The 107,830-nt window shown below is 45.1% G+C and carries 137 protein-coding genes, 11 tRNA genes, 1 other RNA gene and 7 pseudogenes (1 of these 156 running past the window's edge); 108 read left to right on the top strand and 48 right to left on the bottom strand.

The genetic code is table 11. The features are described from left to right. Positions 1–949 carry the 3' portion of a translation initiation factor IF-2 gene (gene infB / locus METMK1DRAFT_RS10165; RefSeq protein WP_009073689.1) on the top strand. 848 nt of this gene lie to the left of the window's left edge, so the window shows 949 of its 1,797 coding nt (coding positions 849–1,797); the start codon falls outside the window, past its left edge; the stop codon is at positions 947–949. On the opposite strand, the gene ndk is transcribed toward infB, so the two are convergent. After that, entirely contained in the window at positions 936–1,361 is a 426-nt protein-coding gene (ndk, locus tag METMK1DRAFT_RS10160) for a nucleoside-diphosphate kinase (RefSeq protein WP_048087819.1), read from the bottom strand. The two genes, infB and ndk, sit on opposite strands and share 14 nt — an antisense overlap. Continuing rightward, the gene (locus METMK1DRAFT_RS16630) at positions 1,361–1,546 is read right to left on the bottom strand and encodes a 50S ribosomal protein L24e (RefSeq protein ID WP_009073685.1); all 186 of its coding nucleotides are present in this window, start codon (positions 1,544–1,546) and stop codon (positions 1,361–1,363) included. The genes ndk and METMK1DRAFT_RS16630 overlap by 1 nt, the downstream gene beginning before the upstream one ends. 71 nt (positions 1,547–1,617) lie before the next feature. On the opposite strand from METMK1DRAFT_RS16630, the gene METMK1DRAFT_RS10155 reads away from it, so the two are divergent. The 7 genes from METMK1DRAFT_RS10155 to METMK1DRAFT_RS10125 all read left to right on the top strand — a co-directional run bounded on the left by METMK1DRAFT_RS10155 (position 1,618) and on the right by METMK1DRAFT_RS10125 (position 6,426). Continuing rightward, positions 1,618–1,860, top strand: coding sequence for a 30S ribosomal protein S28e (locus tag METMK1DRAFT_RS10155; protein ID WP_009073684.1), 243 nt, complete (start codon positions 1,618–1,620; stop codon positions 1,858–1,860). A 4-nt stretch (positions 1,861–1,864) separates the two neighbouring features. Next, the gene (gene upp / locus METMK1DRAFT_RS10150) at positions 1,865–2,512 is read left to right on the top strand and encodes a uracil phosphoribosyltransferase (RefSeq protein WP_009073682.1); all 648 of its coding nucleotides are present in this window, start codon (positions 1,865–1,867) and stop codon (positions 2,510–2,512) included. Next, complete coding sequence (gene cdd / locus METMK1DRAFT_RS10145) at positions 2,493–2,885, top strand: cytidine deaminase (RefSeq protein WP_009073680.1); 393 nt, start codon at positions 2,493–2,495, stop codon at positions 2,883–2,885. The genes upp and cdd overlap by 20 nt, the downstream gene beginning before the upstream one ends. Before the next feature lie 6 nt (positions 2,886–2,891). Beyond that, positions 2,892–4,322 carry an Asp-tRNA(Asn)/Glu-tRNA(Gln) amidotransferase subunit GatB gene (gatB, locus tag METMK1DRAFT_RS10140; protein ID WP_009073678.1) on the top strand — a complete coding sequence of 477 codons (1,431 nt, stop codon included), beginning with the start codon at positions 2,892–2,894 and terminating at the stop codon, positions 4,320–4,322. A 113-nt stretch (positions 4,323–4,435) separates the two neighbouring features. Continuing rightward, positions 4,436–5,113, top strand: coding sequence for a phosphoribosyltransferase family protein (locus METMK1DRAFT_RS10135; RefSeq protein WP_245544618.1), 678 nt, complete (start codon positions 4,436–4,438; stop codon positions 5,111–5,113). Then, complete coding sequence (locus tag METMK1DRAFT_RS10130; RefSeq protein ID WP_009073674.1) at positions 5,110–5,634, top strand: MBL fold metallo-hydrolase; 525 nt, start codon at positions 5,110–5,112, stop codon at positions 5,632–5,634. Before METMK1DRAFT_RS10135 ends, METMK1DRAFT_RS10130 begins: the two co-directional genes overlap by 4 nt. A 168-nt stretch (positions 5,635–5,802) precedes the next feature. Beyond that, a complete protein-coding gene (locus METMK1DRAFT_RS10125; protein WP_009073671.1) occupies positions 5,803–6,426 on the top strand; it encodes a 2,5-diamino-6-(ribosylamino)-4(3H)-pyrimidinone 5'-phosphate reductase in 624 nt (207 codons plus the stop codon). A 23-nt stretch (positions 6,427–6,449) separates the two neighbouring features. Here METMK1DRAFT_RS10125 and tes read toward each other — a convergent pair whose 3' ends face one another. From tes to purB, 4 genes are all read right to left on the bottom strand, one after another. Then, complete coding sequence (gene tes, locus METMK1DRAFT_RS10120; protein ID WP_009073669.1) at positions 6,450–8,195, bottom strand: tetraether lipid synthase Tes; 1,746 nt, start codon at positions 8,193–8,195, stop codon at positions 6,450–6,452. A gap of 68 nt (positions 8,196–8,263) precedes the next feature. Further along, positions 8,264–9,202 (bottom strand): thiamine-phosphate kinase, encoded by a 939-nt coding sequence (locus tag METMK1DRAFT_RS10115; protein WP_009073667.1) that lies wholly within the window; start codon positions 9,200–9,202, stop codon positions 8,264–8,266. A gap of 15 nt (positions 9,203–9,217) precedes the next feature. After that, positions 9,218–9,302 (bottom strand) — tRNA-Thr (locus METMK1DRAFT_RS10110). Between the two features lie 25 nt (positions 9,303–9,327). Further along, positions 9,328–10,686 carry an adenylosuccinate lyase gene (purB, locus tag METMK1DRAFT_RS10105; RefSeq protein WP_009073665.1) on the bottom strand — a complete coding sequence of 453 codons (1,359 nt, stop codon included), beginning with the start codon at positions 10,684–10,686 and terminating at the stop codon, positions 9,328–9,330. 58 nt (positions 10,687–10,744) lie between these two features. Between purB and METMK1DRAFT_RS10100 the strand changes: the two genes are divergently transcribed. From METMK1DRAFT_RS10100 to METMK1DRAFT_RS10085, 4 genes are all read left to right on the top strand, one after another. Further along, positions 10,745–11,743, top strand: a complete 999-nt coding sequence (locus METMK1DRAFT_RS10100; protein WP_009073664.1) for a formate--phosphoribosylaminoimidazolecarboxamide ligase — start codon at positions 10,745–10,747, stop codon at positions 11,741–11,743. Continuing rightward, complete coding sequence (locus METMK1DRAFT_RS10095; protein ID WP_009073662.1) at positions 11,743–12,786, top strand: formate--phosphoribosylaminoimidazolecarboxamide ligase family protein; 1,044 nt, start codon at positions 11,743–11,745, stop codon at positions 12,784–12,786. The genes METMK1DRAFT_RS10100 and METMK1DRAFT_RS10095 overlap by 1 nt, the downstream gene beginning before the upstream one ends. Before the next feature lie 156 nt (positions 12,787–12,942). Next, the gene (locus METMK1DRAFT_RS10090) at positions 12,943–13,956 is read left to right on the top strand and encodes an adenylosuccinate synthetase (protein ID WP_009073660.1); all 1,014 of its coding nucleotides are present in this window, start codon (positions 12,943–12,945) and stop codon (positions 13,954–13,956) included. A gap of 1 nt (position 13,957) precedes the next feature. Then, positions 13,958–15,370, top strand: coding sequence for an NAD(P)/FAD-dependent oxidoreductase (locus METMK1DRAFT_RS10085; protein ID WP_009073658.1), 1,413 nt, complete (start codon positions 13,958–13,960; stop codon positions 15,368–15,370). 68 nt (positions 15,371–15,438) lie between these two features. On the opposite strand, the pseudogene METMK1DRAFT_RS17775 reads toward METMK1DRAFT_RS10085, so the two are convergent. After that, positions 15,439–15,693, bottom strand: a pseudogene (locus METMK1DRAFT_RS17775) (zinc ribbon domain-containing protein); the annotation flags it as partial. Continuing rightward, a pseudogene (locus METMK1DRAFT_RS10080) lies at positions 15,681–16,040 on the bottom strand (recombinase family protein); the annotation flags it as partial. The pseudogenes METMK1DRAFT_RS17775 and METMK1DRAFT_RS10080, both read right to left, overlap by 13 nt. 109 nt (positions 16,041–16,149) lie before the next feature. On the opposite strand from METMK1DRAFT_RS10080, the gene METMK1DRAFT_RS10075 reads away from it, so the two are divergent. Beyond that, positions 16,150–17,115, top strand: coding sequence for an Lrp/AsnC family transcriptional regulator (locus METMK1DRAFT_RS10075; RefSeq protein ID WP_009073654.1), 966 nt, complete (start codon positions 16,150–16,152; stop codon positions 17,113–17,115). Here METMK1DRAFT_RS10075 and METMK1DRAFT_RS10070 read toward each other — a convergent pair whose 3' ends face one another. The 6 genes from METMK1DRAFT_RS10070 to METMK1DRAFT_RS10045 all read right to left on the bottom strand — a co-directional run bounded on the left by METMK1DRAFT_RS10070 (position 17,116) and on the right by METMK1DRAFT_RS10045 (position 22,286). Further along, on the bottom strand, positions 17,116–17,895 hold the full coding sequence (locus tag METMK1DRAFT_RS10070; protein WP_281034113.1) for a prephenate dehydratase: 780 nt from the start codon (positions 17,893–17,895) through the stop codon (positions 17,116–17,118). A gap of 73 nt (positions 17,896–17,968) precedes the next feature. Then, on the bottom strand, positions 17,969–19,180 hold the full coding sequence (gene ilvA / locus METMK1DRAFT_RS10065) for a threonine ammonia-lyase (protein WP_009073649.1): 1,212 nt from the start codon (positions 19,178–19,180) through the stop codon (positions 17,969–17,971). A 27-nt stretch (positions 19,181–19,207) separates the two neighbouring features. Then, positions 19,208–19,720 carry an HIT family protein gene (locus METMK1DRAFT_RS10060; RefSeq protein WP_009073647.1) on the bottom strand — a complete coding sequence of 171 codons (513 nt, stop codon included), beginning with the start codon at positions 19,718–19,720 and terminating at the stop codon, positions 19,208–19,210. A 33-nt stretch (positions 19,721–19,753) separates the two neighbouring features. Then, the gene (gene radA, locus METMK1DRAFT_RS10055; protein WP_009073645.1) at positions 19,754–20,728 is read right to left on the bottom strand and encodes a DNA repair and recombination protein RadA; all 975 of its coding nucleotides are present in this window, start codon (positions 20,726–20,728) and stop codon (positions 19,754–19,756) included. A gap of 62 nt (positions 20,729–20,790) precedes the next feature. Then, positions 20,791–21,297: a hypothetical protein gene (locus METMK1DRAFT_RS15695; RefSeq protein WP_052300217.1), complete on the bottom strand. Its 507-nt coding sequence runs from the start codon at positions 21,295–21,297 to the stop codon at positions 20,791–20,793. Next, positions 21,276–22,286, bottom strand: a complete 1,011-nt coding sequence (locus tag METMK1DRAFT_RS10045; RefSeq protein ID WP_009073642.1) for an RsmB/NOP family class I SAM-dependent RNA methyltransferase — start codon at positions 22,284–22,286, stop codon at positions 21,276–21,278. The genes METMK1DRAFT_RS15695 and METMK1DRAFT_RS10045 overlap by 22 nt, the downstream gene beginning before the upstream one ends. Before the next feature lie 34 nt (positions 22,287–22,320). Between METMK1DRAFT_RS10045 and cyaB the strand changes: the two genes are divergently transcribed. The 4 genes from cyaB to METMK1DRAFT_RS10025 are packed head-to-tail and all read left to right on the top strand — an operon-like array spanning position 22,321 to position 25,035. Further along, positions 22,321–22,845 carry a class IV adenylate cyclase gene (gene cyaB, locus METMK1DRAFT_RS10040; protein WP_245544616.1) on the top strand — a complete coding sequence of 175 codons (525 nt, stop codon included), beginning with the start codon at positions 22,321–22,323 and terminating at the stop codon, positions 22,843–22,845. Continuing rightward, positions 22,820–23,632: an SAM hydrolase/SAM-dependent halogenase family protein gene (locus METMK1DRAFT_RS10035; protein ID WP_009073639.1), complete on the top strand. Its 813-nt coding sequence runs from the start codon at positions 22,820–22,822 to the stop codon at positions 23,630–23,632. Before cyaB ends, METMK1DRAFT_RS10035 begins: the two co-directional genes overlap by 26 nt. A gap of 11 nt (positions 23,633–23,643) precedes the next feature. Further along, positions 23,644–24,108 (top strand): nicotinamide-nucleotide adenylyltransferase, encoded by a 465-nt coding sequence (locus METMK1DRAFT_RS10030; RefSeq protein WP_009073638.1) that lies wholly within the window; start codon positions 23,644–23,646, stop codon positions 24,106–24,108. 6 nt (positions 24,109–24,114) lie between these two features. Then, a complete protein-coding gene (locus METMK1DRAFT_RS10025; RefSeq protein WP_009073633.1) occupies positions 24,115–25,035 on the top strand; it encodes an acyl-CoA thioesterase in 921 nt (306 codons plus the stop codon). Here the strand turns inward: METMK1DRAFT_RS10025 and METMK1DRAFT_RS10020 are convergent. The 6 genes and pseudogenes from METMK1DRAFT_RS10020 to METMK1DRAFT_RS10000 form a co-directional block, all read right to left on the bottom strand. Beyond that, positions 25,014–25,541, bottom strand: a complete 528-nt coding sequence (locus tag METMK1DRAFT_RS10020; RefSeq protein WP_009073631.1) for an endonuclease dU — start codon at positions 25,539–25,541, stop codon at positions 25,014–25,016. The genes METMK1DRAFT_RS10025 and METMK1DRAFT_RS10020 overlap by 22 nt on opposite strands. Further along, positions 25,510–26,700 carry a Cdc6/Cdc18 family protein gene (locus METMK1DRAFT_RS10015; protein ID WP_009073629.1) on the bottom strand — a complete coding sequence of 397 codons (1,191 nt, stop codon included), beginning with the start codon at positions 26,698–26,700 and terminating at the stop codon, positions 25,510–25,512. Before METMK1DRAFT_RS10015 ends, METMK1DRAFT_RS10020 begins: the two co-directional genes overlap by 32 nt. Before the next feature lie 221 nt (positions 26,701–26,921). Continuing rightward, positions 26,922–26,995 (bottom strand) — tRNA-Ala (locus METMK1DRAFT_RS10010). Between the two features lie 352 nt (positions 26,996–27,347). Further along, positions 27,348–27,552: pseudogene (locus tag METMK1DRAFT_RS16620) on the bottom strand (hypothetical protein). A 677-nt stretch (positions 27,553–28,229) separates the two neighbouring features. Beyond that, the gene (locus METMK1DRAFT_RS10005) at positions 28,230–29,477 is read right to left on the bottom strand and encodes a tRNA(Ile)(2)-agmatinylcytidine synthase (RefSeq protein WP_009073626.1); all 1,248 of its coding nucleotides are present in this window, start codon (positions 29,475–29,477) and stop codon (positions 28,230–28,232) included. Continuing rightward, positions 29,474–29,722 carry an Lrp/AsnC family transcriptional regulator gene (locus tag METMK1DRAFT_RS10000; RefSeq protein WP_048087940.1) on the bottom strand — a complete coding sequence of 83 codons (249 nt, stop codon included), beginning with the start codon at positions 29,720–29,722 and terminating at the stop codon, positions 29,474–29,476. Before METMK1DRAFT_RS10000 ends, METMK1DRAFT_RS10005 begins: the two co-directional genes overlap by 4 nt. Before the next feature lie 70 nt (positions 29,723–29,792). On the opposite strand from METMK1DRAFT_RS10000, the pseudogene METMK1DRAFT_RS09995 reads away from it, so the two are divergent. Then, positions 29,793–30,254 (top strand): annotated as a pseudogene (locus METMK1DRAFT_RS09995) (DUF367 family protein); the annotation flags it as partial. A gap of 19 nt (positions 30,255–30,273) precedes the next feature. On the opposite strand, the gene rnpB reads toward METMK1DRAFT_RS09995, so the two are convergent. The 8 genes from rnpB to rpiA all read right to left on the bottom strand — a co-directional run bounded on the left by rnpB (position 30,274) and on the right by rpiA (position 33,526). Next, positions 30,274–30,577, bottom strand: an RNA gene (gene rnpB, locus METMK1DRAFT_RS15715) — RNase P RNA component. A gap of 3 nt (positions 30,578–30,580) precedes the next feature. Beyond that, entirely contained in the window at positions 30,581–31,105 is a 525-nt protein-coding gene (locus METMK1DRAFT_RS09990) for a CBS domain-containing protein (RefSeq protein ID WP_009073620.1), read from the bottom strand. A 40-nt stretch (positions 31,106–31,145) separates the two neighbouring features. Continuing rightward, positions 31,146–31,319 carry a preprotein translocase subunit Sec61beta gene (locus tag METMK1DRAFT_RS09985; protein ID WP_009073619.1) on the bottom strand — a complete coding sequence of 58 codons (174 nt, stop codon included), beginning with the start codon at positions 31,317–31,319 and terminating at the stop codon, positions 31,146–31,148. After that, the gene (locus METMK1DRAFT_RS09980; protein ID WP_155812417.1) at positions 31,320–32,078 is read right to left on the bottom strand and encodes a phosphoglycerol geranylgeranyltransferase; all 759 of its coding nucleotides are present in this window, start codon (positions 32,076–32,078) and stop codon (positions 31,320–31,322) included. Then, positions 32,032–32,367 carry a transcriptional regulator gene (locus METMK1DRAFT_RS09975; protein ID WP_009073616.1) on the bottom strand — a complete coding sequence of 112 codons (336 nt, stop codon included), beginning with the start codon at positions 32,365–32,367 and terminating at the stop codon, positions 32,032–32,034. The genes METMK1DRAFT_RS09980 and METMK1DRAFT_RS09975 overlap by 47 nt, the downstream gene beginning before the upstream one ends. Further along, on the bottom strand, positions 32,357–32,521 hold the full coding sequence (locus METMK1DRAFT_RS18245) for a hypothetical protein (protein ID WP_009073614.1): 165 nt from the start codon (positions 32,519–32,521) through the stop codon (positions 32,357–32,359). The genes METMK1DRAFT_RS09975 and METMK1DRAFT_RS18245 overlap by 11 nt, the downstream gene beginning before the upstream one ends. Continuing rightward, positions 32,521–32,865, bottom strand: coding sequence for a metal-binding protein (locus METMK1DRAFT_RS09970; RefSeq protein WP_009073611.1), 345 nt, complete (start codon positions 32,863–32,865; stop codon positions 32,521–32,523). The genes METMK1DRAFT_RS18245 and METMK1DRAFT_RS09970 overlap by 1 nt, the downstream gene beginning before the upstream one ends. Further along, entirely contained in the window at positions 32,834–33,526 is a 693-nt protein-coding gene (gene rpiA / locus METMK1DRAFT_RS09965; RefSeq protein WP_009073609.1) for a ribose 5-phosphate isomerase A, read from the bottom strand. Before rpiA ends, METMK1DRAFT_RS09970 begins: the two co-directional genes overlap by 32 nt. A gap of 38 nt (positions 33,527–33,564) precedes the next feature. On the opposite strand from rpiA, the gene METMK1DRAFT_RS09960 reads away from it, so the two are divergent. The 7 genes from METMK1DRAFT_RS09960 to cedD all read left to right on the top strand — a co-directional run bounded on the left by METMK1DRAFT_RS09960 (position 33,565) and on the right by cedD (position 39,748). Continuing rightward, positions 33,565–33,639: transfer RNA gene (locus METMK1DRAFT_RS09960), tRNA-Arg, on the top strand. Positions 33,640–34,026: 387 nt separating this feature from the next. Continuing rightward, entirely contained in the window at positions 34,027–35,829 is a 1,803-nt protein-coding gene (locus METMK1DRAFT_RS09955; protein WP_009073607.1) for a ribosome biogenesis/translation initiation ATPase RLI, read from the top strand. Positions 35,830–36,039: 210 nt separating this feature from the next. Next, the gene (fbp, locus tag METMK1DRAFT_RS09950) at positions 36,040–37,191 is read left to right on the top strand and encodes a fructose-1,6-bisphosphate aldolase/phosphatase (protein ID WP_009073605.1); all 1,152 of its coding nucleotides are present in this window, start codon (positions 36,040–36,042) and stop codon (positions 37,189–37,191) included. Positions 37,192–37,306: 115 nt separating this feature from the next. Beyond that, positions 37,307–37,537: a 30S ribosomal protein S17e gene (locus tag METMK1DRAFT_RS09945; protein ID WP_048087939.1), complete on the top strand. Its 231-nt coding sequence runs from the start codon at positions 37,307–37,309 to the stop codon at positions 37,535–37,537. Further along, the gene (urm1, locus tag METMK1DRAFT_RS09940; protein WP_009073602.1) at positions 37,530–37,784 is read left to right on the top strand and encodes a Urm1-like protein; all 255 of its coding nucleotides are present in this window, start codon (positions 37,530–37,532) and stop codon (positions 37,782–37,784) included. Before METMK1DRAFT_RS09945 ends, urm1 begins: the two co-directional genes overlap by 8 nt. A gap of 2 nt (positions 37,785–37,786) precedes the next feature. Next, a complete protein-coding gene (locus tag METMK1DRAFT_RS09935) occupies positions 37,787–38,140 on the top strand; it encodes a hypothetical protein (RefSeq protein ID WP_009073600.1) in 354 nt (117 codons plus the stop codon). Between the two features lie 27 nt (positions 38,141–38,167). Continuing rightward, positions 38,168–39,748 carry a DNA-translocating ATPase CedD gene (gene cedD / locus METMK1DRAFT_RS09930; RefSeq protein WP_009073598.1) on the top strand — a complete coding sequence of 527 codons (1,581 nt, stop codon included), beginning with the start codon at positions 38,168–38,170 and terminating at the stop codon, positions 39,746–39,748. Between the two features lie 16 nt (positions 39,749–39,764). On the opposite strand, the gene thsB is transcribed toward cedD, so the two are convergent. Beyond that, a complete protein-coding gene (gene thsB, locus METMK1DRAFT_RS09925) occupies positions 39,765–41,429 on the bottom strand; it encodes a thermosome subunit beta (protein WP_009073596.1) in 1,665 nt (554 codons plus the stop codon). Positions 41,430–41,653: 224 nt separating this feature from the next. Beyond that, positions 41,654–41,809, bottom strand: a complete 156-nt coding sequence (locus METMK1DRAFT_RS20120; protein ID WP_155812397.1) for a hypothetical protein — start codon at positions 41,807–41,809, stop codon at positions 41,654–41,656. Between the two features lie 50 nt (positions 41,810–41,859). On the opposite strand from METMK1DRAFT_RS20120, the gene METMK1DRAFT_RS20115 reads away from it, so the two are divergent. Then, entirely contained in the window at positions 41,860–42,093 is a 234-nt protein-coding gene (locus tag METMK1DRAFT_RS20115) for an IS200/IS605 family accessory protein TnpB-related protein (RefSeq protein WP_052300216.1), read from the top strand. A gap of 205 nt (positions 42,094–42,298) precedes the next feature. Here METMK1DRAFT_RS20115 and METMK1DRAFT_RS19170 read toward each other — a convergent pair. From METMK1DRAFT_RS19170 to METMK1DRAFT_RS09905, 4 genes and pseudogenes are all read right to left on the bottom strand, one after another. Further along, positions 42,299–42,488 (bottom strand): annotated as a pseudogene (locus METMK1DRAFT_RS19170) (hypothetical protein). 111 nt (positions 42,489–42,599) lie between these two features. After that, positions 42,600–43,190, bottom strand: coding sequence for an archaeal proteasome endopeptidase complex subunit beta (psmB, locus tag METMK1DRAFT_RS09915; protein ID WP_009073591.1), 591 nt, complete (start codon positions 43,188–43,190; stop codon positions 42,600–42,602). Positions 43,191–43,502: 312 nt separating this feature from the next. Continuing rightward, on the bottom strand, positions 43,503–44,789 hold the full coding sequence (hisS, locus tag METMK1DRAFT_RS09910) for a histidine--tRNA ligase (protein WP_009073588.1): 1,287 nt from the start codon (positions 44,787–44,789) through the stop codon (positions 43,503–43,505). A gap of 4 nt (positions 44,790–44,793) precedes the next feature. Further along, positions 44,794–45,171, bottom strand: a complete 378-nt coding sequence (locus METMK1DRAFT_RS09905) for a ribonuclease BN (RefSeq protein WP_172634130.1) — start codon at positions 45,169–45,171, stop codon at positions 44,794–44,796. 109 nt (positions 45,172–45,280) lie between these two features. Between METMK1DRAFT_RS09905 and METMK1DRAFT_RS09900 the strand changes: the two genes are divergently transcribed. After that, on the top strand, positions 45,281–45,841 hold the full coding sequence (locus METMK1DRAFT_RS09900) for a TFIIB-type zinc ribbon-containing protein (protein ID WP_009073582.1): 561 nt from the start codon (positions 45,281–45,283) through the stop codon (positions 45,839–45,841). Positions 45,842–46,160: 319 nt separating this feature from the next. On the opposite strand, the gene METMK1DRAFT_RS09895 is transcribed toward METMK1DRAFT_RS09900, so the two are convergent. Beyond that, positions 46,161–46,343 (bottom strand): hypothetical protein, encoded by a 183-nt coding sequence (locus METMK1DRAFT_RS09895; RefSeq protein ID WP_009073580.1) that lies wholly within the window; start codon positions 46,341–46,343, stop codon positions 46,161–46,163. Between the two features lie 108 nt (positions 46,344–46,451). Beyond that, on the bottom strand, positions 46,452–46,820 hold the full coding sequence (locus tag METMK1DRAFT_RS09890; protein WP_009073578.1) for a DNA-directed RNA polymerase subunit G: 369 nt from the start codon (positions 46,818–46,820) through the stop codon (positions 46,452–46,454). A gap of 59 nt (positions 46,821–46,879) precedes the next feature. Here METMK1DRAFT_RS09890 and METMK1DRAFT_RS09885 point away from each other — a divergent pair, with 59 nt between their 5' ends. Together METMK1DRAFT_RS09885 and tgtA are read left to right on the top strand one after the other, a co-directional pair. After that, positions 46,880–47,320, top strand: coding sequence for an Lsm family RNA-binding protein (locus METMK1DRAFT_RS09885; RefSeq protein ID WP_009073575.1), 441 nt, complete (start codon positions 46,880–46,882; stop codon positions 47,318–47,320). Further along, entirely contained in the window at positions 47,317–48,816 is a 1,500-nt protein-coding gene (gene tgtA, locus METMK1DRAFT_RS09880; RefSeq protein WP_009073574.1) for a tRNA guanosine(15) transglycosylase TgtA, read from the top strand. Before METMK1DRAFT_RS09885 ends, tgtA begins: the two co-directional genes overlap by 4 nt. Here tgtA and METMK1DRAFT_RS09875 read toward each other — a convergent pair. Genes METMK1DRAFT_RS09875 through METMK1DRAFT_RS09865 form a run of 3 tightly spaced genes read right to left on the bottom strand, consistent with a single transcriptional unit; the run spans position 48,784 to position 51,181 of the window. Further along, positions 48,784–49,500, bottom strand: coding sequence for a proteasome assembly chaperone family protein (locus tag METMK1DRAFT_RS09875; protein ID WP_009073572.1), 717 nt, complete (start codon positions 49,498–49,500; stop codon positions 48,784–48,786). The two genes, tgtA and METMK1DRAFT_RS09875, sit on opposite strands and share 33 nt — an antisense overlap. After that, on the bottom strand, positions 49,497–50,009 hold the full coding sequence (locus METMK1DRAFT_RS09870; protein WP_009073570.1) for a PUA domain-containing protein: 513 nt from the start codon (positions 50,007–50,009) through the stop codon (positions 49,497–49,499). The genes METMK1DRAFT_RS09875 and METMK1DRAFT_RS09870 overlap by 4 nt, the downstream gene beginning before the upstream one ends. Further along, positions 50,006–51,181 carry a proteasome-activating nucleotidase gene (locus tag METMK1DRAFT_RS09865; protein ID WP_009073568.1) on the bottom strand — a complete coding sequence of 392 codons (1,176 nt, stop codon included), beginning with the start codon at positions 51,179–51,181 and terminating at the stop codon, positions 50,006–50,008. Before METMK1DRAFT_RS09865 ends, METMK1DRAFT_RS09870 begins: the two co-directional genes overlap by 4 nt. 62 nt (positions 51,182–51,243) lie before the next feature. Between METMK1DRAFT_RS09865 and METMK1DRAFT_RS09860 the strand changes: the two genes are divergently transcribed. From METMK1DRAFT_RS09860 to METMK1DRAFT_RS09815, 10 genes are all read left to right on the top strand, one after another. Continuing rightward, positions 51,244–51,753 (top strand): multiprotein bridging factor aMBF1, encoded by a 510-nt coding sequence (locus tag METMK1DRAFT_RS09860; RefSeq protein WP_009073565.1) that lies wholly within the window; start codon positions 51,244–51,246, stop codon positions 51,751–51,753. Then, a complete protein-coding gene (gene hflX, locus METMK1DRAFT_RS09855; protein ID WP_009073564.1) occupies positions 51,750–52,805 on the top strand; it encodes a GTPase HflX in 1,056 nt (351 codons plus the stop codon). Before METMK1DRAFT_RS09860 ends, hflX begins: the two co-directional genes overlap by 4 nt. Before the next feature lie 14 nt (positions 52,806–52,819). Continuing rightward, entirely contained in the window at positions 52,820–53,338 is a 519-nt protein-coding gene (locus METMK1DRAFT_RS09850; RefSeq protein ID WP_172634136.1) for a tRNA methyltransferase, read from the top strand. Next, complete coding sequence (gene tfe, locus METMK1DRAFT_RS09845) at positions 53,328–53,867, top strand: transcription factor E (protein WP_009073560.1); 540 nt, start codon at positions 53,328–53,330, stop codon at positions 53,865–53,867. The genes METMK1DRAFT_RS09850 and tfe overlap by 11 nt, the downstream gene beginning before the upstream one ends. After that, a complete protein-coding gene (locus METMK1DRAFT_RS09840) occupies positions 53,845–54,807 on the top strand; it encodes a DNA cytosine methyltransferase (protein WP_009073558.1) in 963 nt (320 codons plus the stop codon). Before tfe ends, METMK1DRAFT_RS09840 begins: the two co-directional genes overlap by 23 nt. Continuing rightward, positions 54,788–55,225 (top strand): RecB-family nuclease, encoded by a 438-nt coding sequence (locus METMK1DRAFT_RS09835; protein ID WP_009073556.1) that lies wholly within the window; start codon positions 54,788–54,790, stop codon positions 55,223–55,225. The genes METMK1DRAFT_RS09840 and METMK1DRAFT_RS09835 overlap by 20 nt, the downstream gene beginning before the upstream one ends. 32 nt (positions 55,226–55,257) lie before the next feature. After that, positions 55,258–55,332, top strand: a tRNA-Val gene (locus tag METMK1DRAFT_RS09830). 57 nt (positions 55,333–55,389) lie between these two features. Further along, positions 55,390–56,640, top strand: coding sequence for an adenosylhomocysteinase (gene ahcY, locus METMK1DRAFT_RS09825; RefSeq protein WP_009073554.1), 1,251 nt, complete (start codon positions 55,390–55,392; stop codon positions 56,638–56,640). Between the two features lie 42 nt (positions 56,641–56,682). Further along, positions 56,683–56,756, top strand: a tRNA-Ile gene (locus METMK1DRAFT_RS09820). Positions 56,757–57,100: 344 nt separating this feature from the next. After that, positions 57,101–57,802 carry an FKBP-type peptidyl-prolyl cis-trans isomerase gene (locus METMK1DRAFT_RS09815; RefSeq protein WP_009073551.1) on the top strand — a complete coding sequence of 234 codons (702 nt, stop codon included), beginning with the start codon at positions 57,101–57,103 and terminating at the stop codon, positions 57,800–57,802. Here METMK1DRAFT_RS09815 and METMK1DRAFT_RS09810 read toward each other — a convergent pair. After that, positions 57,792–58,847 carry an NAD(P)-dependent glycerol-1-phosphate dehydrogenase gene (locus tag METMK1DRAFT_RS09810; RefSeq protein ID WP_009073549.1) on the bottom strand — a complete coding sequence of 352 codons (1,056 nt, stop codon included), beginning with the start codon at positions 58,845–58,847 and terminating at the stop codon, positions 57,792–57,794. The two genes, METMK1DRAFT_RS09815 and METMK1DRAFT_RS09810, sit on opposite strands and share 11 nt — an antisense overlap. Positions 58,848–58,918: 71 nt before the next feature. Between METMK1DRAFT_RS09810 and METMK1DRAFT_RS09805 the strand changes: the two genes are divergently transcribed. Further along, positions 58,919–60,838 carry a beta-CASP ribonuclease aCPSF1 gene (locus METMK1DRAFT_RS09805; RefSeq protein WP_009073548.1) on the top strand — a complete coding sequence of 640 codons (1,920 nt, stop codon included), beginning with the start codon at positions 58,919–58,921 and terminating at the stop codon, positions 60,836–60,838. Positions 60,839–61,106: 268 nt separating this feature from the next. Here the strand turns inward: METMK1DRAFT_RS09805 and METMK1DRAFT_RS09800 are convergent. Beyond that, a tRNA-Val gene (locus METMK1DRAFT_RS09800) sits at positions 61,107–61,181 on the bottom strand. A 153-nt stretch (positions 61,182–61,334) separates the two neighbouring features. Between METMK1DRAFT_RS09800 and METMK1DRAFT_RS09795 the strand changes: the two genes are divergently transcribed. The 6 genes from METMK1DRAFT_RS09795 to METMK1DRAFT_RS09770 all read left to right on the top strand — a co-directional run bounded on the left by METMK1DRAFT_RS09795 (position 61,335) and on the right by METMK1DRAFT_RS09770 (position 63,124). Then, positions 61,335–61,426: transfer RNA gene (locus tag METMK1DRAFT_RS09795), tRNA-Tyr, on the top strand. 84 nt (positions 61,427–61,510) lie between these two features. Next, the gene (locus tag METMK1DRAFT_RS09790) at positions 61,511–61,738 is read left to right on the top strand and encodes an LSM domain-containing protein (protein ID WP_048087929.1); all 228 of its coding nucleotides are present in this window, start codon (positions 61,511–61,513) and stop codon (positions 61,736–61,738) included. A gap of 13 nt (positions 61,739–61,751) precedes the next feature. After that, on the top strand, positions 61,752–61,937 hold the full coding sequence (locus tag METMK1DRAFT_RS09785; RefSeq protein ID WP_009073544.1) for a 50S ribosomal protein L37e: 186 nt from the start codon (positions 61,752–61,754) through the stop codon (positions 61,935–61,937). Continuing rightward, positions 61,937–62,845 carry a polyamine aminopropyltransferase gene (gene speE, locus METMK1DRAFT_RS09780; protein ID WP_009073542.1) on the top strand — a complete coding sequence of 303 codons (909 nt, stop codon included), beginning with the start codon at positions 61,937–61,939 and terminating at the stop codon, positions 62,843–62,845. Before METMK1DRAFT_RS09785 ends, speE begins: the two co-directional genes overlap by 1 nt. A gap of 30 nt (positions 62,846–62,875) precedes the next feature. Then, positions 62,876–62,984 (top strand) — tRNA-Ser (locus METMK1DRAFT_RS09775). A 41-nt stretch (positions 62,985–63,025) separates the two neighbouring features. Continuing rightward, a tRNA-Leu gene (locus tag METMK1DRAFT_RS09770) sits at positions 63,026–63,124 on the top strand. 480 nt (positions 63,125–63,604) lie between these two features. Here the strand turns inward: METMK1DRAFT_RS09770 and METMK1DRAFT_RS17765 are convergent. The 3 genes from METMK1DRAFT_RS17765 to METMK1DRAFT_RS09755 form a co-directional block, all read right to left on the bottom strand. Further along, a complete protein-coding gene (locus METMK1DRAFT_RS17765) occupies positions 63,605–63,826 on the bottom strand; it encodes a hypothetical protein (RefSeq protein ID WP_155812395.1) in 222 nt (73 codons plus the stop codon). A gap of 517 nt (positions 63,827–64,343) precedes the next feature. Next, entirely contained in the window at positions 64,344–64,568 is a 225-nt protein-coding gene (locus METMK1DRAFT_RS09760; protein ID WP_009073539.1) for a hypothetical protein, read from the bottom strand. 396 nt (positions 64,569–64,964) lie between these two features. Then, positions 64,965–65,062: transfer RNA gene (locus tag METMK1DRAFT_RS09755), tRNA-Leu, on the bottom strand. A gap of 233 nt (positions 65,063–65,295) precedes the next feature. On the opposite strand from METMK1DRAFT_RS09755, the gene METMK1DRAFT_RS09750 reads away from it, so the two are divergent. From METMK1DRAFT_RS09750 to spn, 8 genes are read left to right on the top strand one after another with little or no spacing between them, the layout of a single operon-like run. Beyond that, a complete protein-coding gene (locus tag METMK1DRAFT_RS09750) occupies positions 65,296–65,595 on the top strand; it encodes a 50S ribosomal protein L21e (protein WP_009073538.1) in 300 nt (99 codons plus the stop codon). A gap of 10 nt (positions 65,596–65,605) precedes the next feature. Beyond that, on the top strand, positions 65,606–65,944 hold the full coding sequence (locus METMK1DRAFT_RS09745; protein WP_009073536.1) for a DNA-directed RNA polymerase subunit F: 339 nt from the start codon (positions 65,606–65,608) through the stop codon (positions 65,942–65,944). Positions 65,945–65,986: 42 nt separating this feature from the next. Continuing rightward, positions 65,987–66,607, top strand: coding sequence for a DUF655 domain-containing protein (locus METMK1DRAFT_RS09740; RefSeq protein WP_009073534.1), 621 nt, complete (start codon positions 65,987–65,989; stop codon positions 66,605–66,607). Next, positions 66,604–67,260 carry a 16S ribosomal RNA methyltransferase A gene (locus tag METMK1DRAFT_RS09735; protein WP_009073532.1) on the top strand — a complete coding sequence of 219 codons (657 nt, stop codon included), beginning with the start codon at positions 66,604–66,606 and terminating at the stop codon, positions 67,258–67,260. The genes METMK1DRAFT_RS09740 and METMK1DRAFT_RS09735 overlap by 4 nt, the downstream gene beginning before the upstream one ends. Then, on the top strand, positions 67,257–67,811 hold the full coding sequence (locus tag METMK1DRAFT_RS09730; RefSeq protein ID WP_009073530.1) for a HemK2/MTQ2 family protein methyltransferase: 555 nt from the start codon (positions 67,257–67,259) through the stop codon (positions 67,809–67,811). Before METMK1DRAFT_RS09735 ends, METMK1DRAFT_RS09730 begins: the two co-directional genes overlap by 4 nt. Then, a complete protein-coding gene (gene trmJ, locus METMK1DRAFT_RS09725) occupies positions 67,783–68,469 on the top strand; it encodes a tRNA (cytidine-2'-O-)-methyltransferase TrmJ (protein WP_009073528.1) in 687 nt (228 codons plus the stop codon). Before METMK1DRAFT_RS09730 ends, trmJ begins: the two co-directional genes overlap by 29 nt. 35 nt (positions 68,470–68,504) lie before the next feature. Beyond that, the gene (locus tag METMK1DRAFT_RS09720; protein ID WP_048087800.1) at positions 68,505–69,161 is read left to right on the top strand and encodes a 30S ribosomal protein S3ae; all 657 of its coding nucleotides are present in this window, start codon (positions 68,505–68,507) and stop codon (positions 69,159–69,161) included. After that, a complete protein-coding gene (spn, locus tag METMK1DRAFT_RS09715; protein WP_009073523.1) occupies positions 69,133–70,353 on the top strand; it encodes a bifunctional sugar-1-phosphate nucleotidylyltransferase/acetyltransferase in 1,221 nt (406 codons plus the stop codon). The genes METMK1DRAFT_RS09720 and spn overlap by 29 nt, the downstream gene beginning before the upstream one ends. On the opposite strand, the gene METMK1DRAFT_RS09710 is transcribed toward spn, so the two are convergent. Beyond that, positions 70,343–71,545 (bottom strand): redox-regulated ATPase YchF, encoded by a 1,203-nt coding sequence (locus tag METMK1DRAFT_RS09710; protein ID WP_009073522.1) that lies wholly within the window; start codon positions 71,543–71,545, stop codon positions 70,343–70,345. The two genes, spn and METMK1DRAFT_RS09710, sit on opposite strands and share 11 nt — an antisense overlap. A 74-nt stretch (positions 71,546–71,619) precedes the next feature. Between METMK1DRAFT_RS09710 and METMK1DRAFT_RS09705 the strand changes: the two genes are divergently transcribed. The 16 genes from METMK1DRAFT_RS09705 (at position 71,620) to METMK1DRAFT_RS09630 (ending at position 83,071) form a co-directional block, all read left to right on the top strand. Beyond that, entirely contained in the window at positions 71,620–72,270 is a 651-nt protein-coding gene (locus tag METMK1DRAFT_RS09705; protein WP_009073520.1) for a 50S ribosomal protein L15e, read from the top strand. A 5-nt stretch (positions 72,271–72,275) separates the two neighbouring features. Beyond that, positions 72,276–72,719, top strand: coding sequence for an RNA-binding domain-containing protein (locus METMK1DRAFT_RS09700; RefSeq protein ID WP_009073518.1), 444 nt, complete (start codon positions 72,276–72,278; stop codon positions 72,717–72,719). Further along, on the top strand, positions 72,691–73,242 hold the full coding sequence (locus METMK1DRAFT_RS09695; protein ID WP_009073516.1) for an RNase P/RNase MRP subunit p30: 552 nt from the start codon (positions 72,691–72,693) through the stop codon (positions 73,240–73,242). The genes METMK1DRAFT_RS09700 and METMK1DRAFT_RS09695 overlap by 29 nt, the downstream gene beginning before the upstream one ends. Further along, positions 73,217–73,654, top strand: coding sequence for an Rpp14/Pop5 family protein (locus METMK1DRAFT_RS09690; protein WP_155812394.1), 438 nt, complete (start codon positions 73,217–73,219; stop codon positions 73,652–73,654). Before METMK1DRAFT_RS09695 ends, METMK1DRAFT_RS09690 begins: the two co-directional genes overlap by 26 nt. A 103-nt stretch (positions 73,655–73,757) precedes the next feature. Continuing rightward, positions 73,758–74,486, top strand: a complete 729-nt coding sequence (gene psmA, locus METMK1DRAFT_RS09685) for an archaeal proteasome endopeptidase complex subunit alpha (RefSeq protein ID WP_009073511.1) — start codon at positions 73,758–73,760, stop codon at positions 74,484–74,486. Between the two features lie 9 nt (positions 74,487–74,495). Next, the gene (locus METMK1DRAFT_RS09680; protein WP_009073509.1) at positions 74,496–75,194 is read left to right on the top strand and encodes a ribosome assembly factor SBDS; all 699 of its coding nucleotides are present in this window, start codon (positions 74,496–74,498) and stop codon (positions 75,192–75,194) included. A 1-nt stretch (position 75,195) separates the two neighbouring features. Next, on the top strand, positions 75,196–75,930 hold the full coding sequence (rrp4, locus tag METMK1DRAFT_RS09675) for an exosome complex RNA-binding protein Rrp4 (RefSeq protein ID WP_009073507.1): 735 nt from the start codon (positions 75,196–75,198) through the stop codon (positions 75,928–75,930). Then, entirely contained in the window at positions 75,908–76,645 is a 738-nt protein-coding gene (gene rrp41 / locus METMK1DRAFT_RS09670; RefSeq protein ID WP_009073505.1) for an exosome complex exonuclease Rrp41, read from the top strand. The genes rrp4 and rrp41 overlap by 23 nt, the downstream gene beginning before the upstream one ends. After that, complete coding sequence (rrp42, locus tag METMK1DRAFT_RS09665; RefSeq protein ID WP_009073503.1) at positions 76,646–77,491, top strand: exosome complex protein Rrp42; 846 nt, start codon at positions 76,646–76,648, stop codon at positions 77,489–77,491. Next, positions 77,488–77,706, top strand: a complete 219-nt coding sequence (locus tag METMK1DRAFT_RS09660) for a 50S ribosomal protein L37ae (protein ID WP_009073501.1) — start codon at positions 77,488–77,490, stop codon at positions 77,704–77,706. Before rrp42 ends, METMK1DRAFT_RS09660 begins: the two co-directional genes overlap by 4 nt. Before the next feature lie 118 nt (positions 77,707–77,824). Further along, a complete protein-coding gene (locus METMK1DRAFT_RS15685) occupies positions 77,825–78,190 on the top strand; it encodes a hypothetical protein (RefSeq protein ID WP_172634129.1) in 366 nt (121 codons plus the stop codon). Beyond that, entirely contained in the window at positions 78,187–78,417 is a 231-nt protein-coding gene (locus tag METMK1DRAFT_RS18525) for a hypothetical protein (RefSeq protein WP_009073498.1), read from the top strand. Before METMK1DRAFT_RS15685 ends, METMK1DRAFT_RS18525 begins: the two co-directional genes overlap by 4 nt. Beyond that, on the top strand, positions 78,410–78,796 hold the full coding sequence (locus METMK1DRAFT_RS09645; RefSeq protein WP_009073496.1) for a prefoldin subunit beta: 387 nt from the start codon (positions 78,410–78,412) through the stop codon (positions 78,794–78,796). The genes METMK1DRAFT_RS18525 and METMK1DRAFT_RS09645 overlap by 8 nt, the downstream gene beginning before the upstream one ends. Before the next feature lie 28 nt (positions 78,797–78,824). Then, positions 78,825–79,523: a 3'-flap repair endonuclease Xpf gene (gene xpf / locus METMK1DRAFT_RS09640; RefSeq protein ID WP_009073494.1), complete on the top strand. Its 699-nt coding sequence runs from the start codon at positions 78,825–78,827 to the stop codon at positions 79,521–79,523. A 606-nt stretch (positions 79,524–80,129) separates the two neighbouring features. Next, positions 80,130–82,340: an elongation factor EF-2 gene (locus tag METMK1DRAFT_RS09635; protein ID WP_009073492.1), complete on the top strand. Its 2,211-nt coding sequence runs from the start codon at positions 80,130–80,132 to the stop codon at positions 82,338–82,340. Positions 82,341–82,345: 5 nt separating this feature from the next. Further along, the gene (locus METMK1DRAFT_RS09630; protein ID WP_009073490.1) at positions 82,346–83,071 is read left to right on the top strand and encodes an HAD family hydrolase; all 726 of its coding nucleotides are present in this window, start codon (positions 82,346–82,348) and stop codon (positions 83,069–83,071) included. Here METMK1DRAFT_RS09630 and METMK1DRAFT_RS09625 read toward each other — a convergent pair. Continuing rightward, positions 83,054–84,406: a hypothetical protein gene (locus METMK1DRAFT_RS09625; protein WP_155812392.1), complete on the bottom strand. Its 1,353-nt coding sequence runs from the start codon at positions 84,404–84,406 to the stop codon at positions 83,054–83,056. The genes METMK1DRAFT_RS09630 and METMK1DRAFT_RS09625 overlap by 18 nt on opposite strands. A gap of 13 nt (positions 84,407–84,419) precedes the next feature. Here METMK1DRAFT_RS09625 and METMK1DRAFT_RS20110 point away from each other — a divergent pair. The 5 genes and pseudogenes from METMK1DRAFT_RS20110 to METMK1DRAFT_RS09605 all read left to right on the top strand — a co-directional run. After that, positions 84,420–84,728, top strand: a pseudogene (locus tag METMK1DRAFT_RS20110) (DUF447 domain-containing protein); the annotation flags it as partial. Further along, positions 84,729–85,001 (top strand): DUF447 family spectrin-like domain-containing protein, encoded by a 273-nt coding sequence (locus tag METMK1DRAFT_RS19700; RefSeq protein WP_342632955.1) that lies wholly within the window; start codon positions 84,729–84,731, stop codon positions 84,999–85,001. Positions 85,002–85,018: 17 nt separating this feature from the next. Next, positions 85,019–86,032 (top strand): isocitrate/isopropylmalate family dehydrogenase, encoded by a 1,014-nt coding sequence (locus tag METMK1DRAFT_RS09615; protein WP_009073484.1) that lies wholly within the window; start codon positions 85,019–85,021, stop codon positions 86,030–86,032. Between the two features lie 33 nt (positions 86,033–86,065). Further along, positions 86,066–89,227, top strand: a complete 3,162-nt coding sequence (gene ileS, locus METMK1DRAFT_RS09610) for an isoleucine--tRNA ligase (protein ID WP_009073483.1) — start codon at positions 86,066–86,068, stop codon at positions 89,225–89,227. A 1-nt stretch (position 89,228) separates the two neighbouring features. Beyond that, positions 89,229–89,960 carry a putative RNA uridine N3 methyltransferase gene (locus METMK1DRAFT_RS09605; protein WP_009073481.1) on the top strand — a complete coding sequence of 244 codons (732 nt, stop codon included), beginning with the start codon at positions 89,229–89,231 and terminating at the stop codon, positions 89,958–89,960. Positions 89,961–90,363: 403 nt separating this feature from the next. Here METMK1DRAFT_RS09605 and METMK1DRAFT_RS19695 read toward each other — a convergent pair. Continuing rightward, positions 90,364–90,567 (bottom strand): annotated as a pseudogene (locus METMK1DRAFT_RS19695) (hypothetical protein). A 196-nt stretch (positions 90,568–90,763) separates the two neighbouring features. Here METMK1DRAFT_RS19695 and METMK1DRAFT_RS09600 point away from each other — a divergent pair. From METMK1DRAFT_RS09600 to METMK1DRAFT_RS09455, 32 genes are all read left to right on the top strand, one after another. Continuing rightward, positions 90,764–91,789 carry a 50S ribosomal protein L3 gene (locus METMK1DRAFT_RS09600; RefSeq protein WP_048087799.1) on the top strand — a complete coding sequence of 342 codons (1,026 nt, stop codon included), beginning with the start codon at positions 90,764–90,766 and terminating at the stop codon, positions 91,787–91,789. 7 nt (positions 91,790–91,796) lie between these two features. Beyond that, entirely contained in the window at positions 91,797–92,591 is a 795-nt protein-coding gene (gene rpl4p / locus METMK1DRAFT_RS09595; RefSeq protein ID WP_009073478.1) for a 50S ribosomal protein L4, read from the top strand. Then, positions 92,588–92,833, top strand: coding sequence for a 50S ribosomal protein L23 (locus tag METMK1DRAFT_RS09590; protein WP_009073475.1), 246 nt, complete (start codon positions 92,588–92,590; stop codon positions 92,831–92,833). The genes rpl4p and METMK1DRAFT_RS09590 overlap by 4 nt, the downstream gene beginning before the upstream one ends. A gap of 15 nt (positions 92,834–92,848) precedes the next feature. Continuing rightward, the gene (locus METMK1DRAFT_RS09585) at positions 92,849–93,565 is read left to right on the top strand and encodes a 50S ribosomal protein L2 (RefSeq protein WP_009073473.1); all 717 of its coding nucleotides are present in this window, start codon (positions 92,849–92,851) and stop codon (positions 93,563–93,565) included. Positions 93,566–93,597: 32 nt separating this feature from the next. Further along, positions 93,598–94,020: a 30S ribosomal protein S19 gene (locus tag METMK1DRAFT_RS09580; RefSeq protein WP_009073471.1), complete on the top strand. Its 423-nt coding sequence runs from the start codon at positions 93,598–93,600 to the stop codon at positions 94,018–94,020. Positions 94,021–94,024: 4 nt separating this feature from the next. Next, on the top strand, positions 94,025–94,495 hold the full coding sequence (locus METMK1DRAFT_RS09575) for a 50S ribosomal protein L22 (protein ID WP_009073470.1): 471 nt from the start codon (positions 94,025–94,027) through the stop codon (positions 94,493–94,495). A gap of 3 nt (positions 94,496–94,498) precedes the next feature. After that, positions 94,499–95,194 (top strand): 30S ribosomal protein S3, encoded by a 696-nt coding sequence (locus tag METMK1DRAFT_RS09570; protein WP_009073468.1) that lies wholly within the window; start codon positions 94,499–94,501, stop codon positions 95,192–95,194. Next, positions 95,187–95,411: a 50S ribosomal protein L29 gene (gene rpmC / locus METMK1DRAFT_RS09565; RefSeq protein ID WP_245544615.1), complete on the top strand. Its 225-nt coding sequence runs from the start codon at positions 95,187–95,189 to the stop codon at positions 95,409–95,411. Before METMK1DRAFT_RS09570 ends, rpmC begins: the two co-directional genes overlap by 8 nt. Beyond that, on the top strand, positions 95,383–95,637 hold the full coding sequence (locus METMK1DRAFT_RS09560) for a ribonuclease P protein component 1 (RefSeq protein ID WP_009073463.1): 255 nt from the start codon (positions 95,383–95,385) through the stop codon (positions 95,635–95,637). The genes rpmC and METMK1DRAFT_RS09560 overlap by 29 nt, the downstream gene beginning before the upstream one ends. A gap of 8 nt (positions 95,638–95,645) precedes the next feature. After that, the gene (locus METMK1DRAFT_RS09555; RefSeq protein WP_009073461.1) at positions 95,646–95,981 is read left to right on the top strand and encodes a 30S ribosomal protein S17; all 336 of its coding nucleotides are present in this window, start codon (positions 95,646–95,648) and stop codon (positions 95,979–95,981) included. Between the two features lie 5 nt (positions 95,982–95,986). Next, positions 95,987–96,403 (top strand): 50S ribosomal protein L14, encoded by a 417-nt coding sequence (locus METMK1DRAFT_RS09550; RefSeq protein ID WP_009073459.1) that lies wholly within the window; start codon positions 95,987–95,989, stop codon positions 96,401–96,403. Positions 96,404–96,414: 11 nt separating this feature from the next. Further along, positions 96,415–96,780, top strand: coding sequence for a 50S ribosomal protein L24 (rplX, locus tag METMK1DRAFT_RS09545; RefSeq protein ID WP_009073457.1), 366 nt, complete (start codon positions 96,415–96,417; stop codon positions 96,778–96,780). Between the two features lie 2 nt (positions 96,781–96,782). Beyond that, positions 96,783–97,511, top strand: coding sequence for a 30S ribosomal protein S4e (locus METMK1DRAFT_RS09540; RefSeq protein ID WP_009073455.1), 729 nt, complete (start codon positions 96,783–96,785; stop codon positions 97,509–97,511). 1 nt (position 97,512) lies between these two features. Next, on the top strand, positions 97,513–98,043 hold the full coding sequence (locus tag METMK1DRAFT_RS09535; RefSeq protein ID WP_009073454.1) for a 50S ribosomal protein L5: 531 nt from the start codon (positions 97,513–97,515) through the stop codon (positions 98,041–98,043). Between the two features lie 10 nt (positions 98,044–98,053). Further along, positions 98,054–98,218, top strand: a complete 165-nt coding sequence (locus tag METMK1DRAFT_RS16600) for a 30S ribosomal protein S14 (RefSeq protein WP_082230036.1) — start codon at positions 98,054–98,056, stop codon at positions 98,216–98,218. Between the two features lie 5 nt (positions 98,219–98,223). Then, a complete protein-coding gene (locus METMK1DRAFT_RS09530; RefSeq protein ID WP_009073452.1) occupies positions 98,224–98,625 on the top strand; it encodes a 30S ribosomal protein S8 in 402 nt (133 codons plus the stop codon). A 10-nt stretch (positions 98,626–98,635) separates the two neighbouring features. Then, entirely contained in the window at positions 98,636–99,181 is a 546-nt protein-coding gene (locus METMK1DRAFT_RS09525; protein ID WP_009073451.1) for a 50S ribosomal protein L6, read from the top strand. After that, complete coding sequence (locus METMK1DRAFT_RS09520; protein ID WP_009073449.1) at positions 99,181–99,588, top strand: 50S ribosomal protein L32e; 408 nt, start codon at positions 99,181–99,183, stop codon at positions 99,586–99,588. The genes METMK1DRAFT_RS09525 and METMK1DRAFT_RS09520 overlap by 1 nt, the downstream gene beginning before the upstream one ends. A 2-nt stretch (positions 99,589–99,590) precedes the next feature. Continuing rightward, positions 99,591–100,046, top strand: a complete 456-nt coding sequence (locus tag METMK1DRAFT_RS09515; RefSeq protein ID WP_009073447.1) for a 50S ribosomal protein L19e — start codon at positions 99,591–99,593, stop codon at positions 100,044–100,046. A gap of 6 nt (positions 100,047–100,052) precedes the next feature. After that, complete coding sequence (locus METMK1DRAFT_RS09510; protein ID WP_009073445.1) at positions 100,053–100,640, top strand: 50S ribosomal protein L18; 588 nt, start codon at positions 100,053–100,055, stop codon at positions 100,638–100,640. 5 nt (positions 100,641–100,645) lie between these two features. After that, positions 100,646–101,287: a 30S ribosomal protein S5 gene (locus tag METMK1DRAFT_RS09505; RefSeq protein ID WP_009073443.1), complete on the top strand. Its 642-nt coding sequence runs from the start codon at positions 100,646–100,648 to the stop codon at positions 101,285–101,287. 3 nt (positions 101,288–101,290) lie between these two features. Continuing rightward, the gene (locus METMK1DRAFT_RS09500; RefSeq protein ID WP_048087798.1) at positions 101,291–101,755 is read left to right on the top strand and encodes a 50S ribosomal protein L30; all 465 of its coding nucleotides are present in this window, start codon (positions 101,291–101,293) and stop codon (positions 101,753–101,755) included. A gap of 1 nt (position 101,756) precedes the next feature. Continuing rightward, positions 101,757–102,191, top strand: coding sequence for an uL15 family ribosomal protein (locus tag METMK1DRAFT_RS09495; protein WP_009073439.1), 435 nt, complete (start codon positions 101,757–101,759; stop codon positions 102,189–102,191). 16 nt (positions 102,192–102,207) lie between these two features. Continuing rightward, positions 102,208–103,599, top strand: coding sequence for a preprotein translocase subunit SecY (gene secY, locus METMK1DRAFT_RS09490; protein ID WP_009073436.1), 1,392 nt, complete (start codon positions 102,208–102,210; stop codon positions 103,597–103,599). Positions 103,600–103,601: 2 nt separating this feature from the next. After that, complete coding sequence (locus METMK1DRAFT_RS09485) at positions 103,602–104,189, top strand: adenylate kinase (protein ID WP_009073434.1); 588 nt, start codon at positions 103,602–103,604, stop codon at positions 104,187–104,189. Between the two features lie 31 nt (positions 104,190–104,220). Beyond that, on the top strand, positions 104,221–104,634 hold the full coding sequence (locus METMK1DRAFT_RS09480) for a hypothetical protein (protein ID WP_245544614.1): 414 nt from the start codon (positions 104,221–104,223) through the stop codon (positions 104,632–104,634). A gap of 17 nt (positions 104,635–104,651) precedes the next feature. Beyond that, on the top strand, positions 104,652–104,879 hold the full coding sequence (locus METMK1DRAFT_RS09475) for a 50S ribosomal protein L34e (protein ID WP_009073431.1): 228 nt from the start codon (positions 104,652–104,654) through the stop codon (positions 104,877–104,879). Next, a complete protein-coding gene (cmk, locus tag METMK1DRAFT_RS09470) occupies positions 104,876–105,415 on the top strand; it encodes a (d)CMP kinase (RefSeq protein WP_009073429.1) in 540 nt (179 codons plus the stop codon). Before METMK1DRAFT_RS09475 ends, cmk begins: the two co-directional genes overlap by 4 nt. A gap of 22 nt (positions 105,416–105,437) precedes the next feature. Beyond that, entirely contained in the window at positions 105,438–105,674 is a 237-nt protein-coding gene (cedA1, locus tag METMK1DRAFT_RS09465; RefSeq protein WP_009073427.1) for a DNA import protein CedA1, read from the top strand. 11 nt (positions 105,675–105,685) lie between these two features. Beyond that, entirely contained in the window at positions 105,686–106,447 is a 762-nt protein-coding gene (gene cedA, locus METMK1DRAFT_RS09460; protein WP_048087796.1) for a DNA import protein CedA, read from the top strand. Positions 106,448–106,455: 8 nt separating this feature from the next. Then, the gene (locus tag METMK1DRAFT_RS17760) at positions 106,456–106,608 is read left to right on the top strand and encodes a hypothetical protein (RefSeq protein WP_009073423.1); all 153 of its coding nucleotides are present in this window, start codon (positions 106,456–106,458) and stop codon (positions 106,606–106,608) included. A 113-nt stretch (positions 106,609–106,721) separates the two neighbouring features. Next, positions 106,722–107,132, top strand: a complete 411-nt coding sequence (locus tag METMK1DRAFT_RS09455; RefSeq protein WP_009073420.1) for an archease — start codon at positions 106,722–106,724, stop codon at positions 107,130–107,132. On the opposite strand, the gene METMK1DRAFT_RS09450 is transcribed toward METMK1DRAFT_RS09455, so the two are convergent. Further along, the gene (locus METMK1DRAFT_RS09450) at positions 107,133–107,543 is read right to left on the bottom strand and encodes a hypothetical protein (RefSeq protein ID WP_048087793.1); all 411 of its coding nucleotides are present in this window, start codon (positions 107,541–107,543) and stop codon (positions 107,133–107,135) included. 121 nt (positions 107,544–107,664) lie between these two features. On the opposite strand from METMK1DRAFT_RS09450, the gene METMK1DRAFT_RS09445 reads away from it, so the two are divergent. Next, positions 107,665–107,751: transfer RNA gene (locus METMK1DRAFT_RS09445), tRNA-Phe, on the top strand. The last annotated feature ends 79 nt before the right edge of the window (positions 107,752–107,830 follow it).

Genomic DNA, 107,830 nt, shown 5'->3' with positions numbered 1-107,830 from the left:
CATCTTCGTTCCTGCACCACTACAAGACATGCGTATTGCGAAGAGTGGCTTCAGAAGTATCGATGAAGTTGTTGCTGCAGCAGGAGTGAAGATCTCTGCACCTGGTTTGGAGGAGGCCCTGGCTGGATCTCCACTATATTCTGTGGACTCTTTTGAAAAAATCGAGGAATTTAAAAAGAGCATTGAGGAGGAGATGTCACAAGTTAGATTCTCAAAAAATATTTCAGGAATAGTTGTGAAGGCAGACAGCTTAGGATCTCTTGAGTCGCTTGTGGCAGCATTTGAAAGATTGGGAATCCCTGTGAGGGTGGCGGATATAGGGCCTATAAGTAAAAGGGACGTGATGGAGGCAGAACTTTCAGGAAAGGAGAGCGAGGAGCTTAATTTGATTGCAGCTTTTAGAGTCAAGGTCTTGCCTGGGCTGGACGTTTCTAAAGTTAAAATAATATATAGTGATATTATATATCAATTGATAGACGAAGTTCAACGCTACCTAACCGAAGTTAGAGAGAGGAAGAAGAGGAGAACCTTAGACTCGTTGATCTTACCGGGGAAGATAAAGTTGCTTCCTGGCTATGTATTTAGAAGGAGTGATCCAGTCATAGTAGGGGTTCAGGTCTTAGGTGGAATAATAAGGCCTAAATATCCATTAATGAAGGAAGACGGGAAGAGAATAGGTGAGGTCTTAGGTATCCAGGACAACAAGAAGAACGTAGATAAAGCCACCGCGGGAATGGAAGTAGCGTTGTCTATAAGGGGGAACATTATGGTCGGAAGACATATCCAGGAGGGAGAGGTACTCTACACCGACATACCTGCCGACGACCTAGAGACGTTGTTCACGAACTTCAGGGAAGTCGTAACTGACGATATGCTTCAGGTCGTAAAGGAAATAATAAAGATAAAGAGAACGGAGAATCCGCTCTACGGTGCGACTATCCAGCTATGATCTCGCTATCGGAAAAGAATATCGACATCTCCTTTTTTGCCTTCTCTTCTGAGTCTGAAGCGTGGATTACGTTCTCTCCTTTAGACAAAGCTAGGTCTCCCCTTATGGTTCCTGGAGATGCTTCCTTAGGATCAGTAGCACCGATCATTTTCCTCATCACTGCTACAGCCTCGTCTCCAGCTACAACCATGCAGAGAACCGGTCCTGAAGTGATATAACTCACTAGGTCTTGATAGAACGATTTCCCTTTGTGTTCCTCGTAGAGCTTTTCTGCAGCCTCCTTAGACATCTTCACCAATTTCATGGCAATTATGTCCAAGCCCTTTCTTTCTATTCTGCCTATTATTTCACCCACCAGCTTTCTCTTCACTCCGTCTGGCTTGATCATAACGAACGTCTTTTGCAGAGACATCATCTAACCCTCGAGTAAGCCTCTGTCCACTTGAGCCTTTTAGCGTCCTTTCTTTGAATTAGCATATATTTTCTGCACTTACTTGAACAGAACCATAAAATAGTCCCGTCATTTTTAACGTACATCATACCAGTTCCTGGCGGTATCTCTGTGCCACAAAAGCTGCACCTATGCGACGAAACCATATGAACTCATCTTAACACTCTGAGTGAAGTATATAAGTGAATTGCTATTACCTTATTAGAGGTTAGGAATAATGAGCGAGAAGCAACAGACCTCTTCCATAATAGAGGAGTTCGGATTCCCAGCAGAAGTAATCCAAATCCTGGATAGAACGGGAGTTACTGGAGAGGTTACTCAAGTTAGAGTAAGGGTTCTTGAGGGTAGAGACAAAGGAAGGATACTCACCAGAAACATTAAGGGACCAGTGAGGCTAGGAGATATTGTAATACTCAGAGAAACTGAAAGAGAGGCAAGGAAGCTCACCACAAAGAGGTAACTTCATGCCTCTTGTTCTCCTGGAAGAACCTTTATTTTTACATATACTCACACAACTTAGGGACGAACGGACAGATCAAGTAATGTTCAGGAAGGGTATGGTGAGACTTGGAAGGCTTATGGGCTATAAGATCGCTAACTATCTGGACTTTGATTACGTCACGGTAAGAACCCCACTGGGGGTTACTACCAGGGGTGTCGTAATTAGGGATTTGGATAATATTGTAATTATAAACGTGTTAAGGGCAGCTACTCCATTAGTTGAGGGTCTATTAAAGGCATTCCCTGCAGCTAGACAAGGTATCATTGCTGCGTCTAGAAAAGAAATTGAGGCCCCTGAGCCCCCGAAAGAAATGGAAATAATAATTTCATATGAAAAAATTCCTAGAATAACTGAAAATGATGTGGTGATAGTTGCGGATCCAATGATTGCAACGGCCAGCACTATGCTTAAGGTTATTGAAAAGGTTAGCAAATCTTCGCCAAAGAGGATGATAATAGCTTCAGTTATTGCATCTAAGTACGGAGTCCGGAGAATTTTGGAGAGGCACCCAAACGTGATGCTTTTTACAGTTTCGGTAGATCCTGAACTTAATAGTAAGGGATACATAATTCCTGGACTAGGTGACGCTGGTGACAGATCCTTCGGATGAACAGTTAATTAGGAGTGCAATGGAGACAGCTAAAAATTCCTATTCGCCTTATTCTAGAATAAGAGTAGGGGCTGCGATCCTTACCACTGAGGGCAAGATAATCACTGGAACAAATGTGGAAAACTCATCGTATGGGTTATCAATGTGTGCAGAAAGGGTCGCGGTGTTTGCAGCGATCTCCATGGGCTATAAAAACTTTAAGAAGATTGCAGTAGTGACAGCCGAAGGAAAGGGCATCTCTCCTTGTGGAGCTTGCAGACAAGTCTTACACGAGTTTGACAGTGATATTGAGGTACTTACCCTAGACGAAAGAGGTAAACTTCTCAAGAGTTCCTTGAGAGAACTTTTACCGAGAGCGTTTTCCCTCAGGTGATCTATGATGAGCTCGGAACTTAAAATAAAGGTTGGCCTCGAGGTACATGTTCATATAACCTCGCTTAAGACTAAACTGTTTTGTTCCTGCCCGTCTAACTATGTAAATCTTGACCCAAATTCTGATGTGTGTCCAGTATGCCTGGGTTTGCCTGGGGCGATTCCAGTCCTAAATGAGGAGGCCCTCAGGAAGGCGATTATGGTTGCTTTAGCATTAGGATGTGATATAGCACCTTCATTAATGTTCTCTAGGAAGCATTATTTTTATCCAGATATGGCCAAGAATTATCAAATATCGCAATATGACGGCCCTGGAACTGCAGCTATAGCTAAGAACGGGGCAGTGTGGTTAGGAGAGAAAAAGATTAGGATAAGGAGAATAAATATCGAGGAAGATCCTGCCAAGAGCGTCTATCCTACTGGCTCTATCTTGACTAGTCCCTACACTCTCCTAGACTATAATAGATCTGGGATAGGAATGTTGGAGATCGTAACTGAACCCGACATAGAGGATGCCAAGGAGGCTAAATCTTTCCTTGATAAATTAAAGTCCATCCTGGAACACCTTGATGTCTGTGACTGTAGCATAGAGGGGTCCATGAGGGCTGATGTGAACATCTCAGTCACTGGTGGGGAGAGAGTAGAAGTTAAAAATGTAGGGTCGCCTAGCGATGTGAAGGACGTAATAGAATACGAGTCTGCTAGACAAAGAGCAGCAATACTCCAGGGTCTTAAGGTTCAGAGAGAGACTAGACATTGGGATTCGGACAGGAAAGTTACTGTATCTTCGAGAGTCAAAGAAACGGACGAGGATTATAGATACTTCCCAGATCCAGATCTACCTCCTCTTCCGATAACGAAGGAGTATATTGAAAGAGTGAAGGAAACTCTTCCAGAATTACCTGACTCAAGAATTGAAAGATTGTCAAAACAGTATGGTATTTCCAAATATAATGCCACTGTGCTCGTCATGGATAAGGCATTAGCAGATCTTTTTGAGGCCGCTTCCGCTGAAGTGAAGGATTACGAGAGACTCTCGAACCTTCTCATTAACGACTATCTCAGATGGATAAACGATAGGAACATGAAACTTAGCGACTCCAAGGCTACTCCAAAACATATAGTACAACTGATGCAGTTGTTAGACTCAGGCGTTATTACGATAAAAATAGCAAAGGAAATTCTGCCCACGATTATCCTTGAGGGGAAGATGCCTAGGGAGATAGTAGATGAGTTAGGATTAACCAGAGTATCCGATGAGAAGCTGATAGAGACTATAATTGAGGAAGTTATCACAGAAGAGCCCGAGCTAGTCACGAAAGTTAAGAAAGACCCTAAGGTGGCTAACTACATTGTAGGCAAGGTGATGAGGAAGACTGGCAAGAGGGCCGATCCTAAACTCGTAAATGAATTGATAAGGAGAAAGCTTGGTGTATAGTCAGGGCGTGGGTTTATCATCACTTTCTCAGCACTTAAAATCCCAATCATCCTTTAGCATGTTATGCGGAGGGTGATATATCGTTGATGCAAAATACAAGCAAAGATAGGGAGATGAGAGAAAGGCTGCTAGCGATAGATATACTGAGGGAACTGAAAAGGACTTATACTTACAAAGAGCTTTCAAGAATCTTCGGTCTTCAGGAGAGTCTATTATGTAGGTACGTAAACGGAACAACGGTGCCAAGTGAGCAGCAAGCCAGAGAGCTGCTAAGCTGGACCACGAACAGAGATTTTCTCCAGAAATTCTTCAAGGACAAAATAAAGATATATCCAGACTCTTTCATAGACACCTCTGAGCTTCTCCACTATCCGAGCCTATTGAGGCTCGCCATGGAGCCTATACTTTCCAAGTTCGGCAGAGTGGACAAAGTGTTCAGCATAGCCACAAACGGGGTTCCCTTCGCCACTATGGCATCAATGATCCTGGGCAAGCCTCTCCTCGTTGCCAAGAAACATAAGGACTCCATATATCTGGAGTACTTAGAAGAGAGCATGAAGGAGGCAGATAGTGTAGTAACTAACGTATACGTGAGGAAGAATTTTGTTTCAAAAGACGATAGAATACTAATTGTTGACGACGTGATGAAAACTGGGAAAACCATTAGGTCCTCCATAAGTTTGATATCGAAGGGGGGAGGTACTGTTGCTGGAATCCTCCTTATCGTGGCCCAAGAGTCTTCAATTAGAGATCTGACCAATTACGCTACGGAGGTCATGTTTAAGATTTGAGCGTAGCTAAGCTGGGAAGGAACGTTTATCTTGTAGGCTCTAGGGAGCAAGGAAACGAGTCTAACGCTTATCTTCTTCAGACCGATTCGGCGATTATCCTCATAGATACTGGGGGGATCGAGGATCCCGTAAACGTGATCAGAAACGTTTTGGAGATCTCTCGTGGGGAGAGCAGGGTTGACTACCTCATATTGACCAGCTGTTTAAGGGACGCTGCTGCCGGTACTTCTTTTATTTCAGAAGTTTTGGGAGTAAAAGTTGTAGTGCACGAACTAGATTCAGTTGGGGTCAGACACGGTAACTGCGGGAATACGAAGTATAAACCTTCGCGTATTTCTTTAGTTATAAGAGATAATCAAATGAGGATAGGAGATGTGGAGATCATCAGGAGTGGTTCTCCTACCCCAGGTTCCATTCTCGTTAAGTTTGGCGAAAACCTCTTCGTTGGGGCATCAAAGTTGAGGCCAATATCTCCAAAGATTAAATATGTGTTAGGCCTATACGACTACGTGCGTGTCTAGTATGGTATACGAGGAGTATTGTGGAGTGTGTAATAGACCTAAAGTTCTCAAGTCTTGTAGAATAAAGGGGATCGATATTTGCTACAATTGTTGTGTAGAGTGCGAAATCAGAGATAGGTGTGATTTGAGGGTTTGGTTTTATAGTCTAAGAACCGTCAAATCCCTAGTATGAGGCCATTCGTCATAATCTCCAGCACAATGAGTATTGACGGTAGACTCGCCTCAAGGGACGGGTTCAGTGAATTAAGTTGCCCATACGACAAAATAAGACAACATGTGCTGAGATCAGAGGTCGACGCTGTAATGGTCGGGGCAAACACCGTAAGGGTGGATAATCCATCCCTTAAATTAAAGTACTTCAAAGGAAAGGATCCTGTAAGGGTAATTGTAAGTGAGTCTGGAAACTTAGATCCTTCCTATAGAGTTTTTCAAACGCCTCCCACGACTATTCTTTACACCAAAGCTGATAGTCCTCAACTTAGGGAGTTCATTAGTCGGGGAGTTATCGTGAGGAGATTCGGAACAGTTTGCGATATCATAACGGATCTTGGAGAACACTTTAATGTAAGGAAGGTAATGGTTGAGGGTGGAGGCAAGCTAAATTGGGCTCTACTGAGGGAAGGTTGCGTAGATGAACTCAGGCTCACAATATCACCCACGATATTTGGAGAAGGAGTTAACGTCTTTCAAGGCGAGGGCTTCCCAGGTAAGGATGCACCGAGGCTTGTTCTCGAGAACTCATACTTTTGCCAATGCGGAAAAGAAATAATATTAAAGTACAAAATTAAATAAATTAAAGGTTAAACTTATCGTATCTATTCAAACCCAGCGTAGGTGGTCTTGTATATCTCTCCCTTTTCTAGTGTACTTGCTACTCTTCGGTACTTCATGGCGTCTCCAAGGCTGTTCTCTCCGTGCTTCTTTATCCAGTCATCTAAGGGTATCTGGTACTCCTTTAGAACCTTATCCCTGTATAAATCATTAAGAACGTTATAGGTGCAGAACGGTATCACTCTCCCGTCAGGAACGACGTAGTGGATGTCGCAGCGCATTACTCTGTGGATATCGTAGTTATAGAGATCCATGAAGTGCATAGTTCCCAAGAACAACGTCCTGTAATGCCACTCTCCCAACGCCTCGTAGTTGTGGTTCATGACTACGCTGTATAGCATTTTAAACACATCGAAGTCCTTTGGTCCCTTCTCCTTGTCTATGAACTTCCTTATGTTATAGAGTATCTTCGCGCCGACCCAGTACTTGTTAGCTCCCTCCTTTAGCTCTTCAGACTTCTCCTTGAAGTATTCGAGCAGACCCTCCAGATCAATGAATTTAGATATGGGTATAAAGTGTGGCTGACCTTCTCTCCACTCAACGTAAACGTAGGTTCCGGCACCGCAACTTGGGTGGTTGGCCATCTCGAACTGCTCCTTACCCGTCAGGGCTTCCACAAGTCTTGAGAACACCACTGATGTACCTATAGGATACCAACTGTCCCTCGTTATCTCTCCGTCAGTCTGATCCTCTACGTTCTTTAACACCTCAGGTATCGTAATCCTAAACTTAGCTCTCATGTTTCTCTTCATCATTCCAGTTAAGCTCACGGGCTGGAAGTTTATCGCCCTCACTATGTCCATATTCCGAGCTGCAAATTTGACGATGTTACCTAGATCATGATCATTAACGGTCTTTATCACTGTAGGTACCAATACCACGCTCGTGATCCCGGCTCTCCTAAATACCTCAAACGTATAGGGGACTTCCCAATGATTCTTAGGATTGGTCTTTCTTGTCGTACCGTCGAAGCTCATGTATACCGTGTTTACTCCGGCTTCCCTTAGGGCTATGGCGTACCTTATTGCCTTGTCAGGGTCTGCCATATACATCTTCGCAAACGTTCCCCCCCAACTGTTGAGCTGAATGTGCTTAACTCCCGTCTCTCTAAGTAGCCTTATGATCTCAATGATGTCCTCCCTTAGGGTCGGCTCCCCTCCAGTGACTTGGATAACTAGAGTAGTGTCTTGCCTCTTCAATTGATCTACCATGAATTTTATCTGTTCCAGCGTGGGTTCAAAGACGTATCCAGCCTTCTCTGCATAGAAGAAACAATACCAACACGAAAGGTCACACCTATTGGTGATGACCAAGTTCACTAAAGCGGAATGCTGATGGTGCATCGGGCAAAGTCCGCAGTTATAAGGACATGGAGACTTGAGATCAACGTATGGTACCTTAGGCCCCTTTCCCTCATATTCCCAGTAATCGAACTTATAGTACATTCCTACGTCTCCGTAATATAGATCTTCGAACTCACCATGTTCGGGACAAATTTTCCTGATGTACATTTTTTCGTTCTTTTCGAAAATAGTAGCTGGGAGGAGCCTATAACAGGCTGGACACAACGAGTGAGTTACCCTAATTAGCTTTTCGTCACTGGCGAGTTTGGGGAGAGGCCCACCAATCTTAATGTCCCTATCGCCAAACTTTACAACTCCATCCTCGAATTTTGAAGGTGCAGGCAATAACCTGAACCCTCTGTTAGCCTCAGTTTCAGCTTGAGCCATGATTTCTCTTCTACACTTCTACCGTGAAATGTATATAAGTATATTCACTCTATAAGTGGTTTAGATGGTTAAAACCATCCCTTGAAATTATCCCATCCATGCACTTCTATTTCCTTATTCCCCAATCGAATTAAAGGCGATTCTACGAGCTTACCTATCTTCGTTACTCGTATCCCCCACTTCTTCATGATGTGTGTGAAGAGAGGCTCGCTTTCTTTCTTCACAAGGAAGACTGTTTCGTATTCTTCGCCAGAAACTCTCAATAATTCTTCGAGAGGCAAGCCTTTAGATGACATGAACTCCTCCGCCACGGTAGCGAGCGGTATTTTCCATAACTCCATTCCGAGGTTGGTTAATTTCGTGAGTTTATGTAGCGTAATTAGTAATCCATCGCTCACATCGGATGAAACCGACACTGTTTCGCATAGTTCCTCATTGGCCTTGATTAACGGCCTAGGAATGACGGGATGTCGTATTCTGTCCACAGACTCCTTAGGCAGAACTCCTACATTCTTATAAAGGAGTTCCATGAAGACCATTGTTGTTAATCCTATTTCTCCAGTCATATAGACTAAATCGCCTGGAACTGGCACCGGCCTCTCCTTACATGATAGGACCCCATAGGCCGACACGTCTATCCATCCAGAGCCATTAGCGGAATTGGTATCGCCGCCTCCGAATTTGGCGTTATAGTAGGCGCATGCGTCATTTATTCCCTTTAACATGTTTTCCACTTCCGATATCTCTATCTCTGGATTCACGCCAATAGAAACCAAAACAGTTACTGGTATCGACCCAAATGATATTAGATCGCTAAGGGTAGCCACTACAGCCTTCCACCCTAAATCGTAGGAATCCATGAAAGGAAACGAATACTTCAACGGAAACCCATCTATTTTGAGGGCTATGTTATCCTGAACATATACGTCAGAATAAGGGTTTGAAGATATATATTTCGAGACTATTTTAGAAATAAACTCATGTTCCCCAATATCCTTCATTTTCATCCGAGTTCACCGTGAAGCCGCCGGCGGGATTTGAACCCGCGACCACCGGCTCTCACTCCACGATACGAGGCCGGCGCTCTACCAGCTGAGCTACAGCGGCAACTAAAAATCGGTTTTGAGGCATATTAAACTGTTACTCCGGAACTCTCCTTAACCTTCTCGTAAAACGCAATAGTCCTCTCGATGAGCTGCCTGTACATCCCTAGATACGTTGAGGGATCTAGGATTGTCCTCAACTCATCAGGGGTGAAAGATGATCTGATTGAAGGATCATTTAAGGCCACCTCATAAAGTTCCCTTCCGGACCTCCAAGCCTCTCTAGATAGTTTACTTACTATCTCATGCGCCTTATGTCTTGGAAGGCCCTTGAGGGTCAGCCTAACCATAAGACTCTCTGCCATTATTGTACCTTTAGTTAGTTTGAGGTTCCTCATCATGTTCTCCGGGAACACTCTCAACCCCTTCAAGAGCTCTAAGAAACTTTCCAGCATCTCATCGATGATCAGAAGACCATGGGAGATAGTTATTCTCTCGCTAGAGCTGTTGGTTAAATCCCTCTCGTGCCACAAAGGGATATTTTCCATCTGAGCCACAACCAGTCCCCTAAGGATCCTCGAGAGGCCGCAGATCTTCTCGGACGTAACTGGGTTCTCCTTCTGCGGCATGGTACTACTCCCTACCCTACCTCCTACTCCTTCAGCTAGTTCCATTATTTCTGGCCTCATAAGTTCTCTAACTTCAAGGGCAAACCTCTCTAGCACAGATCCAAGAATCGCCAGGTTAGAAAGCAGCTCCGCGAAGCCGTCCCTTGGAGCTACCTGTGTAGTGATGAAGTGGGGTTCTAGATCCAATTGTTTAAGCGTAGCGCCTTCTATCAGAATCCCTTTATCTCCCCAAGCAGCCATAGTACCCACAGCCCCACTCATCTTTCCCCTTATTACCCTCTTCTCGGTCTCGACTATTCTCTCTAGGGACCGACTCAGCTCATACAGGTAGTTAGCGACCTTAAATCCAAAAGTTATGGGGAGTGCGTGTTGCCCGTGAGTCCTTCCCACCATTATCATGTCTCGGTAGTTTAAAGCCATGTCCTTCAATTCCTCTAATGCGTTAACCAGTTTGCTCTTCAATATGCTCAACGCGTCCTTAAGCATGAGGGCATATGCTGTGTCCACTATGTCGTAGCTGGTTGCTCCGAAGTGAACGAACCTGCCTGCCTCACCAGCCTTGTCGGCAATTGCCACGGCCATCGCCATGATGTCGTGGCCCAACTTGGCCTCTAAGATATCTACTTCTTCTGGGGTTACCTTAGAAGCTACTCTGCTCACAAGCTCGACGTCCGTCTTAGGGAGATAACCTAACTCGGAGAGGGTATTAAGTAGAGCCAACTCTACCCTTATTCTATACTTCAGTACGGACTCCCTTTCAAAGATCTTTCTCATCTCTTCACTACCATACCTCCAATCCAGCGGACACACGTAATCCATGAGATGGAAAGTTTCGGGAAGCTTAAAAATGTCCTCTTTATGTTGATAGTTGTGGAAAATGCTGATCACGACTCTAGCCAGCCACTCCTCTCTGCAGATCCTCCACGGAGCTAAAAAGGAGGGTTTTGAAACTGGAATAATAGCGAATTATTCCAGAGAAAATTTCTATAGACGATTTGCTTTTATCGACAACTTTTACAGTTACAGTAATGAGGATGAGGCCGTACTAGGGATAAACAGCTTCCGCAACTCTGTATTCGTGCCCCATGGAAGTCTGATTGAATATCTCGGTATGGATAGGGTTAGCAAGATAACTGTTCCTATTTTCGGTAATAGGAAACTGTTCCCTTGGGAGGCGAACCAGCATAAAAAAATGAGCCTTCTGGAACGTAGCAAGATTAAGGTTCCTGAGAAGTTCGAGGACGAAGAAGATGTGGACAGGCCTGTCATAGTCAAGCTACCAGGAGCCAAGGGAGGCAAAGGTTACTTCTTAGCGAGGACGAAGGAGGAGGTAAAGAGGGGTATTAATGACCTACTGAAGTCAGGAATGATTAAGGATAAGTCTGACCTGATTATCCAGGAGTATATTGTTGGAATTCCCATGTACTTTCAGTTCTTTTATAGTCCTATCCTAAGTAGAGTGGAGATAACTGGGATAGACATCAGGTATGAAACGAATGTGGATGGGCTAAGAAGGCTACCACCAGATATGAGGATCGATCCAACCTTCGTGGTGGCTGGAAATATTCCAGCCGTGGCTAGAGAGAGCATATTACCTTCGGTCTTCGATTACGCCGAAAGATTCGTCAATACTACCAGGGAACTGGTTTTTCCAGGGATGATAGGTCCGTTTTGCCTAGAGAGCATCGTAACGGATAAGTTGGACGTCGTGGTGTTCGAATTCTCTGGGAGGATAGTTGCTGGCACTAATCTTTACACCTACGGGAGTCCCTACAGCTGGCTTTATTGGGACGAACCCATGAGTGTCGGAAGGAGAATAGCGAGAGAAATAAATCTAGCTATGGAGAGGAACAAGCTAGCAGAGGTGACCACGTAGTGAGGATCTCGGCTCTGGCCAGCCATTCAGCACTGGACGTTTTTGATGGGGCTAAAGATGAAGGTTTTGGGACAATAGCTCTGTGCAAAAAGGGGAGAGAAAGACCTTACTTAGAATTCAGAAGAGTCGTAGATGAGTGTATCGTCTTGAACGACTTTATGGAGATCTCCAGTGAGGTAGTTCAGCGCAGGCTCGTGGAGCTCGATGCAGTCATCGTGCCGAATCGGAGTATGGCAGTCTATCTCGGTTATGATGCCATAGAGACCATGAACGTTAGGTTCTTCGGAAATAGGAGAATTCTTAGATGGGAGGAAAGGATTGGAGAGAAAAACTATTACAGAATACTGGACGAAGCCAAAATTAGAAGACCTAAGACCTTCTCGATAGATAACGTGGAGGGACCTGTGATAGTAAAGATGCCTGAAGCCAAAAGAAGGGTGGAAAGAGGGTTTCTACTAGCCGTAGACAGAGGTGACCTAGAGGACAAAATAAGAACAATGCTTAGGGACGGAATAATAGATAACGAGAGTCTCAAATCTATGGTAATAGAAGAGTTTGTTTTTGGAGCCCATTTTAATGTTAATTACTTTTATTCTCCTTTGTTTGATAGAGTAGAAATTATTAGTATAGATAGAAGAATACAGACAGACTGGGATTCCCTCTATAGGTTGCCGGCCGAAGTTCAACTGAAGTTAGGGAAGTTACCTCGGCTTATCGAGGTAGGCCATGAACCAGTCACCATAAGGGAGAGTCTCCTAGAGAAACTTTTTGAGCTCGGCTATTCCTTCGTTGAAGCCACTAAGAGACTAGAACCCCCTGGCATAATAGGACCTTTCACATTACAACTTGCAGTTACTCCAGAACTTGAGACTGTAGTCTTCGACGTTGCCCCAAGGATAGGTGGGGGAACCAACGCCTACATGGGGATAGGGAGCCAGTACTCTAAACTCTATTTCGGTAAACCGATCAGTTTAGGCCGTAGGATTGCCATAGAAATAAAAGAAGGAATCCTAAAGAAACGGGAGGAGATGATCCTTAGCTAAAGCACTTAACAGGAGTATTGCCACAACGAAAGTTTATGATTATAATTTTCTCGACTCTGGGTGGATCACTCCACTGAACTAATGGATTTTGTAATGACAGATTACGGCAAGTGACGTTTTTATACTTAAGGAAGTCACTATTCAAAACGGTGTCTAATGCTAGATATTTTGGTGGGAGGATTCTATGGAGATGAAGGCAAGGGGAAAGTTGCTTCTTACCTAGGCTTAAAGGGTGGCTATACCCTCGCCGTGAGAACCGGTTCCATAAACGCTGGGCATACAGTCAATTATCAGGGCAGGACTTGGAAGATACGAGTGATTCCCTCAGCGTTCGTCAACCCAAACGTTAAGTTGGCCCTGGGACCTGGGCTCTTAACTTCAATTGAACAGCTTGAGAAGGAACTTGAGGAAACCAACTCCAAGTCAAGAATACTAATTGACCCTCATGTGGGCATCATAACAAAAGCGGAGGTGTTGGAGGAACAAAGAGACGAATTTCTGATGAAGATCATAGGCAGTACCGGACAAGGGGTAGGGACTGCAGAGTCCAAGAGAGTCCTAAGAAAGCTCAGGTTGGCTAAGGACTTTCGGGAGCTGGAAAGCGTGATAGGTGACGTCCCAGAAACCATAATTGAGACCATACGTGAAGGTAACAGTGTAATAGCTGAGGGAACCCAAGGAACCTACCTGAGTTTATTCCATGGGGAGTACCCCTTTGTCACGAGCAGGAACACCACTGCTGGCGGGGTTCTCAGCGAAGTGGGAGTTGGGCCCAAGTACGTGAGAGACGTTATAGTTGTGTTTAAGTCCTTTGTGAGTAGAGTGGGAGAGGGATACTTAGAAGGAGAACTTCCTAGGGAGAAAGCGGAAGAGATGGGACTCGTGGAGAAGGGCACTGTCACCGGAAGACCTAGGAGGGTTGCTCCTTTCAACATTAGCTTAGCCAAGAGGGCAGTAAGACTTAACTCTGCTACCCAAGTCGCTATAACAAAACTGGACGCCATCTTTAAACAGGACAAGCACGTACGCGACTACTCCAAGCTTTCTGCTGGGTCGAGGAATTGGATAGAAAACATCGAGAATGAACTAAAAGTTCCAGTAACACTGATAGGAACTGGAGAAGACTCGTTAGATATGATTGACCTAAGAAAGGAGAAACTGGGTGAGTGAAATGGAGTACGACGTGGTCATAATAGGAGGAGGTCCTGCCGGACTCTTCGCCTCTTACGAGATAGCTAATGCCTTGCCTCAAGACTCGGATTATAAGGTTCTGCTCATAGATAAAGGTGTCAGGGCCTCAAAGAGGAGTTGTCCTCTCCTTTCTCCAAAGGAGAAGTGTACCTTCTGCACCCCTTGTCACATCAATTATGGTTTAGGTGGAGCTGGAACTTTCAGTAGCGGAATAATTAACTTAAGGCCCGACATAGGAGGAGAGCTTCATGAGCTCATGAGAAGTTGGGACAAAGCGCAACAACTCGTTAATTACGTTGACGACGTCTTCGTTAAGTTCGGAGCACCCAAGGATAGATTGTTTAGACCCAATGAGGAGAAAGTCAAGGAAATTCAGAGACGTGCGGCCAAGGCTGGAGCCGAATTCGTTCCTATACTTCAACGGCATATAGGCACAGACAAGAGTCCCGTTGTAATTGAGGAGATGACTAACTATGTTGAGAGAAAGGGAATAAAGATTTCGGAGCTCACTGAAGTCTATACTATAAGTAAGAAGGGTAACATCTTCAATCTGAAGACCAACAAGGGGGAACTGGAAGCCAAGATAGTGTTAGCTGCTCCTGGAAGATCAGGTGCCAAATGGTTCTACGATCAGGCAAAGAAATTAGGTGTAGACATGATCTCTGGGCCCCTTGACATAGGGGTCAGGGTAGAGGTAGAATCATTCATAACGGAAGAGCTGACCTCCGCTGTGTGGGATCCCAAGATAATAATGTATTCGAGGAAGTATGACGACAAGGTCAGGACTTTCTGCGTAAACCCAGGAGGCTTCATAATGAAGGAAGTCTATGATGATGGAACAATCGGCGTCAACGGTGAGACATATGTCGACAAGAAAAGTAGAAATACCAATTTCGCATTTTTAGCAACGATAAAATTGTCAGATCCCCTCGAAGATACCATAGAGTACGGAAAAAGCGTGGCCAGACTGATGACCAGACTGGGAGGTGAGAAGCCCATCCTTCAGAGACTCATCGACTTCGAGAAGGGAAGAAGGAGCACGTGGGAGAGAATAGGTAGGTCTACGGTTAAACCCACGCTTAGGGACGTCACTCCAGGGGATATAAGTATGGGTATGCCCTACAGGGTAGTCTCTGACTTGATAGAAGGTTTAGAGAGGCTTGACAACGTTGCATCAGGGATATATTCGTCCAATACCTTGCTTTACGCACCTGAAATTAAATATTACAGCATGAGAGCGGTAGTCGATAGCAATATGGAGACCGTGGTGGATAACCTTTATGCAGCGGGAGACGGAGCCGGACTATCCAGAGGAATAAACATAGCAGCTGCTACTGGAATATTGGCAGCTAGAGGCATACTTAATAAGCTAGGTATAGATTACCTGCACTAATTCCTCTTGTAACATTTTTCTCATCTAAATTTTCATAGATCTTGATGTAAAGCAACTTGTCGTTGAGTTCAAATTAACCGAGGTCTAGCCCTATTAGTACATCCGTCTGTGGGGGTTTGGGCTTCACCGGGGTCACGGGGAAACCCGTTACTCCTCCGCCCCCTTAGCGGGGGAACCTAAACCCACATACTCCCAGTGAGAGTAAGAAAGAGGTGGGGAAACCCGCACATCTTGAGGTAGATATTCAGGGACGCGTTCAGTTGTCTGTCTAGGGTGAAACCACACCTCTCACACCTGAAAGTCCTGCCGACCTTTCGGGATAAGGTATGGCTTTTGACACCTCATTGTTGAGTATCATCCTCAGTTGAGGAACCCCTTCCTCTTCAAGTTCAACCCTGATCCCACGTCGGTTATCACTTGGTCGTTCTTTAACGTTCTCCTCAAGGTATTTAACTTGGTTTATCAAGTCGTCCTTTCGTGTATTTGATGATACCCTAGCGTATAATACTACTTTCCTCTTCCTAACAATTCTCATCAACTTTTCCACGTCATCCCTGAACCTCCACTTCCCGGTCTCTAGTACAGGTTTAATGTAACCCTTCTTAACGTAGCTCTGCAACGTGCGGTAGGATATTCCCAATTCTTGGTACACTTCCTTAGGTTTCAGCATTACAATTGAACTTACATACAAAGAGTATAAATTTCACAGTCTATCGGAACTACTAACAACGGCTACTCCTAATCACATTATTTTTAACCATCAACCCTTCATATAACCTATGAGCCTTTCGGAGAAGGAAGCTAAATTACTCATGGAATTACAATATGAGTTCCCTCTCCACCCCGAACCATTTAACATCATTTCGGACAAACTGAGAATTCCTGTCAGAGAGACGCTTAACATGATCAACAGACTGATAGATGCTGAGGTAATAAAGAGAATAGGGATGTATGTCAACTTTAGGGCTAAAGGGATGGAAGGGGCACTGATCGCTGCCGATATTCCTCCAGAAAATCTGGACAAATTCAGGAGAGAAGCACTTCACATAAGGGAACTGACTCATAACTTCATTAGAAATCACCCCAGATATAATGTGTGGTACGTCCTTAAGGCTGACTCTAGGGAATCACTTGAAAGAAAGGTCATGAGCCTCATGGAGGATGTAGGAGCTCGGGATTATGTAATCCTGTTCTCCAAAAGAAATTTGAAATTAAGCGTTAAATACGACGTAATCAGAGGGGTCTCCTGGAGTAAGACTGAGAAGACACCAGAGAAAATTCCAACGGCAGAAGAGATGGGACTGAACTTAGAGTTATTGAAGGCTCTGTCTTATCCCCTTCCAATAGCCGAGAGGCCCTTCAGAGGTATCGCGGAAAGATTCGGTTACTCTGAAGAGGAACTGGTTGAGCTCATTGGGGAACTCAGGAAAAAACATGTCATCAAGGATTACGGTGCTACACTCAACGGGGAGAAGGTAGGTATAAAGGAAAACGCTATGTTATTAGTAAACACCGATAATATAGAGAAATCCTGTGAAAAAATAGCGGAAAACCTTAATGAGGCTACTCACGTAGTGCTGAGGGAAAGCAATAAGCCTTGGGATTACCTTTGTTACTGTATGATCCACGGAAAGGATAAACGAATAATTGGAGAGGTATCGAAAAACGCGGTGAAGCTCACAGGAGCCAAGAGTTACATGTTACTGTTCAGTCTCGATAATTTAAAACCTGGCATAGTAATGTGACTAAAGGGTCCTATAGCTTCCCTTTATTTTTAGTTCAAGCGTGGATCCCCTCAGGTCTTGGATGAGGCCTGACCTTTCGGCGCTCCTTATGTCTCCTTCAAACTCCAAGTAGAAATAGTAATTCCACGGAATCACCTTCGTAGGTCTAGAGTATATCATTGTTAAGTTAATATTTTTCTTATAAAATTTCTCCAGTGCCATATAAAGACCTCCTGGCCTGTCTGGGACGGTGAAGAAGATTATGCTCTTATCACCTTGGTCTGTATAATTTTTGGAGATCACAATGAACTTGGTGATATTTACTCCGTCTTGAATGTCTCTCGCGAGTACTTTGAGGCCATATATCCTCGAAGCCAACTCCGAACATACGGCTGCAGACCTAGGCTCGTTGAGAGCCATCCTGGCTGCTTTAGAAGTGCTCTCAACTGGTACTAAGTTGGTTAAACCAGCCTTCAATAACCAGGATCTGGCCTCATGAATAGCATGGTTGTGTGAAAACACTGTCTCTATATCCTCCAATCGTGTCCCCTCTCTGGCCGCTAACACGAGCCTTATTGGTAGATCTATCCTAAAGTTTACGAATATCTCATCCCTATTGTAAAGGTTGTCCAAAGTTTCATTCACTGGACCCTCCAACGTGTTCTCGACTGGAACGACGCCTAGACCTCCTCTCATTACAGCATCAAATATCTCTGTTATAGATGTAACTGGAGTCCGTTGTCCACGTATCCTCAAGGCCGCCTCGTGGGAGAAACTTCCCTCCGGACCTAGATAGTAAATTCCATTTGGATCGACAAGCGTTAAAATGGGAAACTGTCTTAAAAACGTTACTTAACTCCTTCCTTGACGTCTTCTACTCTATCAGCCTGGCCTCTATGTTTTCACTCTGAAGTTTCGTGAGGAAGGTACCCAAAGCCTCCTGCTCAGCGACCTCAAACATAACGTAAATTTTTGTATATCCAGGCCTCACATCGCTACTGATCCTATCGTGAATCACGTCTATCACGTTACCTCTAATTTGGGCTACGTAGCTCAGAACCTTATTCAAGTAACCAGGTTTGTCAGGAACCATGACTTTGACCTTGACTATCCTCTTAGTTTTATAGAGTGTCTTATCGACTATCCTCGCCATAAGAGACATGTCAATATTTCCTCCGCTTAACACCGTTATGACCTTCTTACCCTCAGCTTTCACCTTTCCAGATAGAAGTGCAGCTAGGGACGCTGCGCCTGCGGGCTCTACTACTGTTTTAGACCGCTCTAGTAAGAGAACCAAGGAAGTTGCTATTTCCTCATCGTCCACGAGTACTATGTCATCGACGTATTCCCTCACTACCTCAAAGGTAGTGAGGGAGGGTGACTTGACCAATATTCCGTCAGCTATTGAATAAGAGGGTTCCACTTCAGTAAGTCTGCCTAAGTCTTTAGATATTTTCAAAGATGGAGAGGCATACGATTGAACACCTATTATTCTGGTTGGTTTGTTTAAGGCTTTGAGCGCTAAAGAGATGCCAGAGATCAGGCCCCCTCCCCCTACGGGCACTATAACAATGTCTGGATCTTGCGATGCGATCTCGACTCCCAGGGTTCCCTGCCCTGCTATGACGTAGGGGTCGTCATAGGGATGAATGAGTGTAAGATTCTGTTGATGAATTAGCTCCTCTGCCTTTTTCATGCTCTCGTGGATATATCTTCCGTAAAGTATAACCTCGGCCCCATAGTTCCTCGCAGCGTTATACTTAGATACGGGGGCCGTTTCGGGCATAACGATCACCGATCTTATCCCTAGCATTTTTGAGGCGTATGCTACGCCTTGTGCGTGGTTCCCCGCTGAGACTGCTATGACTCCCCTCCTTCTTTCTTCCTGAGAGATGTTTAACAGTTTACTGAAGGCACCACGTACCTTAAAGGACCCAGTCTTCTGAAGGTTCTCTAATTTCAAATATACCTTTGAACCACTCATTTTAGAGAATGTAGAGGAAAAGTCGACCGGGGTCTCATGAATTGATCCAGCTATCTGTTGTCTGACCTTAAAGATCAGAGATTGTATTTCTTGGATGTTCATCCGAAAAACCCTGCCCTCCTCATCATCTCAGCGATCGAGAGCCTCTTCACCGCAAATTGATCTTCTTTGACTTATCTTCTTATATGTATCCTGTAAAGATTCCGGTAACACTTTCGTCTCAGCGATGACTGGCATGAAGTTGGCATCCCCACTCCACCTAGGAACTATGTGAATATGGACGTGTTGCTCGATTCCTGCTCCAGCCACTCTCCCTATGTTCACTCCTACATTGAACCCATCCGGAGAGTATAACTCCCTGAGAACCCTTAATGTCCTAGATGTAACCGAGAATAGCTCTGCTCCTTCAGACTCTCCCAGGAGCTCTAGAGAGGGGACATGTCTTCGGGGAACTATCATGACGTGCCCTGGATTGTATGGGAACTTATTGAGGATCACAAAGACGTTTTTACCCCTGCAGACGACCAAGTTTCCCTCGTCATCGTTCTCCTCTAGAACCCTGCAAAAGAGGCATGAGTCGGACTTTCCCTTGGATGCTTCCTGGATGTATTTAGAACGCCACGGGGCCCAAAGGTGATCCATATCCTGACTAGTGACTACATTATAATGAATCTTTCACTCTTCAGCGTCCCTTATCCCAACATTGGTTATGCTGAACACAACTTCTCCCTCTGGTAAGTGAGGGGCATCGACCATTCTGGCTATTCTCCTGTTACCTCTGCTCTTCTTGATCTGAACCCTAATACCAGGAACATGGTATAAGGTGTGTCCTCCTACCGCCACTGTTGGGTCTCCGTAGAACATATCCGGTCTAGCCATGACTTGATTAGTGACAACTACCGCTAGATCGTATATCTCGGCCAATCTTACCAACTGATGAAGGTGCCTATTTAATTTCTGTTGCCTTGCAGCCAAGTTCTCCCTTCCAGAATACTCTGCCCTGAAGTGAGATGTAACGGAGTCCACTACGACCAACTTTATCCTGTCGTCCTTGGCAATGAGGTCTTGCAATTCCTCTACAATGGCTATCTGATGATCAGTATTTATAGCCCTTATGCTCATGATATTGGAGAGAGCTTCCTTAGGATCTAGCCCGAGTGCAGACGCCATTGCCCTTATCCTCTCGGTCCTGAAAGTTCCTTCAGTGTCTATGTATAGTGCCTTTCCTGCCAGTCCTCCCTTCTCTGGGGGAAGCTGAACGTTGACTGAGATCTGATGACATATCTGAGTCTTTCCTGACCCGAACTCCCCGAAAAGCTCCGTCATAGTCCTAGTCTCTATTCCTCCGCCTAACAGACCATCTAGTGCTTGGCTACTGGTAGTTATCTTCTTAACACTTGCCCTCTCCTGCTCTATTTCCAACGCCGTCTTAAACCTTATATCCAGGGCATCCCTAGCCTCCTTTATTATCCTCTGTGCAGTCGTTAAGGGGATACCGGCAGCGGTGCTCAAGTCTTGAGGAGAGGCCACTGCTATGGCCTCCAGGCTGGAGTATCCTGCCTCTGTGAGTTTGCTTAGCACAGCCTGCCCGACTCCAGCTAGATCCTTAACAGTCTTGATCCTTCTCTTCTCCTCTACCTGATCAGCCATACCTTATCATCCCTTCCATGTTTAATAGATTAGATCCCCTTTTACCCATAAATACTTAACCATTATCCTCCCTCCCTTAAATACCAACCTATGTCTAAAACGGGTATTATCTCAGTACCTTTTGACACGAGTCTGAGTCTAAGGAACGCTAAGAACTCATTGCTGTTATCCACTAGGAGTGCGTCCTCGAAGGAGTACGTCTCTCTCACCTTTATCTTCTTTCCATAGAGTAATTTCTGGGAGAGCCTATCAGGTAGGTTCAGCTTATTTTGACAGTGATCCACGAGATAGGGGCCTAAAGGTAACAGCGGTAAATACGTATTCCTCTTCAATAAAATGGGTAGACCTATGGAAGCTATTGGAAAGGCTCCTAGCAACACCTTAGAATGGAGCTGTCGCGGGAGTCCGTGAGGAAACATGAACACTTTATCGCGTAAAGAGTACAAACTAGCATCAATCAACTCTTTCATCTCTCCACATCGATATCGTCTTCTCAAGAGTTCCACTATCTTCTCCTTCTCCTCCAGTGTAAGGGGCCTCGCGTTACTTACTCTTTTCTCATGGAACAAACGAAAAACCCCTCGGTCCCATGTTTATGCGGATATAGTCTGATGCATTTCTTAATGTCTTCCGAGAAGCGGACTCCCTTATACTCCACCAATCCGGGATCTGCGGGGATCCCCCTTATTTCCTCAGTCCTGAGTCCAAACTTCTCGACCGCAAAGTTCACTATCACTTCGTTCTCCTCGGGAGCAATGCTACATGTGGAGTAAACCAGCTTACCGCCTTTCCTTAGTGACCTGATACCTGCTATCAAAAGGGACAACTGGACCCTTTGAAACTCCCTGAGATGTTGGGGAAGCGTCTTCGTCCTTCTAGAAGGATCTACTGGAAGTAATCCCTCGCCAGAGCATGGAGAGTCTAGAAGTACAGAGTCGAACTTAATCCCTATGGACGAGACATAGTCTCCAGGGATCGGAACTGTTATCGTGTTGGCTACTCCTAGCCTAGCCAAGTTGGAGTTGAGTCTCCTTAGCCTAGCTGTGTTCTTTTCTAAAGCCACTATTACTCCCCTATTGCCCATCAGTTGGGCCAATTGACTGGTCTTTCCTCCAGGAGAGGCAGCCATATCTAGGACTAGATCGTCCTCGGACGGAGACAAAACCTCTGGGGGAATCATTGAGGCAAGACCCTGAATGTAGTAATACCCTTTCATGTACTCCAGAGTAGACCCCAAAGTGGGTCTAACGGGGGTATTCTCCACAACGTAACCGTACCTAGTCCAACTTACTTTAGACAACTTGAATCCCCTCTCGTTCATTCTATCTTCCAGTTTTTTGCAGTCAGTTCTGAGGGTATTGCACCTTAGGGACCGTTTGAGTTGTGCTGAGCAGGACTTCATGAAGATCTCGGCATCGGAACCGAATATGTTCAGGTACCTTTCAACCATATACTCCAAGAACCCATACTTCCTAGCCAGCTCTCTCACATGGTCATCGATGTCATAGTGGTAGAGGACCTCATCATGTTTTTTTAGATATAAATCCATATCCTCCATATACATGACAGGTATCATAGAACGCGAGATAAAAGTGAAGCTCCTGGAGGATCCAGAGACCTTCATGAGAAATTTGATGGGGATGGGATTTCGATTCAAGGGAAAGGAAGAGCAGGAAGATATATATTTCAACGGGTTGGATAGGGATTTCCGGAAGACGGACGAAGCACTAAGGCTGAGGATCGTCAACGGTGAGGTAGAGCTCACCTATAAGGGCCCTAAGCTTGGAAGGATGACTAAGTCAAGGGAGGAAGTGTCGGTTCGCGTCTGGGATAGGGATGGAATCCTGAGGATAATGGAAAGGTTGGGCTACAAGCCTGCCAGCAAGGTGAGAAAGCGTAGATATATACTGGAGAAGGATAATTTCCTAGTCTGTATTGATACTGTTGAAGGGTTAGGAGACTTTGTGGAAATAGAGGGAGTAAATGTAACGGAGGAGGAGCTGGTGAAGTTCTTTGAGGAACTGAGGGACAAGCTTAAGGTGTTCGGAGAGGTTATAACTAAGTCATACCTTGAACTCAAGGTAGAGAAATATGGTGACAATAGCGATTCTCACTGATTTTGGTGTCTCGGATAACTACAACGGTACTATGGAGGCAGTCATAAGACGATTGAACCCTAACGTAGAGTTTACGTACATAAGCGGTAACGCGAAGAACTTCAACGTGATCTCTGCTGCATATCTCCTTCTCACTTCGTTCAGATATTTCAGGAAGGGGACGATATTCCTCACGGTTGTTGACCCAGGAGTTGGAACTAGCAGGAGGGCCTTGGTAATAAGGACTACGCGTTATACCTTTGTCGGGCCGGATAACGGAGTCCTTTACCCCGCGGTCTCTGAAGACGGAATAGTTGAGATCAGGGAAATCTCCAATCCAAGAGTATATCTGAGCCAAAGGATATCCAATACGTTTCACGGAAGGGACATCTTCTCAGTTGCTGCTGCCTTACTTTCCCTAAGGGTTAGGCCGGAAGTGATGGGGCCTTCCCTCTCTATGGAGGATTTACACAAACTTAACTTTCATGAAAGATATTCCAATAATTCCCTTTGTGCTACAGTAGTTCACATAGACCACTTTGGTAATGTTGCGCTGGCAAAGAGGGTGGAAGACGTGACTCCAAGGAAGAGGGTAAAGATTAAAGTGGGTGAAAGAGAGTTCGAGGGAACTACAGCGAGGACTTTCCAAGACGGAGGATGTAACGATCTACTGGTATACGAGAATGGCTATAGCTTCCTCGAAGTAGGGTTAAATAAGGGTGACGCCTCTGTAGTTCTAGGTGTGAAAGAAGGTGATGAGGTCTGCATAGAGGGCTTTACCCAGGAAGATTTCAGCCATTCCACTTAGGTCACCTCAGCGTGGTTAAGTGGGCCCTTGAGAGGGTAGATGAACTCATCGTGCTCATAGGAAGCGCCCAAGAGAGTCACACCCTTTCCAATCCTTTCACAGCGGGTGAGAGGATCGAGATGATAAAGAGGACCCTCTCAGCGGAGGGGGTAAGCTCGGACAGATATTACCTTATTCCCATACCTGACGTTCTCATGAACAGTGTCTGGGTATATCACGTAAAGATGTATGTTCCTTCATTTAGCTCAGTTATTGCGAGAAATCCCTTAGTACTACGTCTCTTTAAGGAGGCTGGGAATGAAATCCTGATCCCACCATCTTTTCAAAGAGAGAAGTACAATTCGACATTGATAAGGAAATATATGATCACCGGTGAAACGTGGAACGACCTGGTTCCCAAGGAGGTATTTTACTTCATTAAGAATATAGGGGGTGAGGAGAGACTAAAGGAGATAGTTGGAACTGACAAGAGGTGAAGTGAGATGTACAAGACGGAGACCTATTATAGCGTCTTCCCATGGCATACCAACCACTTCGGATCCCTTCACGGAGGGATCTATATGAGCTGGCTGATAGATACTGCAGGAGTTCTGATGTCCAGTTTAAGTCAAGGTAACTACCTCCTAGCTTCCGTGGATTATTTATTCCTCTTTAAACCTGCTAGGTTAGGAGACGTCGTTAGAGTTGTGGCCACTTCCAAGGCTACTTGGAGGACCTCAGTGGAGATAGAAGTGAGGGGCTGTGTAAGGAGAGGCGAGAGTGAAGAATTGGGCGCTATGGGGTTAATGAGCTATGTAGCTGTAGACGAAAACAACAGACCCAGGCCAGTAACCGAGGTGATCGAACCTGATGAAGAGGCCCAACAAAGGAAGAGGAAAAGACTCGAAAGAAAGAGGAGCGTATCTGAGGACACTCAGGAACTCCTTCCTGGAATGACTTTCGGTAGGAGCTACGTTAGAACCATATATCCCGAACACGGCTTCGGAAACGGAATTCTGTACGCTGGCAAGATGTACACTATGTTGGATGAGGCTTTAGCCATAGTGGCTAAACTCTACACTAAGGGTAACACCTTCACCGCGGGAGCAGGATCTGCTGATTTCCTTGTGCCAGTGAAGATAGGCGATATATTGGAGATTCAGGGAGCTGTAGAGTACACTGGGAACTCCTCCTTGGACGTCGGAGCTAAGCTCTATGCCATCAATCACTTTACTGGAGTAAAACGGTTGGTTTCGAGAACTGTCTTTAGCTTCGTGGCAATAGACGATCAAGGTAAACCTAGATCCATACCCAAACTGGAACCGTCTTCCGAATATGAGAGAAAAGTTATGGAGCAACGAGTGAAGGAGAGGGAAGAGAGGTTAAAATTAGCCAAGTCTCTTCAACAGACCACATGCCAATGACCTATTGCCCTTCCTATCACGTGAGCCACTCTTATGGGTTCTGGATATTTTGAGATCGTCTGATATCTCTCGATTAGAACTCTCGCTGTCGAGAGATCCAGGTCTGTATACACGTAGACCGAACCCCACTTGGTTTCTATTCTCCTTAAACTTCCCAGGACGCTTAGAATCACCTCCTTCCTCTCATCAGCGAAATGTCTCTCCAAAGCTTTCCTAACATCTATCGTATTAGGTCTACTACCGTAAAACACAATAAATTTCCTGTCCGGAATTATATAGTTAAAACCTCCGAAGGTTACTCCGTCTAGTACTACTATATCACCTCTCCTCATTCTATTAAACTTTTGAGTAGCATCTTTACCGTCAACCACCACAAAATCTATGTCAAGGTCCACGAGCTTCATTTCACTGTAAGTTGTGACGACCAGTGGAGCCTTACCCCTCATCCCCTTATATGAGGTTGGGAAAAATCCGTCATCTACGCCAGATATCAGCAAGCCTCTCATCGTTCTCCACCAGCGCTTTCAACACTATTCCCTGGTCTGCTGCGAGGCTCACCTCTTTGGTCTTCCCGTACCTCCCTCTGTTTACGACCTTTGCCGAAATTATCCCTACCATATCCAGTTCATTGATTATATCGCTCACCCTCCTCTGTGTCACGAACTCCGCATACAGTGACTTCGCCGTCCTCTTATACGTCTCATATATCTCTCCTGTAGTGAGGCTGGGCTTGTTCTTGAGGCCCTTCAGAATGGAGGTCAAGACTAGCTTGGAGTGTAGTGGGAGGGTCGAGACTATCTCGTAGACCCTGTCCCTCTCGATCTCCCACCTGGCCTTCTCAACATCTTCCTGTGTCACCGTAGTTCTCCTCTCCCTCTCAGCTATTTCCCCAGAGACCCTTAGGAGGTCCAAGGCCCTCCTGGCGTCGCCGTGATCCCTGGCTGCTATTGCTGCACATAATTTGATTATCTGTTGTGATACCGCCCCGTCCTTGAACGCCACTGCGGCCCTCTTGGTCAATATATCCTCTAGTTGTTCAGCATTATAGGGAGGGAAAACAAGTTCTTCCTCACCAAGGCTGCTCCTCACTCTTGGGTCGAGGCCGTCTATGAACTTGACGTCGTTAGTTATCCCTATTATGGAGACTTTCCCCTTCTCTATTTCATAGTTGACTCTCGTGAGCTTGTACAGGATGTCGTCACCATGTCTCTTCACTAACGCATCAACCTCGTCCAGCACTATTATGATCAGCTTCTGGGTCTGCTTTAGGGCCTTGACGAGCCTTCGGTACAACTCTGCCGTAGAGAGGCCCGTAAAGGGTACCTTTGAGCCTAACGTCTCAGAGATGTCGGCTAGGATCCTATATGGGGTATCACTTTGTCTGGAGTTTATATAAACGAAATCGAAGCTCTGCAGTTTCTTCTGAAGGTTCTTCAACACATATTTCGTGACAGCTGTCTTTCCTGTACCCGTGAGTCCATATATGAATGTATTACTCGGCCTCTCTCCCCGATAGAGCTGGACTAGTATACTGGCCAACCTCTTGATCTCGTTTTCCCTATGAGGTAGTTCGTCTGGCACGTAGTCTGGCAACATGTACTCCCTGCTCTTGAAAATGGACGAATTCCTGACAGAAAGCAAGACCTCGTCTATAATGTCACTCATTTACTAAACTCTTATACAGTATGAGATAAAAGGAATTGGATCCCTGAATTAACTGGGGAGTTAATCATAACTACCGGAGCCCATAGTTTCAAACCTTGCAGAGTTCTATTCCCACCCATTACGCTTAGGCAACCCTGTACGTTTTGGGGATCTCAGGAAAGAAGAATAACTCTTTGTCTAATAATCTCAGGGAAGTGAGGTCGCGCTCCCCACTCCCTCCATGGACCGGCCGGGATTTGAACCCGGGACCTTTCGGATGCCAACCGAACACTCTTCCAGGCTGAGCTACCGGCCCAATTAGACTAAATGAGGTTTTGATTATAAATTCAACTTAAGTCATTCCCGTCCTTTCTTGATGTTCTAACCCCCTGACGGGGACCCCTCCGTTTCCACTGGAGACCCTCAGTTTAACATTTGACTGAATTATGATAAGTTGTTGTCGAGTAGAGAATATAAGATATACAAACCGTAGAATTAGACCTTTAACCAAAATTGTACCCCAATTCATTTTCCACTGGAAAAAGAGGGGTGTGGTAGTTTTCTTGACTTCTTCCAGTGGAAACAGAGGGGTTATTTACTCCCCGGTTAATCCCAGGAGCGTAGGAGGCTGAGGGTACCTCCAAGGGGTTGAGTTATCCTCAGAGTGTTTACCCATGGCGTAACTTATCCTTCACTCTTAGTCACTTCTAATTCCGCCACGGGCACCCCTCTTAAGGGATCATACACGGTCACCCCCAGATCATTGGGGCTGGTCGAGGGAAACTTCAATACCCTCCCATCCAACTTCTCCCATCCTCGTGAGTAGTGCCCGTCATCGGTTGGGAGATCATCAAGAGAGAATTCTTGGGTAATACTACATGAACATGACCGACGTCAAAACGATATTTATAAAATTGAAAATAACGAGTAGTTACGTAAAAGAGTTACAGTCTATTACGACGACCTAACCTAGGGGATACCCCGGTTACATTCAAGTTTATCATATGAGATGAGGACAACTCGAAATTCGACGGGAATCATGAGAGAAAGCAACTCTACACGACCGACCTATCCTTCGACCTGGAGAAGATCAAGTAAACCTGAAGGATCAGGTGAGAGATAGAGTAGTTCCACAGGGACTTCAAGACCTTGGACCCGGAGGACTCGTAGTTTAGGTTGAAGGAATAACTCCAAGCCTATCTCCTCTTCTTCGTCATGGTCAACGAGATCAAGGAGTTGGTGATAGATCTAAACCTAGTCAGTGTGGGGGACTTCCTGAAATTAGTTGATGATAAGGTATTTAAGTGGATCGGACCGGAGGAAAATCTTCAAGTTACCTTAAAGTCTCATAACTGCTGTAATATATTTCAGTAGAAGTCTTAAACTAATTATAATTAAGGATTTAGATGGATTTCAGGATAATTGATAAAACGAACGACAAGTCTCGCCTCCTCTAGGGGCGGGGTAGAGGCTTTTTGACCTATTACATGACACATGTTAAACTCGCTTACTCCCCCAGTTTACCCGAATCTTGACTATAACGTTCATTGTTAGCTCTCGTTTTCCCAGAAAATTGGCCTCGTCAAATGCCTATAATATCTCGATTGATATGTTCCAATGGATATACGTCTGTGATATTCTATAGGGATTTTTTCCGAGTTAAACCTGTAGTTACATCTCCTACACCTGAAACCCTTATTTTTCCCCAGGGATTCCGAAGAGTTTCCGCACTTGGGGCATTTGGGATTGAGGTATTTAGTGACACTCGATAGCCGAAGGACTTCAATTCTTTCTGGCTCTATAATCTTGCCGAAACTCACGGAAGGTTTGACGGCTCCATATACCCTTATTACGTCGCCCTCCATAAGCTCTCTAGCCATATCGTTTAACTCCCCAGTTTCTTTGTAAACAATCATGGTTCCGTGGGTAGAAAATATTATACAATCACCCCCAGGCATGATCTTTACATCCTTTACCTCAACTTCGGCTATGATGCTCTGATATGGTTTATCACCTATCCTCAGGAAATGATGATCTGTACCCTGATTAGTCTCAAATATCATAAAACCATCTATCATCTCCGATACCTCTATCATTTTTAATCCCTCTAAAAGTACGGAAGGATTTCTTCCTCTGATCCCGAAAAGTACTGGGTCTCTCCCGTGGGAGAGGATGAGTGGCTTACCATTAATGTAGTCCACGTTTGCGTAAACGTCTGGGAAATACCTTTCTTCAAAGTTTATCAGTGACTGCAGGTCAACTTCTCTTCTCTTTTCCCAGTTTTCTGGCAACCTGTACGTGAGCAACTCCAACGTCTTCCCTTCCCCCCGGAATCCCATGGAAGACACGGATCCAACGACTCCTCTACCTCCCTGAAATAAGACGCCCGTTTTGACGGCAATCTTCTCCACAAGATCCCTAGTTACCACGTCAGTGACTGCCTTTCTGTAGAGCCAGCCTAGTTCATTAGTTTTAACGTCCTTTACTATTGCGACCCCTGGGGACCTCCCGTATTGCGTGCCTTTAGAGATCTCTGAGACATATTGTAAGGATTTGTCCCATATCAGATCCAGGACTTCTGAGGGGTCCCTGTCAGTTTCTACGGTGAAGTTCACTGCAGCGTTTCCCCTGGTCTTCCATGGTATGTTGGGGTTAAGTCTTACCAATCTAGGAAAACCTACGAGTTTAAGTCCCTCTCTTTCCAGTTCTTTGATTAATAGAAATGAAAAATGAGTGGTACATCCTGCTACGGGCGAGTCGTGATCATCCAATCCTATGGTATATCTCTTCGTATTCATTTTTTCTGTGTCTTGCCCTCCATAATTATCATGGTTAATGTGGATCTCACTTTAGGGAGTTTTCTTATATTATTACTAATGAAGTTCCTTAAAGTGTCCATGTCAGGCGCATCCAGCTTCGTCACTATATCATATACTCCGTAAACAATGTAAGTCTCTGAGACCTCGTTCATCTGCTTTAGTTTATTAAATACCTCCTCCTCGCCTCCTGGGTCAGTATTTATAAGGACTATCGCGGTTACCAAGTTACTTCCCATTAGCTTTAATAAATATAAAGTTATAAGAACTTTACGATAGTTATTGCCCATTTTCGTCATGGAGTTTTCAGAAGACGATCCTAAGAAATGTACGGGCCGAAAGATGGTGAGAGCTGGTTTTGCGGTGAGAACAAACCGTCCTATCGGAGTCGTCCTAAACCCTATGGCTCATCTCATTATATCAGTTGAGGACAGGGAAGTAGCCATAAATAAGGGGATAACTATCATCGACTCCTCCTGGAACAAGTCTGATGAAAGGTTCTTTAAGAGGTATCTTAAATACGACAGTAGAAGATTACCGTTACTCCTAGCAGGAAATCCGGTAAACTTTGGGAAACCATTTAAACTCTCCTCTGTTGAGGCAGCCATCGCATCATATTATATTTTGGGAGATTTAGAGATCGCCTTGAGGCTCTCCTCCCTCGTCAAATGGGGAAGGACTTTCGTGGAACTGAATAGGGAACTCCTAGAGGCCTATAGGGGGAAGGATAGGAAAGGGATAGAAGTGGAGGAGAGTGAGATCATAGGCAAGATATTAGGGGAGCCAAGGCAATAACCCAGCTTCTGTATATGAGGGATTCCGCTTAGCGTACTTAGAGGAACTCTCGGCCCCATCACGGTTCCTCTGACTTGCTCAAGGGGAGATCTGCCGTTTCAACCCCGTCAGGCTCTCTCGCCAAGTTCCCCCGTCACCGGAGGAACCATCGGTTCCTATTCATCTGAACCTGACGAGGTCTCGTTTCTGTGCAGTGGTCGGAGGCACTACCCCCGTCCCTCATGGGACTCCCCCTGGCCTAGAGGCTGGAGTTTCCTCAGTTTCCCGTGGCCCTCTGCCTGGCTCCCCTGTCATTTCTTAATGAGGAAGGCTATTAAATCGCTTCTCGTTATTATCCCCAAAGGAAAAAGACCCTCCTCAACTACCAATGTGACCGAGTTCTTAGTGAGGAGTTTCATGACCTGGTTAACTGGGGTATTGGGGCTGACTAAAGGAGGAAGGGGAGCCACAACCTCGATTGCTTTAGAAGGCCTTTGGATTATCGATGCTAATCTCTTCATGAGCACGTAGTCGTATATCATTCCGACCAGTTTTCCGTGAGAGTTAACTATCGGTAACTGCGAGATGTTGAACTTCTCCATCCTCTCGACTACTTCCTGGATTCTCTCATCTGGGTAGGCTACTATCACTGGAGAATGCATTATCGTTGACGCAGTTTCGGAGGTCTCTATCAGAGGAGTTAATTCCTCCATTATGCGCCTTACAAGAGACAGCTTAGGATCTATTCTTCCCTTCTCAATCTTAGCTATGAGAGATTGAGAGACTCCCAATCTTTTAGCTAACTCCGACTGTGTGAGGCCTGCTAGCTCCCTCATTCTTCTTAATTCAGATGGATCTATGAGCAATTTAGCTGACCTACGGTGGTATTATTTTAGTAATAAGGACAACTATTGATACTAACACGATACTACCTATTATTACATAAATGGGATCAATCTTAAACTTTTCGTGCTCTTCCTCATAATACCTTATTAAACCCGCCATGGACATGACTGGGACATTTTCTTTCTTTTTCTTAGTCGCGGGCATTCAGTACCCCACCCTAAGGTTCTGAATAGCTTCTATTATTTTTAATGCCCTTTCAGTGTCGTTCTCTATAACGTTACCTGTAACTATGGCCTTAGCGCCTGCTCTCACTATCTCCACCGCCCTCTCTGGAGACCTGATTCCTCCTCCCACTATCAGGTTAATCCTAGAGACCCTGCTGATGGTACGGATCATTTCAGGTCTAACGGTCTCTGGGGCCCCAGACCCAGCCTCCAGGTAGAGATAATCCATGCCCATAAACTCTGCAGCCAGGGCGTAAGCCGAGGCCAACTCGGCATTATCATATGGAATTACACGCGCCCGACCTATGTGTGCAGCGGTCCCCCCGTGACCTACTATCAGGTATCCGGTGGGTATAGGTTCCAATTTCATCGACTTGACAATGAAGGATGCAGCAACTTGAGCGCCAATAACATAGTACAAATCGTCTGAGTTGAGAAGAGACATGAAGAGTATGGCATCAGCCTTCTCAGATATTAAGTTCACGTTGCTGGGGAAAATTATCTTAGGAATGGGGTAATCGTTGAGTATCTCCAGGATCCCGTCAAGCCTCTCTTTAGATACTCCAAGAGTCCCTCCAACTAGAAACGCTGAAGAACCAGATCTGTAGAGTTTGGTTGCAACATTCTGCAATATTTCCAGGTCTGTTACCTTGTCAGGATCTATAAGCGAAAAATGTATGGGGGACCCTTCGTCAATTAGTCTCTGAAGATAACTCGCTACCTTCCCCTTCAGGTTCATTATGCTCATCTGATGTATCCTCTTTTTCCTCTTTTATTTTCAACTTCCCCTCTAGGTATAGGTCTATGAAGCGTCCGTAAGCGTTTGCCTCATCAAAGACCGAAGGGACCTCAATCTCAGCATTCAGACCACAACTTCCACACTTTATTTCTGCCACTTTTGTTCCATCACTTGCCTCGTCGAATTCCACACTTATCGAAATCCTTCCGCACCTAGGACATTCAAACGCTTTTGGAAGTTTTGGTTTAGGTCTCACTATCTTAGTTCTTTTCTTCCTCTTACCTCCCATGTGTTACACCTCTCTTCCTCCTTTCTCCCCTCACTGACTCCTTCTTAGCTGGTAGAGGCACGAGTACGTCGGTGAAAGTGAGATACACCACACTCCCTATGAGTACCACCACCGATGCTATCATTATGGCCTGGATCGTTGATAGGTCGAACATTAACTTGAGAGTAATTTTCTAAGCTTTAAGGATTTTCCGTAAACGTATATTTCCGTGAGGATTTCTTTCAGCTCCGTCTTGGATAAAACTAATTTAACGTAATTCTCCCCTTCTGTTGCTTTTAGAAATGCTTTTATGTGAACGCAAGGTTCTCCCTCCTTTAACACGTGATTAAACAGGAAACTCTCACAGTCACAATGCTTTCCATTTATCACATGGTCATTATGTCTACCCCTCTCAGAGGCCACATATAGATATATCGAGATAGAACCGTCTGGAGTAGTTAGCTTGACTATCCTGCCTTCCTTTACGTCAGCTTCTGCTCTTTTCCACGATCTCCACATTTCCGGTCGGATCTCCTAAAATGATGACATCGTAAAGCTCTTCACAGAACACCCCCGTCTCTATTACTCCTGGTATACTCTTCAGTCTCTTATCAAGATGACACAAATCCTTCGTTTCCACAACGACATCCATAACCACATTTCCATTATCAGTGAGGACAGGACCTATTTTCCCCGTTCCTTCTCTCACTTCTGCCACTACCTTCATGTTTTCCAGGCCTCTAAGAACGTAGGAAAGGGCAACCGGAACAACCTCTATTGGTACCTTTATTGTACGGCCTTCCCACAATTTACTCTTCTCACCTAGGAACACTCTCCTCCTAGAGGAGTAAGAGAGAACCTTTTCCCTAAGTAATGCCCCTCCACCTCCCTTTACCAGGGTCCAAGAGTTCCCCCCTTTCACTAACTGATCAAAACTATCGAAATATACGTCAGGAATCGAACCTGAAACGAGTGACAAAACAGAGTCTGGAAACGCTTTAGCTATCAGGAGTTCAGTATCTAGGGAGCTCGCCACCACTTTCTTGCCATTAAGTAAACCAGCCTCTTGTAAGACTTCAATTAACTTCCTTACTGTCCTACCTGTGCCCAGACCTACTAACTTGGCGTCTCCAATATACTTAAGCGCGTGTCTAGCTACTATCGCTTTTGGATCCTCCATCGAATCTAAATATTCTACCAAATAATTATTTCTTGTTAGGACCCGTAGCTCAGCCAGGACAGAGCGTAGGCCTTCGGAGCCTATGGTCCCGGGTTCGAATCCCGGCGGGTCCGTCCCGTGGAGTTATGTGACTACTTTTCTTGGATCTATACTTCGTGTCAACTATGCAATTTGGAGGACACGCATAAGTTCCTAAACTGTATTAAGACCCTTGTTATCGGGAACGCGGGGGCAAGATGTTATGAGTAAAGTAGCATTGATTATGATTAGTTTAAAAGTGTCCGAGACAACTAATCTTTAGGTTAGTATTTCCTGGCGACGAAAATTATAAGTACCATTCAAATGAGGATTGTGTGGTGTTGCGTTGATGGAGGAAGACTGGGAGGAGATAGAAGAGGAAGACTGGGAGGAGATAGAAGAGGAAGACTGGGAAGAAGACGAGTGGTAACTTACAGGAAATTTTAACTATTTTTGTATTTATAACAAGGAGGTTTAGAGCAATGAGGGTTGCAGTAATAGCTTATGATTCATGTAAACCTGATAAATGCGGTATCGAGTGCGTCAGGTTCTGTCCAATAAATAGGTCTGGAAGTAAAGCAATAGAGCTCTCTCAAGAGGCATCAGGAAAACCAGTAATCTACGAAGAAACATGCATAGGATGCGGTATATGTGTCAAGAAGTGCCCCTTTGACGCAATCTCCATAGTCAATGTACCAGATAACTTCGAGAAAGAGGTAATACATAGATATGGAATCAATGGCTTCGAGCTATTCGGGTTACCTATATTGAAGCGAGACAACATCATGGGTTTGCTGGGAAAAAACGGTACCGGAAAGACTACCATATTGAAGATCCTAAGTGGAGAGTTGATTCCAAACTTTGGTGACTTGGAGCATGAGCCAACTCCAGAGAAGGTTCTACAAAGGTTCAAGGGAAAAGAGCTCTACTCTTACTTTAGCGACCTTTATAATAAAAAAATTAAAGTAGTACATAAAATTCAATACATAGAGTATGTCTCGAAGCTTCTAAAGGGCGAAGTTGGGGGTCTACTTAAAAAGGTCGACGAAAGGGGAAAGTTGGATGAAGTCAAAAGTCTTCTCTATATGGACAGCTTTTGGAATAAAGATGTATCAACGCTCAGTGGAGGAGAGCTTCAAAAAACCATAGTAGGAGCTGCCCTGCTTCGCAGCGCTGATGTGTACGCATTTGACGAACCGTCCTCTTATCTGGACGTGAGGGAGAGGATAAATTTAGCAAAGGCCATAAGGGAGCTAACCAAAGGGAAATACGTGATAGTTGTAGATCACGATCTCATTGTTTTAGATTATATAGCAGACATGATATCTATATTGTATGGGGAGGGGGGAGTCTATGGAAAGGTCTCCAAGACTTATTCCACAAGAGTAGGAATAAACAGTTTCATAGATGGATACTTACCCGCTGAGAATATGAGAATAATGGATTATAAAATAGAATTTTATTTAAAAGATATAACTGATCTTGATGTGAGAAAGGACGTAAGTGAGAAATTACTTTGGCAAAGAATGACGAAGGCGTTAGATAGCTTCTCCCTTGTAGTGGAAGAGGGTAAAGCAAGGGAAGGAGAGATAATAGGATTACTAGGCCCGAATGGCATAGGCAAGACAACTTTCATAAGGATGATAGTGGGGGAGATCCAGCCAGATACGGGAGTAATATTTCCGCAGGGCTTAACCTTGTCTTATAAGCCACAACGAATAGTTCCCAACTTTGAAGGCACGGTAAGAGAGTACCTAGAGCAGGCGAGCAAGGATATCCTCTCCACGTCTTCGTGGTTTTACGAGGAAGTGACCAGGAGACTGAAGTTGCACAAGCTATTGGACTCATACGTCAAAAACTTAAGCGGAGGAGAGCTGCAGAAGCTGTATGTAGCTGCTGCCTTGGCTAAGGACGCCGACGTTTACCTATTCGACGAACCGTCATCCTATCTAGATGTAGAGGAAAGGTACGTGGTCGCGAAGGCCATAAAACGAATTACCAGAGAGCGGAAGTCTGTAACGTTTCTTGTGGATCACGACTTAGCCATTCACGATTATATCTCAGATCGAATAATGGTATTTTCAGGGATTCCAGGAAAGGAAGGGCACGCCTCATCTCCCTTAACTCTAAGTAAAGGGATGAACATGTTCCTTAAAGGAATAGGCCTAACCTTTAGGAGAGACGCAGATACTGGGCGACCCAGGGCTAACAAGATCGGAAGTTATCTAGACAGACTCCAGAGGGACAGGAACGAATATTACTCCATGGAGACTATAAAGGATTAGAATCTGGGAGAAACTCATCCGTCCTGAAGCAATTTCTCGTTGTTTTGGACATTTCAATTTTCTCAGGGAATATCGTCGATAGGCTCCCTAAAACTCAAAATCAAGCGTACTATTAAAAGAAGGCTCAAGGTCAGTTTCGATAACAATCGAAGTAGCTCGCAATGCAGTTCTCACACAAGATTTTTATGTTCACCGATCTAATCTCGATTCATGAGAACAACAGTTAGTGTTATAAAGGCTGATATAGGTAGCCTTGCAGGACATCACGTAGTTCATCCGGATACCATGGCAGCAGCGAACAGGGTTCTAGCTGAAGCTAAGAGACAATCGATAATCTTGGACTATTACATTACTAACGTAGGAGACGATCTTGAGTTAATAATGACTCACACTCGAGGTGAACTGGATCAGAAGGTTCACGAAGTGGCCTGGAATGCATTCAAAGAAGCAACTAATGTAGCTAAGGAGCTAGGACTTTATGCAGCAGGGCAGGACCTACTCTCCGATACCTTTTCTGGAAACCTTAAGGGTATGGGACCTGGAATGGCAGAACTAGAGTTAGAAGAGAGGCCTTCAGAGCCAATAGCGATTTTCATGGCGGATAAGACTGAACCTGGAGCCTTTAACTTACCTCTTTATAAGATGTTTGCGGATCCGTTCAACACACCAGGATTAGTGATAGATCCAACAATGAACGAGGGTTTCAAGTTTGAGGTGTTGGATGTATACGAAGGAAAGGCAGTAGAACTTAGTTGTCCAGAAGAAATTTATACACTCTTAGCGTTGATAGGAACTCCTGCTAGATACGTGGTCAGAAAGGTTAGGAGGAAAAAAGACAACATGTTAGGATCAGTAACTTCCATAGAGAGATTAAACCTCATTGCAGGTAAATACGTGGGAAAAGACGATCCAGTACTGGTGGTTAGACTGCAACACGGCTTCCCCGCACTGGGAGAGGCACTGGAGGCCTTCTCATTCCCATATTTGGTACCAGGTTGGATGAGGGGAAGTCATTATGGCCCGCTCATGCCGGTATCCCAAAGAGACGCCAGAGCAACTAGGTTTGATGGTCCTCCGCGGCTCATAGGTCTAGGTTTCAACGTGAAGAATGGGAAACTCACAGGGCCGTCAGACTTATTCGATGATCCAGCATTTGATGAAGTCAGGAGAACGGCTTCAGTAATAACTGATTATATGAGAAGACATGGTCCCTTCATGCCTCACAGATTAGAGCCAACGGAGATGGAGTATACAACATTACCTACTATAGTAGAGAAACTTAAGGATAGGTTCAAGAAAGAAGAGGATGTAACTAAGGCCAAGAGGAGCATATACGTTGGAAAGGGGGAAGAAACTGACTAAAAAGAGGCAAAGGGGCGTAAAAACCCCTGAGGCTCGGGGGAGTCCACTCCCTCAGGGAGTGGAGAGGGTCAGTAATTTTTAATTCCGGGTAATCATAGAAATGAGGGAGGTAGTGATGGGAAACATATATACAAGGGACATAAAGAGGATCGGACAGCAGATCTACGAGCTTTACAAGGATCAGATAACTTTGGATTACGCAAAGAACAAGGAACTAGTGAAACAGGTACTCGACGCTTATTCCAAAAAAGTAAGAAATAGAGTAGCAGGGTATGTTACCAGGAGGGCAAAGCAGGCGAAGAGAGCGTCTGAAGTGGTGGTAGAGCAGGAGCCAGTAGATGAATGATATGGTAAAGGTAATACTTAGAGGTCCCCTCTCTAACGTTTTTGGAAAAGAGGAAATAAAGGTAGATGCCGATAATTTATTGACATTGTTATATAAGTTAGACAGAGGATCAGTCATAATATCGAATTCTAAAATTAGGTCTGGTTATATTATCCTCGTCAACGGAGTGGACTTCAGGCTTTTAGGTGACCTGTCGGTAAAGGACACCGACGTCATAGAGATACTACCAGTGAATCACGGTGGTTGATCTTGCTGAGAGTTTTGAAGATAGAGGGCTCGATAAACGAAAAGGACTTAATAGGCTTTGATGGTAATTGTGTCACTCAGATCCTGGGAGAGCTTCCCAGCGAGGCCCTATTAAGGCAGGCCTGTTTCTTCTTTTTCCGCTATCTTGAAAAAAGAAAAATAAGAAACCCTTCACTCTTTTTCTTGACTTTGTTGGCAGCCACGGACCAGATAGATGAGGCATTAAGCAAGTACGGACAGAAGAGGAGATATATCATAAAGTGCTGCAAAGATTCATGGGAGTTCCCTCCAACGCTCATTAAGAATTGGGAGGAGAGGATAGCTCTTTCTACCAACGCAATAATTTCGATAGAGTGAGTGGCATTTCTCAACCATCCGATGTAGATGAATTCCAAAGCATATCCATTATTACTCATCATTCTAGGCACTCTTCTACTCATCTACAATTTTGTAGATTTTTCCATTAATTACATAATGATAATAACACCTGGTATCATTGTTCTTGTTATTTTTATTTTTTCTCAACTTATACGTAAAAATAAAATATTAGGAAATATAATGCTCCAGAACAATACGTATGAAACGAATGTAGATGAGCAAAAAACATTTGGAATAATAGCTAAAATTAGTGGGAAAATAGAACTTGATAAGAATCAGGTTAATTTTCAAAAGGAACTCGAGGCCTTAATGGAGACGTTAAGTAGAAGGGAATCAGGATTTGAATATTACGTTTTAACGTCACTGTCAAAGAAGAGATCGAGTTCCGTCCTCCTCATCCAGGCCACATGTGAATCTTGTAAGGACAAAATAATAGAAGAATTTAGGAACGTGCAAGACATAGCGAGAGCCGTATCCCCTCACATCTCCTTGGAAGTTGTTAGACCCTCCAACAAAATCGTTCCGGTACCCAGGACATGGGGGGATCTATCTTACGCCAAGGTATTTCAAAAAATTATTGATACCCCCTCCAACGAACACGTCATTTATGATTACGATATCGAGATCGGCTCCATGAGGACTGACGCTGGAGAGATAAGAGTGGGAATAAGATTACAGGATCTCACTAGACACATAGGCATATTCGGGACAACAGGTAGTGGAAAGTCCACTACTGCTCTTTCACTTATTAAAAAACTTTTAGAAAAGAATATAAAGATTCTAGTAATAGATTGGCACGGAGAGTATAAAGAGAAGATCAATACTCTTAATGTGTTTAGCGAGGAAAATCCCCTGATCATCAATCCAATAGCTCTAGGCGAAATAGAGGACACTGTAGAGATCCTGGGAGACGTTCTTCACCTGAGCGATCCACAGAGATTTCTGCTTCACACAACTCTCTCTCGTATGAAAAAGATAAATAAGTTTGATAATAAGACGTTTTTCTCGATTTTGAAATCAATAGAAGAGAGTTCAAACTGGATAAGAGAGGTAAAATATGGCTTATTAAGAAAGATATATCTTTTATTTACAAGGCAAGCGAGGATAATCTTTGGTGAAAAAGCGAACTTTCGGATAGAAACAATACTTAATTCTATTATAGATCTTAGTTTTATCAAAAATGTTCGATTAAGAAGAATATATGGCTTATTCGTTATAAAACTTGTTACTGATTATTATATGTCTAATAAACCTAACGATCCTCTACTTGTGATCGTGGAGGAAGCTCATAACTTCTTCTTCAAGGAGAATCTCTTTCTAGATAAACTACTGAGTGAGATCAGGAAATATGGTGTGGCTCTTTGTGTAATATCTCAGTCTCCCTCTTCAATAACAGACGAGGTTCTCAAAAATACTAACATAAAGATCGTCCATAGCATAAAATCAGACTTGGACAAGAGGATAATTGCAGATTCGCTCTCTCTGTCCCACTGGCAATTTGACATACTGGACAAATTAGAAACAGGAGAGGCAATCTTGTCCGCACCTAACATTAAAACTCCTATAGTTGTTAAAATACAAAACTAGATTAATGAAAAAATTATTAGTCTTCTTCTGACGAAGACTTTTCGGATTTAGATTCCTTACCTTTGTCTCCGGTTGACTTCTTCCCAGCCGCGACCAAATCGTCTATTCTAAGTATTAACGTGGTAGCCTCAGTCGCTGCCTTGATGGCATTCATCTTCACAACTGCCGGTTCAATTACACCTTTTTGCCAGTTATCGGTGGGCTGTCCAGTAACTAGATCTACGCCGAACCATTTGTTTGCCTCGTTCTCGTGTAACGACCTAAGCTTCATCAATTGGTCTATGGGATCGAATCCTGCGTTCTCCACGAGGATCATCACTAGACTCTCAAGGGCGTTAGCGTAAGCCTCTATGGCCAGTTGCTCCTTTCCTCCAACTTGGGGAGCCTTCTTCCTTAATCTCTTAGCTATCTCTATCTCGACTGCACCTCCTCCTGCGACTGCTCTTCCATCCCTTATCACGTCAGCTACGGTACCTAGAGCATCTCTCAACGCTCTTTCAGTCTCATCAACTACTCTCTCTAATCCACCCCTTATCAATATGCTGATAGCCTTTGGGTTCTTAGCTCCCTCGACGAACACCATCTTGTCTTCTCCTATCTTTCTCTCCTCAACAAGGGAAGCATGGCCCAAGTCTTGCTCGCTAATCTCCTCTATATTGGAGACTACTCTTCCTCCTGTGGCCCTTGCAAGCTTCTCCAGATCACTCTTTTTGGCTCTCCTCACTGCCAGAATGCCTTTCTTTGCCAGGTATGACTGAGCTACTTCATCTATACCCTTTTGACATATTATTACGTTAGCTCCAGTTTTAGCTATCATGTCCACTTTTTCCTTTATTATGTTCTCCTCCTCTAGAAGGAATTTCTCCATTTGTGTTGGGTCATTTATTCTTATCTCTGCATCCAACTCAGGCTTTTCAACCTCAAGCGGAGCATCTATAAGTGCAATCTTAGCGTTCTCCACTCTCTTAGGCATTCCTGGATGTACCACTTCTTTGTCAACAATTATACCGTAGACAAGTTGTGTGTCATTTATACCACCACCGGCTTTCTTAACTATCTGAACATTGTCAAGATCTACGTACCATTTGTTACCTCTCAGCTCTGCTACCTGGGATACAGCTTTCACTACAATGTCGGAGAGATACTCCCTAGATCCAGCTACAGCCTTACTGCTTAGCGAAGTTATTGCGACTTTCCTTAACAAATCCACATCGTTTATAGTTACAGGCTGCGAAATTTCTTGGATAGTCTGAAGCGCCACCTCTTCCGCCTTCTTGTATCCACTAATGATTATAGTGGGATGGACTTCTTTGTACAAAAGATCCTCAGCCTTCTTAACCAATTCTCCGGAGAGGATGACTGCTGTCTTAGTTCCATCTGCTGTTTCTTCGTCCTGTCCTTTAGCTATCTGCACTAAGAGTTTAGCAGCAGGATGCTGTAGATCCATCTTGTCCAAGAGAGTTGCGCCGTCATTAGTAATCGTTATGTCGCCAAGGCTGTCTACTAACATTTTGTCCATACCGCGAGGCCCGTAAGTGGTTTTCAAAGCCTCCTCTACTGCCTTTACCGCGGCAATATTGGCTCTCAGGGCCTCCTTCCCGAAGGCTCTACTGGAGCCTTCCTTCAATATTATTACAGGTATGCCTTCTGGTGTTGTTGCAACAGTAGCTTGTGAAGCCATTACGATCACCTTTCCGGGATCCTTTAGAAGTGGTTATATAAAAATCTTTCTGATACTCCCCGAGCGCCTGGTTACATATTGTTAGATGGGCGCTAAGGTTATAGATGGGGGTTCAAAGGAGCGGAAAACCTCGCCTCCCTGAGGCGGGGGGTGGATAGCCCCATTAGTATAAAAGGTTTTTGATCTCCGAAATTGGGTTATAATCGTTGGAGGGAGGAGAAGGGTTATGGTGTTACAGCAGTTATTAGATTTTGCCTTGACTTCAAGGCTACACCTAACGAGAAATCCCATAACTGCTGAGTAGACTTAACCCTTACGTAAACTCTCTTCAACCTAGGGAGGCCCACGGGGGACCTCTCCAGGAAGGAGTTCCTGTCCAAGAGAGGTCAAGCTCGCCGAGGCTCACGGGCGCTCGAAGGAGCTGAGGGACGTGAGGTTGGGCAAACACTTCCCCGAGAAGTACGACGTGGTCGTCATGGGGGACGTTCAAGTTAAGGAACTGGTGGGTAGGTCCTCAAGGAGGATGAGGCTCCGCGACGTCGCGTTCCACGAGCTCGAGACCGTCCTGAAGTACCAGGTGGAGAAGTACGGCAAGGAACTGGTCCTCGTCGAACCATCATGTACCTCCAAGGCCTGTGCCAGGTGCGGACACGTGAAGGACTAGACCTTAGCAGATCGCGTGTTCTGGGCGGTTGGGTAACAGACCGTGACTACAACGCTTCCCTGAACGTGCTCAAGAGATCAGGACTGGTGGCCTGTAGTGCCTGTGGTCCTCCGCCCTCCACCCGTGGCCAAACACTACGGGCAAGGTGGGGGAAGGGAGCAGGAAGCCCTCCTTTATGGCGGGGGTAGCTCACATTCGGATGTGATTACCCGTGGCGTAACTTCTCCTCACTCTTAGTCACTTCTAATTCCGCCACGGGCACCCTCCTAAGGGATCATGCACGGTCACCCTCAGATCATTGGGGTTAGTCGAGGGAAACTTCAATACCCTCCCATCCACTTTTATCACTCCCACCCCCGTGAGCAGTGCCCGTCATCAGTTGGGAGATCATCAATAAAAACTATTTGTAGTAGTTACGTAGAAGCGTTACAGTCTCCTCTGGAGGGTCTTCTGCCTCCAAGTCTCCCAGTAAGATAAAACGGTGGCTTAGATCCAGAAAATTAAATTTAAGAAGTAAGAAATTCCTCGCTTATTTTGCCGTTCTTATCAATGATTAGGAGGTCTATTCCGTCACCAGAAGTTACATCTCTCTCTACCGACGCCCTCAGTGACTTAAGGGCTAGCTCCCTGGCCTGAGTTAGATTCATCGAATCTTTATATTCAGCCTCTAAGACCCCTATGGCAACCCTAGCACCAGACCCAACTGCAGCGTATATATCATCCAGGAGTGAACCTAAGGGATCTAAGACGAACAGCTGAGGAGTTCCGTCATCTATACCGGCAAAAAGTACCTCTGAGATAAAGGGCATGTATTTGTACTGATAAAGAATTATTGAGAGTAGTTTAGCAGCAGCTCTAGCTGATATCGGCCTACCATTATAAAGCTCATAATATCTTATGTTGGCATTCATTATCCTAGTTAATGCCTGAAGGTCCCCGAATAGTCCTGCACCTCCTATACCGAACCTAGATATAGTGAAAACTTTCCGGGCCGATTTGCTAAGCACGTAACCGCCGTAACTTAATCTCCTAACCGCACCTAGAATTACGCCATCTTGTACTTTAATACCAATAGCTGTTGAAGGTAATTCCTCCATACATATCCCTGGGTTACAAACAGTTCAAGGGTTATAATATTTGTCTTAAGGGGTTCGGCCTTCATCGAATTTTTCTAAGATTTCTATTTAAGCCTAAACTCTTGGACCTGGCTTTGGCCGTGAGATGATGACCGCTTCAGTGAAGGATCTGACTTACTCCTTGCCCTGGAAGGTCGAGGGTTCCCTGAGGCCTAAAGGGTTATATACCCCTTTGCGGGTGCTGCTCGGTTGTGATCCAGGATGAAGGATAAGGGTCACTTGATCGTGGAGACGACGAGTTCGTAGAAGGGGCAAAGTTCGTCTTGTTCTTTATTATTGGCATCCGTTCCAACTTTCAAGCCTGCTCACTAATTCCTTAACATTTAGTTCTAACTGCTTCTTACATTGAAGCTCTCTCACCGTGACCTTGCCAGATTCTTTTTCCCTACGACCGATGATAATTAAATGTGTGAATCCTTGCTCTGCATGAAGTGGAACAAGCTTAGATAACGGGATTTCTTTAACATTTAAGACGGTAGTTATTCCAGCCTCCCTTAAGATTGAAACTATTCTAAGTCCATAATCCATGGCGGCTTCCTCTAAGAGGACTGCCCCAACTATAACTTTAGGCTTGCTAGGCTTCATCTCACCTATGGCCAACAATGTCCTCTCCACCCCTATAGCAAAACCCACAGACGGAACTTTAGGCCCTCCGTAAATTTCAACTAAAGTATCATATCTCCCTCCACCTGCTATGCTAAAGGGTAATCCAGGCACAGTCACCTCGAAGATTGACCCCGTGTAATACGCTAATCCTCTAACGAAAGACAGGTCGACCTTCGTCCTTAGACCTAAGGATCCTACTAAATTCTGTAGTCTCACCAACCTCTGAATCTCGTCGGTAAGACCCCTTATCCCAATTTTTTCAGCATTATTTATTATTTCATTCAAATTTTCTGATTTATTAGATAATAATGATCGGATAAATTCAATCAGATCATTAGATTTTAAACTATTTTCCAAAATCTTTATCGTTTCGTCAATCTTTCCCTTATCCATTAGATGTAAAATATGCTCTTGAGAGTTGTCGTCTATTGACGATTGTTCAAAAATTCTTCTATATATTCCTATATTATTTATTTTAATAACTATTTTATCTTTCATTCCTAATCTCGAATAGAATCTGCTGAGGATTTCGAATTGTTCAAAGTCCGATAATATAGAATCCGATCCAATCATTTCTACTCCAGCCTGTCTAAACTCCCTATACCTACCCAATTGAGGCTCATCGTATCTGTAGACCCTTCCCACATAGTATAGCCTAACAGGCCTTGGATAGTGCTGTAATGAATTCATGAAAAGCCTAACTATGCTAGGGGTTATTTCTGGTCTTAATGCGAGTTCCCTATCCGCCTTATCCTTGAATACGTACATTGTTTGCCTAAGTTCCTCTCCTCCCTTTATAGAGAACAGATTAAACTCTTCTACTACTGGTGTTATCGCCTCCATATACCCAGCTTTCTCCACTTCGGCCCTGAACGTATTTTCTACAAATCTTATTTGTTGAGCTTTTTCGCCGAAGTAGTCCTCCATTCCCCTGACAGGCTCATAAGAGATCATGGACTCACTTGAGGAGGTTAATCTCTTCAAGACTATAATATGTTACGTCGCCATACTTATCTACTATGGCTAGAACAACGTTAACCCCCAAGGATTTAGACAGGTCAAGCAATTTTATGAGCCTAACTAGGTTGATAGGCCTAGTCTCAGAGGCTATCATGACAAATGTAGTGGGCTTATCGCTCCTGTCAACAACGGATACAACATTAGGTATATTAGAATTAGCTAGTCTCTTACCCCTCATACGTAAATCGAGATACACTACTAATTTGTTCCAGCCGTTTTCTTCGTTCGTAGCTAGTTCCGTTAACCTGTCAGTTATTTCATCTATCCTTCCGTCGATAATCTTGCTGACTATATCGTCGTAATGACCTTCTTTCACTGAGGTAAGGTTGATGAGGTAATGACTTAAATCAGTTTCGATCATCTCTGGGCCTGTACTTGCTGGAGAAAGTAGGAGACTATATGCTGGCGAGATTTCATATTCACTCATGGACTTAAGATGTGATTCATGCGGCTCAACTAACCTAGTATGGGATAACAAGTCGGGCACCGTTATATGTGGAGATTGTGGACTAGTATTAGAGAGAATCTATTTTAATCAGAAACATTATTACGAATCTGATCAAATCCTAGTAAATTATCCCCAAGTTTTGGAGGTTAGTAGTGTAAAGAGGGATTCCGAGAGAAAATTCAACAGTCTTCTTAAAAAATCAAGAAATATAAGAAATATAAAACAATTAAGAATTTATGTTGAACCAAAAGAAGAAGGACTTAGCGTAGGTCACATCATATCTAAGGAGAGTTTAGAGGCATTGGAACTATTACGTCTGGACGGAAAGATGTTAAAGACCTATACCTATATGGAGAAAGAAGGTTGGTTCAGTGGTTTGAGACTCAAAACCAGGGTGGCACTCACGGCATTCTTGGTGTTTCGCTCAAATAGAAGGAAACTCAATATTATACTAAAAATTCTAGGAATAGATGAAAAATATCTAAGAAAATTACTTAAAAGAGTACCTAAGCACGTGAGAACCTCGGCTACAATGTAGCACCTACTGTACTCCTAAGGCCAGAAATTGTATAAAATGTATAAAATATTATTAATACAATCTTTCTAGTAGATGATAAACGAATATAAAACACAGCAGTTATTAGATTTTGCCTCGACTTCAAGGCGACACCTAACGAGAAATCCCATAACTGCTGTAAAACATTTGCCTGTGAAGTATACCTTTGCCCCATCGAAGCCCGAATCCCCTGGTTAACTCTCAAAGATGAGGAGCGGGAGCCAATATCTCCCCCCACAACACCGGGGGGAGGGGGGCGAAACGGATTGGGTATACCTAGAAGGGGTGTAACCGTTTGTCCCTACGCTCTCATTTCACTCATCTTATGTTCAATCATGATGGAGTGTAGGGACTTAGCCCTCAACCACCTACCAAGCTTAACGGTAGGTGGGTCACGGGACTCCTTAGAGCCCAACGGCACGGGGCTCACATCCCAGATCACTCCCACCCCTTTGGGCTTAGCCCACATTGAGTGAGAGGCCATCCTTTATCAACAAAAATTTATTATAAACAAATATAATAAAGATTTCTATCAACGTGAAAAAGGATTCAGCCCTGAGGCCTCCAGCAACGCTCTTTTAGGGCTCAGGGATCACACGTTTGAGGCGCAGAAGTAGACGTGATCCATCACTTTCAATTGGGTTATCTTTGTGAAACTCTCCTGTGACGATATCCTCAACACCGGGCCAAAGAACGAAATCAGCGTGATGAAACTGTCCTTCCTCTTCTCTGTCACCACGTAACCGTGGGCACAGAAGTCATCAGGAGAGTACTCCGGTGGCTGTTGAGATATTATGGTTCTTACCTTACCTCCTTCCTTAAAGATGTTGATGGACGACACGACGTCGAGATTCATGGTTATTTCCCCGCACTTTATCTTGACTACCAAGAGATCTCGAAGTTCTCCCTTCTCTATTCTCTCCACTGTACATTCTTGAGAAAAATTGTAAGTGACGGACATCAAGGGAATCACTCCACTATTTAAATTCCCCTATTTTAACTTTATGTGGGTCAGACATCATGAGCGCGACAAGGCGGATCCAAGCCGACTTAAATGCGCTTTTGGACAAGAGCGTTATAGTCAGGTTGACTAACGGCAAGCAATATATAGGTCAGCTCTCCTCTTTCGAAATCTCTCCTTTCTTAGTATCGCTCTCGAGCGCAAAGGACAATGAGAATAACTCGTTCCATAAAGTGATTCTTAATGGATCTGTGATATCTGAAATAATACTCAAGGCTGCGCCAATCTTTGACGCAAGAGAGTTCGCCGAAATTCTACAAAGGAACCTCAGTTTAAGGCCAGGTGATATAAAGTTGTATGATGACGTTGGGGTTATAACTGTGATGGAGAAAATAAGGGTCACAGAGAGCGGAGTCGAAGGAACAGGGCCTATGGCACAGAGGATATATGATCTCTATAATGATTATATTTCTAAAAGAAAGAAAGGAGACAACAAATGATAGGGGACTTTGAGATAAAAGAAGAGGACCTAGCAGGAAGGATAGGTATCATAGAGACTAGGCACGGTAAGATAGAAACGCCTGTTTTTTTCCCAGTAATAAATCCGTTAAAGACGGAGATAGGCGTTAATGATTTAGTAAATCTTGGTTTTAAAAACTTTATTACTAATTCCTTTATTTTAAAGAAAAATTCTCTGGCTGACGGCGATATCCATCAGAAGTTTGGAGATGATCTAATTATTATGACCGATTCCGGCGCTTATCAAATCCTAGAGTATGGGGATATCAATGAAACGAATAGGGCAATAGTGGAATACCAGGCTAAAATCAGGCCTGACATCGCTGTTTTCTTGGACGTTCCAACCGGGAATAAGGACAGTTGGGACGAGGCTAAGAAAACAGTGGAAATCACCTTAGAACGAGGGAGAGAGATAATTGATATAGTGAGGAACAACCAAGACATTATCTGGGTTCACCCTATACAAGGAGGAACGTTTCTCGACTTGGTTGAGCTTTCAGCTAAAGAGACTGCTAAAGCAAACGATTACGGAATGTATGCCTTGGGGAGCCCAACAGTCCTGATGGAGAAATATAGGTACAGTGAATTGATAGAAATGATTCATGTAGCCAAATCCAATGTGAGTAGAGGGAAACCATTTCACCTGTTCGGTGGTGGAACCCCTCAAGTAATGCCCTTTGCTGTAGCCTTAGGAGTCGACTCCTTCGACTCTGCGTCATACATTATTTTCGCTAGGGACGAGCGATATTTAACTAGAGAGAGAACATATAGACTTGAAGAACTGGATTACTTTCCGTGCTCCTGCCCAGTTTGTTCCAAATATTCACCACAGGAGTTACGGGAGCTCTCCAAGGAAGACAGGGAGAAGCTGCTCGCCTTCCATAACTTATGGAAAATCAGGGAGGAGATAAACGCAACCAAGCAAGCCATAAAGGAAGGTAGGTTATTCGAATATCTTCAGCAGAAGGCGTTCTCTCATCCATCAGTGTACTCTGCCTTCAGGAGCTTGCTAACACTATCAGATTACCTTGAGAAATATGATCCTCGAGTCAAGGGTGAGGTTAAGGGCCTCTTCCTTTTCGACTCGAGTTCTTTGGCTAGACCAGAACTGGTTAGACATGTAAACTATGTGTCTAAGTTGAGTTCGAGGAGAAACGAAGCCATAATAATATGTGGAGATAGGCTAAAGAGCCCTTTCTTTACTGATAGTAAAGTCAAATCCATCTATTCTAAGTACTCTAAAAACGCCGATATCTACGTTGCAATTCCCTTTTACGGTCTCATACCAGTTCTAAGTAGCGAGAGTTTCCCCATGGCTCAGTTCGAGGCTCCAGCCCACATTCACGGAGAGTTGATCGAGGAGACTTTAACTCTAATCAAAAAAATGTTAGACAACAAAAAATACTCGAAAGTAAGTTTTATAGAATGTGAGAGTTCCGTACTATCACATATAGTGTCTATCTACCCCTCCTCTTGACATCTCTTTTTGGATTAATTCCAATTGCCTCTGTAGTTCTTGCTCTATTTTCTTGGCATCTTCATATAGTTCCTCGACACCTATCTTAAATCCAGTTATTGAATTAATAGCCTCGACCGCGGACGCTGCGGCTGCTGGGTCAAGTCTCTCCCTATCTGCATAGGGTAAGATTACCGTGGCAGGAACGTCTTCTATCTCCGCGTACACTGTGAATAGCGCCAAGGGGCCTACCATAATTAGCTGTTTATTGAGTAATGGATAATTTAGTTCTATCCCGCTTTTGCTTGTTTTTAGCCATCTGACGTTTTCTTGAACGTCCTTGTATCTTTTGTCGAGCCCACCAACTAGTATTGCCTCTTCTATCTGGTGTCTCTTCAGCCATCTAATCATGCCATGCGAGAATTGGCTCCACTCCTTCTGGAAGGGTAATAGGTGATTAAGTAGTACTAGAACGTGAAATTCGTCATCATAGAACAGTTCAAATGGAGTAGCAACGCCATAATCGTCCAGAAAAGTTACGTCCCTCAAGAATTTCGTTATGACAAAGCCCACTCTTCTCATTTTCCTTTTCATGATGATATGTCTTACGGCTAAGTAACCGACTTCACCTATTGTTCTGAAACCTGTGATAAATTTAGCGTCCTTTATTTCACTCTCATTGATATCCTTCAATATTACCTTCATGTTTTAGACCTCTCTCTAACAGTTAGGGCTACACCCTTTTTATATTCCGTTACTTCCTCTCCCGACAACCTCATCTTTCCCACAGCTATAAGTTCATCCTTGGTTGTGACCACTATGGCCTCATCCCCAGCTCTTAGGCTCGTATCTGCTTCCATAACATGTTTGGCGAACACATTTCCCTGTTTCTTTAGTATGTCCTTCACTTCTTCTTTTATTATTACTCGAAGTCTTGGGACGGGCACACATTCCCTTATCTTTTCCCCAGCCTTTAAAGTAAGGGAGAAAAGGTTATCCTGAGCTCTAAGGACTAAGAACAGTGAATTGTCTGAGAGTAGAACATTCCTTATCCTCCAAGTGTTTACGGAACGTTGTATCTTGAATGTAAGTCCACTCTTAAATAAACAGGATGCTATCTCACTGCCGAATTGAAATTCTGCTATAGCATGGATGTAATCAATGTAGGGTGTAGCGTCCTCTGGCTGAGTGACGTGTTGCTTGAACCTTATCATGCATACTTCTCCCCTCTATCTATGACTTCCTTACTAATTTTTTTGGCCTTCAGTCTCTCCAGAGCTTCCCTAAAGTGGGTCATCCTTATTGTTCCCTCATTATTCCTGATAGCCACATAGCCAGCCTCAGTACACAGGTTCTTCAAATCCGCTCCGCTGAATCCTTCAGTTATCATAGCCAATTCGTTAATATTGACGTCTTCGCTGGTCTTCATCTTGGAGATGTAGATTTTTAGGATCTGCTTTCTCCCTTCCAAGTTAGGCAGGGGAATCTCAATGAGTCTGTCAAATCTCCCAGGCCTCAGTAAGGCAGGATCCAGGATATCAATCCTGTTGGTTGCAGCTATAATCTTGACGTTGTTCAACGGCTGAAAGCCGTCAATTTCAGCCAAGAGCTGCATCAGGGTCCTCTGAACCTCTCTCTCACCACTCGTCCCTAAATCCACCCTTTTAGCACCAATCGCGTCTATCTCATCGATAAATATTATCGAGGGGGCCTTCTTCCTGGCAAGTTCAAACACGTCTCTTACAACTCTAGCCCCCTCCCCCACAAACTTCTGTGCGAACTCGGACGCCACAACGTGAATAAACGCAGCGTTGCTCTCTGCTGCCACTGCTTTAGCTAGCATAGTCTTACCAGTGCCAGGAGGTCCGTACAGAAGCACGCCCTTTGGCGGTACTATTCCAAGTTCCTTAAAGAGTTCTGGTTTCTTCAGTGGAAACTCGACGACTTCCCTCAATTCTTGAATTTGCTGATCTAACCCACCAATATCCTGATACCTCACGTCAGGGCGTTCTATAACCTCCATGGATCTTACCAAAGGATCGTCCCTGTCTCTCAATACCTCTACTATGGAGGATCCCCTTTGGTTCAGTGCCACATACTTGCCAACTTTAATGGAGTCCATCCTCACATTATCTGAAACATTGACTATCAGATTAGGCCCAGAGGAACTCTTAACTACTACCCTTCCATCCTCAAGTATGTCCAAGACCACCGCCTCTATTAGTGGAGGGCTTAAGAGTTTTTCCATTTCTGATTTATAATAATTCAGTTCCTTCCTCAAAGTCTCGGTTTCTATTTGCATGGCTCTTATCTTCTCCTCGAGGAGCCTTATGATGTGCTCATCATTAACAGAAGTCTCTCTGGGTAAGTCTAATTCATCAGACAAGCTAGATCCAATATAGTGATTGATTAAGATAGACTAAAAATGTTTATCGCTATCTATTATTTATGGTTCCCGTGAAGAGAGAAGAAGAGAGATACTGTGAAATGTGCGGACAGAGGATAGTAGGCCCTTATTACTCAGTAAAGATCGAGGGAAGTCACATGGTACTCTGTAGGTCGTGTTATGAGCGTGTGAAAAGATATGCTGAGTCTGCACCCAGTACGGCCCCAGTTCGTAGATCATCCGTCGCTAAACCCCAACAGACAAAGACCATAAGGACGAGTGAAGAGTGGGAGATAGACGAAAATTATGCCTTAAAGGTTAGAGAGGCCAGGGAGAGACTTAAAATGAGCACAAGGGAGTTGGCTAATAAGATGAGGACTCAGGAAAACGTAATAAAAAGAATAGAACAAGGCAAACTAAAACCCACACTGGATCAAGCAAGGGATCTCGAGAAAATACTCGGCATCAAACTCTTAGTAAAGGTTGAGGCAGATAAGGTCGAATCTTTTAAACCCGAAGACTTTACCCTCACATTAGGAGATATAATCAACATAAGAGAGGGGAGGAAGTGAGAGCGGTCCTCTTCGCGTCAGAAGATTACCTTGACGAGGCAATGTCCCTAGCGGAGAGTGCAGGTTACGACGTGATCGATATTTACAAATTACCACGTAAACCTAATCCGTCTTTCTACATCTCGAAAGACAAAGTGGATAAGTTGATAGAAAGAGATAATGTGGAGGGGGTCATAATATTTGATACCCTCGCGCCCAGACATTTCATAAACCTCAATAAACTACTTTTCAAAAAGAAAATAGTAGATAAAGTATTACTTCTCTTGGAAATATTTGCCCTCCATGCAGGATCTAAGGAGGCAAAACTGCAGATAGAACTAGCAAGGTTGAAGCACGAGCTTCCGATTATTAAGGACGCATATAGTAGAGCTAAGAAGAGCGAACAGCAGGGTCCTCTGGGAGCAGGCGTTTATGGTGTCGAGTCCCAGATAAGGCTCTTCTCTAGAAAGATAAACAGGATCACCAAGGAGCTAGAACACGTGAAGAAATTTAGGGAGGCTCAGGTGGTGAGGACTAGGGAGGAAGGGCTACCATACGTAGCCATCAGTGGTTACACCAACGCAGGGAAAACATCTATTTTCAACGCGCTAACCAATCTAAGGCAAGCGACAGACTCCTCAATGTTCACCACCACTTCCCCCAAGAGGTACTTGATCACGCATAATAAGAAGAGGGTGATGCTAGTGGACACCGTAGGATTCATAAGAGGTATTCCACCTCAGATAATAGAGGCGTTCTTCGTTACATTGTCTGAAATAAAGTATGCCTCAGCCCTTCTAATGGTATTCGACATCTCCCTAGAGGAGTCAATGATAGTGGAGATGATCAGGTCGTCGTTCGCTATTCTGAGGGAGCTGGGTATTTCTGGCAAACCCCTACTAGTCGTAGCCAACAAAGTTGATTTATTGGAGGGAAGTTACGAAGAGAAACTAAAATTAATAAGAGGATTGGCAGAAGAGTATTATAATCCTGTGATCGATTCGATCCTAGTCTCTGCAAAGACTTTATTCAATATAAATACGTTGAGGGATAAAATATTCTCTCTGGTCTAAGGAACATATTCGTACTGAGGCTCGGACACAGACCTCATAGGGATAAGAGGGTAACCACTCACGTGGCCCTGGTAGCTAGAGCCTTTGGAGCGCGAGGTGTATTTATAGACGGATACGATGAATCCCTGGTAAATAAAGTCAGAAAGACTGTGGAGTACTGGGGAGGGAGCTACTTTGAGGTGAGGTTGGTTAGCGATCCAAAGGGACTCGTGAGACAGTGGAGAGAGAACGGTGGAAAGGTCATCCATTTAACCATGTATGGGATCAACCTCCCCGAGGTAGAGAACAGAATAAGAGAAATTGACAACCTTCTCATAGTGGTGGGGTCAGAGAAGGTGGAAGGGTGGTATTATACTAATGCCGATTTCAACGTAGCGGTATCGAATCAGCCTCACTCAGAAGTCGCGGCCCTTGCCATCCTACTAGACAGGCTATATAAGGGAGATGAGCTAAATATAGTATTTAGGGATGCCAAGATCAGGATCATCCCTCAAGAAAGAGGTAAGAAGGTGATCAGAACAGATGAACAATGATGTAGATGGTCTCTTAAAGGAAATAGCGAGGGAACTATTAGGAGAGGACGTGATAGAAGTTTTGTCCTTCCTTCTAGAGAGCAAGACTGAAATGACCGATGAGAGTATGGCTAGCAAGCTAAATATAAAGGTCAATGAGGTTAGGAAGAAACTTTACGCCTTAGCCGAGCACGGTTTAGTTAGCTACAGGAGAACTAGGGATAAAGACACAGGATGGTATGTATATTATTGGAAGGCCAACTCTGATCAAATAAACGATATTCTCCTTGCCAGGAAAAGGGAGATCCTTAACAAGCTAAAGAGTAGGTTAGAGTACGAATCGAACAACGAGTTTTACATTTGTCCAGAGGACAAGAACAAGTATACATTTGAGGAGGCATTCGAGAACGAGTTTAAGTGTCCTAAATGCGGAGTTCAATTAACATATTATGATTCAGGTAAAATTAAGGAACTTTTAGAGAAAAAAATTAAGGAAATAGAGGAAGAAATATCAAGGGAGACAAGGGTTGGGAGCTCCGAAGGTAGTTGATCTGTTCTCTGGTGCTGGGGGCTTTGGGAGAGGATTTGCGGATTCAGGGTTCGACGTTAAGTTAGCGATAGAGTTGGATCACTCAGCTGCGAGGACATATTCTCTGAACTTTCCTAAAACTTTAGTTTTGGAGGAGGACGTCAGGGACGTAACGGGGAAGGAAATCGTTAAGCTCATAGGGAGTGAGCCAGACGTCGTGATAGGTAGCCCACCCTGTGAGCCTTTCACCGCAGCTAATCCCTTAAGACTAAATAACCCTTTGGACAGGTTATATGAAGACGAGAAGGGCTCCTTAACTCTTGAGTTCATAAGGTTAATCGCAGAACTTAGGCCTAAGATCTTCGTTATGGAAAACGTACCCTCAATAGTGGAGACTAGAGAGTTAAGAGAGGCCTTAATCCACGAGTTCAGAAAGGAAGGCTTTGAACCTATATTCAATTTTCTCTTAGCTGAAGAATTTGGAAATCCGTCAAGACGGGCCAGAGTGTTTATCTCGAATATAAGACTTAATTTAAAGCCCTTAGGTACGAAAGTAACTGTTATGGAGGCTATAGAGGATCTCGAGGATAGATATCTTCCTAATCATGAGGTGTGGGAAGTTAATGAAAGGAAGTTGCTGAAATTAGCTAAAGTAGAGATAGGTGATTATTTAACCATGTTCAGGGGTCATGGGAAGGCAATTCCACTTCACGTACGCTTAGATCCCTATGACGTGGCCCCCACAGTATTAGGAAACGCTAGGTTCATACATCCCTTTCATTCTAGGTATCTTACTGTTAGGGAGCAGGCTAGGCTTATGTCATACCCAGACGATCATGTCTTTGTTGGGAGCAAAGACGAGCAGTATAATCAGGTAGGGGAAGCCGTCCCAGTAGTCTTATCAAGAGCTATAGCTTCGTATATAATGGTGCAACTATTTGATGATAGTTGGAATACATAACGTCACTAGTTCCCAAAGACTTATCGATTTCGCCAAGCTGATTTTTGGACTTAACTTTAGTCATCTAGTTGTCACTAAGGTAGGAGGTACAGCTGCTCAGGCGGGAGTTCCGGAGGTTGGGAGGCTCGCGTTAAAGCAGGGAAAGTCGTTGATAGTATTGCCAGACCTGAAGGACGCCATTACTCTACTTTCTCCCAACGCCGTCTATCTGTTCTCTCCCTTTGCCGAGAAGGAGATAGGAGACCCAAGTTTCAGTGATAGGGATCTCCTAGTCTTCCCTGGAGTGGAAAATGGTTTCTCCAAGTTGGAGCAGTCCCTAGGGGAGCACGTGACATATAGGGGACTTAGGAACGATCTGGGTCCTGTAGCGTATGCCAGTGCGGTGTTATATTGTACTTCAGTTATTGGAAGGAAATAGTTTTTTAATGGTCTGAGGACAAAGGGATTAAGGGGCCCGTCGTCTAGCCTGGTTAGGACGTTGGCCTTACAAGCCAAAGGTCCTGGGTTCAAATCCCAGCGGGCCCATCCCTTCTCAAGCTTCTACGAACCTAACGTTAAATACAGGTTAGCAAGCTTTGAGATATGGAGTACCTGGTAAAGGACATTTCGTTAGCAGAGCAGGGAAAGAATCAATTAGAGTGGGCGGAAATGCATATGCCTACTCTAATGAGAATAAGGGCTGAACTAGAGGAGAAGAAACCCCTTAGAGGCATCACCGTGGCAGCCGTCCTTCACGTCACTAAGGAGACCGGCGTTCTAGTCAGGACTCTCAAGAGGGCTGGTGCGGATGTGTTCTTGGCTGCTAGCAATCCTCTCTCAACCCAGGATGATGTGGCTGCTGCGTTAGCTAAGTACGACGAGATAAATGTTTTTGCGTGGAGAGGAGAGACTGAGGCAGAGTATTATTCAAACATGGAAAAAATAATTAAACATTCACCACAAATAGTCATGGATGATGGGGGCGATCTTCACGCTTTACTCCATGATAAGAATCTCACTGACACTGTAATAGGTGGGACTGAGGAAACTACGACAGGAGTGGTCAGGTTAAAAGCCATGGAGGAGCAAGGAGTACTTAAGTATCCTGTAATTGCAGTTAACAATGCTTACACTAAATATCTTTTCGATAATAGGTTCGGAACAGGTCAGAGTGCCATTGACGGAATTTTGAGGGCTACAAATGTACTTTTAGCTGGTAAGATATGTGTAGTGGTTGGGTATGGTTGGGTAGGGAGAGGCATAGCCTCAAGGCTAAGGGGAGCTGGAGCCAGGGTGATAGTAGTAGAGGCCAACGCTCTCAGAGCTCTAGAGGCAGTAATGGAAGGTTATGAAGTATTACCCATGAGGAAGGCTGCAGAGATGGGGGACATTTTCATTACTGCAACAGGTAACATAAATGTGATCTCTAAGGAACACATATTAAAAATGAAGAACGGTGCAATTTTAGCTAACGCAGGGCACTTTAACGTCGAAATAGACGTAGAGGGCCTTAAGCAGGTATCTAGATCAAGGAGAGTTATAAGGCCATACACAGAAGAGTACGAATTGATCAATGGGAAGAAGGTATATCTTCTAGCCGAGGGAAGGCTCGTGAACTTAGCTGCAGCAGAAGGTCATCCTAGTGAGGTTATGGATCTTAGTTTCTCAAATCAGGCTTTATCAGTGGTCTATATAGTTCAAAACAGAGGTCAGATGACTCCTAAGGTCTTTGATGTTCCGAGAGAGATAGATGAGAGAGTTGCAGAGCTTAAGTTAGAGTCCATGGGAATAGAGAAGGAGGAGCTGACTCAACAACAGAGGGAATATATGAGGCAATGGCGTTATGGTACCTAACCGAGTAAGTCTTAAAAGTAAAGACTTTCCATTAAACCCTGAGGGCCCGTAGCTCAGCTAGGTAGAGCGCCCGGCTCATAACCGGGTGGTCGAGGGTTCAAATCCCTCCGGGCCCAAACCCCGTCTGAAGATGGGGATTTCATAAAGGCCTCAAGGGACTCTTGACTTCACCGTTTGAACCTTCAGCCTGCCCTAAGAAGGAGGGAGAGTTTTCGCTCCATTATATTGACACTCGGAGAGATGAAGTGTGCGCTACTGACGAGTAATAAGACTCCACTTTAGATCTCATGGAGAACGCGAGAGGAGATGAAGAGTACCCAACTACGTTAACTCGTTTCTAACTTACTAAATGGAGAAGAAGGTCAGATTGTCAGATGGTCTGGATGAGGTATACTCACTGGTCTCCCGCTTTCGATCCAAATAATTTTAAAACCGTAACTAAGTAAGTCGGTTGGTAATAATGTTCAAGGACAAGGACTTTCTTATCGTGGAATATACAGGTAGAATAAAGGATACAGGTGAGGTAATAGATACGACCTCCGAAGAGGAGGCTAAGAAAGCCAACATATATGATTCGGATAGGAGATACGTCCCGCAGTTAGTCATACTAGGGGAACATAGGCTGATAAAGGGTCTAGAGGAAGTCCTATACTCTTTAGACCCAGATCAGGAGAAAGAGGTCGAGATACCTCCTGAGAACGCCTACGGAACTAGGGACCCATCAAAAGTAAAGATCGTGTCGCTAGGGGAACTGAGGAAACAAGGTATAACGCCTTATCCTAATATGCCTGTTCGATTTTCTGACGGCACTTACGGTACCGTCAAAAGTGTCACTGGAGGAAGAGTCCTAATAGATATGAACCACCCTTTAGCCGGCAGGTCTCTAATATATAAGATCAAGGTAGTTAAGGTCTTAAATGACGAGAAGGAGAAGATAGATGCCCTATTAGATAGGTGGTTCAGTAGGAAATACATGCCTGCTTTTGAGTTAAGTGAGGATAAGAAGAGTCTGAAAGTAACAATTCCAAAGGAGCTCTTCCTATTGGAAGATTTACAGACGAGGAAGTTACTCTTCGCGAAAGACGTGATAACGTACGTCCTACCGGAGGACTGTTCCATTATTTATCAGGAAATCTATAATAAGTCGATTTTCACTCAATAACTCCAGTATCTCTTGCTATTTTTTCCGCGGAAGACCAAGTGAGACCTCTATCTCCTAGGATTGTATACCTCTCTGGTCTTATTGTATGAGAAATAGTTAACGCTTTGATCACTGTTTCAGCTGGGATACCTAGCTCTGAAGCCTTCACTGGGGCCCCTATCCTTTCTAGTGCCTTTCTTATTTCTCTCCAGTTTATTCCATGAATATAAGCCATCAGTATAGTTCCTAAGCCTACGAGCTCTCCATGCATGGCCACGTTGGGTGCAAGGAGATCCACGGCATGTGCAAAGAGATGCTCAGATCCGCTGGCAGGTCTAGTGCTACCTGCCATCCCCATTGCTACTCCGCTACTTATTAGTGCCTCTGTGAGCAGTCTGACGCTATATTTCAGGTCCCTGTTCATGATCTTAGTACAATTGAGTGCGTGTTTTGCTGAGAGAAGAGCAAGGGATGCTGTGTAATCTCCATAGTACTCGCCGGTCAATTTCGCAGCTAACCTCCAGTCTCTCACCGCAACTATTTTGCCTATAGTATCTCCGATGCCAGCGTTTATTAACCTCCTGGGAGCAGACGATAGAACGTTTATATCAGCCACGATAGCGAAGGGCGTCTTGGCCTTCACCGATACTGGCTTTCCTAATCCCTTTATTGAGGCAAAAGGAGACGTTATACCGTCGTGCGAGGGTGCTGTTGGGACACTCAGGAAGTTTATGTTAAGCTTGTATGCTACGTACTTGCTCACATCTATCACTTTTCCTCCTCCTACTCCCAGAATAAATCTAGGCTTAACCCTCTTGGCAATCTCTTCAACTCTGTTCACCTCATCCACACTGGAGTCGCTTATTTCAGTGATTTCAACATCCCCTACCTCCGCCACTCCCTTGATTACATCGTTTATCACGAGCTTCCTTACGTTAGGGCCCGTAACCGTTAGGAGAGGCCCTGTAACGTTCAACTGAAGGAGATATTCCTTAAGCTTCCCTATGATTCCATTACCGACATAGATTCTCTTCGGAAGATCAATGATATGCTCCTGAATCTCCATAGTATGTAAGAAGATTTAAATATAAAAAGAGTTAGCTATCCCTATAGCTTTCTTTGTTTTGGTGAAGTTAAGTGTCCAATTTTAGGCTAGGAATAATATCGTCCATATACAATGGCCTTCCTAAAGAGGCCCAAATAACTAGGATAGAGTTTGAGGGCCCTGAGATAGCAGTGTATGTCAAGAATCCATCGATTCTAAACGATAAAATGGACGTTATCAGGAACATAGCCAAGCAGATCAAGAAGAGGATAGTCATAAAGGCTGATAGTAGCATAAGGAAAGACCAGAAGGAGACAGTTGAAATAATAAAGAGTTCTGTCCCCCAAGAGGCTCAGATCTCAGACGTAAAGTTCGATGAGGAGCTGGGCGAGGTTCTCATCAAGGCCAAAAAGCCAGGGTTAGTCATAGGAAAGAGGGGGCTCATACAACAGAAAATATTTATGGAGACGTATTGGAGACCTATAATCATCAGGGAACCGCCTATTAAGTCTAGAACTGTAGAAGGCGTCCTAACTCATATCTACAATGAGACTGAATACAGAGCTAAGATATTGAAGGTCTTCGGAGAGAGAATACATAGGGAGATCATTTTTAAGGATAGATACGTTAGGATTACTGCACTTGGAGCGTTCCAGGAGGTCGGTAGGTCAGCTGTGCTGGTTGAGACCCCCGAGAGCAGAGTCCTTCTAGACGTAGGAGTAAACCCGAGTGTTAATTCTGGGGAGAGAATGTTTCCTAAGCTCGACATAGACCAACTGAGACTGGAGGACTTAGACGCCGTGGTCCTGACTCATGCCCATCTGGATCATAGCGGAATGATACCTTTTCTCTTCAAATACGGTTATGAGGGCCCTGTTTATGCGACACAACCAACAAGGGACATAATGGCGTTAATGCAACTGGACATGCTGGACATCTCAGAGAAGGAGGGAAGACCTCTACCCTACTCTGCCAAGGAGGTGAGGAAGGAGCTTCTCCACACAATCACGCTAGACTATGAAGAAGTGACCGACATAGCCCCAGACATAAGACTAACCTTCTATAACGCAGGTCACATAATAGGCTCAGCCATGGCCCATCTACATATAGGGGATGGTACTCATAATCTAGTTTATACTGGTGATTTCAAGTATGCTAGAACTAGACTCCTAGACAGGGCAGTGGCAGAGTTTCCTAGGGTTGATACTCTAATCATGGAGACAACCTATGGAGCACAGGGCCAAACAAACAGGGAGGAGTCAGAAAAGCAACTTATAGACGTCATAAATAAGACCATCAACAGGGGAGGAAAAGTTCTGATTCCTGTGCTTGCTGTGGGGAGAGGGCAGGAGATAATGTTGGTCATAAACGACGCCATGAAGAGGAAGTTAATTCCCGAGATTCCAGTTTATGTTACCGGACTGTTTGATGAAGTTACTGCTATACATACTGCATATCCGGAATGGTTGGGTAAAGAGGTGAGGGACTCGATCCTTTTCAGGGACGAAAACCCCTTCACTTCGGATTACTTTAAGAGGATAGAGGGATTTAGGGAAGATATAGCACAAGGTGAACCTAGCATCATTCTGGCAACTTCTGGTATGCTCAACGGAGGACCGGCTGTGGAATTCTTTAAGTATTTGGCGCCAGACCCAAAGAACTCGTTAGTATTCGTGAGCTATCAGGCTGAAGGTACTCTAGGTAGGAAAGTAAGGGACGGTGCAAAGGAAATCCAGGTTGTAGGTAGAGACGGAAGAGTTGAGAGCATTAAGGTAAACTTAGAGCACACTCCAATAGATGGGTTTTCAGGTCATTCCGACAGGAGGCAGCTTCTGAAATTCTTGGAAGATATGGTCCCCAAGCCTAGGAATATAATACTTAATCATGGCGAGTCGTCAGCCATAAGGGCCTTTAGCAAGGTTCTTGAGAATCCCAGGGAGAGGGATAGGCTAGGGATAAGGAGTAGTAACATCTATGCACCTTCCATCTTAGATAGCCTAAGAGTGGCATGAGTTCAGCGTACTCAAACTCTTCGACTACAGCTGCGGTTCATCTTAAATAATAACGCAAAGACAGGAATACGTTTGTAAAAGAAACCTCCATATGTTACGGGATGATGAGCCGTGTTTCAGCTGAACGGATGAGGATGAAATTATTGCTGATCTATATTTTATATCTATTTGAAAGTACGTTGAAGAAATTATTCCTGGATCTCTATCTACGGACCATGAAAATTTCTTAGGCCGGTAGCGAGATTTCACGTTAGACATAACTAGAATATGGGCCCGCTGGGATTTGAACCCAGGACCTCCGCTGTGTCAGAGCGGCATCCTAACCAGGCTAGACGACGGGCCCCCTCATCCTTACATTCCTAATGACTTAAAAAATTTAGGATCGAAGCGTGGTGAAGAACATCATGGCAACAAACATCAAATGTCCATAGATTCCTAAGGCCCATGGCATTCTACACAAAACTTTTATCCGTTCCCTTTCTAACATTTACCACGACCCGCCGTAGCTCAGCCCGGTTTAGAGCGCCCGGCTGTAGATTGGCGCTGGTGGTGACCGGGTGGTCCGGGGTTCAAGTCCCCGCGGCGGGACTTCATAGACACTCTTATACTGCGTTCCTTATCCACTTAATTTATAAACATGTAGGAGACCTAACTCTTGAACAGGTGTATCGCATGGCTGAGACCGCACATAAGTTGCTCGCTGAGTCGTTAGGTAACTTAGTTCTAGTAAAACTTAAAGGGAACAAGGAAGTGAGAGGTCTTCTCAAGAGTTACGATCAACACATGAATTTGGTTCTTTCAGATTCTGAGGAGATACAGAGCGACGGTGGCGGAAAGAAGATGGGTACGATAGTTATAAGAGGAGATAACGTTATTCTAATCTCGCCAATCCAACAATAAAACGTGATGAGAAATGAAGGGAACTCCTTCCTTCGGTAAGATGAATAGGGGTGCCTCTCACATACGATGTAGAAGGTGTGGGAGGAACGCCTATAACCCCAACAAGCATAAATGTGCTGCCTGCGGCTTCGGTAAGTCCAAAAAGCTAAAGAGGTATAGTTGGCAAAACAAGAAGATTAACGGGGTCAGGCTAAGGTAATGTTTGGCTGGAGTTGGCACATAGAGTGGCAGTCCCCCTACGAATTTCACGGTCATCATATAGAACAAGTAGTTCAAGACGTAGTAACTAAATATCAGCGAGTCATGGTTGCCTACCTTTCCAGGTTCGGAAAGTCTCTCATAATAGATGGAAAGGTGCAATCTACAGTTTCTGACGAGTATATCTATCATGAGACGTTGGTTCATCCTCTCCTGATAACCCTTAAAGCTCCGAGGGACGTTCTAATCTTGGGAGGAGGAGAAGGTGCTACCCTCAGAGAAGTACTGAGGCACAACTCCATAAAGAGAGCAGTCATGGTAGATATAGATCAGAAAGTTGTTGATTTCGCTAAACAGTACCTGAAGGAATGGCATCAAGGTGCCTTTGATGATGCTAGGGCTGAAGTGATCATAGATGATGCACGAAACTATGTAGAGAACTCCCAGAATAAGTTCGATGCGGTAATACTCGACCTCACGGATCCAATAAGCGGTAACTCCTCATATAAACTTTACACTAAGGAGTTCTATGAAAGTATTAGAAAAATATTGAGGCCAGGCGGCGGAGTGGTCACGCAGGCGACTTCTCCTTCCTTTAGCCTCGAGACGTTTTCAGGAATCTTCAATACATTTAGGAATGTCTTTCCTCACGTAAGTGCATCTGTGACCTACGTTCCCTCCTTTGATGGTCTTTGGGGCTTCGTATACGGCACGGAAGAGTCTTCACCTAACCTACTTACTCCAGCTCAGGTGGATGATAGACTGAGAGATAGGGTCACAGTTAGCTTGAAGTTCTACGATGGGGAGACACATTCTGCGTTGTTTAACATCCCTAAACATATTAGGGATAGAATCCTCAATGAAACGAGGGTATCAACGGAGCAAACTCCTATTACTGTTCCAGCGTAGTTTTTAAGGCTCTAAGCTCAACTTATTACTGCCGGGGTGCCCGAGCGGACCAAGGGGGTAGGCTCGAGACCTTTCCAGCGAAACGGTGAGCGACCTACTGCCCCTATGGGGCACGCGGGTTCGAATCCCGTCCCCGGCGCGCACTTTAGCTTTTTAAGGTCATAAAGGATGATTACTTGTGCGGGGGTGCCCGAGCATGGTCAAAGGGGGTAGGCTCAGGACCTCAAGTGAGATCCCTACTGGCGTAGGCCTGCGCGGGTTCAAGTCCCGCCCCCCGCATTAATACACTATCTATAAGGCCATGTCTCGATTTAGAGAGAATTGCCACGAGACGATTTCTTTTCCCACTATCGTACTGGTCGAATTAACATCTATCGGGTGAACCACTTTCGCTAAATCCGTTAAAAACTCTTAGTCGTTCTTTATAAAAGAATGGGTTCAAAGGAGCGGAAAACCTCGCCTCCCTGTGGTAGACCCAAAATCACTTCTCTAAAATAAGTCAGAATTAAATCGAAATAATTCTGATAATTCAACCCCATGGATGCCCAGATGATCTGTTATCTTCTTAATGCAGCAGTTATTAGACCGCAGTTGTGGGATTTTTCCTTAGTTAGCGCCCTGTAATCAAGGTAAAATCTGATAACTGCTGTATTAGATTTTGCCTTGACTTCAAGGCTACACCTAACGAGAAATCCCATAACTACTGCTTAATGAAAAGTGAGGTCACGAGGAATTAGAATGCCCACACGCCCTTGAAGGTCACGAGGACAGAGCAGGAGGGCATGCAAGCGTGAAGGTGAGGAACCTGAAGCGCCACTTGGCGAAACTCATGAGGGGCGGGAAGGCCCTGATTCTTAGGAGGTCTGTGGTGGTCCTGACCTCGCCGTGGAGCTTGAGGACCTCCCAAGGGAGGTCGGTGGCCCTGGCCACTCGGGTTTTCCTCTCCACGGGACGGCCGTGGACCAGGAGCCTGGAGCTCACCTGCTCCTCCGCCTCATGCCTCCCGCCCTTGGTCGTGTACTCTCAGTGTTTACCCGTGGCGTAACTTCTCCTTATTTTTAATTACTTAATTACTTTTAATTCCGCCACGGGCACCCCTCTTAAGGGATCATACACGGTCACCCCCAGATCATTGGGGCTAGTCCAGGGAAACTTCAATACCCTCCCATCCGATTTTTCACCCCCCCCAAACCTCGTGAGCAGTGCCCGTCATCAGTTAGGGAGATCATCAATAAAGTACTCAATGGCAATACCATATAAACATAACTCAAATCAAAACGATATTTATAAAATTAAAAATAACGGGTAGTTACGTAAAAGAGTTACAGTCTCGCGGTAGACCTTCACATCCCCGACTAGGACTACGAGGACTTAGTTAACTAAGACGTGGTGAAGTATCTCGATGCTGTAGAACCCGGCGTCTAGGATCACGAGTCTGACCTCCAGGGAGAGGATCGTTCCATGAGTGACCTCACCCTCCCTCGCCTCCCCACGTGTCTCACCACAGCCAGCAGGTCTCTCTCCTCACCTGGTCACGGTCGTGGCGTAGTTCCAGGGACGCAGTTCTCCCAGCCCCTGAGGCTCTCCACGTACTTACCCAGAACTTCACGCCCGTCCAGTCCAGTGACACTTGGACCTCCTTGACCCCACGCAGTCTCACTCTCACCTCCCTAGTCCTCCTCAGCATCTCTTCGGCCACAACCTTCCCCGCGTAGTTCCTCACGGTCTGGGGCGAGATCAGAGCCCAGCCACCTCCCTCGCCTTCCCAGAAAGTTCAGGTAAGACTCTATCTTACCTGCAGTAACACCGAAGTTCTCGGCGGGGGATCGATCATATTACCCCCCCCCCGTTCTGTTCATGAGTAAAACGACACCTCCCCCGTCTTCAACCCCCCGTTTGTTCACAATTGAAATTCCAGATCAAATATTTTTAGGAGAGAGATTTTGGGTCTATCGTCAGGGAGGAGGTCTGTCACCTATGATATTCATTAACTATTGCGAGAGGAGAAAATCGATTAAAAGATTCCGGCGTTATCCATTCCCCCCACGATGCGGGATTTCAACCTCCTTAACCCCCCACGCAAGATAACTGTATAGACAAGATACTATAGTGCTGGAGGTGCGGGGGACGGGATTCGAACCCGCGCAGGTCTACACCAGCGGATCTCCTATCCAGATCTTAAGTCCGCCCCCTTTGACCAGGCTCGGGCACCCCCGCACGTAAATCTTCGAAAGCCACCTTATAGGTTTATCTTAATGGGACTTCAAGACGCGACTATCCATGGAATGGATACTCCCTATATCCTGCATTAAGTGGAGTCTGTGCGGAGCTAGGAAGTAGAAAGCGCAGTCCGTGAGGTCGGGGTAGATCATCCCAACCAAGTTACTCCCTGTCTGAAATAGAGACGGAAAATTTAATTAATGAACAGTTCACAATAGCGTGGATTTGTTATGGTTACACATTCTAAGGGCAATAGGACTAGAGGTAGGAAGATATTAAGGAAATCTCCCAGAGAGAGAGGTGCCGTCCCATCGCTGAGCAAACTCATGAGGGAATACAGAGAAGGAGACAAGGTATCGATAAAAATTAACCCATCTGTTCACAGCGGCATGCCACACAGGAGATATCAAGGAAAGACAGGAGTTATTTTGGGTGTAAGAGGCAAGTCATACGAGGTGAAGGTAAAGCTAGGTGACAAAGAGAAGATACTCGTCATCAGACCAGAACACTTAGCCCCCGTCCTGGCGTAAAGTGATTTTTATGCCTTCCATTCAGGTAATAGAGGAGGAGTTCGTCCCATATTCTGTCGCAAAAAAGATTCTTGGAGAAGTGATATCTTCGGGTATATCTTCCTCAGTGCTTCAGAAGACCTTCGAGTATCTTAATTCCTTGGAGAAGTGCAGTGCAGAGAACGCTATAAAGCTCATGGAGGAGATCTCTTCCATAATTCAGAAGCCTGAAGTGAAGGCAATGATCAGTAGCCTCTGTCCAGAAACGCCAGACGAAGTTAGGGCGATCTCTATTTTGGAGGGAAGGAACCTGACTCAGGAGGAGGTACAAAAAATTATAGAGGCAGTGAAAAGGTACAAGAATAACTAGTTGTTTTTAATAAGTTAAAAACACAATCATCATTGTGGCACTATGAGTAAGAGAGGGCCCAGAGAGAGGTTCGTGTATGTGCTGGACTATCTGAAGGATGGGAATCCTCTGGATAGGCATTCGTGGCATAGAAATAAGCCCCTATTACAGCTCATAGGGGAGGATCACTTCATTTTGATGGAAGCATATCCTTATAGAGAACTCTTTCAATTGGAAGAGAGAGTGGATAGGGACTCCGATCCCACTTCCCTGAAAGTGGACGTTCTCATCAACTACGAGGATCTCACTACAGTAGCTAGAGATACCTTGCTCAGGGTACTTAATAAAATAGTGAGTGAAAAAGAAAAATTCTTTGTGGATTTCTTCAATAAAGCTGACTCTCTCACACTAAAGCTCCATGCCCTCGAGCTTCTCCCAAACATAGGGAAGAAAACCGCGTGGAGCATAATAGAGGAGAGGAAAAAGAAGCCTTTCACGAGTTTCAAGGAAATAGAGGAGAGGGTAGGCCTCAAGGATGTGAAGGAAATTATAGTCCAAAGGATTATCATTGAGATAAAGAGGGAGGACAAGTACTTCCTTTTCGTATATCCCTCTGAAACCGATAAGAAAACTGCGGACCAGAAATATATAGGCTATCTTGATAAGATCAAGCAGAGTACATGAGGTTCTCCCAGAACTTTTTAGTAGATCAAGAAGTAGCCGAGAAGATATCTCTCCTTATAGACAAGAAGATCAGACCCATAATAGAGGTAGGATGCGGTAAAGGCTTTCTGAGCGAGGTGATAAACCCTGATATATGCATTGAGATCGATCCTAGATTACTGGTATACCTAGGAAATTATAACCCAATTCATGGAGATGGAAGGAGGATGCCGGTAGTTAGGGGGCAGGTAGTCTCATCCTTACCTTACTCCATAACTTTCGACTTTTTTGAAGAGATAGTGAAACTTGATGGCGTGAAGAGGTTGGTCTTAGTCCTTCAGGAGGACTTTACGAGGAAGGTTATGGAATACCCCACGTACATCTCTTTTTTGCTTAACTATTATTATTCCATTAGAAGAGAATTCCTGATACCTCCCTCATCATTTAAGCCTCCCCCCAAAGTTCTCTCCTCCCTATTAATCTTGGAGAGGGTTAGACCATTTGACTCTATTATTAACGAAAAACTGAAATGTATATCAAGGTACAGGAACAAGACTGTTAGGAGGGCTGGTGAACTCTGCGGATTGGTCTCCACAGAGACGAGGAGGATCAGAGACTTCAAGCCTCAAATGGTTGGAGAGTTACTGAATTCCTTGGGGTTAAACTCTGTATGAGCGACCAGGTCTATGAACCAGCCGAGGATTCAGAACTGTTAGCTTCCATCCTGAGAGTAGTTCCTGGCGAGAGAGTGATAGATGTTGGATCCGGGACTGGGATTCTCGGAATCTTGGCCGCAAAGATGGGCGGTCAAACCATTTCTGTAGACATTAATCCCTTCGCCTCGGTAGCTACTCTCTGTTCTTCCAACCTAAATAACGTTCACGTCAATGTGATTAACTGTGACCTGTTAAGTTGCATTAGGAAAGTAAGATTTGACGTTGCCATTTTTAATCCCCCATATCTCCCTGTAGACGAAAAGCAGGAATGGATAGGCTACAGTTGGTCTGGGGGTGCGGGTGGTGTAGTGGAAATGGAGAGGTTCTTGAGCCAAATTGAGGCTAAACGAATTTACCTCGTCTATTCCAGTTTCACTGATGAAGATGCTCTTTTAACCACGATCAAGAGTAGGAGATTGGAAGTGACGAACTCAAGGGAATTAGTAAAGGGTTACGAGGTACTGAAGGCGGTGGAGTTAGTTGATAAGAGTAGTTCTCGTGGAACCTGAAGGAGAATATAACGTAGGTTTTATTGCGCGTCTCTGTAGAAACTTTGACGTAAAGGAACTCTACATAGTTAGGCCTAAGTGCGATTTGGAACAGGCAAAGAACTTCTCTGCAAAAGGTCTCGAATATCTGTCTAAGGCCAAGATAGTCAACAACTTAAATGAAGCACTGCAGGGCGTAGACGTCTCCCTCTCTACCTCCAGCATTGCAGACTCCCAAGGCGACATGCTAAGGAAGTCCGTGACCCCGGAAGAGGCGGCCAAGGCCTTTGGGGACAGACATGTCGCTTTGGTCTTTGGGAGGGAGAGCGTGGGGCTCACTAGAGAAGAAATAGAAATGACCGATTTTTTAGTGCACATACCGGCTACCCCAGACTATCCCGTCCTTAATCTTTCTCACGCTGTTGGGATATTACTATATGAATTCTGGAAACTGAGAAGGAAAGAAACTAGACCTAAGGTCTCTCAGGATAGTGTTATGTTGATAGAAAAGTATGTCAGGACCGTATATGAGCACGTTAAGAGATCAGAAGGAGACTTAGACATGTACGTTGCCCTGAGGAGAGTCTTACTCAGGGGTATTCAAGACGAGGAGGAAGCTAGGGCCGTGATTAGATTCCTTAGGAAGACCTATATGAGACTCATTCATGAGGAGGAATGAGTTTTTATACCGACTCGAGAAGATCTCTGCTTGACATGTCGTCTAAATCCAGCGGCAAGCAAAGCTCATCAGCAATTAGAGATAAGTGGAAAATGAAGAAGTGGTTCACCATACTGTCTCCCAAAATCTTTGGCGAAGTGTCCCTAGGATCAACGCCAGCATTTGACGCCTCTCAGGCCATGAATAGAAAAGTGGAGACCACACTTTACGATCTAACTGGAGACTTTAGCACGGTATATGTTCACCTTTACTTTAAGGTCAGTAGGAATGAGGGGGACAAGCTGTTTACAAGGTTTGCTGGACATGAGTTATCGAGGGATTATGTGCGATCGTTAGTTAGGAGGAAGAGTTCGAAGATAAACAAAGTTATAGATGTAACTACGAAGGACGGTTATGTTATAAGGGTCAAGGGTTTGGCCCTCACAGCGTACAGAGTTCACAGGGCTCAAGCCACAGAAATAAGGAGAATAATGGAGGAAATGATGAGAAAGAGTGCTGAAGTCCATACGTTCAACGAGTTCGTCCAAGAGATGATATTTGGCAAGCTGGCTAACGATATTTTTAACGAGGCCAAAAAGATAGCCCCCCTCAGGAAGGCAGAGATAGAGAAATCTAAAGTCCTCTCGATCCCAGAGAAAGAGGCGGAGGAGGTAAAGCAGCCTATTGAGGGTAGTGCTCCTAGCGGCGGGTAAAGGAGAGAGACTAGAACCTATAACCCACACTAGACCGAAGCCCTTCGTCCCCATTTTAGGAAGTTCTTTGATAGAGAGGACAATTAGGATCGTGAAGGATGTAATCAATGATGCAAAGATATCCGTGGTTGTTTCTAAAGGGTCTGATGAAGGCGGGGAAGAGTATGGTAAGTTCTTTTCAAGGCTCGAGGGTCTCGAGATAGTAGAACAGGGAGAGAGAAGGGGAACCGGAGGCGCTCTTTCCTACGTTAAACCCTCTAGCGAAGATGTGTTGGTGATATACGGCGATGTGGTTGTGGAAAGGGAGGCCCTAGAGAAACTAGTTATACATGAGGGCAATGCAATGTTAGGTGTTTGGGTCAAGGATCCCACAAAGTACGGTTCGCTTCTCGTGGACTCAGAAGGTTATCTTCAAGCCATTTTGGAGAAGAGTCCTAATCCCCCATCAAGTTTGATTAACGGAGGTGTGTACAAGCTTTCTTCCTCAATCTTCTCTTATGTAGATGGGCTTCAAGTCTCACCTAGAGGGGAGTACGAATTAACCGACGCTGTGATGAAAATGGCGAAACAGGAGAAAATTAAGGTTATTGAACATCGAGGGGACTGGGTTGATATCGGCAGACCTTGGGATCTCTTGGAGGCAAACGTGAAGGCTCTGAATAAGGAGAAAGGTAAAATAGAGGGCGAAATAGAGGATGGGGTGAGAATAGTCGGAAAAGTAATAGTTGAGGAAGGCGCTAAAGTACTCTCAGGTACCAGGATAGAAGGTCCAGCCTATATAGGGAGGGGGTCTACTGTAGGGCCCAACTCCTACGTCAGACCTTACACTGTATTAGTGGAGAATGTAAAGGTGGGCTCTTTTGTGGAGGTCAAAGAATCAGTGATAATGGAGAATACCAAGATCCCTCACCTCAGCTACATAGGAGATAGCGTGATTTGTGAAGATGTGAATTTCGGGGCCGGAACTCTAGTTGCGAACCTGAGATTCGATGAAAAGGAAGTATACATGATCGTTAAGGGAGTGAGAGAAAATACCGGCAGGAAAAAGATGGGCACCGTGGTTGGAGGACATGTCAGGACTGGGATAAATGTTTCAATTCTTCCAGGAGTAAAGATAGGCGCATATGCGAGAGTATATCCAGGGGCTGTAGTAAACAGGGATGTGGGTAAAGGAGAACTCTTCAAGGCCTAGCGGTGGACGACACTATCTTTATCACGTCGTTATCTTGAAGTAAGTATTCTTCTCCGACTCTCATCCTCCTTTTGGCGTCGATGGCGTAAAGGAAACCTCTACCTAGATCCGTGTGGATAGCTAGGGCAAGATCTTTTGGGGTAGAACCCTTCTCCATGAGGAAGACATCGGGAAGAACATCCCCGTCTCTGTTTGTGAATTTCCTTTCGTCCTCCACTGGATATACTGCTATCATCTCTAGTGCCGAGAAGACAGCCTCATTTAGCGCATCCTGTACTCCTGTTGTGCCATAAACGTCTAATACGTTTGTCTTTATGTAATTCATCGCCTTCGTTTGTCTTTCGTCAAGTCTCTTCAGAATAGTGAAGTTAGCTTCACCTGGTACGTAATCTATAATTCCTGACCTAGAGGCTCTGCGGAGGGCCAACTCCGATTCTGCACTGACTGGGACTACATGTTTAAACTTGGATTGAAGCCTCTTTATGTTGTCCCTGGATACTGGCAAGTCGGACTTGTTCGCCGCTATGACTATCGGTTTAGAGACCACTCTTAGAGTGTGGCTAAACTTCCTAAGACCCTCTTCTCCCCAATGCATCAATTTTACGTTTTCTAGACTGCTGAGTTTTAGCGCTTTAATTATATGCCTTCTATTAACGGAAACTCCAGACATCTTGGATAGAAGCGCTTCAACCATATCTTTACCGCTTAAATCGGTGGTCCTAGCGAACTTCTCCCAGTCTTTCTTTATTATGGACAGGAACCACTCGTCTAGCTCCGTCTCAATAAAAGCCAAATCCTCCTCAGGATTCCTACTTCCTGGAGGTACTGGTTGTCCTTCCTCGTTTGTGGATCCACTAGCGTCAATGACGTGGATAAGTACATCAGCTTTCCTCAAGTCATCGAGAAATTTGTTACCGAGCCCTCTCCCCTCATGTGCTCCAGGTATTAACCCAGCTACATCTATGAGTCTCACGGGAATGAACCTGAAGTCCTTAATACAAAGCGAATTCTTCGGATTACACTTCACCCCCAGCTCCACATGAACACATTTCTTCTTGGCGTAGGCTATTCCTACATTAGGCTCGATGGTAACGAAAGGCCTGTTCGCTATCTCTACGTCCATTAGGGTGGCGGCAGCAAAGAAGGTACTCTTACCGACGTTTGTCTTGCCTATTAGGCCTACACTTATCATTACTTGATCACTGAATAGAGGCACCGTTCAGTTTTTTAAGTAGTCGGCTTCTAGCATTATGGGATGAGTGAACAATGGTCGCTTCTGCCTATCAGCTGATGGCGGAAACCTGGAGGAGTGAGGATTGGAAAAAGGATGTACTGAGAAACAGGCTAATAGAATGGAGGAAACAACATACTGTTACTAGAATAGAGAAACCTACTAGGTTAGATAAAGCTAGATCTTTGGGGTACAAGGCTAAACAAGGATTTATTGTTGTGAGGGTGAAGGTTACTAGGGGAGGGAGGGAGAAACCTAGACCCAACAGTGGAAGAAGACCAAAGAGGATGGGCGTCTACGGGTTCTCTCCAGCTAAGAGTCTTCAACTAATAGCTGAAGAAAAGGCTGCAAGGAAATATCCAAATATGCAAGTTTTAGGTAGTTACTATGTCGCAGAGGACGGACTATACAAGTACTTTGAAGTAATTTTAGTGGATCCCAATCACCCAGTTATAGCGTCAGATCCAGCATACAAGTGGCTCAGAGATCCCGCTAACACTAGGAGAGTATTCAGAGGTCTTACGTCAGCAGGGAAGAGGGCTAGAGGCCTGCTTAAATCCAGAGGGCTTAAGGGAACCCAGCACTACAAGATAGTGAAGAAGAAGAGGGAGAGAATTCAAAAGAAGAGGCACGAGGCCTCAAAGTATTATAGACTGCAGAACTACGATAGAATACCAGGAAAGTAGGTGTCATGAAGGTACAGAGACTGTCCGTGTCGACCTTCTGCTATGCTACGGAAGATGAGGAAAAGATAAGGAAGGCCCTTGCTGACCTTTTAGGGGAAACTTATCAAGGTGTCGAATTTCATAAGGAAGAGCTCTCTGGTCATTACGGCGATCCCATAATTGCTCTAAGGGTGGAGTTAGGAGGAGAGCGTGCAACTAACGCGACAAAGGCAATAATCAAGAGGATGGAAGTAGCAGACCTGATTTTCATGATTTCCACAATGCCCAACAGAGTAGAGGGGAGCAAAATCTATCTCAGGATAGATAAACAGGCACTTTTGTCGAGTAATAGGGTCTTTCTAAAGGACGGTGAAGACGTGGTCAAGCTAATTATAAGCATTAAGGGATCTAAGGAGAGATTTATGGAGGAACTGAAGGAGATTGTTAGTAGAAACATGTCTGCGAAATGAGGCCCTGATCCCCATACTGAAGAAAATAGGCTATTCATCGTTTCTGATCGAGGGAGGGGGAGCTGTTGCAACAATAGGTAGGATCACGTTGACTGCAGAGAAGTATCCACATGGGGAGATAGATAAGGCCTTTAGCAGGGGACATCTGGTCTTCTTCAGACCTAACTCTAGGGATAGTCTCATCAAGGTCATAAACGATGAAAGAGTGTGTTGTATCGTGCTCGATAATACGAATCTCCATCTATACAAGAGACCTCTGGTCAGACTTATGGTCAGGAAGGGAAAATTTGTTGAGGTTTGGCTCCGCTCCTCATCGCACGAAGTGGTTAGGAGGGCAATAGAGTTAGGAAACCGTGGGCTTAAGACCGTTTTCTCGAGCTGTCCTTCTAAAATATCTGAAGTTTGGAGCCCGATCTCCAAGCTTAACTATTTGCTAATCTTAGGAGCATCGTCACCGTTAGCCCTAACGTGGATATACAGTTTCCCTTTGGAGCTGTATAGAAATGCTTCAGCTAATTATTGATATCTTATTAATTGTATGGCTTGTGACGCTAACCTACCTATCATTTCGTAGAAAGAGTGAGGAGCTAAAACCCAAGGTTCCTAGACTAACCCTGAGAAAGAACAAAAAAAGGTACATCGTATTTAAGGTCTTGTCGGATCATGATGACATCAACGTTCAGGACATGGAAAAACAGATAAGAATGGCCCTACAGGAGCTCTTGGGTAAGGTCTGGCTCGATATATCTAACCCTAGGGTCGTGATCTATGATCCGGGAAGGATGAGCGGAATAATCTCCACTAACCGTCTAGGTTATAAGGCAGTCTTAGCAGCTCTTCCTTTCGTCAAGTCCGTTGAGGATAAGGAGATTCTTCTAGTCCCCGTTAGGACCACCGGAAGTTTAAAAAAGGCCAAACACCTCATGAGACAATAGATGATGACGCCGCTCCAGACTGTATTATGATGTTCTCTGCGACGATCTGATTCGTTTATGACACTTTTATTAGCCTGTAGCCATCGTAATAGTCTGAGGAAAAATGGCTTTTGGACCAGCAGCCATGGGATACGATAGGGCTATCACGATCTTTTCCCCAGATGGGTCGCTTTATCAAGTCGACTATGCCTTTGAGGCCGTTAAGAAGGGATGGACCACCCTCGGAGTTAAGACTAAGAGTGCAGTAGTTATTATAGGCGAAAAGAAGAAGGCGTCCCAACTGCTCGATGTGGATAGTATAGAGAAGGTGTATCTTCTTGATGACCATGTCGGCTGTAGCTTCGCAGGTTTGGCGTCTGATGGAAGGATCTTAATAGATTATGCCAGGAATTCCTCACTACAACATAGACTAGTCTACGATGAACCGATAAGCATAGACTACCTCACTAAGTTAATATCGGACGTTAAACAGATGTACACTCAGCACGGAGGAGTTAGACCTTTTGGTGTGGCCCTCATAGTAGGGGGAGTCGACAGAGGAGTGACCAAGCTCTTCATGACTGAACCCAGTGGGCAGTTTATGCCCTATCAGGCTGTAGCGATAGGTCAGGGAGGCTATAGTGCCACTGAGTACTTAGAGAAGAACTATAGAGAGGACCTTAATGTCGAGGAAACAGTCATGTTAGCACTCAATTCACTTAAAGCTACTCTGAAACCTGGAGAGAAGCTGAGTCCGAGCAACGTCGAAGTAGGATATGCCACGAGGGACACAGGACTATTTAGGAAAATGAGTTTAGAGGAGAGGACGAGTTACCTCCAGAAATTAGGGTGATAAAAATATATGGGGCCAAAGGACTACGTGGTGGCCAAGTACGAAAGTCACGGAGAGAGGTTTGAAATTCTTGTTAAACCAAAGGAAGCAATGGCCCTAAGACAGGGAAAGAGTATTTCGATATCGGACATCGTTGTGTCAGACACCATATATAAGGACGTTAAGAAGGGCCTAAAGGCTTCTCCTTCTTCTCTTAAGAAGGTCTTTGGGACCACAGACTTTGAGGCAATATCAAGGGAGATAATACTCAAGGGCGAAATACCAGTGACAGCTGAGCAAAGGAAAGAGATCTTAGAGAATAAGAGAAAGCAGATAATAGATTTCATACATAGGAACGCTGTAGATCCAAAGACTAACTTACCAATACCCCCTTCCAGATTAGAGATGGCGTTAGAGCAAACCAAGGTTCAAATAGACATAAACAAGGATATAGAGTCTCAAGCCCTGCAAATCATTCACGAGCTCACCAAGATAATTCCAATCAAGATCGCCAAGGCATTACTGGAAATCAGGGTTTCACAGAAATATGCTGGGAGAGTTAGACAACAGCTACAGTCTTTGGGGAACGTGAAGAAATCAAATTGGTTAGCCGATGGAACCCTCATAGCCGAAATCGAGATCCCAGCAGGAGCTCAGCAGGATGTTATAGATAAGTTAAACTCTATAACTAAAGGAGAAATAGAGGTCAGAGTAATTCAAGTGAAGTGAAATGTCGGGAAATAATAATAAAATCTATCTCCAGTCTAGATCCATCGTCGCTCCTGGGGATCTCATAGCCGAAGGTAACTTTCAAATACCGTGGTCTCCCTACATCATAAAACAGGGAAACAAGTACTACTCTTCTGTACTTGGACTATTGGAAGTTAGAGAGTCTACCTTTGAGGTCATTCCCCTGGAGGGTTCGTTCTATTACCCTAAGGTCGGAGACACCGTTGTAGGATTAGTGGAGGACGTGGAACTGTACGGCTGGATGACTGACATCAAGGCACCATACTCTGCATATCTGCCTGCATCCTCGCTCTTGGGTAGACCGGCCAATGTAGGAGAGGACCTGAGGAGATACATAGATGTAGGTGATTATATCATAGCGAAGGTAGATAGTTTCGATAGAACTACTGATCCGGTGTTGTCGGTAAAGGGTAAGGGGCTTGGGAGAGTATCTTCAGGGATAGTAATAGATATCATGCCAGTAAAAGTTCCTAGAGTAGTAGGAAAGGGGAAGAGTATGTTGGAGATGCTGATTTCAGAAACTGGTTGCGAGATATTAGTTGCTCAAAATGGAAGAGTTTGGGCTAACTGTCCTTCTAAGGAGAAAGAGAATATACTCATAATGGCTATAAGAACAATTGAGAAGGAGTCCCATACCAAGGGTTTGACTGATAGAATTAAAAAACTGATCCGTGAAGCATTGGGTGATAAGAATGTTGCAAGTCCAGAAGCCTAGATTGATCCTTGAGGACGGCAGAAGACTTGACGGCAGGAGACCAGACGAATTAAGACCAATGAAGATAGAGATAGGGGTTCTCAAGAACGCAGATGGATCTTCTTTGGTAGAGGTAGGAAACACGAAAATAATAGCTGCTGTGTACGGCCCTAGGGAAATGCATCCGAGACATTTGGCCCTCCCCAACAGAGCGGTTCTGAGAGTAAGGTACCACATGACGCCGTTCTCTACCGATGAGAGGAAAAGTCCTGCACCGAGTCGAAGGGAAATAGAGTTATCAAAGGTTATTAGAGAGGCTTTGGAGTCCTCCATATTGGTTGAACAATTTCCTAGGTCCTCCATAGATATCTTCATGGAGGTGATACAAGCGGATGCAGGAACTAGGTTAGCGTCACTCATGGCAGCCTCGTTGGCGGTGGTTGATGCTGGTATACCAGTTAGAGATATAATAGCTGCAGTTGCTGTTGGAAAAGCTGATGGAGTTATAGTCCTTGACCTTAATGAACCAGAGGATATGTGGGGAGAAGCTGATATGCCTGTGGCAATGATGCCCTCATTGGGCCAGATCACGCTCATTCAACTAAATGGTCATATGTCTAGGGAAGAATTCAAGCAAGCACTAGACTTAGCATACAAGGGAATTAACACGATATACAACCTAGAGAAAGACGTACTTAGGAGCAGACTGTCAGAGCTTAAGGAGGAGGGTGTGTAGATGTCTGTTACACCATCAAACGAGAACGTAATTCCGCTCATAAAGAAAGAGAGTATAGTAAGTCTGCTTGAAAAGGGAACTAGAACTGATGGCAGAAAATTCACGGACTACAGACCAATTTCTATTACGTTAGGGTACGCCAAGAAGGCCGACGGCTCTGCACTAGTGAGATTGGGAGACACCACCGTACTCGCTGGGGTAAAGATTGAGGAGGACGAACCGTATCCAGATACTCCAGCCCAAGGAAATCTGGTAGTGAACGCAGAGCTCCTTCCTCTGGCGTATGAGACCTTCGAGCCGGGCCCACCAGATGAAAACGCCATAGAGCTCTCTAGGGTTGTAGATAGGAGCCTAAGAGACTCAAAATCGATAGATCTATCCTCTCTCGTAATAGAGGAGGGGAAAAGGGTGTGGACCGTGTGGGTGGACATTTCAGTCCTAGATTATGGAGGTAATGTGCTTGACGCTTGTACCTTGGCAGCAGTAGCTGCACTTTACGATACCAAATTACCTAAGGTCGTTAAGGAGGATGGATCTGTAAAAATAAACAAGGAGGAGAAAGTAGTCTCATTTCCACTCAAGTATCCGGTCGTTACAGTCACTGTGGCTAAAATAGGTAAGTTCTTAGTAATAGATCCAGACCTGGAAGAAGAAGGTATTATGGACGCCAAGATATCGTTCTCTTACATTAATGATGGTCATATAGTCGGAATACAGAAGAGCGGTGAAGGTAGCTTCTCATCTCAGGAAGTCGAAGCAGCAGAATCCATGGCATCCCTTACGAGCCAGAGGCTATTCGAAGAGCTTAAAAAGTACGTTTCGATCGTTTCAGGTGACAACAGATGACAGGTAATAAGAGGTCGAAGATTGCCGGCAGGTTCGGAGCCAGATATGGCTCCTCTTTGAGGAAGAAGTGGAGCGAAATAATGGAAAAGAGGTATAGCGATCACTTATGTCCAGTGTGTAAGACAAAAGGGAAGGTTTACAGGATAGCCTCAGGCGTATGGCAATGTAGAAAGTGCGGGAGTAAGTGGGCAGGTGCGGCTTACACACCAAGTTGAGGTAATCCTCACTAGTTCAAGAGATCCCTCCACAAGAGTTAGGAGTTTTTTAAATGGTTTAGAATTTATGATACCTAGTTCGCTGAAAATAAATAGAGGGAGGAGAAGCATCTCAGAAGTGATAGAAGCTTCTAATATCTTGGGCGCGAGGCTACTGCTCGTTGTTTCTTCTAGAAAGGGAAATCCCAGCAAGTTGGTCGTCTACGATTTGACTCTCCACTCTCCTCTCTATGAGTTCAAGATAGATGGCGTAACCCTCCTCGCAGACTTCCCCTCTAAATATCAGATGAGGGTTGGCTCCGCGTGCCTGGGCAACTTAGATCCAAACTGTTCTCTCGTAAATAGGATGCTTATAGATCTAGGAGTAGTGAAGAGGAGAAATTGTGTCTACTCTGTCACTACCAGTACTAAGGAAAATGGATGTGAGGTCAGGTTTATAGGCAGGGATGGACAGCTCGTTTTGGGGATGAGATTAGTCAAATGATAAGGATAATTATAAGCATGGATCGTATACCTGAGGAGGTCACTCGTACTCTCTCAAAAGCCCTAATAATAGAGGACATTGACAAGGAGTTCGTCAGAATTTCGGAGGGCCCAACCATAGATATAAAGTGCGAAACCGTAACTCGATGTAGAGCTATAATGAACTCTTATATATTCTGGATATACAGTGTGTTGAGAACGTTAGAAGAGGTAGAACATAATGGCTGAAAGGATTCCTCCCGAGTTACAGACTCAGCTTCTTAAGTTACAACAGCTTCAATCTCAACTAGAAAGACTAGCTTACGAAAAGAGTGTAATAGAAGGAGAGCTGAGAGAGGTTAACGAAGTTCTCAAGGAATTGTCCAATCTTCCACAGGACTCCCCGATTTACAAGATAGTGGGAAATCTCTTAGTGAAACAGGACAGGACCAACGTTCAAAATGAATTAAACGAGAGAAAGGAGTTACTCGAGCTGAAGAGTAGAACCTATCAGAAACAAGAGGGCCTTCTGAGGAAACAGTTTGAGGATTTACAAAAGAAGGTCAACGAGCTGGTGCAGAAGTATTATCCTCAAGGAGGAGCCTCTTCGACTCCACCCAAAGCTTAAAGTTTTTTGACCTAGTTTCTAGTTGTTGATGCTCAGAATTTACGCAGATGTTAGGGAGAAGCAATCTGGAGTACCTGAGATCCTTAAGGAACTTGGAGTCGTCGTGATCTACGAACAACTCACTGTCGGGGATTACGTGATATCTAACGACGTTGTAGTGGAGAGGAAAAACGTGATAGACTTGGTGAACTCGATTTTTGACAAGAGATTTTTCGATCAGCTCGAAAGGCTAACTTCCTCTTATCGGGAAGCTATCTTACTTATCGAGGGAGATCTGCAATGGATAAGACAGCTCACGGCTAAGTGGAAATCGGTAAACTCCTCCCTAGTTTCAGCAGCAGTTGATTTCGACCTCAAGATCCTATACTCCACGGATAAGAGAGAATCTGCAGAGATTCTATCCTCTTTAGCTAGGAAATTTCAAGATGCCCGGAAGGAAAGTCCCATCACCCTTCACGATAAGCCTAAGTTTGAGTCCCTGGCAGATATGCAACTCTATGTGGTTGAGTCCTTCCCCAAGATCGGAGAAAAAACTGCTGTGAAACTCTTATCGGAGTTCAATAGCATAAGGAGGATCTGCAATGCCTCGGTTACTGACCTAGAGAAAGTTATTGGTAGTAGGAAAAAAGCCGAATTGCTCTTTAAATTGTTCAATTCTCCTTTTGCCAAAAAATCTGACAAGTCTTTTGCCTCACTCCTAGATTACTTCGAGGGTGAAGAAAGTTAATATTTTACGTATGGAGCGTGTTAATAATATGACATTTAAGGATAGACCAATCACAAACGAGGGACTCTCATCGACCCGATAAAGGAAGTGGAGAGCCAGCCCTCAACTCATCTATCTTAAATGGGGATATTTGGGAGGCTGAAGATCCACGCCTTGAAGTGAAGGACGAGTAGGCCCTCATACTTTTGAAAATAATTTTCCGACACTTCACTAATACACATCTTACGGTTCCTTTTCAGGGCATACGCAGAAGTTATTAGACTTCGCCTTACTTACAGGGCGATATCTAAGGGAGAGCAATTATTGCACTTTCCCTCGAAAGCCATCTCGCAGTCAAGGGGGAATCTAATAACCGCTGTAAGGGAAAATCCCATAACTGCTGTGACAGTCAGAGGGTTCCCCTTTAAGGGTTGGCCTACATCTATCAGTGGTTATATGACTTCCTCTTAACTACCGCTCTTTTTTCAAGGGAAATCTAACAACTGCTAATCTATTTCTACCTTAGGGATGGTTAGCTGTGAGGGGGTGAAAATCTTTCGGATCTCAGAATCACACTTTAATACCCCTAGGTCGAACTACTAAGTGGTTTACGATCGGTGGTAAGGCTTGCCCAAGTACAAGACATCAGAACAAGTTCTCAGTCTCATGAAGGATAGAACCAGAGTGAGAAACATAGGGATAATAGCGCACGTAGATCACGGGAAGACGACTACAAGCGACCAATTGCTGGCCGCGTCAGGAATTATATCGCCCAAGGTTGCTGGTGAAGCCTTAGCCTTGGACTATCTCTCGGTGGAGCAACAGAGGGGTATCACAGTTAAGGCAGCTAACGTGAGCCTTTATCACGAGGTAGACGGGAAAGGTTACGTCATTAACCTAATCGATACACCAGGACATGTGGATTTCAGCGGAAGGGTAACGAGGAGCCTGAGGGTGCTAGACGGCTCGATCGTAGTAGTAGACTCTGTAGAGGGAGTAATGACGCAGACGGAGACCGTGCTGAGACAGAGCCTTGAGGAAAGAGTAAGGCCTATACTCTTCATAAATAAGGTTGATAGGTTAGTCAAAGAGCTCAAGTTAGGACCCCAGGAGATGATGCAGAAACTTCTAGACATTATCAAGGAGGTCAATAATCTAATCAATATTTACGCAGAACCTGAACTCAAGGAGAAGTGGTCCATAAACCCGTCTCTCGGTAACGTTGTCTTTGGCTCAGCTAAGGACAGGTGGGGTTTCAGTATTCCAATGGCTCAAAAGAAAGGAATAAACATGAAGCATGTCATTGACGCTTATTCGACAACAGACAAGTCGAAGGTTAATGAACTGGCAGCTCAAGTTCCTATAAATGAGGCTCTCCTGGATGCAGTAATTAAATTCGTTCCTAATCCCATAGAGGCGCAAAAGTACAGGATACCTAAAATATGGAAGGGCGACTTAGATAACGAACTGGCGAAATCCATGTTAAACGCTGATCCTAATGGTCCTGTCGTAATGATGATAACCGATATGAAGGTTGATCCGCACGCTGGACTAGTAGCCACAGGAAGGGTATTCTCTGGGACCATAAGGCCTGGGACTGAAGTTTGGCTGGTGAATGCGAAGGCCCCTCAAAAGGTTCTCCAGGTAAGTATTTACATGGGTCAGTTCAGGGAATTGGCTGACGAAATTCCAGCTGGTAACATAGCAGCAGTCTTGGGTTTAGAGAGAGCCAGGTCTGGTGAGACCCTAATAGACGTCAGGTTCAAAGATTTACAGGGTAGCTTCGAGAAGCTTCACTACGTGTCCGAACCGGTAGTGACAATAGCTGTTGAGCCCAAGAATCCAAAGGATCTAACTAAGATGATAGACGCGCTGAGGAAGCTCAGCATCGAGGATCCGAACTTAGTGGTAAAGATAAACGAAGAAACTGGAGAGTATCTGCTATCTGGTATGGGGTTCCTGCACCTTGAGGTGTCACTTCAGTTACTCAAGGATAATTACGGTGTAGACGTCGTAACCACTCCCCCCATCGTGGTCTATAGGGAGAGCGTAAGAAATAAGAGTCAAGTGTTTGAGGGGAAGTCGCCCAATAAGCATAACAAGTTCTACATAAGTGTAGAACCTCTTAATGAGAAGACCATAGAGCTGATCTCCACTGGGACCATAAAGGAGGATATGGATTCGAAAGAGATGGCCAAGATCCTTAGAGATCAAGCAGACTGGGATTACGATGAGGCCAAGAAGATTATAGCGATCGATGAGAACGTGAACGTTTTCGTTGACGCTACCAGCGGTGTTCAGCACCTTAGGGAGATAATGGATACACTGCTCCAAGGTTACAGGCTTGCCATGAGAGAGGGCCCCCTAGCACACGAACCTATAAGGGGAATAAAGGTTGTACTGCACGACGCCGCTATACACGAGGACCCAGCACACAGGGGTCCCGCCCAGATTTATCCAGCAGTGAGGAACGCAATATTCGCAGCCTTCCTCATGTCTAGGCCAACTCTCCTTGAACCTTTGCAGAAACTAGACATCAGAGTACCAATGGAGTTCGTTGGTAACGTTACAGCGGTGTTAAGCAGGAAGAGAGGTAAAGTGCTCAATATGGTCCAGAGTGGGAGCGTAGCAAGGGTATTAGCAGAGATACCTGTTTCTGAATCCTATGAGCTGGCCAGTGACCTTAGGAGTACTACTGGTGGAAGAGCGTTCTGGGGAACGGAGTTCAGCAGATGGGCTCCAGTACCTGATAGCCTATTAAACGATGTCGTTCTCAAGATAAGGGAGAGGAAGGGACTACCCAAGGAACTACCTAAGGTAGAAGACTTTTTAACGTGAATTTTATGGAAGAATTCAATATATTTCAAGGTACTCAGGCAGTACTGTTCGATTTTGACAACACTTTAGTAGATTTTGAAGCTAACTCTAGGAAGGCCTTGGAGTCTGTAGCTCAAGATATTCAGAATTTCCTTCAGGACACAGGAGTGAGCTCCCTCCCTTTGGCTTACTTAAAGGAAAAACTCCTAGTTATATCATCTAAGCTGGACTCTGAAGGGGTGTATGACAGAAACGTGTGGTGGAGCGAGTTGATGAAGGAACTAGGAGTGCAGAGTGTGGACAAGGAACAATTGTATGAATGGACTAGCCTCTATTGGTCTATCGCGGGTCAGAATACCCCCTTTGAGGACGCGTTAGATATCGTTGAATACCTAAAGAAAAAGGGTTACAAGCTAGGTCTCGTCACTAACAGTGATGGCGAAGGTGGTGATAAGAGGTCAAGGATTTCTAAATTCCCTTACTTAGACAAGTTCAACCTGATAATTATAGGAGGCGAGAATAATGTCAAGCCTAAACCTAGTCTTCAACCCTTCATCTTTGCGTGCGAGGAGCTTAAGGTACCTAAGGAGTCCTGCGTGATGGTTGGGGATGATCCTGTCAAGGATTGCCTTGCAGCCAAAAGGGCAGGCCTTAAGTCAATTCTAGTAGATAGAAAGGGGGCTGTAAAGTTTCCAGAGCTCTATGCTGACTTCGTTGTCAATAGTCTAAAGGAGCTAGAAGAGTTCCTTTAGGTCGTTATACATCTCATAAATATACTCCTTGGTTATTTCTCTTTCCAAAGTGGAGAGATATGTTCCCTTATACTCGTTGTTTGCAATGCCAAATACGGTTAGAGAAGGTTTACCTTCAGCGTAGACCTTAGCCTTACTTTTAGCTTTTCTAATTGCCTGAAGCTTATGAAAAGGGTAGTACTCGACGGAATCTCCAGGCAAGCCCACTATCCTCCCCAGTCTCTTCAAAAGGATCTGTACTGCCTTGTTATCTGTAAGTCCTTCCAAATTCGTGAGGTAACTCTTAACTTCCACTGGTAAGGTTAGCAAGATATCAAAGTAATCCCTCACAAAACTACTGACTCTCCATAGACTTCCCTTCAATAAAGATAATTCGTTGATTAAATGACCTAGAGAAGAAGAGCTCTGTTCCACGTTATCTACCGAGGGGATGCCGAAGTAGATGGAGGGTATACCTTCTCTTACGGCCTCAAAGGTGATGGAGAAGGGATCGAGACCTCTGGTTACGTTTTGGATCGAAGGAAACTCCATTCCTGGTGACATGACTATGGATTCTCCCCTTCCAATTTCTATAGCGAATTTGTAGTCGTGATGCTGCCCCAGAAATTCCCTGACACCATGTCCCCAGTAAAGGGATGCGAATCCTGGAGTCCCAGTTTCCACTCCAGAAAACGAGATATACTCGAGTTGTAATTTATTTGACTTTAGCTTCTCGAAGACCTTGTGTGACTCGAGCTTAACGTCGTCTCCACTAAGCCACGTGTCGTGATTTGAACATATGATAATCTTTTCCTCATTTCCATTTTTTATTGCACGTAAAATTAACCCCGTGGAGTCGCTGCTTTTCGTCTCCACGTCTATCTCTATCGGTTCTAAGTTCGGAAAATCCGCCCCGTTCACATAGATCAGAGGAACTGGAGGGGGTGTCGGTAGAAGGTTAAGAAGAGGAGGGGAGACCGAGATTCTCCTCTTGTTATCTCTCACTATCACCGCACCACAACCGTTCTCCCATGCTAGGACGGTCATCTCGTACAAGGACTCCCCTCCTTCAACAAGCAGGACGTCTCCGTCACGACATTCCATGACATTTCTCACAGCCTTGCCGGTCATTCTCACACTAGGAGAATACGGCATTACTACGTGCCCTATCTCCCCCTTTGGATTCCTTAAGCTGGAATATTTTAATTGCCAAAAAAGGATCTGCAACTCTACTACTTTCACTTCGTCTACTCGACCCTCTAGATCTCTCCTTATGCTCTCAACTACTCTCTTCTCATATGGATGACCAGCTAGAAGCCCTGTTATTGTCCCCCGAGCTTTATTTCCCGACTTCAACATTCAAGAGTTTATGGAGAGCGTTAAAGAACTATTCCCCGCCAAGGGCATCTATGAGGTTATAGTAGGGACTAATGGCCTGGAGCCTAACCTATCACCATTGGGGCTACACGTTGACGAGGTCATCTCGGTAAGGACTTTCCGGAACACCTTAACTTACTCAAACCTGTGTGTGTTTCCTTTCTGTGCAGTCATGGTAACAAACGATCCTCATCTCTTTTATGAAACTTTGGTAGGGCGATCAACTAACTTCAAGATAACGTATGGGTTACCAATACTGGACGTACCCTGTATCATGATTGCGAGGTGCAGGTTCTCCTCCATGGGAGAACCAGCCAAGGTAGACCTTGACCTCCTCCATCAACTAGGCCCCTGTACTCACCCTGCATTCTCAAGAGGAGCAGCGCTCTTCATAGATATGCTTGTTCACTTCACGAGAATAGGCCAGGGGATTCTCCCGAGGCAAAGGGAAGAAGAACTGCTCAAGATAATGGAGTATGAGATAGGAGTAATAGAGAGAACCTACCCCGAGCTAAGAGGGGAGGTCGAAACAATAAGGAACACATTGAGGTCCAAAGGTTATAAATTGGGTTGAACTGCTTACACCACGACATGACATTTAGGATAGCAGTCATACCTGGGGATGGTGTGGGACCAGAGATATTTTTTGAATCAAAAAAGATTCTAGGAAGACTAATTGAAAATTATAACTTAGATCTGGAATTAATTGAGGTAGAAGCTGGGGATTCAGCCTTAGCCAAGTATGGTGAGGCCTTGCCCAAGCAGACCCTGAAGACGATAGAGAAATCAGACATGATACTTAAGGGACCGGTTGGCGAGACGGCCATGGACGTTGTAGTCAAGTTGAGGCAAATGTATGAAATGTATGCCAACATAAGGCCTGCAAAATCCTTGCCAGGAGTGCAGACCAAATACGGAGAGGTGGACGTTCTAATCGTGAGGGAGAACACCGAGGATCTATACAAGGGCATGGAGTATCAGCTAACAGAAGATGTGGCAGTAGGTATGAAGGTGATAACATACAAGGCTTCCAGGAGGATAGCAGAGGTCGCGTTGGAGATGGCTCAGAGAAGAAAGAAAAAGGTGACGTGTGTCCATAAGTCCAACGTCATGAGGGTCACCGACGGTCTCTTCGCCAAGGCCTGTAGATCTGTGCTTTTGGGTAAAGTTCAATATAACGAGATGTACGTTGACGCTGCTGCCGCGAACTTAGTGAAAGATCCCAACATGTTTGACGTAATCGTGACTACTAACATGTATGGTGATATCTTAAGTGACGAGGCAGCTCAAATAGCAGGAAGTTTAGGCCTGGCACCGTCGGCTAACATAGGGGATAACAAGTCCCTCTTCGAACCAGTTCACGGAGCAGCATTCGATATAGCTGGAAAGGGAGTAGTTAATCCTACCGCATTCCTACTATCAGTATCAATGATGTTAGATAGGATGTACCAACTCAGTGACCAGGAAAAATATAGGTTGGCCTCAAATGCGCTGACCGAGGCCATTTACAACGTATATAGGGAAGGGAAGTCTCTAACTAAAGACGTTGGGGGAAGCGTGGGGTTGAAGGAGATGATAGACGCTATATACTCTAAGCTAACGTAGTGTTTTTTAGTTTCCCAATTTTATAGCCTCATCGTGGAGAGCTCATCTGTGGTAAAAGCGTTAGAATCCAAGTTTGATCCAAGGGAAGTGGAGAAGGAAGTAATCAGGTTTTGGGACGAGAACAAGATTTACACGAAACTAAAGGAGAACAACTCCAAGATGTCTAAGAAGTTCCTCTTCATAGACGGTCCTCCTTATCCTTCGGCTCCGGTTCCTCATATAGGAACCATATGGAATAAGGTGATAAAGGACTGCATATTGAGGTTTAAGAGACTTGAGGGCTATAAGGTAAACGATCAGCCGGGTTATGATACTCATGGTCTCCCAATAGAGGTAGCAGTGGAAAAGAGGCTCGGGATAACAAGGAAACAGGAGATCTACCAGATAGGTGTCGAGAAGTTCGTGAATGCCTGTAAGGATTTCGCCCTCACTAACCTCTCCTCTATGACCCAGAACTTCAGGAATGTAGGTATCTTTATGGATTGGGAGAATCCTTACCTAACACTTGACTCCAACTACATCAGTAACTCTTGGGCTGTAATAAAGAGGGCTCATGAGAGGGGACTCTTGGAGAAAGGAGTGCAGGTCCTTCACTGGTGTCCCAGATGTGAAACTACCCTCTCAGACTATGAAGTCTCAGAATACAAGGAGCTCGAGGATCCTTCCATTTACGTGAAATTTAAGCTGAGGGGAGAGGACAGAAAATACCTGGTAATATGGACGACTACTCCTTGGACGCTCCCGTCTAACGTGTTTGTCATGATAAACAAAGACTACGAGTATGCTGAGGTAGAGGCCAACGGAGAAGTATATGTGATAGCGAGAGCCAGGGTAGAGGAGGTGATGAAAGAGGCAAGAATACAGAAGTACAGTATAAAGAGGACATTTAAGGGAGATGAGCTCCTTGGAGTCGAATATGAGCATCCGCTCAAAGATTTAGTGGAAGTTCAGAGGGATCTCGACCGATACCATGTTGTTGTAGATGCTGGTCAGAACGTGACTCTTCAGGAGGGAACAGGGCTGGTACATTCAGCCCCAGGTCACGGGGATGTTGATTTTGAGGTCGGGAAGAGTCTCAACTTTCCTTTGGTGATGTTCGTTAATGACAGAGGAGAGTTCACCGAGCAAGCTGGGAAATACAAGGGACTTTATGTTAGGGACGCTTCAGAGAAGATAATCGAAGATCTGAGGGCTCGTAATGCACTTCTAGCTTCTAGCAAGATAGTTCACAGGTATCCAATATGCTGGAGGTGTAAGTCCCCTCTCATTCTTAGAGCTATAGAACAGTGGTTCGTCAAGGTATCAGTGCTGAAGTCGGACCTTCTAAACGAGATAGAGAAGGTGAACTGGGTTCCTTCGTGGGGAAAGACCAGGATAGGTAATATGGTCAGAGAGATAAGGGACTGGGTGATAAGTAGGCAACGCTTTTGGGGGAATCCCTTGCCCATATGGATTTGTGATAGAGGTCACGTAACTGTGGTGGGAAGCGTTAAGGAACTGAAAGAGATCGCACTCACTGAGATACCTAAGGAGCTTCACAAGCCTTGGATTGACTCTGTAACCGTTAAGTGTAGCGTTTGTGGCCTCCCTGCAAGAAGGATACCTGACGTTGCAGACGTGTGGTTCGACAGCGGAGTCGCCTTCTTCGCCAGTCTAGGCGAGGATTGGCAGAAGAAATGGCAGGAGTGGGGGCCTGTGGATCTAGTTTTGGAGGGTCATGACCAACTTAGGGGCTGGTTCTTCAGTTTACTGAGAAGCGGGGTAATCCTTGAGGGTAAGAGCCCGTATTCAGCAGTGTTAGTGCACGGCTTCATGCTAGACGAACAGGGTAGAGAGATGCATAAGAGTCTAGGTAATTACGTTGAGCCTTCAGTAGTCATAGAGAAATTTGGAAGGGATACCTTAAGGCTCATGCTATTGCGGAACACAACATGGGAGGACATGAGGTTCTCCTGGAGGAACCTGGAACTTAATCTCCGGGATCTTCAGATAGCATGGAACGTATTCCTCTTCACATCACTTTACATGAACTTGGACGAATTCAGGCCGTCCTCTCTAACTCTGGAGAAGGCCATAGAGAACGCCAGGGTTGAAGACCTTTGGCTTTTGTCGAGATTTTACAGCATGGAACAAAGAGTGATCGAGGCTATGAAGGACTTTAAGGTACACGAGCTTGCTAACGAGTTAGTAAACTTCATTGTCGATGACGTGAGTAGGTTTTACCTAAGGTTAGCAAGGAAGAGGGCTTGGCAAGAGGGAAGTAGTCTAGATAAGACTGTGCTCTATACAGTACTTTACCATGTGCTAAAGTCTTGGTTGATAATGGCCTCAGCAGTGATACCGCATTTTGCAGAAAAAGTTTATCAGAATTTTGTAGTCGACGGCAAACGTCAGTCTGTTTCCATGGAGGATTTACCGAGGCTTAGGACAGACCTCATAGATCCAGATTTGGAAAAGTTAGTGAGTTTAGCGAAGGAGATAGCAGAGGCTGGCCTCAACGCCAGAGCTAAGGCTAACATAAAGTTGAGGTGGCCCATCTTAACCGCTCACCTCTTCATTGGAAATGGTGAGGTTAGAGAGCGGCTAACCAGAGTGACTGAACTCCTCAAGTCCCTCCTTAACGTCAAGGAGGTAAAGTTTTACGGGATGAGTGAGTTTGAGAAATTCAGCGAACTCAAGGTTCAGCCTAACAGGGGAGCCATAGGAAGGGACTTCAAGAGGCTGTCCCCCAAAGTGTTGAGATACATAGAGGAAAACAAAGACTTAGTAGCCAAGGACGTACTCAAGCATGGTAAACATATGACCTCCATCGATGGCGAAGATATAATACTCACTGGAGATCACGTTAACGTGTCTGAGGAAGTCAAGGGTGAATACGTATCCTCAGCATTCTCTTCTGGGATTCTGGTAATGCTCAGGCAAGTGACTCCAGAGGAGGAAGAGGAAGGCATAATGAGGGATATAATAAGGAGGATTCAGTATATGAGGAAAATCATGAACCTTAACGTAACCGATTACGTCATAGTGAATATACTCCCCCCAGACGATCGTAGGGGAGTTATAGAGAAGTATAAGGAGTACATAATGAGCGAGACTAGAGCTAAGGAGTTGAGTATCGGTGAAGGAGGAGATCTAGTAAACTCCTGGGACATAGAGGGAGAAAATTACGTTATAGGTGTGAGAAAGGCTACCTAATATGTTTCCTTTTCCTAGGAGGAAACCACTAGAAGTCATAGTATTTTCTGAAATATTCAGTATAGTTAAGGGAAGGTTACTCAGAACTAAGGAAATTTCAGACGTGCTGAGGGCCTTAGCCGACTTTAGGGTCACAAAACTTACAGTGATAGAGGAGAGGGGGGATGATCGTGTGAGGAAGGAGCTTAGTTCAATATTCACCTACGCCTTCACCCCCCCTTACCTTAAGAAGTACATTAAAATGATGCCTCTACTGTCTAAGGTTGGCGTATTATCTCCCATTGACGTTAGCCATCACAGGGTACCTGACTTCCCAGTGGAGGGAGACGTTAGGCTAAGTGAGAACGGTGACTTGGGCATAAAGGGTTGTAGGGGAAACCGAGGCTACGTAATGATAGTGGACTCCGCGAATTGTCGTTCCATCAATTATATCCCGCTGTTTTACTCGGGTCCAGAGCTAAATTTCGAAACATTAGATCAGGTGAGGAGAAGGGAAAACCTGATAGTTGCCTCCAGATCTGGAGGTGATCCATATGTCGAGAAGGCAAAGATATTAGATATGTATGAGCGCAAGGGCCTAGCCTTATTAATAGGCCCTCCATCCGAGGGAGTGATTAAGCATTTCCCTGGTGTACCATCCCTTAATTTCCTGCCCAAGCAGGGTACCGCTAACGTGAGGTCTAAGGAAGCTTTGATCTCGGCGTTGGTCGTATTGAACTATATTCTTTCTTAAATATTTTTTACAAAATAATCAATACAATTATGTACTTGTATAAGAGTTATCCTTATATATAAATATCGGGGATTCAAAGGGGCGGAAGACCTCCCCTCTCTGAGGCGGGGACGGATAGTCCTTTGTAGAAATTTAAAATACCAGATCTGAACATTTCCACATAATGGCAGTCACCGACGGGGTAAGCGTCACCGAGGCACCTCGCTTAAAGCGAGGGTCGATGAGGTAAGTCTCTGCCCCACCTACGGTACTTTTGGGTAACGTAGACTTAACCTCTTCAGGGAGGGAGCGGCCCGTAGTGTCTGTGGAGCTCCGCCCTCTATCCTTTGGGCAAGGCGGGGCAAGGAAGCAGGAAGCCTCGACCTTCAGGGTGGGGTAGCTCACCTACAAGCCATTCAGGTGTTTACCCGTGGCGTAACTTACCTTCTTTAATCACTTCTAATTCCGCCACGGGCACCCTGCTGAGGGATCATACACGGTCACCCTCAAGTCATTGGGGCTGGTCGAGGGAAACTTCAATACCCTCCCATCCAACTTCTCCCACCCATCATCGTGAGTAGTGCCCGTCATCAGTTGGGAGATCATCAAGAGAGAATTCTTGGGTAATACTGCATGAACATGACCGACGTCAAAACGATATTTAGAAAATTGAAAATAACGAGTAGTTACGTAAAAGAGTTTACAGTCTTCTTTGTGAATCGTATTATTCTACCACTTGAATTTCTGGACTCTTGATCGCTCGGGAACGAGTAGTCAGATTTATTACTTGTATTCCTTCCAACACATAGGAGAAGGGGAATAGGATGGGTCATCGGAAGTTATCCTCGCCTAGAAGAGGTTCATCTGGATTACGTCCTCGAAAGCGCTCGCGTGAGTTACTCCCGTCCCCTAGATCATTCCCTGTATTAAATCTACAAAATCCTGTACCTTTGGGTTTCGTGGGGTATAAGGTGGGCATGACTCACGTCTTCATGGTCGATGAAAACAAGAGTTCCTCTACGTATGGCAAGGAAATATATGTTCCAGTCACTGTCTTGGAGACACCGCCACTGAACGTTCTGGCCATAAGGGCTTATGGCCTCGATTCTAAGGGTGAACACTCAGTAATAGCAGAAGCCTGGGGCGACCTTGGCTCTCAATTAAACTACATTCAGAGGAGGATAAAGACGTTAAAGCTGAGTAACGAGAAGCTGGCTCCAGCTTTAGAGAAGATCAAGTCGAGCATCGAAAGCGTCTCTTTCTTGAGGCTCCTTATTTCCACCCAGCCGTATCTGATACCCTCGTTGGGCAAGAAGACTCCAGATATAGTTGAAGTTCAAATAGGTGGAGGTGATTTGAAGTCTCAACTACAGTATGCCGAGAAAATCCTTGGGAAAACTTTGAGTGTAACTGACGTGTTTAAGGAAGGACAGTTAGTGGATATAATAGGTGTGACCAAAGGCCACGGATTTCAGGGCGTAATAAAGAGGTATGGGGTACAGGAGTTGCCTCGATGGCATAAACATAGGAAGGGTAGTAGGAAAGTTGGAACCAAGGGACCCTCTTTGGGCACACCAAGTTACGTGCCGCAACCTGGCCAGACGGGCTATCATAGGAGGACAGAGTACAACAAAAGGATTTTCAAGATTTCTAATGATGTTAATTCCATAAATCCTAAAGGCGGATTTGTAAGATATGGGTTGGTGAGGAATAGTTATATGATAATCGAGGGTTCCACTATCGGAGCCATAAAGAGGCCCTTATATCTTAGATATCCCATTAGGCCTTATGCGGCCCAGTTGCCCTCCCCCAGGATAACTTATGTAGATCTGAATAGTAAACAAGGGTGAAGTCATGATGTTGGTCTCTTTAGTTAAAGCTAAGGTTCATGTATTCGATGGGAACGGAAATAAGGAAAGGGAGATCACTCTTCCAGAGCTCTTCAGCTACCCGGTGAGGCCTGACTTAATCAGAAGGGCATTTCATGCCTCATTCACTAGGGGACTTCAGCCCAAGGGAAGGGATCCGATGGCAGGGAAGAGAACAACTGCAGAGAGCTACGGTATAAATTTGGGTCTGGCTAGAGTTCCCCGTGTCAAGGGAAGCGGTGAGGCGGCACTCGCCCCCAACACTGTCGGGGGGAGATTGGCGTTCCCGCCAAGCACTAGGGAGAGAATAGTTGAGAGGATTAACGAGAAGGAGAAGAGGCTTGCTACGATTAGTGCTTTAGCAGCCACCGCAAATGTAAAAGTGGTGACGGCCAGAGGCCACAAATCTCAAGGAGAAGTGCCTATAGTTGTCTCAGACGATGTTGGAAAGCTAAGTAAGGCCAAGGACGTGGAAGCCTATTTGGTGAAGATAGGTTTGAAAGAAGAGCTTGAGAGGGCCTCGAATAAGAGAATTAGGGCTGGGAAGGGAAAGATGAGAGGGAGAAGGTACAAGAAGACTGTGGGTCCCCTAATAGTGGTTCACGACAGGAAACTTCCGATAATCGAGGCCGCATCTAACCTTCCTGGAGTGGATGTAGTCTATGCAGGCGACGTTAGTGTTATTCATTTAGCTCCAGGGGGTCATCCCGGCAGACTCACTATTTTTACTGAGTCATCCTTAGATATTCTTGATAAAAGGTTAGGAGGTGTAGTTAGGAAATGATCAAGCAGGCTATTTCCACAGAGAAGGCAGTAAAGTTGATGGAAAACGTTAACACTATTGTGATAGTTGTGGACAGAGACCTCACCAAGAAGGACATCAAAAGGGAGGTTGAGAAGACCTTCAACGTGAAGGTGGAGAAAGTGAACGTAGTTATAACTCCACACGGTGAGAAGAAAGCTTATGTTAAACTGAAGCCAGAGTATAAGGCTACGGAAGTAGCCCAGAAGTTGGGAATAGCGTAATTGAGGTGACTCGTAATGGGAAAGAAATTACTCCAACAGAGAGCAGGTAGGGGGAACATAAATTTCAGGAGCCCAGGTTGGCTTAGGGTCGCGAGGGCAAGGTATCCTAGGATATCTGGTCATCATATAGGGAAAGTGGTTGATATACTTCACAACCCAGGGATGCTAGAACCCTTAGCCAAGATAAAACTTGACAACGGTGTCCAATTCTACGTCCCAGCTGTCCAGGGTTTAGTGGTGGGACAGAAAATCGAGGTAGGAGAAGGTTCTCCTTCAGCTCCAGGGAATATTCTCCCTGCAAAAGACCTAATCGAGGGCACCATAGTGTGTAATATAGAACTGCACATGGGAGATGGTGGAAGATACGCTAGGGCAGCTGGAACCTACGGCGTGGTAATAGGCAAGAGTGGGGATAAAACATTAGTGAGGTTACCTTCCGGAAAGATAATTGAGATCGACCCTAATGCGCTGGTCACGGTAGGAACAGTGGCCGGGAGCGGAGCTTCGGAGAAACCGTTACTGAAGGCTGGAAATAACTATTGGAAATACAAAGTAAAGGCCAGGAAGTGGCCCAACGTTAGGGGAGTTGCCATGAACGTGGTCTCGCATCCTCACGGAGGCGGTCTTCACCAGAGCGTGAGCAGATCGAGTACTGTAGCTAGAAATACACCTCCAGGGAGAAAAGTAGGTCACATAGCAGCACGTAGAACCGGAAGGAGGGAGAGGAAGTGAATTTAAATAAAGAGAGGGGGATTGAGTTCTAGATGTCGCAGGAGATTCCAGCTGAATGGAGGAAGTTTAAGTACAGGGGGAAGTCTTTGGAGGAGCTCATGAATATGTCAATGGATGAATTCATAAAGTTGTTGCCCTCCAGGCAGAGAAGATCTCTTCAGAGGGGTTTCACTCCGTCTCAGAGGTCCCTAATAGAGAAAATAAGAAGGCTCAGGAGAGAAGGGAAATTAGATAAACCCATAAAGACCCACGTGAGGAGTCTGGTGATACTCCCGGAGATGGTGGGGCTGAGATTCGCAGTATATAACGGTAAGCAGTTCACAGAGTTTCAAGTCGCTCCAGAGATGATAGGACACTACCTCGGAGAGTACTCCATAACTACCCAAAAGGTAGAGCACGGAGAACCAGGCCTGAAGGCCACCAGGTCAAGCCTCTTCATGGCCATGAAAGGGTGATAATATGGGTTCATGGATTTATCCTTCGGTCGGTTTAGATGACTCGAGAACAGGGAAGGCCGTAGTCAGAAACGCTCCAGTATCAATAAAGGACTTATACAATATCAGTAAGGCAATAAGGGGTATGAGGGTAAAAGAGGCTAGGGAGTTCCTACAGCGGGTTTTGGAGCACAAAGAGGCCATGCCTTACTGGAAGTATTCTCACGGTGCCTCTCACAAGTCCAACATTTCGCCCAGGTGGAAGGTGAAGAGTGGAAGATATCCAGAGAAGGCAATAAAATATGTGCTTAAGGCCATTGATAATGCTGAAGCTAACGCACAGGGTAAGGGACTGGACGAGGACAGGCTCACGGTGGTTCACATAGCAGCCCATAAGGGTATAGTGATCAAGAGGTTCATGCCCAGGGCCTTCGGAAGGGCTACTAAGAAGTTTAACAGAACTTCTCATATCGAGGTCATAATAGGTGAGGTGTAAAATTTGGTTGATATAAAGAAGTACTTCCTACAAAAGTCCCTTACTAGGGTCATGGTAGACGAATATTTAGCTAAACAGTATTACAATGCAGAGTACGCTGGTTCAGAGATAATAAAGACGCCCATGGGGACTAGAGTTATAATATACGCTGGGAGGCCTGCTATGATAATAGGTAAGGGAGGGAAGACCATTAAACAGCTCCATCAAATCCTGGAGAGGTACTTCAATCTTGAGAACCCGCAGATAACTGTAGCACAGCCAGAGAAACCTGAGCTCAACGCAAGGGTTATGGCGTTTAGGCTGGCGGTCACTCTGGAGAGGGGATATCACTTCAGGAGGGCTGCCTTCATAACGATAAGGAGGATAATGAATGCTGGGGCTTTAGGGGCTGAGGTTATAGTGAGTGGCAAAATCACCTCTGAGAGGGCTAAGTTCGAGAAGTTAAAGGAAGGGATAGTGTATAAAACTGGAAATAGTTTAGATGTCATGGTGGATAGGGCTATCGCCATAGCAACACTTAAGATGGGAATTTATGGTGTCGAAGTCATAATAACTAAACCTCTGAAGAACATTGATAAGATGTCGCTCAGAGAACTTACGCCGACTTCTCCACAGCCTCAGGAAGCTGAGGTCAGGGTCACTAACGTTAGGATAATAGACGAACAACCAGGAACGACGGAGGGGGCAGGAAGTGGGTAAATCTATGAAAGAACTTAGACAACTCGCAGAGGACGATTTAAGGAAGAGGCTTGAAGAACTTAAGGCAGACCTGCTGAAGAAGAGGGCCGAGGCCAGGCTCGGTACTCTAAAGGACACTTCTTCATTGAGGAACATAAGGAAGGAGATATCTAGAATAAACCTTCTTCTGTGGGAGAAGAAGAGGACAAATGAGAAAAAAGCTCCAAGGCCATCTTGACCTGATAGGAGCTTATGCAAAGGTAATCACTCACACTGACCCCTCTTTAGTTGGTTTATCTGGAGAGGTTTTTTTAGAAACCGAGAAGACTCTAGTTCTACTCACTAAAGGTAGGAAAGTGTCGGTATTGAAAGTCAATGGAACCTTTGAGTTAGATTTTAAAAGAGGTCGGATCACTATATGTGGCGAAGTCTTAGTTGGTAAGCCAATCAAGAGGTTAAAATAGGTGGTCATATGTCCCAACTACAATCCAAGAATGTGGGTATCCCTGGCGTCCAACAGCCCAACAGGGTCTGCGACGACAGGGATTGCCCATACCATGGGAGTTTGAGGGTAAGGGGTCTCCTCATAGAGGGAACCTTGATTAAGTACAGGGCCTCTAAGAGCGGAGTAGTTATGAGAACTTACCTGTATTATGATGGTAAGTATAAGAGATATGAAAGGAGATCAAGCAAGATTCACGTTCACGTTCCTCCATGCCTTGACGTTAAGGAGGGGGACAAGGTGATAATAGGAGAGACGAGGCCAATATCCAAGTCAGTCTCGTTCGTAGTGTTGGGTAAGAGGTGAGGGAAATGCCAGAAAAGATGCAGATGTTGGGTTCGAGAAAGGGTCTCACTCCGGGCATACAGAATTACACCAGTGTGGTCGTTTCTGATAACAGTGGAGGGAAGGAAGCAGTGGTTATAGGAGTCTTCGGCTACAGGGGTGCTTTGAGGAGAGTACCCTTCGCTAACGTAGGGGATTTAGTGATGGTCTCAGTAAGAAAGGGAACACCAGAGATGAGGAAGCAGAAGTTCAAGGCCGTGGTGATAAGGCAAAGGATGCCCTTTAGGAGACCGGACGGGACGTGGATCTCATTTGAGGACAATGCGGTCGTGATAGTTAATCCAGACGGTACTGCAAAGGGAACCGAAATCAGAGGACCAGTTGCGAGAGAGGCAGCGGAGAGGTGGCCAAAGGTGGCTAGCTTAGCTACCTTAATAATTTGAGGTGTGTTACCATGCAATCTCATAAACCTTCTAAGCAGAGGAAGGCTGCTTCGGTCAAACAACTTACCGCTAGGGTGTCTGAGGAAATTCGGAAGGAGTTCGGTATCAAGAGATTAAGGGTCAGGAAGGACGACACAGTGATAGTCATGAGAGGTAAGGATAGGGGATTCGAGGGGAAAGTGGTTCAGGTTTTCCCAGAAGAGGGCAGAATAGCGATAGAAGGTCTGACCAGGAAGAAAGCTGATGGAACTCCCCTATTCGTTAAGATACACGCCTCAAAGGTCATGATCACAAAACTTAACACCGCAGATCCTAGGAGGAAGGAGGCAATAGAGAGGAAGGGTAAAAAGGCTGAGAAAACTCAGGGAGGTGCCTAGAGATGCCTCATATTACTAGACTTAACGCACCTTGGTTCTTAAGGTTAAGCAAGAAGGAATACAAGTGGACGGTCAAACCTATCCCTGGTCCTCATCCTCTATCCAGAAGCATACCCTTGGGTATATTACTAAGGGACTACCTGGGAATCGCCAGCAACCTCAGAGAGTCCAAGAAGATCATCAGTGACGGTTTAGTAATGGTAGACGGGAGGGTAAGGAGAGATTATAAGTACCCAGTGGGCCTCATGGACGTTATTACCATACCTTCCGCATCGTTGTACTACCGTGTAGTACCAGACAGGGTTAGACTTCTTAAGGTGGTCAAGATTTCCTCTGAGGAGGCAGGATACAAGCTAGTCAGGTTAACTGGAAAGACTGTGGTCAAGGGAAGCGCTCTACAGTTAAACTTCGAGGACGGCAGGAACATCTTGTTAAAGGATAAACAGGAAGCCTCTCAGTTTAACATGCCTACTCTCACCACATTTAAGATTGCGATACCGTCTCAACAGATTCTAGGAACTTACCAGTTGAAGGAAGGAGTCTATGTTATGGCTATAGGCGGTAAGAACGCAGGGGTGATTGGAACATTAAAGAGGATACAGTGGGCCAACTACAAGAAGAAGAGACACACAATAGTGGTTATAAGAGGGGAAGATGGTACCGAATACGAGACAAACTTAGAGAACAGCATGGTAGTAGGGGAAGAGAGACCAGAGGTGAGGGTGGTCTAAAGTGAGCGTTCAGCAGGAATTGAAGGTAAACCCTATGAGGAGAGTTAAGCTGGCAAAAGTCACTGTGAACATAGGCTTAGGGGAGTCAGGTGAGAGGCTCCAAAGGGCGTATCAACTCCTCCAGGAGATGACAGGTGCTAAACCCGTATACACCAAGGCTAAGAAGTCCATAAAAGAGTTCGATGTGAGAAAGGGAGCCCCTATCGGGGTGATGGTTACACTTAGGGGAAATATGGCAGTCGAGTTCCTTAAGAGAGCTCTCGTCGCTGTAAACAACAAGATAAAGGCATCAAGCTTTGATGACTACGGTAACGTGAGTTTCGGAATATCAGAGCACGTAGTTATACCAGGAATGAGATACGATCCTGAAATAGGGATCTTCGGTCTCGACGTTGCCATAACCTTAGAGAGGGCAGGATATAGGGTTGCTAGGCGAAAGAGAAAGAAGGCTAGACTGCCCAAATCAGTCAGGATATCCAAGGAGGAGGCCATAATGTTCCTCCAAGATAACTTTGGAGTCACAGTCGTGTAGGTGATGAGGAGTGGGAAAGTATAGACCCCCGGCGGAAAGGAAACATGGTAAAGGCGTACAAGTCTGCAGGAGATGTGGCAGCACCGACTCCGTTATTCAGAAGTATGGCATCTATCTGTGTCGCCAGTGCTTTAGGGAAGTGGCCTATCCGTTAGGCTTTAAGAAGTTAAGGTGAGAAAGATGGTGGTCATTAATACTCTCTCCAATGCGTTAAGTACCATATATAACAACGAGATGAGGAGAAATAAGCAGGCCATTATAATACCCGCATCAAAACTGATAATTAACGTCCTGCGAACTATGCAGAAGGAGGGCTATGTAGGAGAATTCGAGCACATAGACGATGGAAGGTGGGGGAAGATAGTGGTTCAGCTTCTGGGAAGGATAAATAAGTGTGGATCTATAACTCCCAGATATTCCATGACCTACAGGGAAATGATCAGCTTGCCTGATAACATCAGGAGGTATCTTCCATCTAAGGAGATTGGGGTAATAATAGTGTCCACCTCTAAGGGAGTGATGACTCACAAGGAAGCTGCAAGGCAGAGGCTGGGTGGAATAGTATTAGGTTACGTCTATTGAGGTGAGTGTTGTGCAGGCAGTCTCACTAAGAGAAGAGGTTCAGATACCTAATGGGGTTAAGGTGGAGTTGCAGGGCAAGACCCTGAAAGTGAAGGGGAAAAAGGGAGAGTTGATCAGAGATTTCTCTTTTGCGAGGTTCTTGGAGATGAAACTTGAGGACAACAAGATCATCCTGGAGGCAACATTCCTTGGGAGGAGAGAGAAGGCTACAATTTACAGCATAATGAGACATATTAATAACATGTTTATAGGAGTTCAAAAGGGTTACAGATATTATCTAAAAATAATCTTCACACATTTCCCTATAACGGTTAAAGTTGTAGGAAACGAAGTACAGATAACCAATCTAATAGGGGAGAAGAACATCAGGAGAGCCACAATACTTCCAGGAGTCAAGGTCACAGTGAAGGGTGAAGACATAGTGGTAGAGGGAATCGATGTGGAGAAGGTAGCACAGACGGCTGCGAACATTGAGTTGGCCTCAAAGATAACCGATTTTGATAGGAGAATCTTTTCAGATGGTATTTTCATTTATAAGAAGGAGGTAATGGAGTGATGGTTAAGTTGGAGGCGATTAAACTTAGAAGGAAGATTTACAGGTTGAAGCTTAAGCATAAGTCCTTACTCCCTGAGTTCAAAAGATACGACTGGGACAAGTATTACAGGCTGGAGAGGCAAGATAGGTGGAGGAGAACCCGTGGGCAGGATAATAAAACTAGACTCAAGGTTAAGGGCTTCCCAAGGCCTGTAAGTGCAGGATATAGGACACCAAAGGTAGTGAGGGCTCTTCACCCATCTGGGCTCAGAGAGGTTCTAATAAACAATCTTAGAGATTTAGATAAGCTGAAAGGTATGGAGGATAAAATTATAGTAAGGATAAGCTCTAAGGTAGGCCTCAGGTTAAGGGGGGAGATTCTTAAGAGGGCCCAGGAGTTGGGCTTGAAAGTGTGTAATGGTGAGTAGATATGACAGATCTTCAGCTTCAGAGAAGATTGGCCGCAGAAATAAGAGGTGTAGGACAGAGTAGAGTGAGGATTCCACCCGAATATGCTGATGAGGTTAGAGATGCCCTAACTAGGGACGACATTAGAAAGCTCATCAAAGACGGTAAGATAATCGTACTTCAGCCTAAGGGAAACAGCAGGGGGAGAGTAAAGAGAAACAGGAGGAACAGGAAGTGGAAGGGAGAGGGAAGGAGAACTGGTAGTAGGAAAGGTAAAAAGGGAGCTAGGGCTGACAGTAAGGAGTTGTGGATGGCGAGGATAAGGAAGATAAGGAGATATCTGAAGTGGTTGCGGGATAACGGAAAGCTGGATAGCAGGTCTTACAGGATGCTATACTTAAAGGCCAAGGGGGGCACATTTAAGAACCTCTCTGATGTGAAGAGTGTACTGAAACAGATGGGTAAGCTAAAGGAGTGATGAAGAATGGCGACAGGTCCTAGTTACAAAGTAAAGTTCAGGAGAAGGAGAGAGGGTAAGACAAATTACTACAGGAGATATACGTACGTAATAAATAAGGCGACCAGGCTTGTAGTTAGGTTGACTAACAAGTATTTCATCGCCCAGGTGGTCAAGTTCGATCCGAAGGGGGACATAGTGATCGCTTCAGCACACTCGTCAGAACTGGCCAAGTACGGTTGGAAAGGGGATGAAAATAATACCACAGCGTGTTATTTGACTGGATATCTTTTGGGCGTAAGAGCGAGGAAGGCTGGGATAAAGGAGGTCTATGCGGATATAGGACTCTTCACACCCACACCTGGTGCAAGGATCTTCTACGGAATAAAGGGGGCCATCGACGCAGGTCTAACTGTCCCCTTAGGAGACGTCAAGATAGACAAGACCAGGCTCACAGGGGCTCACGTTGCAAAGTACGCCGAGTTATTGGAAAGACAGGATCCCGAGAAGTTCAAAAGGCAGTTCTCAAGGTATATCTCCAGGGGACTCGACCCGAGGGAGCTCCCATCACACTTCCAAGAGGTGCTCAACAAAATCAAGTCTTCTGAAGGGTGATGTAGATGGAGGAAGTTCCCGTTACAAACGTGGAGGAATGGAAGCCGAGAACTAAAGTAGGACAGTTGGTAAAGGAGGGTAAAATAACCTCCGTAAAGGAGCTCTTTGCCAGAAATCTAACGATAGCGGAACCTGAAATCATAGACGTGCTCCTTCCGAATCTTAAGTACGAAGTGGTCGACATAAGGATGGTTCAGAAACAGACTGACGCAGGAGAGCTATCAAGGTATAAGGTTCTAGTAGTCATGGGAAATCAAGACGGTTACGTAGGTATAGGTGTGGGGAAGGCCAAACAACTTAGAGTAGCCATTCAGAAGTCTATAAGGGACGCGAAGATGCATATAATACCCGTGAGGAGAGGCTGCGGCAGTTGGGAGTGCACTTGTGGAGAGTCGCACAGCCTTCCGTTCACGGTGTACGGCAAGGCTGGAAGCTCGGAGATAATCCTGAGACCTGCACCCAAGGGTACAGGTCTGGTGGCAGGGGACGTCGTGAAGACTCTCTTAACTTACGCTGGGTTGAGGGACGTTTGGTCGTTCAGCAGAGGAGAGACTAGGACTACAGACAACTTCATTAAGGCTGCCTACATGGCCCTATATAATACCTATAGATTCGTCACTCCAGTTGATTGGATGAGAAAGAGGTGAGGTATCACGGCTTCAATCCTGGTCATAAGAATAAGGGGGAGGGCCTCCACCCCGTGGGACATTCAGGAGACTCTAGACAGGCTCAGATTATATAATCACTACAATGCTATGATCTACCCAGCTGAGGAACAGATAGTTGGAATGATAAGGAGGGTTCAGTCCTACGTGACGTGGGGAGAACTTAATATGGAAGGGGCCAAGGCCATCATATCTAGGTTGGAGACTTTTAAGGGCAAGCTAGATGAAGGGATAATCAAGGAGAAGATGGGAATCACATTGGAAGAGTTTCTGAGGGATTTAGTAGAGGGTAGGATAAGGCTCAACAAACAGGATTTCGTTAAGTTACCAATAAGGCTTCACCCACCCAAGAAGGGCTTTAAGGGAAAGGTAAATTCCTTCCTAGGTTCAGGAGGAGAGTTAGGCTACAGGGGAGACAAAATTAACGAATTGGTCAGGAGGATGGTGTAACGTGGTAGTCAGAAGGGAAAAGAAGACAAGGAAAATGAGGGGCCATAGAACTATGGGATGGGGAACAAAGGGTCAGCACAGAGATAGAGGAGCTGAGGGTGGAAGGCACATCGGAATGCATAAGGAGAAGTGGTCCTGGATAGTTAAGTACGGAAAGGACTGGTATGGAAAGCACGGTTTCATCAATCCTACCTCGAAGGTAGTTAGAGCTATATCCATTAGGAAGTTGTTGGAACTGGTGGATAAAGGAGCTATCGAGGCTAAGGAAGAGAACGGGAAACTAGTGGTTGACTTGACCAAGATTGGTTACGATAAACTCTTGGGAGGAGGAAAGGTGGATAGACCTTTACTGGTCACAGTGGGAGCTATTACCAATAAAGCCAAGGAGAAGATAGAAAAATCTGGTGGGCAAGTTATTTTAACCCCTCAAAGCTAACTGTTTTGATTAATTTATGTCATTTACCGACGCTCTATCGAAGTTAGGCCAAGTCTTGCCTGCCGTCAAGAAGCCGGAGCAGAAACCCTCGTTAAACCAGAAGTTGCTTTGGTCGATTGTGGGAGTAATAGTTTATCTCGTGATGTCCTCTGTTCCACTGTACGGCATTCAATCCTCTGCATTGAGTAACTTCCTTTTGGAGCAAGTCATATTTGCCTCGACTGCTGGGACTCTGGCTCAATTAGGCATAGGTCCAATAATAACTGCCGGTCTGATAATGCAGATACTCGTAGGTTCGAAGCTCATAAACCTCAACCTCTCCACTGAGGACGATAAGGCTAAATTCACCGAGGCACAAAAGGGGCTAGCGTTCCTGTTCATATTATTGGAGTCCTTCCTGTTCGGTTTCGCTTTAACTAGATCTACAGGTTTCTCTAACCTCACTATCCCACTGGCGGTGGCTGGACAATTGGTAGTAGCGACTTACTTCATACTGTTGCTTGACGAACTCATACAGAAGGGTTGGGGACTAGGCTCTGGGGTAAGTCTCTTCATCCTGGCAGGGACAATGAAGATAATATTCTGGTATATGTTCGGCATCGTCAACGTGCAGTCTCAGAACCTGCCGGTGGGTTTCTTCCCTTCACTTGTTACAACTCTGATAGATCACGGTGACATATTGACCCTCATAGTGAACACCACTAAACCCTTCCAACCAGACCTTGTCGGCTTAGTGACGACCATAGGCCTCATATTCTTGATAATATACCTCACCTCCATCAACGTTCAAATCCCTATAACTTCCCAGAAACTGAGGGGTATAAGGAGAACCGTTCCCCTCAACTTCCTTTATGTCAGCAGCATTCCAGTCATCTTCGTGAGCGTTTTGGGAGCTGACATAGAGCTCTTTTCCTCCCTGACCTCCTACGTATCCCCTTCAGCCTCAACGATCCTTAACGACATTCAGACAGCCTTCATATTCCCTCCTCCAACCACAACCATACCTCATAGTGTATACGCCGTGGTCTTAGATCCTGTGGGGGCCCTCATATACGCGGCGGTGTTCATAGTCTTGGGTGTACTGTTCGGAATAGTGTGGGTAGAGGTCTCCGGACTAGACCCCGCTACCCAAGCTCAGAACCTGGTTGATGCAGGGATAGAGATACCTGGTATGAGGAGTAACCCCAAGATGATAGAGGCTGTCCTAGCTAAGTACATATATCCTCTAGCCTTCTTCAGTTCTATTATAGTGAGCGTGATAGCTGTCGTAGCTACTATGCTTGGGGTGTACGGAACAGGAGTGGGAATACTATTAGCGGTCTCAATAGCCATGCAGTACTATAGCTTATTAGCCTACGAGAGGTCAATAGAGATGTACCCCTTGTTGAAGAGATTGATAGGTGAGTGATCATGAAGTTGGGAATAGTTACAGGAATACCCGGCGTGGGGAAGACAACAGTGCTAAACACGATATCTTCCATACTCTCTGGGAAAGGGTCAAAATTCCTCATAATGAACTACGGAGACTACATGTTGAAGACTGCCCTCGAGTTGAGGTACGTTAGTAGCAGGGACGAAATGAGGAAGTTACCGCTAGAGCTTCAGCGTAACCTACAGCTGGAGGCAGCAAGGAACATACATAAGGATGCCTCATCGTTAGGGGAGGGCGGACTGGCCTTCCTGGACACCCACGCTGTGATAAGGACACCAGGGGGATATCTCCCTGGATTACCTAAGCATATCGTAGAGATACTTCAACCTACAGTTATTTTCCTCATAGAGAGTGAACCAGAGCTTATATTGAAGAGGCAGGCCTCCGATAAGACGAGGGCTAGAACCGACTATGCTGACATAACTGTGATCCAGGAAACCATGAACTTTGCCAGGTATTCTGCTATGGCCTCAGCGGTACTCGTGGGAGCATCGGTCAAGGTTGTCAAAAACGTGGAGGGAGATCCCTCAGTAGCTGCCAACGAGATAATCAAGTCAATGACCTGATATGAGCGTCGAGATCCTGGAAGTTCTTTTTTTGAGCCTGAGTTTAAACGTTCTCCTCTACGCACTTTATAGGACCTTCATTTCCAAGAGACTTTCTAGGAGCCTGCAGGAGCTCGAGAAATTACAGGCAAGAATAAACACCGTGGTTCCCAAGAGGAGAGACAGGGTTTATATGAAGCTCTCCAAGGACATAAAGAGGTACAACAACGCAGTGTACTTCTACTCACTCCTCCAGTCTATGGTTCTCCTAGCCCTTTACATGATTGGTCTGTTCCTTGTGTTCTCGATGAACTTCGTGCTTTACTTCCCCTTCTATGTGCCCCTCCTTACTGTCAGGATTGAGGGGAGAAACGTATTAGTAGAGGGTCCGCTCCTCCTCTATATCCTCTCTTTCTTAGTTTTCACTCCACTTTCACTGAGGAGGCCCAAAGCAAATATAAGCTAACTGTCTAATTATAGCCCATGAAGCCCTTCCAGAGGTCCACATCCCTCAGGAAGTTGTATAGGAGAACTCCTTCTGGCAAGATCTCAGTGATTTTCTACAGGAGGAAGGACTCGGTAGCTAAATGTTCCATATGCAAGAGACCGCTCAGGGGATCCATGGACTCGTCATCGAGACAGTATGGGGGTTATCTCTGTCATAAGTGCCTTTCAATGGGAATCAAATTAGCTGTGAGAGGAATTTCATGATAATAGTCATAAGCGGTCCCTCTGGGAGTGGTAAGACAACTGTGGCGAAGTCGCTCTCGTTGAAGTACGGTCTGAAGTTCGTTTCTGCAGGTCAGATATTCAGGGAAATGGCAAGGTCACACGGGGTAGACATATTATCTCTTAATAGAGAGGCGGAGAATAGCTTCGACATAGATAAGGCCATAGATCAGGAGATAATGAGACAGGCCAACAAGTCCAACGTGGTCATAGAGTCCCACATAGCTGGCTGGCTTTTGGCTGGGAAGTCGGACCTCAGCGTCTATCTCTGGGCTCCCCTGGAGGAGAGGGCTAGGAGGATATCCTTTAGGGATGGAATGTCCTACGAACAGGCGCTCAAGTCCGTGATAGAGAGGGAACAGAGCCATTATTTGAGGTTCTGGAGGTACTACGGTATAGACATCCAGGACCTCTCTGTTTATGACCTGGTCATAAATACCGTGAAGCTCTCCCCAGAGGGCGTGGTGAAAACCATTGAAAGTTTTTTAACTGAAAACATTCGGACACCTCTCACCTAAAATTAGGCTTAACCTCAAACTGATGTCTGGAATAGAGTCCTTCGTGCAACAACTCACGACTCAAGTTACTGAGATAGCCTGGAGTATATTCATACTGGCTTGGGCTGTGGGGTGGGCCCTGAGGGGCTCTCCGATACCCATATTCAAGGTCAAGAGGACTGGTCAGGACTTCATCGAGGACGCTATAATGGCTGCCTTTTGGCTAGCCATAGGGACTACAGTGTTCGCGTTGGTGTCTTACGTGGCTGGGCAGTTCTAGGGGTATCAGAGTTGAACGCGTTCGAGGTACTATCCATATCTCAGGACTTGGCTGCACTGACTTACTTTCTGGGAACACTCTTCATGGCCCTCCCGATTCCCCTCTACGGGGTTAAAAAGTGGGGACCCAAGATGATATCTGACGGGATTTACTCCACGATACTCGTGAACCTCTATGAGACTATCCTCTACCTGGTCTCGGTAATAGGCAATCAACTGGGAACTAATTGGCCGAGTTACATGAACTGGCTTTACGAACTCTTGGCCAACGAGCTATCCATCTTCACTGTGGTGAGGGGAATACTCACAATCATAGGATTTACACCCCTCTCTGTTCCCTTCTCTCTTGTCCTCACCTTCCTCTCTGGGTTCATAACGATCACTGGTACCTTGATAGTTATCTCCCAGTTGATCTACAACAACGTTGGATTGCTCATAGCCCTAGGGGTTCTCATGCTCTCGCTCCCGTTCAGGATCGGGAGAGCGGTTGGTGGTGGTCTCATGGGTTTCGCCATAGTGTTCTACGTGGGTCTCCCGCTTCTCCCTGCATTCCTGAGTACGTTCGGAGTTAACGTCATACAGGACTTCTCCACCAACATTAATTCACTTCAGGCCCTGAACTCCCTACTCAGCAACGCCATACCTGACTACATAGAGGGGACAGTGATAATGCCCACAGCCTACCTGGGTATACTGACGTCACTCTCCCTGGGAGTCGGGTCAGCCATAGCTGGAGGTTACTCAAGGCTGCCCATACAGGTGGACTTCGTGTAGGTGAGAGGATGAAGAGTCGAATCTTGATCAGCTTAGCACTCCTCTACACTTCCCTGGTCAGTTACGCAGAGACAAAAAACCTTGACATAGTTCTGATCTCGCTCTTCCTGGCAGCACTGATCTACTTCCTTCCCTTCTTCACTTCGAGGAGGGCTGGTTAGCTTGCTGTCCCTTCTTCTCTTTCTTAACCTCCTTGTTCATGAATATGGTTGTCTTCTGTCGTCCTCCCATGTTCATCTATAAACGTTAAAGGTTCAGGAGTTAAAAGGTTGATATGAAGTTCGAGTTCTTCGATCACACGGCAGACGTCGGCATCAGGGCTTGGGGGAAGACATTGGAGGAGGCCTTCGAGAACTCTGCCCTAGCGGTGTTCGAGGTCATGACCGACACGAGCAAGGTTGAGAGGAGGGAGAGGAGGGAGGTAACTGTGGAGGGGTACGACTTGAAGAACTTGCTCTACAGGTGGATAGAGTCACTCCTCTTCTACTACGACACCGAACTCCTCCTATTCAGTGCCTTTAAGGTCACGATAGAAGGCCTATCGCTTAGGGGAGAAGCCTTAGGGGAGAAGTTCGACCCTGAAAGGCACGAGAGGAGGACTGTGGTGAAGGCCATGACTTATCACGAGATGGAGATAACCAAGAGGGATGGGGGGTACGAGATTACCTTCGTGGTCGACATATGACTAGGTGAGTTGAGCCAACTCCAAGCAAGGTTTCCTCCCAGAGAGTATTCCTCTGACGACTTCCCTAAGCCCCTCCACTCCCTCGTTGCTCCTCCTGAAAAAGGAGTTGGTGAGGGATATGAGGTAAACCTTTCCTGAGGATATACACTCAGGCAACCTGCCGTTCAAGGTGATACTGGGGTTGAAAAGTACTAGGACGTAGTCGAAGGGGAGGGAATCGAACCTCTTGAGGATCTGGTTCATGAGGGCCCTCCCGTCGAACTTACTCGCGTTCCAATCGTAGCTCTCAACTCCAACGTGTGTTGCCTCCACCATGAGGTAGACCTGAGAATCCCTCTCAAGCCACGACTTGACTTTCTCCAGGTAACTCCTGTCCACCCGGTTCAACGAAGCGACGAGTACGTTCACCAATGTTGGGGCCCCTGGAGACCCTATTTCACAGGCCCCTAATAAGGGCTCTCCCAGGGTGTCGCCGGGCCCCGGGAAGACATTCAGCGGAAAAGCTTTAAGTTTGAGATATCTCAATAACCATGCCGCCGTAGCTCAGCCCGGGAGAGCACCCGGCTGAAGACTAGGCTCAGGTACCGGGTTGTCCGGGGTTCAAATCCCCGCGGCGGCATCCCCTCTCTTAAACGGTAGACCCAAAATCACCTCCTTGAAAATAAATCTATATTATTAATAAGCGGTTCTATTGATTT

Origin of the sequence: Metallosphaera yellowstonensis MK1 (assembly GCF_000243315.1) — an archaeon.
Taxonomy (GTDB): domain Archaea; phylum Thermoproteota; class Thermoprotei_A; order Sulfolobales; family Sulfolobaceae; genus Metallosphaera; species Metallosphaera yellowstonensis.
The sequence above is the reverse complement of the archived record's forward strand: the minus strand, read 5'-3'. Positions and strand labels throughout refer to the sequence as shown.

Bases quoted from the DNA above. Each gene is read 5' to 3' on its own strand.
- secY (WP_009073436.1), top strand. From the start codon at position 102,208: ATGTCATTTACCGACGCTCTATCGAAGTTAGGCCAAGTCTTGCCTGCC.
- METMK1DRAFT_RS10075 (WP_009073654.1), top strand. From the start codon at position 16,150: ATGAGCCTTTCGGAGAAGGAAGCTAAATTACTCATGGAATTACAATAT.
- urm1 (WP_009073602.1), top strand. From the start codon at position 37,530: ATGAATGATATGGTAAAGGTAATACTTAGAGGTCCCCTCTCTAACGTT.
- rplX (WP_009073457.1), top strand. From the start codon at position 96,415: ATGCAATCTCATAAACCTTCTAAGCAGAGGAAGGCTGCTTCGGTCAAA.
- fbp (WP_009073605.1), top strand. From the start codon at position 36,040: ATGAGAACAACAGTTAGTGTTATAAAGGCTGATATAGGTAGCCTTGCA.
- tes (WP_009073669.1), bottom strand. From the start codon at position 8,195: ATGGCTCAAGCTGAAACTGAGGCTAACAGAGGGTTCAGGTTATTGCCT.
- METMK1DRAFT_RS09860 (WP_009073565.1), top strand. From the start codon at position 51,244: ATGGTTCCCGTGAAGAGAGAAGAAGAGAGATACTGTGAAATGTGCGGA.
- radA (WP_009073645.1), bottom strand. From the start codon at position 20,728: ATGGCTGATCAGGTAGAGGAGAAGAGAAGGATCAAGACTGTTAAGGAT.
- METMK1DRAFT_RS09575 (WP_009073470.1), top strand. From the start codon at position 94,025: ATGGGTTCATGGATTTATCCTTCGGTCGGTTTAGATGACTCGAGAACA.
- METMK1DRAFT_RS09630 (WP_009073490.1), top strand. From the start codon at position 82,346: ATGGAAGAATTCAATATATTTCAAGGTACTCAGGCAGTACTGTTCGAT.
- METMK1DRAFT_RS17760 (WP_009073423.1), top strand. From the start codon at position 106,456: ATGAAGAGTCGAATCTTGATCAGCTTAGCACTCCTCTACACTTCCCTG.
- METMK1DRAFT_RS09680 (WP_009073509.1), top strand. From the start codon at position 74,496: ATGGGGCCAAAGGACTACGTGGTGGCCAAGTACGAAAGTCACGGAGAG.
- ilvA (WP_009073649.1), bottom strand. From the start codon at position 19,180: ATGAACATCCAAGAAATACAATCTCTGATCTTTAAGGTCAGACAACAG.
- METMK1DRAFT_RS09705 (WP_009073520.1), top strand. From the start codon at position 71,620: ATGGTCGCTTCTGCCTATCAGCTGATGGCGGAAACCTGGAGGAGTGAG.
- psmA (WP_009073511.1), top strand. From the start codon at position 73,758: ATGGCTTTTGGACCAGCAGCCATGGGATACGATAGGGCTATCACGATC.
- METMK1DRAFT_RS09485 (WP_009073434.1), top strand. From the start codon at position 103,602: ATGAAGTTGGGAATAGTTACAGGAATACCCGGCGTGGGGAAGACAACA.
- cedA1 (WP_009073427.1), top strand. From the start codon at position 105,438: ATGTCTGGAATAGAGTCCTTCGTGCAACAACTCACGACTCAAGTTACT.
- METMK1DRAFT_RS09750 (WP_009073538.1), top strand. From the start codon at position 65,296: ATGGTTACACATTCTAAGGGCAATAGGACTAGAGGTAGGAAGATATTA.
- METMK1DRAFT_RS09550 (WP_009073459.1), top strand. From the start codon at position 95,987: ATGCCAGAAAAGATGCAGATGTTGGGTTCGAGAAAGGGTCTCACTCCG.
- METMK1DRAFT_RS09555 (WP_009073461.1), top strand. From the start codon at position 95,646: ATGTCCCAACTACAATCCAAGAATGTGGGTATCCCTGGCGTCCAACAG.
- METMK1DRAFT_RS19700 (WP_342632955.1), top strand. From the start codon at position 84,729: ATGGGAGAACCAGCCAAGGTAGACCTTGACCTCCTCCATCAACTAGGC.
- psmB (WP_009073591.1), bottom strand. From the start codon at position 43,190: ATGGAGGAATTACCTTCAACAGCTATTGGTATTAAAGTACAAGATGGC.
- METMK1DRAFT_RS09455 (WP_009073420.1), top strand. From the start codon at position 106,722: ATGAAGTTCGAGTTCTTCGATCACACGGCAGACGTCGGCATCAGGGCT.
- METMK1DRAFT_RS09955 (WP_009073607.1), top strand. From the start codon at position 34,027: ATGAGGGTTGCAGTAATAGCTTATGATTCATGTAAACCTGATAAATGC.
- METMK1DRAFT_RS09735 (WP_009073532.1), top strand. From the start codon at position 66,604: ATGAGGTTCTCCCAGAACTTTTTAGTAGATCAAGAAGTAGCCGAGAAG.
- METMK1DRAFT_RS09590 (WP_009073475.1), top strand. From the start codon at position 92,588: ATGATCAAGCAGGCTATTTCCACAGAGAAGGCAGTAAAGTTGATGGAA.
- METMK1DRAFT_RS09885 (WP_009073575.1), top strand. From the start codon at position 46,880: ATGAGCGCGACAAGGCGGATCCAAGCCGACTTAAATGCGCTTTTGGAC.
- rrp42 (WP_009073503.1), top strand. From the start codon at position 76,646: ATGTCTGTTACACCATCAAACGAGAACGTAATTCCGCTCATAAAGAAA.
- METMK1DRAFT_RS10135 (WP_245544618.1), top strand. From the start codon at position 4,436: ATGAGAGAAAGGCTGCTAGCGATAGATATACTGAGGGAACTGAAAAGG.
- xpf (WP_009073494.1), top strand. From the start codon at position 78,825: ATGCTCAGAATTTACGCAGATGTTAGGGAGAAGCAATCTGGAGTACCT.
- METMK1DRAFT_RS09520 (WP_009073449.1), top strand. From the start codon at position 99,181: ATGGTTAAGTTGGAGGCGATTAAACTTAGAAGGAAGATTTACAGGTTG.
- METMK1DRAFT_RS16630 (WP_009073685.1), bottom strand. From the start codon at position 1,546: ATGGTTTCGTCGCATAGGTGCAGCTTTTGTGGCACAGAGATACCGCCA.
- METMK1DRAFT_RS09660 (WP_009073501.1), top strand. From the start codon at position 77,488: ATGACAGGTAATAAGAGGTCGAAGATTGCCGGCAGGTTCGGAGCCAGA.
- METMK1DRAFT_RS09890 (WP_009073578.1), bottom strand. From the start codon at position 46,820: ATGTCCGTCACTTACAATTTTTCTCAAGAATGTACAGTGGAGAGAATA.
- METMK1DRAFT_RS09835 (WP_009073556.1), top strand. From the start codon at position 54,788: ATGATAGTTGGAATACATAACGTCACTAGTTCCCAAAGACTTATCGAT.
- METMK1DRAFT_RS09475 (WP_009073431.1), top strand. From the start codon at position 104,652: ATGAAGCCCTTCCAGAGGTCCACATCCCTCAGGAAGTTGTATAGGAGA.
- rrp4 (WP_009073507.1), top strand. From the start codon at position 75,196: ATGTCGGGAAATAATAATAAAATCTATCTCCAGTCTAGATCCATCGTC.
- tgtA (WP_009073574.1), top strand. From the start codon at position 47,317: ATGATAGGGGACTTTGAGATAAAAGAAGAGGACCTAGCAGGAAGGATA.
- METMK1DRAFT_RS09815 (WP_009073551.1), top strand. From the start codon at position 57,101: ATGTTCAAGGACAAGGACTTTCTTATCGTGGAATATACAGGTAGAATA.
- speE (WP_009073542.1), top strand. From the start codon at position 61,937: ATGTTTGGCTGGAGTTGGCACATAGAGTGGCAGTCCCCCTACGAATTT.
- rpiA (WP_009073609.1), bottom strand. From the start codon at position 33,526: ATGGAGGATCCAAAAGCGATAGTAGCTAGACACGCGCTTAAGTATATT.
- METMK1DRAFT_RS09870 (WP_009073570.1), bottom strand. From the start codon at position 50,009: ATGATAAGGTTCAAGCAACACGTCACTCAGCCAGAGGACGCTACACCC.
- METMK1DRAFT_RS09900 (WP_009073582.1), top strand. From the start codon at position 45,281: ATGGACTTAAGATGTGATTCATGCGGCTCAACTAACCTAGTATGGGAT.
- METMK1DRAFT_RS09515 (WP_009073447.1), top strand. From the start codon at position 99,591: ATGACAGATCTTCAGCTTCAGAGAAGATTGGCCGCAGAAATAAGAGGT.
- cedD (WP_009073598.1), top strand. From the start codon at position 38,168: ATGAATTCCAAAGCATATCCATTATTACTCATCATTCTAGGCACTCTT.
- METMK1DRAFT_RS09790 (WP_048087929.1), top strand. From the start codon at position 61,511: ATGGCTGAGACCGCACATAAGTTGCTCGCTGAGTCGTTAGGTAACTTA.
- METMK1DRAFT_RS10085 (WP_009073658.1), top strand. From the start codon at position 13,958: ATGGAGTACGACGTGGTCATAATAGGAGGAGGTCCTGCCGGACTCTTC.
- METMK1DRAFT_RS10025 (WP_009073633.1), top strand. From the start codon at position 24,115: ATGTACAAGACGGAGACCTATTATAGCGTCTTCCCATGGCATACCAAC.
- gatB (WP_009073678.1), top strand. From the start codon at position 2,892: ATGAGCTCGGAACTTAAAATAAAGGTTGGCCTCGAGGTACATGTTCAT.
- METMK1DRAFT_RS10060 (WP_009073647.1), bottom strand. From the start codon at position 19,720: ATGGATCACCTTTGGGCCCCGTGGCGTTCTAAATACATCCAGGAAGCA.
- METMK1DRAFT_RS09510 (WP_009073445.1), top strand. From the start codon at position 100,053: ATGGCGACAGGTCCTAGTTACAAAGTAAAGTTCAGGAGAAGGAGAGAG.
- METMK1DRAFT_RS09945 (WP_048087939.1), top strand. From the start codon at position 37,307: ATGGGAAACATATATACAAGGGACATAAAGAGGATCGGACAGCAGATC.
- METMK1DRAFT_RS09600 (WP_048087799.1), top strand. From the start codon at position 90,764: ATGGGTCATCGGAAGTTATCCTCGCCTAGAAGAGGTTCATCTGGATTA.
- tfe (WP_009073560.1), top strand. From the start codon at position 53,328: ATGAACAATGATGTAGATGGTCTCTTAAAGGAAATAGCGAGGGAACTA.
- METMK1DRAFT_RS09530 (WP_009073452.1), top strand. From the start codon at position 98,224: ATGGTGGTCATTAATACTCTCTCCAATGCGTTAAGTACCATATATAAC.
- METMK1DRAFT_RS09585 (WP_009073473.1), top strand. From the start codon at position 92,849: ATGGGAAAGAAATTACTCCAACAGAGAGCAGGTAGGGGGAACATAAAT.
- METMK1DRAFT_RS10115 (WP_009073667.1), bottom strand. From the start codon at position 9,202: ATGAAAATGAAGGATATTGGGGAACATGAGTTTATTTCTAAAATAGTC.
- METMK1DRAFT_RS09560 (WP_009073463.1), top strand. From the start codon at position 95,383: ATGAGAAAAAAGCTCCAAGGCCATCTTGACCTGATAGGAGCTTATGCA.
- rpl4p (WP_009073478.1), top strand. From the start codon at position 91,797: ATGTTGGTCTCTTTAGTTAAAGCTAAGGTTCATGTATTCGATGGGAAC.
- METMK1DRAFT_RS09990 (WP_009073620.1), bottom strand. From the start codon at position 31,105: ATGAGGGAGCTAGCAGGCCTCACACAGTCGGAGTTAGCTAAAAGATTG.
- METMK1DRAFT_RS09875 (WP_009073572.1), bottom strand. From the start codon at position 49,500: ATGAAGGTAATATTGAAGGATATCAATGAGAGTGAAATAAAGGACGCT.
- METMK1DRAFT_RS09505 (WP_009073443.1), top strand. From the start codon at position 100,646: ATGGAGGAAGTTCCCGTTACAAACGTGGAGGAATGGAAGCCGAGAACT.
- METMK1DRAFT_RS09785 (WP_009073544.1), top strand. From the start codon at position 61,752: ATGAAGGGAACTCCTTCCTTCGGTAAGATGAATAGGGGTGCCTCTCAC.
- METMK1DRAFT_RS09580 (WP_009073471.1), top strand. From the start codon at position 93,598: ATGTCGCAGGAGATTCCAGCTGAATGGAGGAAGTTTAAGTACAGGGGG.
- METMK1DRAFT_RS09730 (WP_009073530.1), top strand. From the start codon at position 67,257: ATGAGCGACCAGGTCTATGAACCAGCCGAGGATTCAGAACTGTTAGCT.
- purB (WP_009073665.1), bottom strand. From the start codon at position 10,686: ATGGATTACGTGTGTCCGCTGGATTGGAGGTATGGTAGTGAAGAGATG.
- METMK1DRAFT_RS10020 (WP_009073631.1), bottom strand. From the start codon at position 25,541: ATGAGAGGCTTGCTGATATCTGGCGTAGATGACGGATTTTTCCCAACC.
- METMK1DRAFT_RS09975 (WP_009073616.1), bottom strand. From the start codon at position 32,367: ATGGGAGGTAAGAGGAAGAAAAGAACTAAGATAGTGAGACCTAAACCA.
- METMK1DRAFT_RS09985 (WP_009073619.1), bottom strand. From the start codon at position 31,319: ATGCCCGCGACTAAGAAAAAGAAAGAAAATGTCCCAGTCATGTCCATG.
- METMK1DRAFT_RS09745 (WP_009073536.1), top strand. From the start codon at position 65,606: ATGCCTTCCATTCAGGTAATAGAGGAGGAGTTCGTCCCATATTCTGTC.
- METMK1DRAFT_RS09540 (WP_009073455.1), top strand. From the start codon at position 96,783: ATGCCTCATATTACTAGACTTAACGCACCTTGGTTCTTAAGGTTAAGC.
- METMK1DRAFT_RS09970 (WP_009073611.1), bottom strand. From the start codon at position 32,865: ATGTGGAGATCGTGGAAAAGAGCAGAAGCTGACGTAAAGGAAGGCAGG.
- METMK1DRAFT_RS10125 (WP_009073671.1), top strand. From the start codon at position 5,803: ATGAGGCCATTCGTCATAATCTCCAGCACAATGAGTATTGACGGTAGA.
- METMK1DRAFT_RS09605 (WP_009073481.1), top strand. From the start codon at position 89,229: ATGTTTCCTTTTCCTAGGAGGAAACCACTAGAAGTCATAGTATTTTCT.
- METMK1DRAFT_RS09700 (WP_009073518.1), top strand. From the start codon at position 72,276: ATGAAGGTACAGAGACTGTCCGTGTCGACCTTCTGCTATGCTACGGAA.
- METMK1DRAFT_RS09740 (WP_009073534.1), top strand. From the start codon at position 65,987: ATGAGTAAGAGAGGGCCCAGAGAGAGGTTCGTGTATGTGCTGGACTAT.
- METMK1DRAFT_RS10035 (WP_009073639.1), top strand. From the start codon at position 22,820: ATGGTGACAATAGCGATTCTCACTGATTTTGGTGTCTCGGATAACTAC.
- METMK1DRAFT_RS09645 (WP_009073496.1), top strand. From the start codon at position 78,410: ATGGCTGAAAGGATTCCTCCCGAGTTACAGACTCAGCTTCTTAAGTTA.
- hisS (WP_009073588.1), bottom strand. From the start codon at position 44,789: ATGATCTCTTATGAGCCTGTCAGGGGAATGGAGGACTACTTCGGCGAA.
- METMK1DRAFT_RS18245 (WP_009073614.1), bottom strand. From the start codon at position 32,521: ATGTTCGACCTATCAACGATCCAGGCCATAATGATAGCATCGGTGGTG.
- upp (WP_009073682.1), top strand. From the start codon at position 1,865: ATGCCTCTTGTTCTCCTGGAAGAACCTTTATTTTTACATATACTCACA.
- METMK1DRAFT_RS10090 (WP_009073660.1), top strand. From the start codon at position 12,943: ATGCTAGATATTTTGGTGGGAGGATTCTATGGAGATGAAGGCAAGGGG.
- METMK1DRAFT_RS18525 (WP_009073498.1), top strand. From the start codon at position 78,187: ATGATAAGGATAATTATAAGCATGGATCGTATACCTGAGGAGGTCACT.
- METMK1DRAFT_RS09980 (WP_155812417.1), bottom strand. From the start codon at position 32,078: ATGAACCTGAAGGGGAAGGTAGCGAGTTATCTTCAGAGACTAATTGAC.
- rrp41 (WP_009073505.1), top strand. From the start codon at position 75,908: ATGTTGCAAGTCCAGAAGCCTAGATTGATCCTTGAGGACGGCAGAAGA.
- METMK1DRAFT_RS09615 (WP_009073484.1), top strand. From the start codon at position 85,019: ATGACATTTAGGATAGCAGTCATACCTGGGGATGGTGTGGGACCAGAG.
- METMK1DRAFT_RS09720 (WP_048087800.1), top strand. From the start codon at position 68,505: ATGTCGTCTAAATCCAGCGGCAAGCAAAGCTCATCAGCAATTAGAGAT.
- METMK1DRAFT_RS10015 (WP_009073629.1), bottom strand. From the start codon at position 26,700: ATGAGTGACATTATAGACGAGGTCTTGCTTTCTGTCAGGAATTCGTCC.
- ahcY (WP_009073554.1), top strand. From the start codon at position 55,390: ATGGAGTACCTGGTAAAGGACATTTCGTTAGCAGAGCAGGGAAAGAAT.
- METMK1DRAFT_RS10155 (WP_009073684.1), top strand. From the start codon at position 1,618: ATGAGCGAGAAGCAACAGACCTCTTCCATAATAGAGGAGTTCGGATTC.
- METMK1DRAFT_RS09810 (WP_009073549.1), bottom strand. From the start codon at position 58,847: ATGGAGATTCAGGAGCATATCATTGATCTTCCGAAGAGAATCTATGTC.
- METMK1DRAFT_RS09895 (WP_009073580.1), bottom strand. From the start codon at position 46,343: ATGGCCTCTCACTCAATGTGGGCTAAGCCCAAAGGGGTGGGAGTGATC.
- thsB (WP_009073596.1), bottom strand. From the start codon at position 41,429: ATGGCTTCACAAGCTACTGTTGCAACAACACCAGAAGGCATACCTGTA.
- METMK1DRAFT_RS10100 (WP_009073664.1), top strand. From the start codon at position 10,745: ATGCTGATCACGACTCTAGCCAGCCACTCCTCTCTGCAGATCCTCCAC.
- ndk (WP_048087819.1), bottom strand. From the start codon at position 1,361: ATGTCTCTGCAAAAGACGTTCGTTATGATCAAGCCAGACGGAGTGAAG.
- METMK1DRAFT_RS09710 (WP_009073522.1), bottom strand. From the start codon at position 71,545: ATGATAAGTGTAGGCCTAATAGGCAAGACAAACGTCGGTAAGAGTACC.
- METMK1DRAFT_RS10005 (WP_009073626.1), bottom strand. From the start codon at position 29,477: ATGAATACGAAGAGATATACCATAGGATTGGATGATCACGACTCGCCC.
- cmk (WP_009073429.1), top strand. From the start codon at position 104,876: ATGATAATAGTCATAAGCGGTCCCTCTGGGAGTGGTAAGACAACTGTG.
- METMK1DRAFT_RS10045 (WP_009073642.1), bottom strand. From the start codon at position 22,286: ATGGAGGATATGGATTTATATCTAAAAAAACATGATGAGGTCCTCTAC.